Here is a 115,343-nt window from a genome sequence, read left to right as displayed (position 1 = left end):
TGGCTCGACCTGGCCGGAGCATCTGCCAAATGGCAAGCCACGGTCCTCGGTGATGGCGATTCGTCGGGATGATGGCGGGATCGTCGGCGCCTGATAAGGCCTCTTCGCGAGCAAGCCCGCTCCCACACTTGACCGCATTCCAAAGCCAGGACTCGGTTTAATGTGGGAGCGGCGGTGCGACGATTCGACTTGCTCGCGAAGGCGTCAGAACAGTCACCACCTATCTCGACCCCGGTGCGTTACCATACCCGGCCGGACGCGGCGCCCTGCTGCGCGCAGGAGTTCGCATGGCACACCCGTTTGAAACACTGACCCCTGACCTGGTGCTCGACGCAGTCGAAAGCATCGGTTTCCTCAGCGACGCCCGCATCCTCGCGCTCAACAGCTACGAAAACCGTGTCTACCAGGTCGGCATCGAAGACTCCGAGCCCTTGATCGCCAAGTTCTATCGGCCGCAACGCTGGACCAACGAAGCGATCCTCGAAGAACACAGCTTCACCTTCGAACTGGCCGAGTGCGAAGTGCCGGTGGTGGCGCCGATGATTCACAACGGTGAAAGCCTGTTCGAGCACGCGGGTTTTCGCTTCACCCTGTTCCCGCGCCGTGGCGGACGCGCACCGGAGCCGGGCAACCTCGACCAGTTGTATCGCCTCGGCCAATTGCTCGGCCGCCTGCATGCGGTCGGTTCCACCCGCCCCTTCGAACACCGCGAAGCCCTGGGCGTGAAGAACTTCGGTCACGACTCTTTGAACACCCTGCTGGAAGGCAACTTCATTCCTCGCAGCCTGCTGCCAGCCTACGAGTCCGTGGCCCGCGACCTGCTCAAGCGTGTGGAGGAGGTCTACAAGGCCACGCCCCACAAGAACATCCGCATGCACGGCGATTGCCACCCCGGCAACATGATGTGCCGCGACGAGATGTTCCATATCGTCGACCTCGATGACTGCCGCATGGGCCCCGCCGTTCAGGACCTGTGGATGATGCTCGCCGGTGATCGTCAGGAATGCCTGGGGCAACTGTCGGAATTGATGGACGGCTACCAGGAATTCCACGACTTCGACCCGCGCGAGCTGGCCCTGATCGAACCCCTGCGTGCCCTGCGCCTGATGCACTACAGCGCCTGGCTTGCACGGCGCTGGGACGACCCGGCGTTCCCCCACAGCTTTCCCTGGTTTGGCAGCGAACGTTACTGGGGCGACCAGGTTCTGGCGTTGCGTGAACAGTTGTCGGCGCTCAACGAAGAACCGTTGAAGCTGTTCTGATCCCTGCCGTCTGGGCCCTGACCTTGGGCCCTACACTTTCAACACACATCCGCTGACAAATATCCTTACAATCGCGGCTTTGTTAGCTGCCTAAGCAAGGATTCTGCATGCAAGCCGCCAACCCCCGTCGCGGGTACATATTGGGCCTGAGCGCCTACGTCATCTGGGGCCTGTTCCCGATCTACTTCAAGGCCATCGCCAGCGTTCCCGCCGCAGAAATCATCGTCAACCGCGTGCTGTGGTCGGCGCTGTTCGGCAGTCTGCTGCTGATAGTCTGGAAACACCCGGGCTGGCTCCGAGAACTGCGGGACAACCCCAGGCGCCTGGCGATCCTGGCCCTGAGCGGCACCTTGATCGCGGCCAACTGGCTGACCTATGTGTGGTCGGTGAACAGTGGCCGCATGCTGGAGGCCAGCCTGGGTTACTACATCAACCCGCTGGTGAACGTGCTGCTGGGCATGGTGATCCTCGGCGAGCGCCTGCGCCGCCTGCAATGGGTGGCCGTGGGCCTGGCAGCGGTAGGTGTGGCGCAACAGGTATGGCAAGTCGGCAGCCTGCCGTGGGTATCCCTGGTCCTGGCGGCGACCTTTGGTTTCTACGGGTTGATCCGCAAGCAGGCGCCGGTCAAGGCATTGCCCGGGCTGGTGGTGGAAACCTGGATGCTGGTCCCGATTGCCATCGCATGGTTGCTGTTCAACCCCTCGGCCCACAGCGCACAGATGGAATTCTGGAGCACCTCCGAAGCGTGGTGGCTGGTGGCCGCAGGCCCGGTGACGCTGATCCCGCTGGTGTGTTTCAACGCCGCCGCACGGCATTTGCCCTACACCGCCCTGGGCTTCCTGCAATACGTGGCGCCCACCCTGGTGCTGCTGGAAGCCGTGCTGTTGTTCAACGAACACCTGGCACCCGCCACGCTGATCGCCTTCTGCTTTATCTGGGCCGGCCTGGTGGTTTACAGCATCGACGCCTGGATGACTGTGCGGAAAAACTGATCAAATAACGTACAAAACTCTGCAAGCCACGGCCGGTGTGGCTTGCAGGCATTCACCCCAAGGTTATCCACAGCCTGGTCCCCGGCGTTTGTGCACAAGCCCTTGAAACTGTTCGTTTTTTAGCCAGCTGGCGAAGAGCCACGGCCCGCCTGGGCCGGACGCGGGTCTCTACAGGTTATCCACAGGCCCATGCAAGATTTCCATGCATAACCTTGTGGGCAACTATTCCTCGCTGCGTAGTTCCAGTTCCACCATCAAGTCGTCGGCCAGGGTTTCCAGCGCCGCCTGCAAGGTTTCCAGCGGCAGCGTCAACGGCACCGCCAGCAAGGCTTCGGCGTGGAACAGCAGGTCGCTGCTCATGGGCGCCGGGCGCACGTCGGTGATCAAGCGCTCCAGGTTGACACCCTGCTTGCTGAGCAGCGCGGTGATGTCGCGAACAATCCCCGGCCGGTCGTTACCGACCAGTTCCATCGCGATGGGTTGCGACTCGCTGGGGGCGAGCGAACTGCTTTCGCCCAGCAGCACGCGAATGCCGTGGGTGGACAAGTCTTCCAGCGCGCCAATCAAGTCCAGCCGATTTTCCGCCGGCACGCTCACCCGCAAAATCCCGGCAAACTGCCCGGCCATGTGCGCCATGCGGCTTTCCAGCCAGTTGCCGCCATGGGCGGCGATGCATTGGGCGATGCGTTCGACCACACCGGGTTTGTCCGGGGCGATGACAGTCAGTACGAGATGGTCCATGGTGTCGTCCTCTTCTTATGAAAATCAGGTAGGAACCAGGCGTTCCCCTCGTACCTACCAAGGTGGACTCAGGTAGCCACGAAAACAAATCGTGTACCATTTTTATATTTATATGGAACAATCCAATAGTTTTTTGAGAACATCCCGTACCCCACTGTGACCGTACGACCAAAGTGGGTCGCTAAACGACGTATTTAGTCTAATTTTCACAACCGCAACTCATCATGTAGTATGCCCAATCGCGCACTACATAACGTTAGGTCGATGTCTGCCAAGGCAACCACGCACCGCGACGCAGCCCGCCCAGCCGCCTTCTACGGCATGTACTGGTGCAGCGTGTTCACGGTTTACATGGCCAGAGGCTTCATTGGTAAATTGAAAAGCTGAAAAGCGCATAAGCTCCGCAGAGTGAGGCAAGCAATGACTGAACACGTTCAAGTCGGTGGCCTGCAGGTCGCCAAAGTCCTGTTCGACTTCGTGAACAACGAAGCCATTCCTGGTACCGGCATTACCGCCGACCAGTTCTGGGCCGGTGCCGACAAGGTCATCCACGACCTGGCGCCGAAGAACAAAGCCCTACTCGCCAAACGCGACGATTTTCAAGTGCGGATCGACACCTGGCACCAGGCACACGCCGGCCAGGCACACGACGCCGTGGCCTACAAAGCCTTCCTTCAAGATATCGGATACCTGCTGCCAGAAGCCGCGGATTTCCAGGCCTCGACCCAAAACGTCGATGAAGAAATTGCCCACATGGCCGGCCCGCAGCTGGTAGTACCGGTGATGAACGCCCGTTTCGCCCTCAACGCCTCGAATGCGCGCTGGGGTTCGCTGTATGACGCGCTCTATGGCACCGATGCCATCAGCGAAGCCGACGGCGCCGAGAAAGGCAAAGGCTACAACAAGGTGCGTGGCGACAAGGTCATCGCCTTCGCCCGCGCCTTCCTCGACGAAGCCGCACCACTGGCTGCCGGCAGCCATGTGGATTCCACCGGCTACAAGATCGTCGACGGCAAGCTCGTGGTCAGCCTCAAGGGCGGCAGCAACAGCGGCCTGCGCAGCGATGCCCAGTTGATCGGCTACCAGGGCGACGCAGCCAAGCCGACCGCCATCCTGCTGAAGCACAACGGCCTGCACTTCGAAATCCAGGTCGACGCCAGCACCCCGGTCGGCCAGACCGACGCCGCCGGCGTGAAAGACGTGCTGATGGAAGCCGCCCTGACCACCATCATGGACTGCGAAGACTCCGTCGCCGCCGTCGATGCCGATGACAAGGTGGTGATCTACCGCAACTGGCTCGGCCTGATGAAGGGCGACCTGTCGGAAGAAGTCGCCAAGGGTGGCAAGACCTTTACCCGCACCATGAACGCCGACCGCGTCTACACCGGTGCCGACGGCAAGGAATTGACCCTGCACGGTCGTTCGCTGCTGTTCGTGCGTAACGTTGGCCACTTGATGACCATCGACGCGATCCTCGACAAGGATGGCAACGAAGTGCCGGAAGGCATTCTCGATGGCCTGCTCACCAGCCTGTCGGCGATCCACAGCCTTAACGGCAACACCCGCCGCAAGAACAGCCGCACCGGTTCGGTCTACATCGTTAAACCGAAAATGCATGGCCCGGAAGAAGCCGCGTTCACCAACGAGCTGTTTGGTCGCATCGAAGACGTGCTGAAGCTGCCGCGCAATACGCTCAAAGTCGGGATCATGGACGAGGAGCGTCGTACCACGGTCAACCTCAAGGCCTGCATCAAGGCGGCCAGCGAGCGTGTGGTGTTTATCAACACCGGCTTCCTCGACCGTACCGGCGACGAGATCCACACCTCCATGGAAGCCGGCGCGATGGTGCGCAAGGCCGCCATGAAGGCCGAGAAGTGGATCGGCGCCTACGAAAACTGGAACGTCGATATCGGCTTGAGCACCGGCCTGCAAGGCCGCGCACAAATTGGTAAAGGCATGTGGGCGATGCCCGACCTGATGGCCGCCATGCTGGAGCAGAAGATTGCTCACCCGCTGGCCGGCGCCAACACCGCGTGGGTTCCTTCGCCGACGGCGGCTGCGCTGCATGCGCTGCACTACCACAAGGTTGACGTGTTCGCCCGCCAGGCCGAACTGGCCAAGCGCGAACGTGCTTCGGTAGACGATATCCTGACCATTCCCCTGGCCCAGAATACCGATTGGTCCGACGAAGAAATCCGCAACGAGCTGGACAACAACGCTCAGGGCATCCTCGGTTACGTGGTGCGCTGGATCGACCAGGGCGTGGGTTGCTCGAAAGTCCCGGACATCAACGACGTCGGCCTGATGGAAGACCGCGCCACCCTGCGTATCTCCAGCCAGCACATTGCCAACTGGTTGCGCCACGGCATCGTCAATGAAGCCCAGGTGATGGAAAGCCTCAAGCGCATGGCGCCGGTGGTGGACCGTCAGAACGCCGGGGATGCGCTGTACCGCCCGCTGGCTCCGGATTTCGACAGCAACATCGCGTTCCAGGCAGCGGTGGAGTTGGTGATTGAGGGGACGAAGCAGCCGAACGGCTATACCGAGCCGGTGTTGCACCGTCGGCGTCGGGAGTTCAAGGCCAAGAATGGTCTGTGAGTAAGCGCTAGAAACGAAAAAGCCCTGACCTATCGATCAGGGCTTTTTTGTTTGGGATGTCAATCGGACTCAACGGTGTAGTTCCCATTAAGCGTGACCGTTCCTCCGTCCGATTCAAACGTTACGTTTGTAAGTTTCCCGATGTGCTTGAAGGTAGTACCGGACTCCGGACGATCGACCAGCACAGTGAGGTCACCCAGCACAGGCTGATGGTATGAATGGCCGTCGGCATCGCGGTAGGTGACATTAAGAAGTGGAGCTTTCCGATGATGCGGCCCGGCTTTCAAGTCGCTTCCGTAGTAGATACGAACACTCTCAACTGCACCGTCCAAAGCGCTCCAGGAGAGATAGCCAAAGACGTCTGTAGGCACAAATACATGACTCAAGGTGCCATCTCGCGAAACTTCAATACGAGCATCACCACTGCTTAAAGTCTTGGCCTTGTGCAGTTCTTTCTCATCGATATTGAATTTTTCAGTACTCATGATGAACTCCTGTCCACAAATTGATTAGGTGCAGGCCTGCGACCCACCCCCTCCTAATCAGTAAACATGCGAAGTTCGATACTTTCCTACTGTCAGAATTGACAGTTCTTCGCGAAATCAGACCAATGGCACCGTCTAGGACGCCATCCCCAACTCCCGCTTCACCATCTTCGCCAGCTTCACGCTATCAATCGGCTTGAGCAAAAAGTCCACCACGCTCAAGTGCATCGCATCAATCACATCCGGCGCTTCGGCGTCACCCGACATGATGATGATCGGCAGCGCCGCCCGGGTGGATTCGCGCACCTGGCGAATCAATTGCAGCCCGTTGCTCGGCGTCATGCGCAGGTCGGTGATCAGCAAGCCGATGGAGCTGCTGGAACTCAACAAGTCCCATGCAGCCTCGCCGCTGTCGGCGGTCATGCAACGAATGCCGTCCAGGCCAAGAATTTCTGCCAACAGTTCGCGCGCGTCCTTGTCGTCATCCACGATCAAAACCCGTTGTGGCGGCAAATCCGGCTCCTGCATAACAGCACTCAGGGCCTCGCGCTCGGCATCACTCAAAATATCGTGGTCGGACATACGTTTCTCGGCAGTTCTATTCAATCTCCCAGCACAGAAGTCAGACATCGCCGGAAGGGCGAACAATGTGCACTTCGTCGGAAAGTTTGCCTAGTGGGCGTTCTACGGGGTTTGGACGATATTCATGTAAGGTTTTTCCCTAGTCGTGGAAGGCATAACGCTACCTAGACTTACGTCCAATGGGCACCCGCAGCGCAGGAGTCGACCATGGGGCACGATAACGACAAAAAAACTGCGGTCATAGGTATGAGTAAAGCTGATGCTTTCACACAAGCGGGGAAAACCGCTGTGTTGCAGAACATCCACGGCACCCTGCAATTCCTGCAACGCTTCCCGCCGTTCAACCAAATGGAAAACGCCCACCTGGGATTTCTGGTAGAGCAGTGTCAATTGCGCTTCTACGGCCCCGGCGAGAGCATCCTCAAGCCCTCGGGCGGGCCGGTGGAACACTTCTATATCGTCAAGCAGGGTCGCGTAGTCGGCGAGCGGCCGGACTCGACAGAAACCACCTTTGAAATCACCACCGGTGAATGTTTTCCGCTGGCGGCGCTGCTGGGGGAGCGGGCCACCCGTACCGAGCACAAAGCCGCCGGAGACACCTTCTGCCTGCAACTGAACAAGCCGGCCTTTATCAAGCTGTTCGCCCTTTCCAGCGCGTTTCGCGACTTTGCCTTGCGCGGCGTGAGCAGCTTGCTGGACCAGGTCAACCAGCAAGTCCAGCAAAAGGCCGTGGAAACCCTCGGCACCCAATATTCGCTGAACACCCGCCTGGGCGAATTGGCCATGCGTCACCCGGTCACCTGCAGCCCGCTGACGCCGCTGCGTGAAGCGGTCACGCAAATGCACGAGCAGCAAGTGGGCAGCATTGTGATCGTCGATGAACACAAGGCGCCCCTGGGGATTTTCACCCTGCGGGACCTGCGCCAGGTGGTGGCCGACGGCACCAGTGATTTCAACCAGGGCATCGAGCGCCATATGACCCAGGCGCCGTTTTTCCTCACGCCGGACCACAGCGCCTTCGACGCGGCGATTGCGATGACCGAGCGGCATATCGCCCACGTGTGCCTGGTCAAGGATCAGCGCCTGTGTGGCGTGGTGTCCGAGCGTGACCTGTTTTCCCTGCAGCGGGTTGACCTGGTGCACCTGGCGCGCACCATCCGCAATGCACCCAGGGTCGAAAACCTGGTGGCGATTCGTGGCGAAATCGGCCAGTTGGTGGAGCGCATGCTCGCCCACGGCGCGTCGTCTACGCAGATCACCCACATCATCACCTTGCTCAACGATCACACGGTGTGCCGTGTCATCGAGTTGACCCTGGCCGACAAGGGCGACCCGGGCGTGCCATTCAGCTGGCTGTGTTTCGGCAGCGAGGGCCGCCGCGAGCAGACGCTGTATACCGACCAGGACAACGGCATCCTGTTCGAAGCCCGGGACGCCGCCGAAGCCGCCGAGATTCGCGGGCGCCTGCTGCCGCTGGCACAACAGATCAACCAGAGCCTGGCGCTGTGCGGCTTCAGCCTGTGCAAGGGCAATATCATGGCCGGTAACCCGGAGCTGTGCCTGTCCCGGGCGGAATGGGCGCGGCGCTTTGCCGGGTTTATCCGTGAGGCGACGCCGGAGAATCTGCTGGGTTCGAGCATCTATTTTGATTTGCGGGTGGTGTGGGGCGATGAGCAAGGGTGCGAGCAATTGCGCCAGGGCATTCTCGACCAGGTGGCAGACAACCGTTTGTTCCAGCGCATGCTGGCCGAGAACGCGTTGCGCCAGCGCCCGCCGGTAGGGCGCTTCCGGGATTTTGTGTTGACGCGCAAAGGCGCCGACAAGGCAACCCTCGACCTCAAGGTGCAAGGCCTCACGCCATTTGTCGACGGTGCCCGTCTGCTGGCATTGGCCAACGGCATCAGCGCCATCAACACCCTGGAGCGCTTGCGCCAACTGGTGGCCAGGGAAGTCATCGAACGCCTTGATGGCGCCGCCTATGAAGAGGCCTATCACTTCATCCAGCAAACCCGCATGCAACAACACCAACTGCAAACCCGCGAGAACCTGCCCTACTCCAACCGCGTCGATCCCGACAGCCTCAACCACCTCGACCGGCGCATCCTGCGCGAATCCCTGCGCCAGGCCCAACGCCTGCAAGGCAGCCTGACGTTGCGGTATCAGCTGTGAACTGGTTTGGCTGGTTGCGCAAACCCAAACCTGGCCTGGATGCGGCACAACAACGGCGCGTCGAACAATTGCCCACACCTGGGGAGCTGGGGGACGGATCGCTGCGGGCCCAGCGCTGGGTGGTGGTGGACCTGGAAACCAGCGGCCTGAACCTCAATCGTGACCAGGTGCTTTCGATTGGCGCCGTGGTGATCGAGGACGGCGCAGTGGACTTCTCGCAATTATTCGAGCGCACCCTGCACCGGGCCGAGACCAAGCTCAGCCCCAGCGTGCTGATCCATGGCCTGGGGCCCAGCGCCATTGCAGCGGGCAGTGACCCGGCAGAAGCGCTGATGGACTTCATGGAGTTTGTCGGCGACAGCCCGCTGCTGGCGTTTCATGCGCCCTTCGATCAACACATGCTGTGCCGGGCACTCAAGGACAGCCTGGGCTATCGCTTGAACCACCCGTTCCTGGACGTGGCCGACATCGCCCCGCTGCTGTGCCCCGACGCCAACATCCGCGAAGCCGGGCTGGATGACTGGATCACGCATTTCAAGCTGCAAGTGGGCGAGCGTCACCATGCCAGTGCGGATGCGCTGGCAACGGCGGAACTGATGCTGATTTTGTTCAGCCGTGCACGGCAGCAGCAGATCGACAGCCCGCACGCGTTACAACAGCGCCTGGGCCAATGGAAACGCCGCAAGCAAGCCCCCTCATTCTAATGGTGGCGAGGGAGCTTGCTCCCGCTGGGGTGCGAAGCGCCCCCAAATCAGCCAACCCATTTCCAACTGAATAAATGCACTGCCAGGATTACGACTGCTGCGCAGCCGAGCGGGAGCAAGCTCCCTCGCCACAGCAAATGGCATCATCATGATAGATAGCATTACGCCGCCGCCCGACCAACGCCAATTGCACCCGCCTTACACCTCTGCCACAATCGCGAATAATTCTCGTTAGTTTAAACTTTCCGATCGGTGTCGCCTTGTCGTCAATCCAAAGTCCCCACAGTGAGCTTGTTGGCGCGTTGTACCGCGACCATCGCAGCTGGCTGTTGGCGTGGCTGCGACGCAACGTGGCCTGCCCCAGCCGCGCCGAAGACCTCAGCCAGGACACCTTCATGCGCCTGCTGGGCCGTGAAGAACTGCGTGAACCCCGCGAGCCGCGGGCGTTTCTGGTGGCCATCGCCAAGGGCCTGCTGTTCGATTATTTCCGCCGCGCCGCGCTGGAACAGGCTTACCTCACCGAACTGATGCTGATCCCGGAAAGTGAGCACCCGTCCCCGGAAGAACAGCAACTGATCCTCGAAGACCTCAAGGCCATCGACCGCCTGCTGGGCAAACTCTCGAGCAAGGCCCGCGCGGCCTTCCTCTACAACCGCCTCGACGGCATGGGCCACGCCGAAATCGCCCAGCGCCTGGGGGTTTCCGTGCCGCGGGTGCGGCAATACCTGGCCCAGGGTATCCGCCAGTGCTACATCGCCCTGTATGGCGAGCCGCTGTGAGCCCGGTCAGTTCCAAGCCGGTGTCGGCGCGGGTGCTCGACGCGGCCATTGCCTGGCAACTGTCCCTCGACTCGGGCGACGGCAGCGCCGTGGAGCAGGAAGAATTCGCCAAATGGCTGGCCAGCAACGAAGAACACGCCCGCGCCTGGCGCCAGTTGGGCATGCTCGATCAGCGTTTCAGTGTGGCCTCGGGCCCGGCCCGTGCGGCATTGCTGCAGTCACGCGAAGGCATTCGCCGCCGCGTGCGCAAGCTCGGCAGCGGCCTGGCCAGTGTGGTGCTGGTGTGCGGCCTGGCATTGTTCGTCGGCCAGCGCTACGTGCCGCTCAACTATTGGCTGGCAGACCAGCGCACCGCCACCGGTGAACAGCGCACCCTGAAGCTGGCGGATGGTACCGTGATCAACCTCAACACCCACAGCGCCATTGACGTGCGCTTTGACGAGAAACGTCGGCTGATCGTATTGCAGGAAGGCGAGATCCTTGTCGAAACCGGCCACAACGACGCCCGCCCGTTTTTTGTCGAAACCCGCGAAGGCAGCCTGCGCGCCCTGGGCACACGGTTTATCGTCAAGCGCGAGGAAGATGGCACCCGCCTCAGCGTGTTGCTGTCTGCCGTCGGCGCACAGCCTGAAGCGCTGCATCAAGAGCAGATCTTCAAGGAAGGCCAGCAAGTGCTGATGCGCCGCGACAGCCTCGGCCCGATGCTTGCCGTCAGCCCCGGCACCGACGCCTGGACGCGCGGCATGCTGGTGGTGGACAACGCGCGCCTTGGCGACGTGGTTGAGGAACTGAGCCGCTACCGCACCGGCTACCTGGGTGTGGATAAACAAGTGGCAGACTTGCGGATCACCGGCAGCTTCCCGCTGCACGACACCAACCTGGCACTGAACGCGCTGCTGCCGACCTTGCCGGTGCAGATTCAACAACACACGCCGTGGTGGGTGACGGTGGCGCCCAAGCCGTAGGCTCCTGTGGTGCATAGGCCATTGTCATCGCAGGCAAGCCAGCTCCCACAGGTGGAATGCGTTCCCCTGTGGGAGCTGGCTTGCCTGCGATGAGGCCCTCAAAAACAGCACTCACCCACTAATAGAAATTATTTTCATCGAGCCCTATCACTTTTTGCATCTCGCTCGGCACATAGGCAATTGAGAAATATTTCCATTCAGGAGCCGCCCTATGTCCCGCACGCTAGACACCTTGTTGCGCCCCAGCCTGTTGGCCGTGGCCATTGCCCTCAGCGCTCCGCTGGCCAGCACCCAGTTGCTCGCCGCCGAACAAGCGTCCAGTGTGCGCGCCTACAATCTGCCGGCAGCGTCGCTGGCCACCACCCTGAACCAGATCGCCAGCCAGGCCGGTTTGGCGCTGACGCTGAACCCGGGGTTGGCAGCGGGCAAGACTTCCGCGCCGGTAAAAGGGCAATTCGATGCACAAGGCGCATTGCGTGAAGCGTTGCGCGGGACCGGGCTGCAACTGGAGCAAAGCAGTGCAGGCACGTTCAGCCTGGTAGCGATCCCGGATGGGGTCGTGGCATTGCCGGAGACCAGCATTACCGGCCAGGCCGACGCGGAAAGCGCATGGGGGCCGGTTGACGGTTACCTGGCGACCCGCACCGCTGCCGGCACCAAGACCGATACCGCACTGGTCGAAGCCCCGCGTTCGATCTCCGTCGCCACTCGCCAGCAAATGCAGGACCGCAACGTCCAGAACCTGGATGACGCCGTCAAATACATGCCCGGTATCGTGTCCGCCAGCTACGGCAGTGACACCCGCTACGACTGGATGCGTGTACGCGGCTTCGAACCCACCCAGTTCCTCGACGGCCTGCCGCTGCCACGCGGCGTGTATGCCAACCCGAAAGCCGAAACCTGGAACCTCGACCGCCTTGCGCTGCTGCGTGGGCCGGCCTCGTCGGTCTACGGCCAGACGCCACCGGGTGGCCTGCTGGATATGGTCAGCCGACGTCCAAGTGCCGAGTCGAGCAATGCCATCCAGGTGCAGTACGGCAGCGACAACTACCGCCAGATCAACTTCGCCAGCAGCGGCAAGATCGATGATGAAGGCCAGTTTCTCTACGGCCTCAGCGGTGTGGTGCGCGACGCCGGCACCCAGGTCGATCACATCGACAACAAGCGCTACAACATCGCCCCCAGCCTGACCTGGAATATTGATACCGACACCAAGCTGACGTTCCTGTCGCAGTTCACCCGCGACGATACCGGTGCTACCAGTCAGTTCCTGCCCATTGTCGGCACCAAGATCAAATCGCCGCTGGGGGACATCTCTCATCACAAGAACCTCGGCGACCCGGACTACGAGTACTACGACCGCACCTACTACGCGCTGGGCTACGCCTTCGAGCATCGCTTCAACGATACCTGGCAGTTCAAGCAGAACCTGCGTTACACCAAGTCGGAGCTGGCTTTCCAGCAGCTGACCGTGGGTTCCTACGGTTACTCGACCATTGATGCCGAGGGCAATACCAGCCGCTCGTCGACCAACGTCGACGAAAGCATCGGCCAGTTCGCCGTCGACAACAATTTCCAGGCTGACTTCGCCACCGGTGATATCACCCACACGCTGTTGCTCGGCCTGGATCACCAGCGCACCGACACCTCGTACCTGTCGATCTTCGGTGACGGCGGCACAGTCAACCTCTACAACCCCGTCAACACCAAGCCGGTGGTGCGTCCGGCGCGCTCCACCGCTTATTACGACTACAACCAGAAAACCATCCAGACTGGCCTTTACGCCCAGGACCAGATGGCCCTGGACCAGTGGCGCCTGACCCTCGGCGGGCGTGAAGACTGGGTGCACCAAGGCACCACCTACTTCAACAAAAACGATGCAACCAATACCGACCGCAGCAAGAACTTCAGTGGCAACGCCGCGCTGAGCTATGTGTTCGATTCGGGCTTCGTTCCGTACCTCTCCTACGCCGAATCGTTCCAGCCAGCGAGTAACGCCAGCGTCTCGCCAACCGAGTCGTACAAACCCACCGAAGGCAAGCAATGGGAATTGGGGGTCAAGTACCAGCCACCCGGCTCAAATACCCTGCTGAGCGCTGCGGTCTATGACCTGACCCAAAAGAACGTGCTGGTTACCAGCTTCGGTGCCGGTGGCCAGTCGATCACCGACCAGACCGGCGAAGTGAAGGTCAAGGGCCTGGAATTGGAAGCCGTCTCTGACGTGACCGAGAACCTTAAGGTCATCGCTGCATACACCCTGGCCAAATCCGAAGTGCAAAAAGGCCAATACAAAGGCAACCGCCTGCAACTGATGCCAAACCAGCAAGCCTCACTGTGGACCGACTACACCTGGCACGCCGGTGTGCTCGACGGTTTCGGCATTGGCGCGGGTGCCCGCTACACCGGCAATACCTATGGCGACCAGGGCAACACCTGGCTGGGCAAGGCCAATGCCTACACCGTGTTCGATGCCTCCGTGCATTACGACCTCGGCCGCCTGGACAATAGCCTCAAGGGGGCTTCGGTGAAACTGAATGCCACCAACCTGTTCGACAAGGACTACATTTCCACCTGCGATGCTTCCTACTGCTACTACGGCGACCAACGCAGCGTCGTCGCCAGTGCCACCTACCAGTGGTAATCGGCTGAGTTAACAACCGGGCCGCCCCCGTGGGCGGCTTCGGTGTGTCTGAAGGCTAGAAAATGAAAAGCAAAACCATCCGCCGCTGGTCCTTCATCCACACCTGGACCAGCCTCGTCTGCACCGTATTCCTGCTGCTGCTCGCCCTCACCGGCCTGCCGTTGATCTTCCACCACGAGATCGACCACCTGCTGGGCAACGAACCCGAGCTGGCACAGATGCCCGCCGATACCCCACAGCTGAACCTCGAACAGCTTGTTGCCAAAGCCCAGGCCCATCGCCCCGGCGAAGCCATGCAATACCTGGCCTGGGACGAAGACGACAAGAACGGCGTGATCGCGATCATGGCCGCCACCGCCGGCACCGAACCCAATTCCTCCCACACCTTCATGCTCGACGCCCGCACCGGCGAGGCCGTGGAAACGCCTTCGGCCAACGGCGGGCTGACGATGTTCCTGCTGCGCCTGCACGTCGATATGTTCGCCGGGCTGCCGGGCAAGTTGCTGCTGGCGTTCATGGGCATTCTGTTTGTGCTGGCGATCATCTCCGGCACGGTGTTGTACCTGCCGTTCATGCGCCGGCTGAAATTCGCCACCGTGCGCCAGGACAAATCCACGCGCCTGCGCTGGCTCGACCTGCACAACTTGATCGGCGTGGTCACCCTGACCTGGGCGCTGGTAGTGGGCGTGACCGGCGTGATCAGCGCCTGCGCCGACCTGATCATCGCCGCGTGGCGCACCGACAGCCTCAGCGCAATGATCGAGCCTTACAAAAACGCCCCGCCGCTGACCCTGCGCGCCCCCGCCACCGACCTGCTGACGATTGCCGCCAAGGCCGCGCCCGGGATGGAGCCGGACTTTATCGCGTTCCCCGGCACGCGTTTCTCCAGCGAGCATCACTACGCGGTGTTCATGAAAGGCAGCACCCACCTGACTTCACACCTGCTGATGCCGGTATTGATCGACGCCAGCAACCTGCACGTCACCGCCATCGCCGAACGGCCGTGGTACATGGACGCCATGGGCATGTCCCAGCCGCTGCACTTCGGTGACTACGGCGGCATGCCAATGAAGATCCTGTGGGCGGTGCTGGATGTGCTGACCATCATCGTCCTGGGCAGTGGCGTGTACCTGTGGCTGGTGCGGCGCAAGGCGGCCAAGTCATGAAGCCGAGGCAATCGAATTTCTGGAAGGTATTCGGCATTCCGCTGGCCATCGGGTTGTTGAGTGCTGCCGGATTGTTTGCGGCATTGTTGGGGGACGGCTTGTGGGATTCGCTGAGCTGGGTGGGGCTGGGCATTCCGGCCGCCATAGGTAGCTGGGCGTTGCTCAAGCGTTGAGATAGATTAGCGCTGCCCTTTTCCGAGGAATGCCCATGTCCACCCCCAGCATGACGTTGTTCCACAACCCTGCCTCGCCGTTTGTGCGCAAAGTACGGGTGTTGTTGCACGAGACCGGTCAACTGGACCGCGTGATCTTGCACGCCTGCGTGCCGACGCCTGTCAAGCCTGACGCCGACGTGATCCAGGACAACGCGCTGGGCAAGATCCCCGCCCTGCGCCTGGCCGACGGCAATGCGCTGCACGACAGCCGGGTGATCCTCGATTACCTCGACTACCAACACACCGGGACTCCACTGATCCCCCGTAACGGCCCGGCCCGCTGGCGGCGCCTGACCCTGGCCTCGACCGCCGACGGCATCATGGATGCCGCCGTACTGGTGCGTTATGAAACCGCCATGCGCCCCGAGGAAAAACATTGGGACCTGTGGCTGGAAGGCCAGCGCGACAAGATCCGCCGCGCCCTCGACATGCTCGAACAGGACGCCATCGCCGAACTGGCCGGGCCGTTTGACGTGGCCGCGATCAGCGTGGCGTGTGCACTGGCTTATCTGGACTTCCGCCACCCGGACATGCAGTGGCGGTCGAGCCATCCGAAGCTGGCGGCGTGGTATGCCGAGGTGAGTCAGCGGCCGTCGATGCTCCAGACCCAGCCACCGGCCTAACCTGCTGCAAGGGTTCTCTTGTGGTGAGGGAGCTTGCTCCCGCTGGGCTGCGCAGCGGCCCCAAAAATCCTGGGAGCGCTTCGCACTCCAGCGGGAGCAAGCTCCCTCGCCACAAAAAGCTCCCGGGCCAAAGGGAACAGCGCGTTGATCCTCACCACTAACTGCGCGCCCTCTTGCTGATCTTCCCGCAACCCCAACGACCTACTCATCACCCATCTCCTTGCGCTTGCCCACCCCATACCAATCCAGCTTGCGGGTCAGCACCATCACCGTGCCCAGCAACCCGAACAGCAGCAACGAGCCCATCAACAACGCGTAATCCTCGGCACTCAGCAACCCGTACAGCAAGCCATACAACGCCGCCAACCCTGCTGAAAACCCCAGGCCATGGGCGACACTGCGCAGCACATGGCAGACGTAAAACCCGATCAGCAACACACAGGCCGCCGCCGATATCAGGTAAGCCGGGCCAAACCCGATGTGCTCGGACAACGACAACAGCAGCAGGTAGAAAAACGCCAGGGCAAACCCCACCAGCGCGTACTGGATCGGGTGCACCGCCAGGCTCTTGAGCACCTCGGACAGAAAGAAACCGGCAAACGTCAGGGCAATGAACAGCAGCGCATATTTGATCGCCCGATCGCTCTTGAGGTACTGGTCCACCGGGTCGATAAAGCTCACGCCGAAGCTGCGGCTGTTGAAGTCCTCACAGCCGCGCTCGGCCAGGCAACCGCGCAGCGCTTCTTCCAGGTTGGTGGAGAAGAATGTGGTCTGCCAATTGGCGCTGAAGCCTTGGGCGGTGACCTCGCGCTGGGTCGGCAGGAAGTTGCCGATAAAGCTGGGGTGCGGCCAGTTGGACGCGAGCTTGACCTGGCTGGTCTTGCCCACCGGCACCACTTGCAACTGCTCGGTTCCTTGCAGGCGCAGGTCAAAGGCGAAGTCAAAAGGTGACGGATTGTGGCTGTCCTGCTCGGGCAGCATCACGTGCACACCCTCCCCCAGCCAAGCCACTTGAGTGCCCGGGGAAAACGCCAGTTGCTGGCTGCCCAGCTCCAGCTTCAACGCATTTTCGATGCCGCGAATGTCGCTGATACCCACTGCCAGATACGCCGGGTCAAAGCGGTAATCGGCAAAGTTTTCCGTGATGCCCCACTGCTCCGGCAACACAAACCGCCCACTGATACGGCTGTCGGCGTGGAACAACCGCGCCTGGTAGATGCCCCGGGCGCGCACTTCGGTTTGCACCTGCCCGTCGAGGGCAAATTGCTCCGGCAGGAAATACAGATGACCACGCACCTCGCGGGTTTCTTCGTAGCGTTCGTTGAGCTTTTCATTGAGCTTCCACTCCCGGACGGTCTTGCGATAAGGCACCACCAGCACCGGGCCATTGAGGCGCTGGCTGTAGCTGGAACTGCGGGCGATATCCTGCAAGACGTCGTCGCGCAGTTGCTGACGGTCGGTAATCACCCCGTGGATCATCAGCAACGGAATCAACAACAGCACGATCAGCAGCGCGATGGCGCCCAATTTGAAAAGCAGATTGCGGTTCATGAAGCTCTCCCTGTTTTGATGGGGGAGAGTCTGGCGGGCGCTTAAGGGGGATTTATGAAGGGAATGTGGAGACTGTGTGGAGATGCAGTTTTACCTGCACGCCGCCGGGCACGTTGCCGATCTGCAATGAGCCGCCGTGCAGCTTCATCACCTCTTCGACAAAATTCAGCCCAAGGCCGGTGCTCTTGCGCCCGCTGGCCGGGCGCGGCAGGGAATAGAAGCGCTCGCTCAGGCGCGGCAACGCGTACTCGGGAATGGCTTCGGCCTGGTTGAACAGGGTGAATTCGATCCCGTCATCCAAGGCCTTGGCGCTGAACCGCAATGTGCCACCGGGCGGTGTGAAATCCAGTGCGTTTTCCAGCAGGTTACCCAGTGCCTGGCGCAGCAGGAACGGCTCGCCGTACACCTGCAGATCCGCGTCAATCGCCTGCTCGACCTGCAACCCGGCGCCTTCAATGCGCGCACATTGAGCTCTGAGCACTTCGTCCACCAGCGCCGCCAAGGACAGGCTGGCCTGGTCCTCAAGGCCCTGGCGCTGCTCCACCTGCGCCAGGTTCAGCAGGCGTTCGATCAACTGCTGCAAGCGCGCACTTTCACTGTCGATATTGCTCACGAAACGCTGCTGCTGGTCACGGGACATGTCGCCCTGCAACAGCTCCGCCGCACCACGAATCGCCGCCAGCGGGCTTTTCAATTCGTGGGTCAGGGTGTGCACATAACGTTCGACGTACGCCTTGCCTTCCAGCTGGGTGCGCATGTGTTCCACGGCGGTGGACAACTGCTCCAGTTCACCGCCGCGATAGTGCGGCAACTCGGCACGCCGGCCTTCACTCACCGCCTGGGCATACGCCGTCAGCCGGCGCAGTGCGACACTCAACCACCACGACAACAGCGCACCAAACAGCAAGCCCAGGGCGACCAGCCCGGCGCCGTACCACAGCAGCCGGTCTTCGGTGCGGTCCACATAGGGTTGCAGTGAACTGTTGGGCTTGGCCACAGTGACCACGCCGATGATCTGCCCGCTATCGCGGATCGGCGCGCCGACGTGCATCACCGATGAGGCAGGGTCGTCCAGTTCGCTGCGGGTCGAGCGCGCACCGTATTCGCCGCGCAGGGTCAGGTACACGTCGTTCCACTTCGAATAGTCCTCGCCCACCGCCTCGCCGGTGGAGTCCAGCAACACGATGCCCTTGGCGTCGGTGACGTAGATGCGGTGGTTGACCTGGTTTTTCGGCAGGCCCCAGATATTCGCGCCGGGCTGACGCTCACCGTAGGCCTTGAGCAGTTCGGGCCAGTGGCTCTGGCCGAGGGTGCCGTTCTTCACATCGTCGCGCAGGATTTCCGCCAGCAGGTTGGCGGTGTCCACCAGGGTTTCCTCGGTGGACTGGCGCACGCCGGGGCGGATTTCCTTCATCACGGTGCTGAGTACGAAGTAGCCTGTCAGGCCGATAAACAATGCGTACACCAGGAAGAACCGAATCCCCAGGCGCATCAGCTGTTGCCCGGGCTGTAGCTGTAGCCAAGGCCGCGATGGGTCTGGATGGGCTCCGCCTCGGGCGCCACCGCGCGCAATTTGCTGCGCACGCTTTTGATGTGGCTGTCGATATTGCGCTCGTAGCCTGCGTCCGCCGCCACGCCCACCGCATCCAGCAGTTGCTCGCGGCTGAACACGCGCTCGGGTTGCTCCAAAAGGCTGTGCAGAAGACGGAATTCATGGCGAGTGAGGCTCAGGGGCTGGCCGCGATAACTGATCTGCATGCGCTCCAGGTCCACCTGGAACACCGCCGGAGCAGCACCGGGGCCCACGCGCTTGAGAATGGCCCGTACCCGCGCTGCCACTTCCCGCGGGCTGAACGGCTTGACTACATAGTCGTCAGCGCCGATCTCAAGACCCACCACGCGGTCGATCTCACCGTCCCGGGCGCTGAGGAACATCACCGGTACTTCGCTGAAACGCCGCAGTTGCTTGCAGGTTTCAAAGCCGGTGATGTCCGGCAGGCCGATGTCGAGGATGACCAGGTCCGCCGGGGTTTGCCGCTGATGGGCCAGCGCCGCCTGGCCGAGGCTCAACCAGGTGGTGGTGAAGCCCTCGCCTTGCAGGGCGAAAATCAGCGTGTCAGCGATAGCCGCTTCGTCTTCGACAATCAGGATGTGCGCCATGGTGTTCCGTCAGCAGTCCGGTTTGTCCGCAGTGTAACGGCGGGCCGGGTTTACCGCAGCGCCGAATTCACGCAGGGCCTTGGCGCCGATCAGCAGCGGGTAGTTGAAGCTGCTGCGGTCGGTGAGGTTGACCTCGACGGTGCGCTTGACGTTGCCCAGGCACATTTCCAGGTCGATCACCGGGCGCTTGGCCACGGTGGCTTCGTCCTTGTCGTCATCTTCGTCGGCGCGGCTCTTGATTTTGCTGATGCGCGAAACCTTGTGCTCGTACACCTTGTTGGTGGCGTCCTTGCCGCCGAGGCGGAAGCGTACCCAGTCGTCGCCATCACGGGTGAAGGTCTCGATGTCCCGGGCCGACAGCGAGGCGGTCAGCGCGCCGGTGTCCATCTTGGCCTTGAAGGTCTCACCGATTTCCGGCAGTTGGATGTATTCGTAGCGACCGTAAAGGGTCGGCTCGGCGGCCATGACAGGCAAGGCCACCAGCGTTAGCAGGGCAAGGATGGATTTCACGTAGGAGGTTTCCTTGAAATAAGTGGGCCAATTCTAGACTGCAAATTCGCTGCTTAGTTAGATCACAGAGCATACCCAGCCCGCTGTGAAACATTCGTAAGCTTATTTGCGATTTGGTCTCCAGGCCCAAGCTGCTTATCATGGCGGGCCAAAAATGATTCCAAGAGTTACTTATGCGCCGCCTGCTCACCGGCTGTTTCGTCACATTGCTGCTGTTGCTCAACACCCTGGTGCTGTTCGGGCCGCTGATGGTGTTTGCCCTGCTCAAGCTGGTGGCCCCCGGTCGCTTTCGTGACTATGCGTCCTGGGCCGTCATGTGGATCGCCGAAACCTGGGCCGAGATCGACAAGCTGATCTTCGCCCTGTGCATCCCTACCCAATGGGACATTCGCGGCGGCGGCGACCTGCGGGGTGACACTTCTTATCTGGTGATCAGCAACCATCAATCCTGGGTCGACATCCCCGCACTGATCCAGGCCCTCAACCGGCGCACGCCGTTCTTCAAGTTCTTCCTGAAAAAGGAACTGATCTGGGTACCCTTCCTGGGCCTGGCCTGGTGGGCACTCGATTACCCGTTCATGAAGCGCTACAGCAAGGCATTCCTGGCCAAACACCCGGAACTGGCAGGCCAGGACCTGAAAATCACCAAAGAGGCCTGCGAGTTGTTCAAGCGCCAGCCGGTCACCGTGGTGAATTACCTGGAAGGCACGCGGTTCACCCCGGCCAAGCGCAAACAGCAGGCTTCACCCTTCGAGCGCCTGCTCAAGCCCAAGGCGGGTGGCGTGGCGTTCGTGCTCGCGGCGTTGGGTGAACAGCTGGATGCGGTGCTCGACGTCACCGTGGTTTATCCACAGGAAAACATTCCGGGCTTCTGGGACTTAATCAGTGGTGCGGTGCCGAAGGTGATCGTGGATATCCGTACCCGAGAGCTGGATCCGGCGTTGTGGCAGGGGGATTACGAGAACGATCCGGCGTTTCGCCAGACCGTCCAGAACTGGGTCAACCAGCTCTGGATGGAGAAGGATGCGCGCATCGCCCAACTGCGCGCGGAGCGGTCTTAGCCGCCAGTGCCCCAGGCCGAAGCCAGTTTGCCCAGCACCGATTCGCTGGCGCCCTGGCCGCCCAGGTATTTCAGGATAACCGGCGCAAACTGGCCCACCATCCCACTGTCCATGCCCAGCGCGCTGAACGCGGTGTTCAGGTCGTTGGTGTTCTTCACGTTACCCAACACGCCGTCCAGGCCCGAGGTCTTGCTGCCGCCGCTCTGGCCGAGCATGCCGCTCAGGGCGCCGAGGCTGCCCAGGGAGTTGCTGCCGGAGAGCTTGTCCAGGCCCGGTACGCTTTTGGTCAGTTGCGAGTAATCACCGCCGCCCAATTTATTCTTGGCCAGGCCCAGCATTGCGCCGGTACCACCAACGGCCTGCTCAGGGGTCACGTTCAATTGCGAGGTCAGTGCCTGCAGCAGACCAGCGGTCTGTGAAGTGGGTGCAGCCGCTGCTGCCTTGTCGCCACCTTGTGCACCGGACACGGCATTGGCCACGTCGCCGAGGCTGAAACCTGCCGCAAATACCGGGCTGGCCGCCACGGTCAACAGGCAGGACAGGGCAAAACCGCGTGAAATCTTCATCAAGACAACCTCTGAAAGTAAGCGCAAAAAGCAGGAGTTTGACTGGGTACGCCGAAGGATTGTTCCCTCCCTGCAGATTAGTTCAGAAAACCACTGCATCCGATGCGCCTTGCGCTGCGTATATCCACCACGAGCCGCACGGAGGTAGATGGAATGAATGCCCAAGCTGGACTAACCTCAGCCTGCCCTCTTTACCGTGCGCCGTCCCATCGCTCTGTTGCAAGCGCCTGGAGAAGCCCTATTTCGACCCACGATGCAGATCAGCTACGGCAATTGCTGGCCCAGTGTTCACTGGGTAATCGCCAGGCGTTCGAAACGCTCTATCGCAGCGTTTCCCCGCGTTTGCATGGTGTTGCCTTGCGTTTCATGGGTCGCAAGGATCTGGCCGAGGAGGTGTTGCAGGAAAGCTTCGTGCGCATCTGGTACAACGCCTCACGCTATGAGGCCCATCTGTCGGCGCCCATGACCTGGATGGTCAATATCACCCGCAACCTGGCGATCGACCAGTTGCGCAAACACCGCGAACAACCCTTGAGCGAAGGCCAGGAGGACGCCACGGCCGACGAAAGCCCCAGCGCCCATGAACAGCTCGACAGCGAGCGTGAAGCCCTCGCCCTGAACCGCTGCCTCGACAGCCTCGAAGGCATGCAGCGTCAATCGATCACCGTGGCTTACTTCCAGGGCTTGTCGTGCTCGGAATTGGCCGAACATCTGGCCGCGCCCCTGGGCTCGGTCAAATCCTGGATTCGCCGCGGCATGGAGCGCTTGCGCAGGTGCCTTGAATCATGAACTACCAGACCACCGCCCTGCGCCGCGCCCTGGCGGCTGACTACGCCATCGGGCTGATGCCTGCCACCGCCCGCCGGCGCTTTGAAGCGCTGCTGCGGGATGACGCGGCGCTGCGCGTCGAACTCGGGCACTGGCAGGATGCCCTCGCCAGCCTCACCGGGCCGCTGCCTGAACGGCCGGTGCCGGACCACGTATGGGAAGGGATCAAGGCGCGCATTGAGCCGCAAGTGCTGCATATGCCGGCGAAGAAACCGTTCTGGATGAACCTGCGCTTGCTGGTAGCGGCGTGCGGGGTGGTGATCGCGGTGTTGGTGGGCGTGTTGTACCAGCGCGACCTTGGGGTGGAGTACAACGCCACGCTGGTGGCGGCCAATCAACAGCCCGCGCTGAAGATCCAGGCCTATGCGGATCATCTGCAAGTGGAACCGCTGACCCTGGCCGCCGTGGAGCCGGCCCGCGCGTTGGAACTGTGGGCAATCCCGGCAGGCGGCAAACCCATCTCCCTGGGGTTGTTGCCGGTGTCGGGTAACGGCCGAATCCAGTTGAGCAAAGAACACCAGGCGCTGCTGACGGCGCCGCTGACCCTGGCAGTGAGCCTTGAGCCTCAGGGGGGCTCGCCGACCGGACAACCCACCGGGCCGGTGCTGTATCAGGGCCAATTGGCATCACTCTGATCCGAGGCTCAATACGACGGATGAGGAACCGATCGCCGTTAACCGGGTCCATGAAAGACTACAAAACATGTCAGGAAGAGCCTAATGACTGCGATCAACCCCCAAGTGATTGAGCACAAGCCTTCATTCTGGAACCGCCCACGCCTGTTCATCGGCGCGTGTTTGGTGGTAGTCGCCGGCGTCGGCGGCGCCCTCTACACCCAGGACAGCGTCAAGGCTGCCGCATTGCTGGTGAACACCACCCAGCAACCGGCCACGCAAATCGTGGCCCACAAGGATTACCTCGAAGTGCAGCCGATTGCCGCCACCGCACCGGCTCCGGATCAAAGCCTGGAACTGTGGGCCGTCCCGGCTGACGGCACGCCAGTGTCGCTGGGCCTGCTGCCGGAAGACGGCAAAGGCATTATCGGCATCAACCCTCGCCAGCAGGAGTCAATCAGTAAACCGGTGACACTGATGGTCAGTTCGGAAACCAAGGGCGGCTCGGTGAGCAAGCAGCCGACGGGGCCAACGGTGTATCAGGGGGCTTTGGCGATTCGCTGATTCTCCCACCCAACCGCAGATGCAAAAAAGGCGACCCTGAGGTCGCCTTTTTATTTGCCCGCGATTTAAGCCGCGCTGAACAACTTGTGCGGATCAATCACAAACTTCTTCGGCACGCCCGCATCGAACTCGCCGTACCCGCGTGGCGCGTCATCCAGGCTGATGACTTCCACACCGACGATGTCGGCAATGTTGATACGGTCCCACATGATCGCCTGCATCAGTTGGCGGTTGTACTTCATCACAGGGGTTTGCCCGGTGTGGAAGCTGTGGGACTTGGCCCAGCCCAGGCCAAAACGAATGCTCAGGCTGCCCATTTTTGCAGCGGCATCCACGGCACCCGGGTCTTCGGTGACGTACAGGCCCGGAATACCGATTTTGCCAGCCACCCGCACCACGCCCATCAACGAGTTGAGCACGGTGGCCGGAGCCTCTGCCTTGGCCCCTTCATGACCATGGCCACGCGCTTCGAAACCCACGGCATCGACGGCGCAATCCACTTCCGGCTCGCCCAGCAACGCAGCGATCTGTTCGTGCAGCGGGGTGTCTTTCGACAGGTCGGCAATTTCAAAACCCTGGGCCTTGGCGTGGGCCAGGCGGATCGGGTTGACGTCACCGATGATCACCACCGCAGCGCCCAGCAGGCGAGCGGAAGCGGCAGCCGCCAGGCCTACCGGACCGGCACCGGCGATGTAGACCGTGCTGCCCGGGCCAACGCCCGCAGTGACTGCGCCGTGGTAGCCGGTGGGCAGGATGTCGGAGAGGCAGGTCAGGTCGCGGATTTTCTCCATGGCCTTGTCGCGGTCCGGCAGTTTCAACAGGTTGAAGTCGGCGTAAGGCACCAGCACGTATTCGGCCTGGCCGCCAGTCCAGTCGCCCATGTCGACATAGCCGTAGGCGCCACCGGCACGGGCCGGGTTGACGGTCAGGCACACGCCGGTGTGCTGCTCTTTGCAGGAACGGCAACGGCCGCATGCGACGTTGAACGGCACCGACACCAGGTCGCCGATCTTCAGGTTCTCGACGTCGCTGCCCTTCTCGATCACTTCGCCGGTGATTTCGTGGCCCAGGACCAGGCCGGTCTGGGCAGTGGTGCGGCCGCGCACCATGTGTTGGTCGGAGCCGCAGATGTTGGTGGAGACCACGCGCAGGATGACGCCGTGCTCAATCTTCCTGCCACGGGGGTCCTGCATTTTGGGATAGTCGATTTTCTGTACTTCGACCTTGCCGTTGCCGAGATACACGACACCACGATTACCAGACATGCTTTCACCTCGCTGTTGTTTTTATGGAACCGCGTTGCCCAGGCAGGCAGCGCGTTTAAGTGCTCGGGTACAGATGCTGTTTTTGCGTTGTTAGTAAGGGCCTCTTCGCGAGCAAGCCCGCTCCCACAGTTGACCGAGTCCTACCTTTGAAATGCGGTCGAATGTGGGAGCGGGCTTGCTCGCGAAGGCGTCCATCAGAGCACCACTGTCCGATTGGCGTTCAAGAACACCCGCCGCTCAATGTGATACCCCACGGCCCGGGCCAGGGTCAGGCCTTCGATATCCCGTCCCTTGGCAATCAAATCTTCCGGATAGTGACTGTGGTCCACCACCTCCACGCCCTGGGCGATGATCGGGCCTTCGTCCAAATCGTTATTGATGTAATGCGCAGTGGCGCCCACCAGTTTCACCCCCTTGTTGTAAGCCTGGTGATACGGCTTGGCGCCCTTGAAACCGGGCAGCAGGGAGTGGTGGATGTTGATGGCTTTACCGTCAAGCTTGCGGCACAGCTCCGGCGACAGCACTTGCATGTAGCGCGCAAGAATCACCAGCTCGGCGCCGGACTCTTCGATCACCTGCCACACCTGGCGCTCCTGCGACGGCTTGTCGTTGGGGTCCAGGGGAAAGTGGTAATAGGGAATCTGGTGCCAGTCGGCCAGGGGCTTGAGGTCCGGGTGGTTGGAGACTACGGCGACCACGTCCATCGACAGTTGGCCGATGCGCTGGCGGTAGAGCAAATCGTTGAGGCAGTGATCGGCCTTGGAGACCATGATCACCACTTTCGGCCGGTAGTTCGGCGCGGTCAGTTCGAAGATCATGCCGAAGGCTTCGCCACGGGTGGCCAGGCCATCGCGGAAGGCTTGTTCGTCGAAACCATCGGGCTGGCGGAACTCCACGCGGATGAAGAACCGGCCCGAGAGCCGGTCATCGAAGGAGTGGTGCTCAGTGACGTAGCAGCCCTGCTCGAACAGGTAGCGAGTGACCGCGTCCACCGTGCCGAGCACGCTGGGGCAGTCGGCGGTCAAAATCCATGTATCGGGTACGCGGCTCATTATTCGTGACTCCTTGATCGTTCCAACGCTCTGCGTGGGAACGCCGCAATGGACGCTCTGCGTCCGCTCTTGGGACGCGGAGCGTCCCGGGATGCATTCCCACGCGGAGCGTGGGAACGATCAGGCCTGGACGCTTAAACCATACTCAGCCGCCGCATCCTGCAACCACAGCCACCAGTAATCCGAGAAGCTGCGACGAATCACCAGCTCCCAGGTGTCTTCAGCAGTATGGCGAATCACCAATTGCGACTTGGCGAACACCGTGCCCACCGCCTTGCCCACCGGGAAGCTGTTGGGGTGCACGTCGTAGCTGGTGGATTTCATCAGCACATCGCGCACGTTGGGGCCGCTGAGTTCGAGAATCTGCTGGCCGCCGCTGACGTTGACGACCTGGATATGCAAATCACCCAGCGCCTCACGCAAGCTTTTCTCGGCGGCGAATTCCTCACCGCCTGGCACTACCAGCAACCACTCATCCGGACCGAGCCATTGCAGGCTGGTCTCACCCTTGACGATGACTTGCAGGGCACCGGGCAATTCGATACCCAAGGCTTTGTGCACACCGGCGGCGAAGGCTGCGTCATGGCCATCGCCACGAATGGTCAGGTGGCCCAGCAGTTTCTTTTCACGCACGGTCACGCCGGCATTCTTGCGGCCCTTGCCTACCAGGCTGGCGAGGTCGGCATGGTGCAGCGACGACTCGGCCTTGGCTCCGGAGGTGGGGCGTTGTTGGTAAACATTGGCTGCTGTCATAAAGCACCTGTGTTGAATTTGATCGTTCCCACGCTCTGCGTGGGAATGCCGCCATGGACGCTCTGCGTCCGCTCTTGGGGCGCAGAGCGCCCCGGGATGCATTCCCACGCGGAGCGTGGGAACGATCAGGTGTCAGATGTTCTGGCGGTCGCCTTTAGGATCAAAGAACACCGAAGAAACAATCTCCGCCTCGATCACGCTGCCATCCGCCAGCGGTGCAAACACCCGCTCGCCGATGCGCTTCAAGCCGCCCTTCACCACGCCCATGGCAAACGAATAACCGAGGGAGTTGTGGGCATAACTGGAGGTGACATGGCCGACCATCTTCATCGGGATCGTCTGCTTGGTGTCGAACACCAGTTGCGCGCCTTCCGGCAGCCACACGTTCGGGTCAATCGGCTTGAGTCCGACAAGCTGCTTGCGGTCTTCACGCACACAGTCTTCGCGATTCATCCCGCGCCAGCCAATCCACGAGAACGGTTTGGTACGGCCTACACACCAGCCCATGTTCAGGTCGTCCGGGGTCATCGAGCCGTCGGTATCCTGGCCGACGATGATGAAACCCTTCTCGGCCCGCAGCACGTGCATGGTTTCGGTGCCATAAGGCGTCAGGTTGTACTGCTTGCCGGCCTCGACGATTTTCTCGAGCACGCCCATGGCGTAGTCGGCCTGCACGTTGACTTCGTACGACAGCTCACCGGTAAACGAAATCCGGAACACCCGCGCCGGCACGCCGCCAACCAGGCCTTCTTTCCAGGTCATGAACGGGAAGCCGTCCTTGTCCAGGTCGATGTCGGTGACTTCGCTCAGCAGTTTGCGGCTGTTGGGGCCGGACAAGGTCATGGTTGCCCAGTGGTCGGTGACCGAGGTGAAGTACACCTTGAGGTCCGGCCATTCGGTCTGCTGGTAGATTTCCAGCCACTGGAGTACGCGTGCTGCGCCGCCGGTGGTGGTGGTCATCAGGAAGTGGTTGTCGGCGAGGCAGGCAGTCACGCCGTCGTCGAAGACCATGCCGTCTTCCTTGCACATCAGGCCGTAGCGGGCCTTGCCCACGTCGAGCTTGGTCCAGGCGTTGCTGTAGATGCGGTTGAGGAACTCGCGGGCATCCGGGCCTTGGATGTCGATCTTGCCGAGGGTGGACGCGTCCAGCAGGCCGACGCTGTCACGCACGGCCAGGCATTCGCGCTTCACCGCGGCGTGCAGGTCTTCACCGTTGCGCGGGAAATACCATGGGCGTTTCCACTGGCCGACGTCCTCAAACTCGGCGCCGTTTTTCACGTGCCAGGCTTGCAGCGCGGTGTAGCGCACCGGCTCGAAGATGTGCCCACAGTGCCGGCCTGCTACCGCGCCGAAGGTTACCGGCGTGTAGTTGGGACGGAACATGGTAGTGCCCATCTGCGGGATGGTCACATTCAGCGAACGGGCCGCGATGGCCAGGCCGTTGACGTTGCCGAGCTTGCCCTGGTCAGTGCCGAATCCCAGTGCGGTGTAGCGCTTGACGTGCTCCACCGACTCGAAACCCTCGCGGGTGGCGAGTTCGATGGCGGCCGCGGTGACGTCATTCTGCAGGTCGACAAATTGCTTCGGCGCCCGTGCGGTAGCTTTCTCGTGAGGTACCTGGAACAGCGCCAGGGTCGGTTCTTCCAGACGGCTCAAGGCTTTGGGCAGCGTACCTTCCACCGGCGCAAACCCGGCTTCGCTGGCAGCGCGCACGCCACCTTCAAAACCGTCGGCCAGGGAATCGCCGAGGCCGTAGACGCCATTGATGCCACCGACGCACACGCGTTTCTGCGGTGCTTCGCCCGGTACAAAACCGAGGATGTCTTCACGCCAGGTCGGCTTGCCGCCCAGGTGCGAGGCCAGGTGGACCACCGGGCTGTAGCCGCCGGAGCTGGCGACCAGGTCGCACTCCAGCCACTCGCCGGGGCTGGTGACTTTATGAGCTTTGACATCGATGGCCGCAACACGGGCACCAGTGACGTGCTTGCTGCCACGGGCCTCGATCACGGCGCTGCCGGTGAGGATGCGAATGCCTTTGGCACGCGCCTCTTCAACCAGCGCGCCCCGTGGGTTGTGGCGGGCATCGGCTACGGCGACAACGCTGAGGCCGGCGTCGAACCAGTCCAGCGCCACGCGGTAGGCGTGATCGTTGTTGGTGGACAGCACCAGCTTCTTGCCCGGTGCCACGCCGTAGCGACGCACGTAAGTGGAGACCGCTCCCGCCAGCATGTTGCCCGGTACGTCGTTGTTGCCGTACACCAGCGGACGCTCGCACGCACCAGTGGCCAACACCACGCGCTTGGCGCGAACCCGGTGGATACGCTGACGCACCTGGCCAATCGGTGCACGGTCACCGAGGTGGTCGGTGAGGCGTTCGTGAATGGTCAGGAAGTTATGGTCGTGGTAACCGTTGACGGTGGCGCGAGGCAGCAGCACCACGTCCGGTAGGGCCTTGAGTTCAGCAATCACACTGGCAACCCACTCGGCCGCAGGCTTGCCATCGAGGCTTTCGCGGGAGTCCAGCAGGGAGCCGCCGAATTCTTCCTGCTCGTCCGCGATGATCACCCGGGCGCCACTGCGGGCGGCGGCCAACGCAGCCGCCAGGCCGGCAGGGCCCGCGCCCACAATCAGCACGTCGCAATGACGGTTCATGTAGTCGTAGGTGTCCGGATCGTTCTCGGTCGGCGAGCGGCCAAGACCGGCTGCCTTACGGATGTACTTCTCGTAAGTCATCCAGAACGATTGCGGGTACATGAAGGTTTTGTAGTAGAAACCCGGCGGCATCAGCTTGCCGCCGACCTTGCCGAGAATGCCCATCATGTCGTTGTTCACGCTCGGCCAGCCGTTGGTGCTGGTGGCGACCAAACCCTGGTACAGCGCCTGTTGCGTGGCGCGCACGTTGGGGATTTGCGTGGCTTCGGTGGCGCCGATCTGCAGCACCGCGTTCGGCTCTTCGGCACCGGCGGCGAAGATGCCGCGCGGGCGGGAATACTTGAAGCTGCGACCGATGATGTCGACGCCGTTGGCCAGCAGCGCAGCGGCCAATGTGTCGCCTTCAAAGCCTTTGTAGCTCTGGCCGTTGAAGGTGAAGCTCAGGGCTTTGTTGCGGTCGATCCGGCCACCGTTGGACAGGCGATTGATCTGGCTCATACCTTCTCTCCAGAAGCCTTGGCGGTGAATTGCGGCTTGGTGCCTATCTTGTAGGTTTCAAGAATTTCGTAGGTCACGGTGTCGCGGGTCGCGTTGAAATACTGGCGGCAACCGGCAGCGTGAATCCACAGTTCGTGGTGCAGGCCGCGCGGGTTGTCGCGAAAGAACATGTAGTCGCCCCACTCCTCGTCGGTGCAGGTGTTCGGGTCCAGTGGGCGCGGGATGTGCGCTTGGCCGGAGGCGTGGAATTCCTCTTCGGAGCGCAGTTCGCCACAGTGAGGACAGAAGATATGCAACATAGGGAATTTCTCCTGTTAGTGGGCGACGGCCGCGGCGCCGTGTTCGTCGATCAGCGCACCGTTGTGGAAACGGTCGATGGAGAAAGGAGCGGCCAACGGGTGCATTTCACCCTTGGCGAGGCTGGCGGCAAATACGTTGCCTGAGCCTGGAGTCGCTTTAAAACCACCGGTGCCCCAACCGCAGTTGAAGAACATGTTCGGGACCGGGGTCTTGGAGATGATCGGGCAGGCATCCGGCGTGGTGTCGACGATGCCGCCCCACTGGCGGTTCATGCGCACGCGGGACAGCACCGGGAACATCTCTACGATGGCCTGGATGGTGTGCTCGATCACCGGGTACGAGCCGCGCTGGCCATAGCCGTTGTAGCCGTCGATACCGGCGCCGATCACCAGGTCGCCCTTGTCGGACTGGCTGATGTAACCGTGCACGGCGTTGGACATGATCACGCTGTCGATGATGGGTTTGATCGGCTCTGACACCAGTGCTTGCAGCGGGTGGGATTCGATCGGCAGGCGGAAGCCCGCCAGGGATGCCATGTGGCCGGAGTTACCGGCGGTCACTACGCCGACGCGCTTGGCGCCGATGAACCCCTTGTTGGTTTCCACGCCGATGCACACACCGTTTTCCTTGCGGAAACCGATCACTTCGGTCTGCTGGATCAGGTCCACGCCCAGTGCGTCAGCGGCGCGGGCAAAGCCCCAGGCCACGGCATCGTGACGGGCCACGCCGCCGCGCCGTTGCACGGTGGCGCCCATTACCGGGTAGCGAGTGTTCTTGGAGCAGTCGAGGTACGGAATCTCATCGGCCACTTGTTTGGCGTTAAGCAGCTCGCCGTCCACGCCGTTCAGGCGGTTGGCGCTGACGCGACGCTCGGAGTCACGGATGTCCTGCAGGGTGTGGCACAGGTTGTAGACGCCACGCTGGGAGAACATCACGTTGTAGTTCAAATCCTGGGACAAACCTTCCCAGAGTTTCATCGCGTGTTCGTACAGGTGCGCCGACTCGTCCCACAGGTAGTTGGACCGCACGATGGTGGTGTTGCGCGCGGTGTTACCGCCGCCCAGCCAGCCTTTCTCGACCACCGCCACGTTAGTGATGCCGTGCTCCTTGGCCAGGTAGTAAGCCGTCGCCAGACCATGCCCGCCGCCGCCGACGATGACCACGTCGTAGACCTTTTTAGGGGTGGGCGTGCGCCACATTTTCTGCCAGTTTTCGTGGTGGCTGAGTGAGTGCTTGAAGAGGCCGAAGCCCGAGTAGCGTTGCATAGTCATTACTCCAAAACCGCGCTCAGCGATAAACCGGGAAATCAGCGCACAGGGCGGCCACATGCTTGGCGACGTTGGCCTCCACATCGGCGTCGCCGAGGTTGTCGAGGATGTCGCAGATCCAGCCGGCCAACTCCAGGCATTGGGTCACTTTGAAGCCGCGTGTGGTCACCGCCGGCGTGCCGATACGCAGGCCCGAGGTCACGAACGGCGACTGCGGGTCGTTGGGCACGGCGTTCTTGTTGACGGTGATGTGAGCGCGACCGAGGGCGGCGTCCGCATCTTTGCCGGTGAGGCCCTGACGGATCAGGCTGACCAGGAACAGGTGGTTATCGGTGCCGCCGGACACTACATCGTAGCCGCGTTTGATAAACACGCCGGCCATGGCCTGGGCGTTGTCGATCACTTGCTGTTGATAGGCCTTGAAACCTGGTTCCTGGGCTTCCTTGAAGCACACCGCCTTGCCGGCGATCACGTGCATCAGCGGGCCGCCCTGGGCGCCCGGGAATACCGCAGAGTTGAGTTTCTTTTCAATTTCTTCGTTGGACTTGGCCAGGATCAACCCGCCACGTGGACCGCGCAGGGTCTTGTGGGTGGTGGTGGTGACCACATCGGCGTAGGGCAGCGGGTTCGGGTACAGACCGGCGGCTACCAGGCCGGCGACGTGGGCCATGTCGACGAACAGCAGCGCACCGACCTTGTCGGCGATCTGGCGAAAGCGCGGGAAATCCAGGGTCTTGGAGTAGGCGGAAAAACCCGCCACGATCATCTTCGGCTTGTGCTCCACGGCCAGGCGCTCGACCTCGTCGTAGTCGATCAACCCGGTGTTGGTGTCGATGCCGTATTGCACCGCGTTGTACAGCTTGCCCGAGGACGACACTTTGGCGCCGTGGGTCAGGTGGCCGCCGTGGGCCAGGCTCATGCCGAGGATGGTGTCGCCGGCGTTCAACAGCGCCAGGTACACCGCACTGTTGGCGGACGAACCGGAGTGCGGCTGCACGTTGGCATAGTCGGCGCCGAACAGTTGCTTGGCGCGCTCGATGGCCAGCACTTCAACCTTGTCCACATGTTCGCAGCCGCCGTAGTAGCGCTTGCCCGGGTAACCTTCGGCGTACTTGTTGGTGAGGCCGCTGCCCTGGGCTTCCATGACACGCTTGCTGGTGTAGTTCTCTGACGCGATCAGCTCGATATGATCTTCCTGGCGCTGCTCCTCGGCATTCATGGCCGCCAGCAGTGCATCGTCATAACCCTGGATCTGGTCTTGCTTGCTGAACATCGCGTCTCTCCCAGCGGCGGCGGTGCGCCAATCGTATTGTTGGGGCCGCCGCACGACGGAGGGGCCCTTTGATGCGATGGTAGGGCTGGCGCAGAGAGGTCAAATGCCTATGGACGCCACGCAAAGGTGCGTTTACGACATGGCCCCCGGCATTTGTAGGAGCGAGCTTGCTCGCGAAAAACCTGAGGGCGCCGCGCGCATCCAGACAGCCCTCGTAATCGTTGACGTTTTTCGCGAGCAAGCTCGCTCCTACAAGGGGTTAGGCGATGATCTTTCGAAGGAGTAGCAGCAGCAGGAAATGCGCCGGATAAAGCGCATACGCCCAGCGCCGCATGGCCGGTGGCGATACCTGCCCGGCATGTCGCAACAAGACCAATCCGGCCAGCGGCGCAATCAGGCATGTCGCCAATCCCAGCATCGCCACCAGCGTGCCGCTATTGAGCAGGACCTGCCATTGATTGGCAGCCAGGCACACCACACCCGGCAGCACGCTGAAGTACCACGGCCGGCGAAACACCAGCAGCATCGCCAACGGCAGCAGTACACCAAAAAAACCGAACATCAACTGCGCCGAAAACAACCCCGCCAAAACCAGCGCGATCAACGCCAATCCTCGATCAATAACCGTCTTCTGCTGCCATCCCCGGGCAACCAGCAAACCCAGCGCCAGGGTCGGCAGTACGTTCAGCGTGTCGGCGTCGTCGATGAACATCCGGTACGGCACCTCACTGATCACACTGAACAGCAGCAACCAGCCCAGATAGCGCCACTGCCCCGTCACCGGCGCGTCCTTGACCCGATGCAAATTCGCCGCGATCGCCAGGCAAAACCACGGGAACGCCAGGCGCCCCGGCACATACAGCCCGTCCAGGCTCAAACCGACATACCGCAGGTGGTCCAGCACCATACTCAGCAGCGCCAGCCACTTGAGCAGGTCCAGGGCGCCATCGCGGACGCGGCTTACAGGAACGCTTTCAGAACCGTGCATAATTCCCCAATGACTTTGCATTAACAGTGCGTGCGCCCGCCCGACAATCTTGGGTAAAGTGCGCACCAACATCGACCACAGGACTGGGCCATGACCGACAAGAGCCAACAATTCGCCAGCGACAACTATTCCGGCATCTGCCCGGAAGCCTGGGCCGCCATGGAACTCGCCAACCAGGGCCATCAACGCGCCTATGGCGATGATGAATGGACCCACCGCGCCGCCGACGGTTTCCGCAAACTGTTCGAAACCGACTGCGAAGTGTTCTTCGCCTTCAACGGTACCGCAGCCAACTCCCTGGCGCTGTCCTCCTTGTGCCAGAGCTACCATAGCGTGATCTGCTCGGAAACCGCCCACGTCGAAACCGACGAATGCGGCGCGCCGGAGTTTTTCTCCAACGGCTCCAAGCTGCTCACCGCCCGCACCGAAAACGGCAAGCTGACCCCGGAGTCGATCCGCGAGATCGCCCTCAAGCGCCAGGACATTCACTACCCGAAACCCCGCGTCGTGACCCTGACCCAGGCCACCGAAGTCGGCAGCGTCTACACCCCGGAAGAAATCCGCGCCATCAGCGTCACCTGCAAGGAACTGGGGTTGAACCTGCACATGGACGGCGCACGGTTCTCCAACGCCTGCGCATTCCTCGGCTGCTCGCCGGCCGACCTGACCTGGAAAGCCGGGGTCGACGTGCTGTGCTTTGGTGGCACCAAGAACGGCATGGCCGTGGGTGAAGCGATCCTGTTCTTCAACCACAAGCTGGCCGAAGACTTCGACTACCGCTGCAAACAAGCCGGGCAGCTTGCCTCAAAGATGCGCTTCCTCTCCGCCCCGTGGGTGGGCCTGCTGGAAAACGACGCCTGGCTCAAACACGCCCGCCACGCCAACCACTGTGCACAATTGCTCAGCAACCTGGTGGCGGATATTCCGGGTGTGGAGTTGATGTTCCCGGTACAGGCCAACGGCGTGTTCCTGCAACTCTCGGAACCGGCAATTGCCGCGCTGACGGCCAAGGGCTGGCGCTTCTACACCTTCATCGGTAAAGGCGGCGCGCGGTTCATGTGCGCGTGGGATACCGAAGAAGAGCGCGTCAGAGAATTAGCCGCAGATATTCGGGAAGTAATGAGCGCCTGAAGTAGGCATCAGCGCCTCAGATAATGGCGAAAGGCCGAGACTGTTTTTTGATATTTCTGACAGCAACAAACTCCGTTTTCATTGACTAGCCTCTTGGAACCCGGAAGGAAAAGGCCGCCTTTCGGGACTAACCGCCAGCCGAATAATCGGCCGGAAACGGAAATCCAGCAGAGGGCAATACCATGGAAGCGCAACGCTACGGAAACAACTTGCTAGGCGAAGGCACTATCAGCACCACCGTCATCGACTGGGACGAATTCAGAAAATCCGCGAAAATCGGTGACACCATCAGCGAACCGACGAGGACATTGCGGATCACTGACAAGATCTATGAACTGACAGCATCCGGCCAGCACTTCGTCGTGCATATCTATGCCCAATAACCTCTAACTGATCGTTCCCACGCTCTGCGTGGGAACGCCTCCCCGGACGCTCCGCGTCCAGGCCACACCACGGTTCAAGGACGAATTGATGGGCAGAAGCCGCTACACCATTACCGAACCTGAAAAACCACACTTCCTGACATGCACTGTCATGGAATGGACACCGCTATTTACCCGCGACTACCTTGTCGGCCACCTATTGAGTTGCTGGCGATATCAACAAACCCACGAACATTTCAATCTCTACGGCTACGTCGTTCTCGAAAACCATCTGCACTTCGTCGCTCAAGCACCTGACCTGGGTAAATGTGTCAGCCAGTTCAAATCCTTCACCGCTCGAACCATCATTGACGACCTGCAGAAACGAGGAGCGGAGCGAGTGTTGCAGCGTTTGCGTTTCAGCAAACGGGCGCATAAAACGGACCGGATTTATCAGCTATGGCAAGAGGGGTCACACGCCGAGTTGGTGTACAGCGAAGCGGTGATGCGCCAAAAGCTTGATTACATTCACCACAACCCTGTGAAGCGTGGTTATGTGGACTTGGCCGAGCACTGGCGGTATTCCAGCGCCCGCAACTATGCAGGACAGGATGGCCTGATTGAAATTCAGCGCTGGGCCTGATCGTTCCCACGCTCTGCGTGGGAATGCAGCCCGTGACGCTCCGCGTCACACAGCGGGACGCAGAGCGTCCAAGGAGGCATTCCCACGCGGAGCGTGGGAACGATCGATTCCTGTGAAGCGGGGTTGTGTGGACTTGGCCGAGCACTGGCGGTATTCCAGCGCCCGCAACTATGCGGGACAGGATAGCCTGATTGAAATTCAACGCTGGGCCTGATCGTTCCCACGCTCTGCGTGGGAATGCAACCCGTGACGCTCCGCGTCACACAGCGGGACGCAGAGCGTCCAAGGAGGCATTCCCACGCGGAGCGTGGGAACGATCGATTCCTGTGAAGCGGGGTTGTGTGGACTTGGCCGAGCTGGCGGTATTCCAACGTCCGTAACTATGCAGGACCGGACGGCCTGATCGAGATTCAGCGCTGGGCCTGATCGTTCCCACGCTCTGCGTGGGAACGCAGCCCGTGACGCTCCGCGTCACACAGCGGGACGGGACACGGAGCGTCCAAGGAGGCATTCCCACGCGGAGCGTGGGAACGATCATTAGAACTCGATGCGCACATCACCCTTCGGCACGCTGCAGCACGACAGGATGTAACCCTCGGCTTCGTCTTCCTCGGTGATCCCGCCGTTGTGGTCCATCTCGACCTCCCCGCCCAGCTTCAGCACCTTGCACGTCCCACAGATCCCCATGCCGCAAGCTTTCGGAATCAGCAGGCCAAGCTTGGCCGCCGCTGCGTGCACGGTCTCGCCCGGTGCCACGCGGATGCTCTTGCCAGAGGCAATGAATTCCACCTGATGCAGGTCCGCCAGGTCGATTTCCGGCGCATCCGCCGCTTGTTCGGCTTGCTCCACCGCGTCGGCCCGGGCTTCCGGTGGCGTCGCGCCGAAGGATTCTTCGTGATAACGCGCCATGTCGAAGCCGGCGGCTTCCAGCAGGCGCTTTACCGCGTTCATGTAAGGCGTCGGGCCGCAACAGAAGACTTCCCGCTCCAGGAAGTCCGGCACCATCAGTTCGAGCATCTTGTGGTTCAGGTAACCGCGATAACCGGCCCAGGGTTCACCCAGGCCGTGTTTCTCGCAAATCAGGTGCAGGCTGAAGTTATCAATCCGCGACGCCATATGCTCCAGCTCGCGGTGGTAAATGATGTCCTTTGGCGAGCGGGCGCTGTGGATAAACGTCATGTCGACGTTGGCGTTGGTGTCGTAGAACCAGCGCGCCATGGACATCACCGGGGTAATACCGACACCACCACTGAGGTACAGCACTTTCGGGCTCGGGAAGTCGATGGCATTGAACAGCCCCACCGGCCCGTGCACCGCCAGCTCCTGGCCTTCGTGCAGCGTGTCATGCAACCAGTTGGACACCTTGCCGCCCGGCACGCGCTTGATGGTCACCGAAAAGCTGTAAGGCACCGACGGCGAACTGGAAATAGTGTACGAACGCATGATCGGCTGGCCGTCGATTTCCAGCTCCAGGGTGACGAACTGCCCGGGCTTGAAAAAGAACAGGATCGGCTGGTCGGCCATAAAGCAGAAGGTGCGCACGTCCCAGGTTTCCTGGATGACTTTGACGCAACGGACGATGTGCCGACCATTGGCCCAGGTCTGGGTTGTTACCGGGTTCAGGAAGCTGTTGGACATGCTGTTCTCCATAGCCGTGTGATCGGCCTTATGGTGGCGATTCTGCGTAACGCGCGAATCACCCATTTACCTATCTGCGACATTCACATACTTATCGCGACCAGCCCCCATACCACGGGGGTTGCGCGTCGGGAACAGAGTGGGCCATGTCGTTCATGGATAAGGTTCTGGCCGTTGTGGGGCCCACACTCGCTCCCAACAAAGACGCTTTCTTTACGCCTTGCTGCAAAACCTAGCCACTATTCGCCGGCCACACAGAATGGCCATGAGGACACACACGATGGACGTCACCGCAACCTTAAGCTTGGGCGATCCGCTGGAACCCGCACGCAAGGCCACTGCGCAAATGCTGCAAGAACGCGAGCGGACCTTTTCGCTGCCGCAGCCGTTTTACTCTGATGAACGGCTGTTCGATATCGACATGCAGGAAATTTTCCAGAAAGAGTGGTTGATCGCCGGCATGACCTGCGAGATCCCCGCCAAGGGCAACTACATCACCCTGCAAGTGGGCAAGAACCCGATCATCGTGATCCGTGGCGCCGACGGTGTGGTGCACGCATTCCATAACGTGTGTCGCCACCGCGGTTCGCGCCTGTGCACCAGCGACAAGGGCAAGGTCGCCAAGCTGGTGTGCCATTACCACCAGTGGACCTATGAACTGGACGGCCGCCTGCTGTTCGCCGGTACCGAAATGGGCGCCGACTTCGACATGAAGCAATACGGCCTCAAGCCGGTGAATGTGAAGACCGCCGGTGGCTACATCTTTATCAGCCTGTCGGAGAACCCGCCGGCCATCGACGACTTCCTGTCGACCTTGAGCCACTACATGGAACCCTACGACATGGAGAACACCAAGGTGGCGATCCAGACCACCTTGTTTGAAAAAGCCAACTGGAAGCTGGTGCTGGAAAACAACCGCGAGTGCTACCACTGCAACGCGTCGCACCCGGAACTGTTGAAAACCCTGCTTGAATGGGACGACGTCACCGACCCGCGGGCCGACCAGGCCTTCAAGGACCACGTGGCCGCCTCCGCCGCCGCCTGGGATGCCGAAAAGATCCCTTACGCCCACGCCAGCTTCGGCCTGCGTAACCGCATCGTGCGCATGCCGCTGCTCAAGGGCACCGTGTCGATGACCCTCGACGGCAAGCAAGGCTGCAACAAGCTGATGGGCCGCATCAAGAACCCGGACCTGGGCTCGATGCGCATCCTGCACCTGCCTCACTCGTGGAACCACTGCATGGGCGACCACATCATTGTGTTCACCGTGTGGCCGATCAGTGCCCAGGAAACCATGGTCACCACCAAGTGGATCGTGCACAAGGACGCCGTAGAGGGTGTGGACTACGACGTCGAGCGCATGCGCAAAGTGTGGGACGCCACCAACGACCAGGACCGTCGCCTGGCCGAAGAGAACCAGCGCGGCATCAACTCCACCGCGTACCAGCCAGGGCCGTACTCCAAGACTTATGAGTTTGGTGTGGTGAACTTTGTGGACTGGTACAGCGAGCGGATGCTGAGCAACCTGGGGGCGGCGCCAGCGCCGTATCTGAAAGGCGTCGCCGTACACGAGTAACCGGCTGACACGCCGCCGATCAAAATGTGGGAGCCGGGCTTGCCCGGCCCCCACACTGGTTTGTGACTGTACAAAATTCATCCAACACCGTGACAGACCGCTGCCCGCCTTACTTCCAGCCATTGCCCAACAACTTATCCACAAAGCCACCCACAGCAATTGTGGGCAACTGCGCTTTCCCGTCGAAATAAAACCAAGAAAATCCGTGACTTATTCAAAGGCACCGGTTTTATCCCAAATTGATCATTTTTTGACCTAAAGCCTGAAAGCCACGTCCTGCATGGGCTACAGAGGAACGCAAACACCTTATCCACAGAAGCGCCAACAGACTTTGGGGGCAACTTTGGGCCATCTGTGGAAAACCGGCTTAAACCGAGGAAAATCGCGGCTTTGAAAGCAAAAACCAGCCGGAATAGCGATATTGGTTACATTTTAATCAACGCACTGTAAGCCACGCGTTATATGGCCTACAGCGGATAGCGAACATCTTATCCACAGAAGCACCAACAGACTTTGGGGGCAAGTCTGTCCCGGGCATTTTCCTTATCCACAGAAAAACCCAAGGAAAAACCGTCAGTTAGGTTGGTTATTTTTCGTACAGAGAGCTGGAGGGCTTGATTTGCATGGGGTGTGGACAGCCGCGAACAGGTTATCCACAGGTGGGTTAACAGGGATTGTGGGTAAAGCCACAATCGCCGCAAAACAGTGTGGGAGCGGGCTTGCTCGCGAAAGCGGCGGATCAGTCGGTACATGAGTTACCTGACACACCGCCTTCGCGAGCAAGCCCGCTCCCACAGTGGATCAGCGCACTACACCTTCTTCTATAAGCAATTTAAGAATGGCTTCAGCGCCCGCTTCCGGGCTCACGCCTTTGAGCACCTGCCCACCGCCGCCGCTGGCCTTGGCCGTTGCAGCCTTCATCCGGTCGGCACCGCTTTTGGCCTTGATCACCTTGAGGCGCTTGGGCCGAGGCTTGGCCGGCTGCAATACAGCGCCTGTGAATAACTCATCCTCCAACACCTCGACGTCATGGGCCGTCAGCTCACCGCGTTGCGCCGGGCCGTAGGCGCTTTGCCGTGGCTTGGGCGCCGCGTTATCCACCGTGGCCATAAACGGCAGGCGCACCTTTAGCCGCCGCCGTTGGCCGCGAGGCAAGGCCTGCAGCACATGGGCCACGCCGCCTTCGATGGATTCCACCTGGGCCAGGCCGACAATCAGCGGCCAACCCAGTTGCTCGGCCAGCAGGAACGGCAACATCCCCGAGCCTTCGCCGGTTTCCGCCTGGCTGCCGGTGAGCACCACTTGGGCGCCCGCGTCCCGCAGATAGTCGCCGAGCACCGGCAAGGCGTCTGCCCCGGCCGGTTGTTCAAGCACGTGCAACTGCGGCAAGCCCATGCCCAGGTAAGCGCGCAGGGTGGGTTCGCCGATGTCGCCGGCGTGCAGCACTTGCAGGTTATCCCCAGCCAGTTGCAGGCCCAGTTCCACAGCGCGCGCGTCTTGCTCGGCGCGGCGTGGGCGGCCTGAAGTCGGGTGGGCGCCGATGGACACCAGGCTGATTACATTCGTCGTCATGGCCATTTCCTTAAGCTGCATCGCGCTTGGCACCGTGGCGGTAGGCCTCGACCGCGACGATCAAGGCTTGCAGTATCGCGGCGCTTTCGCCGATCACCGACAGGTCGGCACGCTTGATCATGTCGCAGCCCGGGTCGAGGTTGATCGCCACCACCTTGTCGCAGGCACCAATGCCTTGAAGGTGCTGGATCGCCCCGGAAATCCCCACCGCCACGTAAACCCGTGCAGTGACCCATGTGCCGCTGGCGCCCACCTGGCGATCGCGCGCCATGAAGCCGTCGTCCACCGCCACCCGCGAAGCACCTTCGGTGGCGCCCAACGCGGCAGCAGTCTGGTGGAACAGCGCCCAGTCCTTGACCCCGTTGCCACCGGAGAAAATAAACTCGGCTTCGGCCATGGGAATCGCCGCCGGGTCCACGGCCACCGCACCCAAATCTTCGATACGCGCAAGGCTGCGGGCCAGGCTTGTGGATAACTCCACCGGCAGCACTTCGTGACGGGTTTCGCTGACGGGATCGGCGCACTCCGCCGCAGCCAGGATCATCCGTGGCAGTGGGCGGGCAAGATCCTCCTGACCCGCGCCCGCACGGCCAATACATTCCTGGCCCTTGATCTGCCAGACCCGCGTGGCCGGGCGCTCCTTGAGGCTGGCGGCAAAGCGCCGCCCCAATTCACCACCGCCGCTGCGGCTGTCCGGCAGCAACCAGTGGCGCGGGTTGAACTGGTTATCCACAGCCCGCAGACCGTGAACCCGTTGCTCCGGTGAATAACCGTCGAATTCATGCCCGTCCAACACCAGCAGCCGATCCACACCGGCAGTGGCGAAGGCGTTTTCCTTGTGTTCGCCGAACACCACGGCCAATACCGCACCGTCGTCGCCGGCCAGTTGCCGGGCCAGGCCCAGCAAGTCGCGGTCGTGGCTGCTCAGGCGGCCGCCGACCATGTCCGGCACCACGTTGATGTAGAAAGCGGGCGCCGGTACCTGATGCAGCGGCAACTGCACTTCCACCGCTGCCGTACGCTTGGCCGCGCCGCCCTGCTGGGCGCCGCTGCGGTCAATACGCTTGATGCCGTTGGGGCCGATAAAACCGACACCGTGCACGTTCTTGCGGATGACCCCATTGGGCCCCATCCAGCTGTGTTGCACCGGCTGCATCGCCGCGTGCAGCGGGTGCAGGCGGTTACGGGCGATCCATTCGGCCCGTGGGTCGCGGCGGATAATGTCGCTCATCAATGCACCTCCGCAGGTTCGCGTTTCGGCGCCTTGGCCGGTGCCGCGTCTTCAAGCAACGCGTCAGCGACCAGTTCGGCAATGTCCTTGATCAAGGGACGCGGTTCGACCACGCCTTCCAGCATCGCCGTGCACTGTGGACAACCCACGGCCACCAGTTCGGCACCGGTCTCGCGGATGTCTTCCATGCGCATGTCGGGAATCCGCTGCTTGCCGGGAATATCGGTGATCGGCGCCCCCCCACCGCCACCGCAGCAGCGCGAGCGGAAACCGGAGCGCTGCATTTCCTTGACCTCGATCCCCAGCGCCCGCAGCACTTGGCGCGGTGCCTCGTACTCGCCGTTGTAGCGGCCCAGGTAGCACGGGTCGTGATAGGTCACGCTGTTGCCTTTGTGCTGGCCCAGGTTGAGGGCGCCGGCGTCGATCAGTTCGGCCATGTAGGTGCTGTGGTGCTGCACCAGGTAGTTGCCATCGAAGGCGCCGTATTCGTTTTTCAGCACGTGGAAACTGTGGGGGTCGCAGGTGACGATGCGCTTGAAGCTGTACTTGGCCAGGGTCTGGATATTGCGTGCGGCCAGCAGCTGGAAAGTGGCTTCATCGCCCAGGCGCCGCGCCACGTCGCCGCTGTCGCGCTCTTCAAGGCCCAGTACGGCGAAGTCGACCTTGGCGGCTTTCAGCACTTTGACGAACGAGCGCAGGGTGCGCTGGTTGCGCATGTCGAAGGCACCGTCGCCGACCCAGAACAGCACCTCGACGGTTTTCCTGTCGCTGAGCAAGGGCAGGTTCAAATCCGCCGCCCAGTTCATCCGCCCGCCCGGTGCGAAGCCGCCCGGGTTGTCGGTGGCGATCAGGTTTTCCAGGACTTCGGCGCCCTTGTTCGGGGTCGCGCCCTTTTCCAGGGTGAGGTGGCGGCGCATGTCGACGATGGCGTCCACGTGCTCGATCATCATCGGGCACTCTTCCACGCAGGCGCGGCAAGTGGTGCACGACCACAGGGTCTCGGCGTCCACCAGACCATTGACGATTGGCTGGTGCGGGTTGCCGGCGTGTTCGCCGATGGCTTTGCCCGGATACGGGCTGCCGGCGAACTTGGCGTCGGTGCCACCGGCCAGGCCGACGACCATGTCCTGGATAAGTTTTTTCGGGTTCAGTGGCTGGCCGGCGGCGAACGCCGGGCACGCGGCTTCGCACTTGCCGCACTGCACGCAGGCGTCGAAGCCGAGCAGTTGGTTCCAGGTGAAATCCACCGGTTTTTCCACGCCCAGGGGCGCGCTTTTATCGGCGAGGTCCAGGGGTTTCAAACCGGTGGAACGGCCGCCGCCGAAGCGTTCGGCGCGGCGGTGCCAGGCCAGGTGCAGGGCACCGGCGAAGGCGTGTTTCATCGGCCCGCCCCAGGTCATGCCGAAGAACATTTCCGACACGCCCCACAACACGCCCAGGCTCAGCAGCGCGGCGAGCAGCCAGCCGCCGAAGTCCGCCGGCAGAATCCCGGCCACCGGCAAGGTCACCAGGAAGAAGCTCACCGAGAACGCCATCAGGCTTTTCGGCAGGCGCATCCACGGGCCTTTCGACAGGCGTGCAGGCGGGTTGCGACGGCGCAGGTAGACGAAGGTGGCGCCGACAAACATCAGCACCGAAGCCAACAGCAAGGCGTAGCCGAGGATGCGGTTATGCAGGCCGAAACCGTGCACCAGGATCGCCAGCAGCGCCGAGAGCACAAAGCCCAGGGCTGTGGCGACGTGGGTGTTGGCGATGTATTTGTCGCGGGCGACCACATGGTGCAGGTCGACCATGTAGCGCTTGGGCATGGCCAACAGACCGCCGAGCAAGTCGACCTTGGAGGACCGCCCGCGGCGCCACATGTTCACCCGGCGCAGCGCGCCGAGGACGGCAAGGCCCAGGGCGGCGAAGAGCAGGATGGGAAGAAGGGTGTTCAACATGGTGAAGCTCCCGAAGACCACACAGGTCTACTGTGAAACTGGCCCGAAATGTGGGAGCGGGCTTGCTCGCGAAGGCAGCGTGTCAGTCGATGCATCCAGTGGCTGACACACCGCTTTCGCGAGCAAGCCCGCTCCCACATTTGACCGAGTACACCTCGTCAGAAATCCTTGCACAGGCGCAGGGCGTCATAGATGGCCGCGTGGGTATTACGCTGGGCCACGCAGTCACCAATGCGGAACAGCAAGTACCCCTCGCCCGGCTCGCTCAGGCACGGCTGCGGCTTGATCGCGAACAGGGCCTCGATGTCCATCTGGCCCTTGTTGCGCGAGCCTGCCTTGAGCCCGTAGTAGAGCTCTTCGTCCGGACGCACGCCGTTCTCGACCACCACCTGGTCCACCACCCGCTCTTCCCTGGCCCCGGTGTATTCGTTCTCCAGCACCGCCACCAGCTTGTCGCCTTCGCGGTAGACCTTTTCCAGCATCATGTCGCCGGTCATGATCACTTCCTTGGGGTACATGCTGCGGTAGTACGTCGGGAACGACGTACCGCCCACGGCCACGCCCGGCTTGATGTCGTCGGTGACGATCTCGACCTGGCTGCCCTTGTCCGCGAGGAAGTCGGCCACCGACATGCCGGTGAACTCGCAGATGGTGTCGTACACCAGCACGTTCTTGCCAGGTAGAACCTTGCCGTCGAGCACGTCCCAGCTGCTGACCACCAGGCCTTCAGCCGCGCCCCAGTGTTCGTTCTGCTCCAGGAACGGATGACCGCCCACCGCCAGCACCACCACGTCCGGGCGCAGGTCGAGGATGGTCGCCGCGTCCGCCGCCACACCCAGGCGCAGGTCGACGTTCAGGCGCGCCAGTTCCAACTGGAACCAGCGGGTGATCCCGGCAATCTGGTCACGCTGCGGGGCTTTCGATGCAGTGGTGATTTGCCCGCCGATAAATTCTTTCTTCTCGAACAGCGTCACGTCGTGGCCACGTTCGGCAGCCACCCGCGCCGCTTCCATCCCGGCCGGGCCGGCACCCACCACCACGACTTTGCGTTTTGGCCCGGTGGATTTCTCGATGATGTGCGGCACGCCCATGTATTCACGGGAAGTGGCGGCGTTCTGGATGCACAGCACATCCAGGCCCTGGTACTGGCGGTCGATGCAGTAGTTGGCGCCGACGCACTGTTTGATCTGGTCGATCTGGCCCATCTTGATCTTGGCGATCAGGTGCGGGTCGGCGATGTGGGCGCGGGTCATGCCGACCATGTCCACGTAGCCGCCTTCCAGGATGCGCGTGGCCTGGTTCGGGTCCTTGATGTTCTGCGCGTGCAGCACCGGGGCCTTGACCACTTCCTTGATGCCGGCCGCCAGGTGCAGGAACGGCTCCGGTGGATAACTCATGTTCGGGATAACGTTGGCCAGGGTGTTGTGGGTGTCGCACCCCGAGCCGACCACGCCGATGAAGTCGAGCATGCCGGTGTCGTCGTAGTACTTGGCGATCTGTTTCATGTCCTCGTGGGACAGGCCGTCCGGATGGAATTCGTCGCCGCACAAACGGATGCCGACGCAGAAATCCGGGCCGACTTCCTTGCGCACCGCCTTCAACACCTCAAGGCCGAAACGCATGCGGTTTTCGAAGCTGCCGCCCCATTCGTCAGTACGTTTGTTGACCCGAGGGCTCCAGAACTGGTCGATCATGTGCTGGTGCACCGCCGACAGCTCCACACCGTCCAGGCCACCGGCCTTGGCCCGTGCCGCAGCGGTAGCGTAGTTGCCGATCACCCGCCAGATTTCTTCAGGCTCGATGGTCTTGCAGGTGGCGCGGTGCACCGGCTCGCGGATGCCCGAGGGCGACAGCAGCGTGGGCCAATGCTCGCCGTCCCAGCGCGAGCGACGGCCCATGTGGGTAATCTGGATCATGATCTTGGCGCCATGCTTGTGCATGGCGTCGGCCAGGTTCTGGAAGTGCGGGATGATCCGGTCATCCGCCAGGTTCACCGACTTCCACCAGCCTTGCGGGCTGTCGATGGCGACACTGGAAGAACCGCCGCAGATCGCCAGGCCGATCCCGCCCTTGGCTTTCTCTTCGTAGTACTTCACATAGCGGTCGGTGGTCATGCCGCCGTCGGTGGCATACACCTCAGCGTGGGCGGTACTGAGCACGCGGTTGCGGATGGTCAGTTTGCCGATCTGGATCGGCGCAAACATTGCTTCGAAAGCCATGGCAGGGTCCTCGACTTACAACGGCTTGACGGTGAACAGGCCGTCGTCGTGGCCCTCTTCGGAGCCGCCGTATACCTGTTCCGCAACGGTGCGGATCTTGCTGCCGCGGGCTTCGAGAATCTGGTCCATCGCGCCGGCAAACCAGCCGGTGAACATGTAGTCGACCTTGCGCCCGACCTTGCCGTACACGTAGACGAATGCCGAGTGCTCGAGCTTGACGCTGGCCGTGCCTTTATCGAGGTCGATGTCCTGGATCTTGAACAGGCCCCAGCCGCGCTGCGACAGGCGCTTCATGTAGTGCTCGAACACTGCGACGCCTTCCAGGCCATGGCATTCAGCTTCTTTTTCACACCAGTGCCAGGCGGATTTGTAGCCGGCCTTGTAGAGGATTTCGGCGTAGGCCTCGCTGCCCAGGACTTCTTCGATCCCCATGTGATTATTGACGAAGAAATGGCGCGGCACGTACAGCATCGGCAGGGCGTCGGAGGTCCAGACACCGGTTTCGCTGTCGACTTCGATAGGCAATTGAGGGGCGATCTTGGCCATGGAAACTTAACTCCGGAAAATGCTTTGGTAAGCCCCCGACGCATAAGGTTGGGGGAAAAGAGGCGTGAGTGGTGGCTTATTCGCCCCAGACGTCCTTCAGGACGTTGACCCAGTTTTCGCCCATGATCTTGCGCACCACGCGCTCGGGATGGCCGCGCTTGAGCAGGGTCTCGGTGAGGTTCGGGAACTCGCCCACGGTGCGGATGCCCAGCGGGTTGATGATCTTGCCGAAGCTGGTCAGGCGGCGGGCGTAGCCCTTGTCGTGGGTCAGCATTTCGAAGAAATCCTGGCCATGGCCCTGGGTGAAGTCGGTGCCGATGCCGATGGCGTCTTCGCCCACGATGTTCATGGTGTATTCGATGGCTTCGGCGTAGTCGTCGATGGTCGAGTCGATGCCCTTGGCCAGGAACGGCGCGAACATGGTCACGCCGACAAAGCCACCGTGGTCGGCGATGAACTTCAGCTCTTCATCGGACTTGTTGCGCGGGTGCTCTTTGAGGCCTGAAGGCAGGCAGTGGGAGTAGCACACCGGCTTTTTCGATTCGAGGATGACTTCTTCGGAGGTCTTGGAGCCCACGTGTGACAGGTCGCACATGATGCCGACGCGGTTCATCTCGGCGACGACCTCGCGACCGAAGCCCGACAGGCCGCCATCGCGCTCATAGCAGCCGGTGCCCACCAGGTTCTGGGTGTTGTAGCACATCTGCACCACGCCAACCCCGAGCTGCTTGAAGATCTCGACATAGCCGAGCTGGTCTTCAAACGCGTGGGCGTTCTGGAATCCGAAGATGATGCCGGTCTTGCCCTGTTCCTTGGCGCGACGGATATCGGCGGTGGTTTTCACCGGGATCACCAGGTCGCTGTTTTCGCGAATCAGGGTCTGGCTGGCCACGATGTTGTTAATGGTGGCCTGGAACCCTTCCCATACCGACACGGTGCAGTTGGCAGCGGTGAGGCCACCCTTGCGCATGTCTTCGAACAGGTCGCGGTTCCACTTGGCAATGATCAGCCCGTCGATAACGATGCTGTCGGCGTGCAATTCGGCTGGGCTCATCAGGCGTCCCCTTATTGGCGATTCATGCGCCGAATCGTCTGCCGGCGCTTTGGGGCCAGCATATGCCCCGGGGCAGAAGGAGCCGGGTGCAAAAACGACAAGGGAATTGCCGAAAGCGTCAATCCGCGACAAAGGCCAACATGACATCTCTGACGGGTGTCTGTTCTTTGTCTTACGCTTGAGCCAGAATTTGCTCATCAACTGATATGAGACGGCGCAATGAAATCGATTTTCCTGGCTTTGGCACTCATCGCAACCGGCGTACACGCCGCTGAAGACACCGACAGCACGCCCTGCGATGGCATCGAGAACGACAAGCAAACCCTGGAATGCGCCACCTACAACAAAACCACCGCCGAACAACTGCTCAAGGATAACTACCAGGGCTTGCTGGAACGCATGGGTTCGACCTATGGCAGCAACAAGACGCAGCTGGCGGACATTACCGCTCGTCTGAAGGATGCCCAGCAGAAGTGGGAAAAGTTACGTGATGCGGATTGCGCCGTAGATACCTTTCCGGCAGTGGCGGGAAGCAAGGCATATGCGATCCAGCAGAATGATTGTCTGGCGCGGATGAGTGATGAACGGTCGGAGTTTTTGGAGTCGATTGGGCAGGAATAAGCGACAATCCCCTCCACTCTTTACTCAGAACCAAGGCTATTCATGACAATCTGCGGCATCGAAATCAAAGGCAGCGAAGCCATTATTGCTGTCGCCTCGCTCGACGGTCAGGCATTGAGCCATGTAGCCCTGGCCACCAAGAAAATCGCCCTTGAAGACGATGATGAGGCGGCCAACGTCAAGGCCTTCGCCGCTCAGGTCAGCGCGTTTGTGCGGGAAAACGGCATCAGCCGCATCGCCATCAAGAAGCGCAGCAAGAAAGGCGAATTCGCCGGTGGCCCGACTACGTTCAAGATTGAAGGTGTGTTTCAGTTGCTGGAGGGCGTTGAAGTGACGCTGCTGTCGCCGCAGACCATCAATGCGCAGAACAAGAAACATGACTTTGCCCTGCCGGCGACGCTGAACAAGTATCAGCATGAGGCCTTCAAAGCCGCGTGTTCAGCCCTGCTGAAGAAATAAGCTACATCGCACATCCCCTGTGGGAGCGGGCTTGCTCGCGAATGCGGTGTGTCAGTCAATACATGTAACGACTGATCCACCGCATTCGCGAGCAAGCCCGCTCCCACATTTGATCTGTGTTGTTTTCAATAGCGGTGTTCATACCGCTTCCCGGCGCCGATCTTCCCTTGGGCACTTGGCAAACCTTGCCCGGTAGCTGCGGGTGAAATACGACGGCGACTCAAACCCGCAGGCGATGCTCACCTCCAGCACGCTCAGGTCGCTCTGGCGCAACAACTGCCGAGCCTTTTCCAGGCGCAAACCCAGGTAGAAGTTGCTCGGTGTGTCGTTCAGGTGCAGCCGAAACAAGCGCTCCAACTGCCGCCGCGTGACCTTGATCGCCTCCGCCAGCGCCAGTGTGCTCAACGGCGGTTCCGTGTGCTGTTCCATCTCCCCAATCACCTGCACCAACTTCTTGTTGTTGATGCCGTAGCGCGTGGCGATCTGCATGCGTTGGTGGTCTTTGCGCGGGCGGATGCGGCCGAGCACGAATTGCTCGGACACCTGGATCGCCAACTCTGGCCCGTGGGCCTGGCTGATCAGGTCGAGCATCAGGTCGATGGACGCGGTGCCGCCCGCCGAGGTGATGCGCCGGCGGTCGATCTCGAACAGCTCCTGGGTTACCGTCAGCTGTGGATAAGATTCCTTGAAGGCGTCGATGGCTTCCCAGTGCAGGGTCAGGCGGTGGCCGTCGAGCAGGCCGGCTTCGGCGAGTACGCAGGCGCCAGTGTCGATGGCGCCGAGGGTCACGCCGTCGTGGTCAAGGCGACGCAGCCAGTGTTCCAGTGCGGGCGTGGCGAACTTCAGCGGTTCGAAGCCGGCCACCACCAGTAAGGTCGAGCCTTTCTTCAGCGGTTCCAGTGCGGCGTCGGCGTTGACCGACATGCCATTGCTCGCCAGCACCGCGCCGCCGTCGGCGCTCAAGACATGCCAGCGGTACAGCTCGCCGCGAAAACGATTGGCGACACGTAAAGGTTCGATCGCGGAGATAAAGCCGATGGCGGAGAAGCCCGGCATCAGCAGAAAGTAGAAATCCTGGGACATGGAGCGCTCTCGTAGGACGGACAGCGTGGTCACTGTGATACGCCAGTTCAATCGGTCATTCAAGGGGGCAGGTCGCTGCAGTGCAAGAGCTGGTCGCCGCCGTGCGTTTTGTCGGGGACCAAGCTGCGTAACTTGGCTGCACGGTGCACAAAGACGCCGGAACCCACAATAACAACCTGCCGAGGGAACCACCATGAACCGACTGATCAGCCGCTGCGTGCTCGCACTCAGCGCCAGCGCCATTTTGAGCACCAACGTCATGGCAGCCGATGCGGCTTCTTGCCAGAACGTGCGCATGGGCGTGGTGAACTGGACCGACGTAATCGCCACCAGTGCCATGACTCAAGTGTTGCTCGACGGCCTCGGCTACAAGACCAAACAGACCAGCGCGTCCCAGCAAATCATCTTTGCCGGGATTCGCGACCAGCGCCTGGACATGTTCCTGGGCTACTGGAACCCGCTGATGACCCAGACCATCACCCCGTTTGTCGAGGCCAAGCAGGTCAAGGTGCTCGACAAGCCGTCCCTGGAAGACGCCCGCGCGACCCTGGCGGTGCCGACTTACCTGGCCGACAAGGGCCTGAAGACCTTCGCTGACATCGCCAGGTTTGAAAAAGAACTGGGCGGCAAGATCTACGGCATTGAACCGGGCTCGGGCGCCAACACCCAGATCAAGGCGATGATCGCCAAGAATCAGTTTGGCCTGGGCAAGTTCCAACTGGTGGAATCCAGCGAGGCCGGCATGCTCGCCGCCGTCGACCGCGCCGTGCGCCGCAAGGAGGCCGTGGTGTTCTTCGGCTGGGCGCCGCACCCGATGAACGTCAACGTGGCGATGACTTACCTCACCGGCAGTGATGACGCGCTGGGCCCGAACGAAGGCATGGCCACCGTGTGGTCCGTCACCTCGCCGACCTACGCCGAGCAATGCCCCAACGTGCACAAGTTGCTCAGCAACCTGACCTTCACCGCCGCCGACGAGAGCCGAATGATGCAGCCGCTGCTGGATCACAAGGACGCTTTCGAGTCGGCCAGGCAATGGCTCAAGGATCACCCGCAAGACCAGCAGCGCTGGCTGGAAGGCGTGACCACCTTCGACGGCAAACCCGCCGCAGCCAACCTGCAATTGACCAGCAAATAACCTGTCTTGAATCACCGTTTCGCAGCCGCTCCCGGCTGCGAACGGTATGACTACGCCTGAAAATCACGCCTGTAAGGAACCTGCCTCATGAACCACGACGTCATCATCACCTGCGCACTCACCGGTGCTGGCGACACGACCGCCAGAAGCCCTCACGTGCCGGTCACTCCGAAACAAATCGCTGCCGCGGCGGTGGAAGCAGCCAAGGCCGGTGCCACCGTGGTGCATTGCCACGTACGTGACCCCGAGACCGGCAAGTTCAGCCGCGACGTGGCGCTGTACCGCGAAGTGATGGAGCGCATCCGCGAGGCGGACGTCGACATCATCGTCAACCTCACCGCCGGCATGGGTGGCGACCTGGAAATCGGTGGCGGCGAGAACCCCATGGAATTCGGGCCCAACACCGACCTGGTGGGCCCGCTGACCCGCCTGGCCCACGTGGAAGAGCTGCTGCCGGAAATCTGCACCCTGGACTGCGGCACCCTGAACTTCGGCGATGGCGACACCATTTACGTCTCCACCCCGGCCCAGCTGCGGGCTGGCGCCAAACGTATTCAAGAGCTGGGCGTTAAAGCCGAGCTGGAGATTTTCGACACCGGTCACCTGTGGTTCGCCAAGCAGATGATCAAGGAAGGCTTGCTCGACAACCCGTTGTTCCAGCTGTGCCTGGGCATCCCGTGGGGCGCGCCGGCCGACACCACCACCATGAAAGCCATGGTCGACAACCTGCCGGCTGACGCGGTGTGGGCCGGCTTCGGGATTGGTCGCATGCAGATGCCGATGGCGGCGCAAGCAGTGCTGCTGGGCGGCAACGTACGGGTCGGCCTGGAAGACAACCTGTGGCTGGACAAGGGCGTGCTGGCGACCAACGGCCAGTTGGTGGAACGCGCCAGCGAGATCCTCAGCCGCCTGGGTGCGCGGGTCATGACCCCGGCCGAAGGCCGCGTGAAGATGGGCCTGACCAAGCGCGGCTAAGACACACCGCACGACGCCCTGCAGGAACCGAATCAAATGTGGGAGCGGGCTTGCTCGCGAATGTGGTGGATCAGCCACCGAATGCATCAACTGACAGACCGCTTTCGCGAGCAAGCCCGCTCCCACAGGAGATCACCGAACTCTTTAGGAATTTGCCATGAGCTTTATCACTGAAATCAAAACCTTCGCCGCGCTGGGCAGCGGTGTTATCGGCAGCGGCTGGGTATCCCGCGCACTGGCTCACGGCCTGGATGTGGTGGCCTGGGACCCGGCGCCCGGCGCCGAAGCGGCCCTGCGCAAACGTGTCGCGAATGCCTGGGGCGCACTCGAGAAACAAGGCCTTGCACCCGGCGCCTCGCAAGACCGCCTGCGCTTTGTGGCCACGATTGAAGAGTGCGTGAAAGACGCCGACTTCATCCAGGAAAGTGCCCCGGAACGCCTGGAATTGAAGCTGGAATTGCACAGCAAGATCAGCGCCGCGGCCAAGCCGAATGCGTTGATTGGTTCGAGTACTTCGGGGCTGTTGCCGAGCGAGTTTTATGAAGGCTCCACGCACCCGGAACGTTGCGTGGTGGGGCATCCGTTCAACCCGGTTTACCTGTTGCCGCTGGTGGAAGTGGTAGGCGGCAAAAACACTGCGCCGGAAGCGATTCAGGCAGCAATCAAGGTGTACGAATCCCTCGGCATGCGCCCTTTGCATGTGCGTAAGGAAGTGCCCGGTTTTATCGCTGACCGGCTGCTGGAAGCCCTGTGGCGTGAGGCCTTGCACCTGGTGAATGATGGCGTGGCAACCACCGGCGAAATTGACGACGCGATTCGCTTTGGCGCCGGTTTGCGCTGGTCGTTCATGGGGACGTTCCTGACCTATACGCTGGCCGGCGGTGATGCCGGGATGCGGCATTTCATGGCGCAGTTCGGCCCGGCCTTGCAGCTGCCGTGGACCTATCTGCCGGCGCCGGAATTGACCGACAAATTGATTGACGACGTGGTGGACGGCACCAGCGATCAGTTGGGCAAGCACAGCATTTCGGCGCTGGAGCGCTATCGTGATGATTGCCTGCTGGCGGTGCTGGAGGCGGTGAAGACCACCAAGGAAAAACACGGTATGACCTTCGCCGAATAAGCCCTGTAAAGATCGTTCCCACGCTCTGCGTGGGAATGCAGCCCAGGACGCTCTGCGTCCCAACGCGTGACGCAGAGCGTCACAGGAGGCGTTCCCACGCAGAGCGTGGGAACGATCACGTACCTACCGGGAACCGAACCATGCCCGCACTCACCACCTACACCACCAAAATCCTCCCCGAGTGGGTCGACTACAACGGCCACCTGCGCGATGCGTTCTACCTGCTGATATTCAGCTACGCCACCGACGCACTGATGGACACCCTGGGCCTGGACAGCGAAAACCGCGAAGCCAGCGGCCACTCGCTGTTCACCCTGGAGTTGCACCTCAACTACCTGCACGAAGTGAAACTGGGCGCCGCCGTCGAGGTGCACACCCACCTCATCGCCCACGACCGCAAGCGCCTGCACCTCTATCACAGCCTGCACCTGGTGGGCGACGAAAAGGAGCTGGCGGGCAACGAACAGATGCTGCTCCACGTCGACCTCGCCGGGCCGCACTCGGCGCCATTCAGTGAAGCGGTGCTGGGCAAGCTTGCCAGCATCAGCGCCGAACAAACCGACCTGCCGAAGCCCGCCCTGCTCGGCCGCGTGATTGGACTGCCACCCCAAAAATAAGGAATCGCCATGCAAACCGCCGCCGCTGTTGCCGACTTCCGTACTTACCCACTGATCAGTGACCTGGCCGATGTGCAGGTGCACGGCGATCACCTCAGTGTGCGATGGGCCGATGGGCGGGTCAGCCCGTTTCATCACCAGTGGCTGCGGGACAACTGCCCGTGCCCTGTTTGCGTCTACAGCGTGACCCGTGAACAGGTGCTGGAAATCGTCGATGTGGACGAACACCTCACGGCCCTCAGTGCACGTATCGACCAGGGTCTGCTGACAGTGGAATGGAGCGGCGGGCATCGCAGCCAATACGATCCCGGATGGTTGCGGGCGCACGCCTACGATGATGAATCACGCGCGGAGCGCCGGGCGGCCAAGCCGAAATCCCGGCTGTGGGACCACAGGTTCGAGCTGCCCGTCTTCGACTACGCGGCATTGATGGAAGACCCGAAAGCCCTGCTGCAATGGCTGCTGGCCCTGCGTGACAGCGGCCTCACCCAAGTGCGCGGCGTGCCCACCGAACCTGGCTCGCTGGCGCTGATCGCCAAGCGCATTTCGTTCATCCGCGAGAGCAACTTCGGCGTGCTGTTCAACGTACAGTCCAAGGCCGATGCCGACAGCAACGCCTACACAGCATTCAACCTGCCGCTGCACAGTGATTTGCCGACGCGGGAGCTGCAACCCGGGCTGCAGTTCTTGCATTGCCTGGTGAACGACGCCGACGGGGGCGAGAGTATTTTTGTCGACGGTTTTGCGATTGCCCGGGCGCTGCGGGACGAAGATCCGGAAGCCTTTCGCGCGTTGTGCGAGATCCCGGTGGAGTTTCGCAACAAGGACCGTCACAGCGACTATCGCCGGCTGGCGCCGATCATCGCGCTGGATGCATTGGGAGAGGTCGCCGAGATTCGCATGGCCAACTTTCTGCGCGGGCCGTTTGAGGCGCCTGCAGAGCAGATGCCGTTGCTCTATCGCGCCTATCGCCGGTTTATTGCGATGACCCGGGAAGAGCGTTTTCGGCTGGTCAAACGTCTGAATCCGGGCGAGCTGTGGTGCTTTGATAATCGCCGGACCCTGCATGCGCGCAATGCGTTTGATCCGGCGTCCGGCGCGCGGCATTTCCAGGGCTGCTATATCGATCGGGATGAGTTGTTGTCGCGGATATTGGTGTTGCAGCGGTAGACCGAGGCGCCCCCTTCGCGAGCAAGCCCGCTCCCACATTTGACCGAGTTCCTCCTGAAAAAACGCGGTCAACTGTGGGAGCGGGCTTGCTCGCGAAGGGGCCAGCAGCTTCACCTCAAATTTCAGCTCAAAAAAAGCCCCGATTCAGCCGTGACAGGATCGGGGCAGAGTGCTTTGTGTGAGCTGCGCATCCCGAGGGTGACCAAACCTTCAAGCTGCTTGCTTGGTGTCAGTGTGCACACTCCCCTGCCTTGCGAGTTAGCCGAAAACGACCTGTTCATAGGTGTGCCGGACATTCATGCATTCAGGCCTTGCCGACTCGGTGATGGCCTACCAGAATCGACTTCAAACCCCCGCTCCCCTAACAAGGATTAACGTCATGATGCACGCGGATTTGATTGACCAGGATGACCTGCTGGGCCAGCTGCGGTCGTTGGGTTTCGAGGTGTCCAGCGGCGCTACCGCCGAGCAGGCTTGCGAGTGTGCGGTGCGCGGCTTGAGCGCGGCGCGGGCCAAGGCGCTCAAGGGTATGGTTGAGCAGATGTACACCGGCAGCGCGACGATCTTGCCGGCGGTGAGGCAGGCGATCGACAAGCAGTTGTTGCCGGCGCTGGTGCAATTTCGGCAGAACTCTGGCGCCTGATATACCGCATTCGCGAGCAAGCCCGCTCCCACATTCGACCGCGTTCCTACTGAAAAAACGCGGTCAAGTGTGGGAGCGGGCTTGCTCGCGAATGCAGGCGACTCGGTCTAAAGCCTTACACTCGCGAAAGTCGACTCATTCCTGGCCTGGCTCAACGCCGACAACGGCCCGGACAACGGTGACAACACCAGCGCCTGCGGAATCGGCATCATCGCTACCTGCTGCGTGGTGTTGGAACCCACACGCTCATCCCGCGGCGGAATGCCGAAGTATTCGCGGTAGCACTTGGAGAAGTGCGGCGTGGAGACAAACCCGCACACCGACGCCACTTCGATGATCGACATCGGCGTTTGCTTGAGCAACTGCCGCGCACGGATCAGGCGCAACTTGAGGTAGTAGCGCGACGGCGAACAGTGCAGGTATTTCTGGAACAAGCGCTCCAGCTGACGCCGGGACACCGCTACGTACACCGCCAGTTCATCGAGGTCGATCGGCTCTTCCAGGTTGGCCTCCATCAGCGCGACGATTTCCTGCAACTTCGGCTGGTTGGTGCCAAGCATGTGCTTGAGCGGCACACGCTGGTGATCCTGTTCGTTGCGGATGCGCTCGTACACAAACATCTCGGAGATCGCCGCCGACAACTCACGGCCGTGGTCGCGGCTGATCAGGTGCAGCATCATGTCCAGCGGCGCGGTGCCGCCGGAGCTGGTGAAGCGGTTGCGGTCGAGGGTGAACAGGCGTGTGCTCATGGCCACGCGGGGAAAGGCTTCCTGCATCGACGCCAGGCATTCCCAGTGCACGCTGCAATCGAACCCGTCCAGCAGGCCGGCGCAGGCCAGGGCCCAGCTGCCGGTGCACACCGCGCCAAGGCGACGGGATTGGCGCGCCTGGCTTTGCAGCCACGACACATGTTCACGGGTCACGGTGCGCTGGATACCCACGCCGCCACAGACGATCACGGTGTCCAGGGCCGGGGCTTTGTGCATGGAAGCATCGGGGGTGATTTGCAGACCGTCGCTGGCCCACACTTGGTTTCCGTCCACACTCAACGTCGTCCAGCGATACAGCTCGCGGCCGGAGAGTTGGTTGGCCATGCGCAGGGGTTCGACTGCGGAGGCCAGGGAAATCAGCGTGAAATTGTCCAGCAGCAAAAAGCCGATGGATTGAGGCGCACGGTTCTGGGGTTGAGCCCCGGAGTTGAACGACGTCATCGCGGTATCTCCTCACACAAAGCGGGTGATGGCCTCAGGCGAGGCTCTTGTTATTGCGCTCATCGCCTTAAGGAAACTCCTATGGCGAGAGGCTTTGTATTGATAGAGCAAATGCCATGCCTAAAGTTGAATGCGTATTCAATAACTCCTGAAAACGACCTCATGACGTGTCTATATAAGCCCGCGCATGGAGTGGGGGATATGACCCAGAAAAGACGTGAGAGAACGCAGGCTCAAGGTGTGTGAGCAGATCGGTAGCACTTGTGGGAAGGGAGAGAAACGACGTGGGAAAAGTCTGTCACCACAAGCACGGGTGACCGATGGTCATAAGGGGAAATCGTTCGGGAGCTACTTATCTAATTGCGACGCGCTAAAAGGTGGCGCTTTTGGTTCTGGTGTTCACTTTATGAGCAGTGTTGCCTGGTCTACCGCATTCGCGAGCAAGCCCGCTCCCACACTTGACCGCGTTTTTTCCGTAGGAACTCGGTCGAATGTGGGAGCGGGCTTGCTCGCGAATGCAGGCGACGCGGTCTTTCCGGATCAACACTCCACCGCACTCACCGCCAACCCACCCCGCGATGTTTCTTTGTACTTGTCATGCATATCCGCCCCGGTATCGCGCATGGTGCGGATCACCCGGTCCAGCGAGATGAAGTGCTGGCCATCCCCCCGCAGCGCCATCTGCGCCGCGTTGATCGCCTTCACCGCGGCAATCGCATTACGCTCGATGCACGGCACCTGCACCAGCCCGCCTACCGGGTCGCAGGTCAGGCCGAGGTTGTGTTCCAGGCCAATCTCCGCCGCGTTGCACAATTGCTCCGGCGTAGCCCCGAGGATCTCCGCCAACCCCGCCGCCGCCATGGCGCACGCCGAGCCGACTTCACCCTGGCAGCCGACTTCGGCACCCGAGATCGACGCGTTTTTCTTACACAGGATGCCCACCGCCGCCGCGCCGAGGAAGTAGTCGACCACGTTGGCCTCGGTCACTTCTTCGCTGAACTTCATGAAGTAGTGCAGCACCGCCGGGATGATCCCCGCCGCGCCGTTGGTCGGTGCCGTGACCATGCGCCCGCCGGCGGCGTTTTCTTCATTCACCGCCAGGGCGAACAGGTTGACCCACTCCATCGCGCTCAAGGTCGAGCCGATCACGTTCGGCTTGCCCAGCTCCTGCAAGCTGCGGTGCAACTTGGCTGCACGGCGCCGTACATTAAGGCCGCCGGGAAGGATGCCTTCGTGCTTTAGGCCTTGCTCCACGCAATCCTGCATGGCTCGCCAGAGCTTCATCAGGCCGCTGCGGATTTCTTCTTCCGAGCGCCAGGTTTTTTCATTCGCCAACATCAGCTCAGCGACGCGCAGGTTGTGGGTCTTGCACAGCTGCAGCAGTTCCACCGCACTGGAAAAATCATAGGGCAGCTCGGTGCGGTCCATGTCCGCCACGCCGCTGTTGGCCTGGGCTTCATCCACCACGAATCCGCCGCCCACCGAGTAGTAGGTGTCGCGGTGCAGCTCGCCGTTATCACCAAACACCACCAGGGTCATGGCATTGGGGTGGAACGGCAGGTTTTCGTCGATCAGGCGCATGTCCCGCGCCCATAAGAAAGGCACCGGCAAACGTGCGTCCAGCAGCAGGGTGTTGGTCTCGCGCAGGGTTTCGATGCGGATGCCGATCTGTGACGGATCGATCGCGTCCGGCCACTCGCCCATCAGGCCCATGATCACCGCGTTGTCGCTGCCGTGACCGATGCCCGTGGCCGATAAGGAGCCATACAGCTGAACTTCGACGCGCCTGACTTGTTCCAACACATCACGTTCACGTAATCCTTGAACGAACAACGCCGCGGCGCGCATGGGGCCGACGGTGTGAGAACTCGAAGGCCCAATGCCGATTTTGAACAGGTCGAAAACGCTGATAGCCATTGCCGTGAAACTCCTCGATGAGCACAGGCCAGGCGCACATAACGCCTGGTGACGGAGCTGCTACGCTCATGTCGCAATCCGCCCAGATGCGGCCATCATCAAGCTTTTGCTGGCGCTCACGGCGTCTCACACCGACGTACCCATGCTCATCAGCGCCGCTGTTGTGGAAGGCGACGTTTTGGCCGTTTTTTGCGGTGCAGATCGGTAAAAAGTGCAGTTTTGCCGTGGAAAAAATCTGTAAGCGACGTCACCGACACTGGATACGACCATCCCTGTACTGGATACGACGCCCCCTGTAGGCGTCAGATTTTCACTGGTACATGATCAGTCTCGACTCGTTTGCACAGTTGCGTGGCAGAGCTGTGCCGCACGCCCAACCGCAACACCTATAAGCGCGGTGTTATTGCCGCCAGAAAAACACCAGGAGTCCACCCCCATGAAAGGTTCCCCGTCGTTGTTGTTGGCCGCCATGCTGAGTCTGCCAGTCGTGGCTCACGCTGCAGAACCGGCGCAATGCCAGACCGTCAACTTCTCCGATGTCGGCTGGACCGACATCACCGTCACCACGGCCACCACCAGCGAAGTCCTCAAGGGCCTCGGCTACAAACCCCGCACCACGATGATTTCAGTACCCGTGACCTACAAGTCCCTGGCCGACGGCAAGAACATGGACATCTTCCTCGGCAACTGGATGCCGACCATGGAAAACGACATCAAGCAGTACCGTGATGCCGGCACCGTGGAAACCGTGCGCGCCAACCTGGAAAACGCCAAGTACACCCTGGCCGTACCGGAAGCGCTGTACAACAAGGGCCTGAAAGACTTCGCCGACATCGTCAAATTCAAGGATGAGCTGGGCGGCAAGATCTACGGGATCGAGCCGGGCAACGACGGCAACCGGACCATCCAGACCCTCATCGACAAGGACGCTTTCGGCCTGAAAACCGCCGGTTTCAAAGTGGTCGAATCCAGCGAAGCCGGGATGCTTTCGCAGGTGGAACGCGCCACCAAGCGCGACCAGGCCATCGTGTTCCTCGGCTGGGAACCGCACCCGATGAACACCCGCTTCAAGATGAAGTACCTGACCGGGGGTGATGATTCATTCGGCCCCAACTACGGCCAGGCCACCATCTACACCAACGTCCGCAAGGGCTACACCCAGGAATGCAGCAACGTGGGCCAGTTGCTGAAAAACCTGTCGTTCACCCTGAACATGGAAAGCACCCTGATGGGTAACGTCCTGGACGACAAAATGAAGCCTGACGCCGCCGCCAAGGCGTGGCTGAAGAAGAACCCGCAAGTGCTCGACACCTGGCTCGCCGGTGTCACCACGGTCGATGGCAAACCAGGACTGGAGGCCGTCAAAGCTTACCTCGCCAAGTAAACCGCTGACCCCGGGCCGGTACGCTGGCCCGGGATGTTTTTCCTCTTCGCATGTGGACATTCACTACCATGCTGACTGAACATAAAATCCCGCTAGGCCAGTACATCGCTGCCTTCGTTGAGTGGTTGACCCAACACGGGGCCGCCTACTTCGACGCAATCGCATCGACCCTGGAAACGATGATCCACGGCGTGACGTTCGCGCTGACCTGGTTCAATCCACTGGCATTGATCGGTCTGATTGCGCTGCTCGCTCACTTCATTCAACGCAAATGGGGCCTGACCGTTTTTGTCATCGCCTCCTTCCTGCTGATCCTCAACCTGGGGTACTGGCAGGAAACCATGGAGACCCTGGCGCAAGTGCTGTTCGCCACCCTGGTCTGCGTGGTGATCGGCGTGCCGCTGGGCATCGTTGCCGCGCACAAACCGATGTTCTACACCCTGATGCGGCCGGTGCTCGATCTGATGCAGACCGTACCGACCTTCGTCTACCTCATCCCTACCCTGACCCTCTTCGGGCTGGGTGTGGTGCCCGGGCTGATTTCCACGGTGGTGTTTGCGATTGCCGCGCCTATCCGTCTGACTTACCTGGGTATCCGTGATGTGCCGCAAGAGTTGATGGACGCCGGCAAGGCCTTTGGCTGCTCGCGCCGTCAGTTGCTCTCGCGGATCGAACTGCCCCACGCCATGCCGAGCATCGCCGCCGGCATTACCCAATGCATCATGCTGTCGTTGTCGATGGTGGTGATCGCGGCCCTGGTGGGCGCCGACGGCCTCGGCAAACCGGTGGTCAACGCGCTGAACACCGCCGACATCGCCCTGGGCTTTGAAGCCGGCCTGGCGATCGTATTGCTGGCCATCATGCTCGACCGCATCTGCAAACAACCCGACGCCAAAGTAGGGGGTGATGCATGAGCATTATCCGATTCGAAAATGTCGACGTGATCTTCTCCAAAGACCCACGCGAGGCGCTCAAGCTGCTGGACCAGGGCATGACGCGCAACGAGATCCTGAAAAAGACCGGGCAGATTGTCGGCGTTGAAAACGCCAGCCTGGATGTCGAGAAAGGCGAGATCTGCGTGCTGATGGGCCTGTCCGGCTCGGGCAAGTCGAGCTTGTTGCGCTGCATCAATGGCTTGAACACCGTCAGCCGCGGCAAGCTGTTTGTGGAGCATGAAGGTCGCCAGATCGACATCGCATCCTGCACCCCCGCCGAGCTGAAAATGATGCGCACCCAGCGCATCGCCATGGTGTTCCAGAAGTTCGCCCTGATGCCCTGGCTGACGGTGCGCGAGAACATCAGCTTCGGCCTGGAGATGCAAGGCCGCCCGGAGAAAGAACGACGCAAGCTGGTGGACGACAAGCTGGAACTGGTGGGCCTGTCGCAGTGGCGCAACAAGAAGCCCGACGAGCTTTCCGGTGGCATGCAGCAGCGTGTCGGCCTGGCCCGCGCATTGGCGATGGACGCCGATATCCTGTTGATGGACGAACCCTTCTCGGCACTCGACCCGCTGATCCGTCAGGGCTTGCAGGATGAGTTGCTGGAGCTGCAACGCAAGCTGAGCAAGACCATCGTATTCGTGAGCCACGACCTGGATGAGGCGCTGAAACTCGGCAGCCGCATCGCGATCATGAAAGACGGGCGGATCATCCAGTACAGCGTGCCGGAAGAGATCGTGCTGAACCCGGCGGATGACTATGTGCGGACCTTCGTGGCCCACACCAACCCGCTGAATGTGCTGTGTGGCCGCAGCCTGATGCGCACGGTGGATAACTGCACCCACGTCAACGGCTCCATCAGCCTGGACCCGGGCGGTGACTCGTGGCTGGACCTGGCCGAAGGCAACACCATCAAGGGCGCGCGGCAGAACGGTTCGGTGCTGAACCTGCAGAACTGGGCACCGGGGCAATCGGTGGAGGGCCTGGGCCGGATGCCGACGCTGGTGGATTCCAATATCGGAATGCGCGATGCGTTGCAGATTCGGTACCAGACAGGCAACAAGCTGGTGCTGCAGGACGACAACAAGGTGGTGGGGATTCTGGGTGACAGTGAGCTCTATCACGCCCTTTTGGGCAAGAACCTGGGCTAACAGACACCGCAACATAAATGTGGGAGCGGGCTTGCTCGCGAATGCGGTGTATCAGTGTCAGATGTACTGACTGACACTGCGCATTCGCGAGCAAGCCCGCTCCCACATTTTGCTCAGGTGGTGTCAGTAACGACACCACCTGTCCTTTCAACACTCAGCTATAGACACGGCCAAGGAGCTGCCGATGGCTTTCAAACTGATCGAGCACGTCCCGGGTGATCTGCTCCTGGGTGAAGCCCATCAGGTCGTATTCCTGAGGCCCGTTGTGCAGGTAAACCTCGGCGCGGTAGTAGCGCGTGCGTTCTTCCTCGGGCAAGTCGTTCGGTGCCGACGAATAAGCATCCAGGCTGACCTCGTAGACAAACGGATTGCCCTCTTGCATCTCGATGCGCACACCAATGCAGCGCTTGGATTTGCCCAGCAGGGTCTGCACTTCCAGCCCCTGGTCACGCAACGCAGTCGCCGCTTCTTCCAGCGCCGGCGTGACGTGCTTGTCCATAAAGCGTTGCACGGTACCCTGGCTCGGTTGCAGGTCCAGGGCAGTCAAACGCTCGCTGAAACCACGCCGACCACGCTCGGCCAACTGCGCCTGCTCCAACTCGATCGCCACGTCCTGGCGCATCGCCTTGTGCAGGCCGAACATGAAGAACACCAGCACCACCGAGAACGGCAAGCCCGCCAGCACCACCATGGTTTGCATGGCTTCGAAGTTACCGGCGAACAGCAGGCCGATGGTCACCAGGGTGATCACCGCCGACCAGAAAATCCGCAGCCAGTGCGGCGCATCTTCGTCAACGTTGCCGCCCTTGCAGGACAGGTTCGCCATCATCACCGCGCCGGAATCCGCCGGGGTCAGGAAGAGTACGAAGCCCACGAAGATCGACACACCGATGACGATTTTCGACGCCGGGTAATGCTCAAGCAGTTGGTAGATCGCCATGGACGGCTGTTCCAGCGCCGTCTTGCCCAACTCCACCGCGCCATGGTTCACCACCAGGTCCAGGGCCGAGTTGCCGAAGATCGACAGCCACGCCAGGGTGAAGCCCAGCGGGATCAGCAGCACGCCGGCCACCAGTTCACGCACCGTGCGACCACGGGAAATACGCGCGATGAACATGCCCACGAATGGCGCCCAGGAAATCCACCAGGCCCAGTAGAACAGGGTCCACAGGCCCATCCAGCGTTCGGTCTTGTCGGCGTCGCCTTCGTACACGTACAGGTCGAAGGTCTTCAGCACGATGCCGTTCATGTAGTCGCCGATGTTCTGCACGAAGCCGTTGAGCAGGTGCAGGGTCGGGCCGAACAGCAGCACGAAAATCAGCAGGCCGCTGAACAGCACGATGTTCAGGTTGGACAGGCGGCGAATGCCGTTCTCCACACCCGACACGGCGGCAATGGTCGCCACAGTGCTCATCACGATGATCACGATCAGCAGGTTGGTGTTGCTGTGCTGCATGCCGAACAGGTTTTCCAGCCCGGACGACACTTGCATCGAGCCAATCCCCAGGTTCGTCACCAGGCCCAGCAGGGTCACGAACATGCCGAAGCCGTCCACCGCGTGACCGGCCGCGCCTTTGACCCAACGCTCGCCCACCAGCGGGTACAGCGCCGAGCGCAGGGCCAGCGGCTGGTTATGACGGTAGGCAAAATACGCCACGGCCAGGCCGACCAGTGCGTAGATCGCCCAGCCGTGCAGGCCCCAGTGCAGGAACGTCAACTGCAACGCCTGGCGTGCAGCTTCGCCGGTGGCCGATGCGCCTTCAGGCGGGTTGAAGTAGTGGTCCAGCGGCTCGGAGGCGCCGAAGTACAGCAGCGAGATGCCGATGCCCGACGAGAAGAGCATGCCGGCCCAGGCGCCGTAGCTGAAGTCCGGGGTGTCGTCCTTGCTGCCCAGTTTCAATTTGCCATAGGACGAAAACGCCAGGCCCACCACAAACACCAGGTAGGCGGCGATCACGACCATGTAGTACCAGCCAAAGCTTTTCGACAACCAGGCTTGGGCCACACCGAGCATCCTGCCGGCTTCCTGCGGGGCGATGATCAGAATCGCGGTCAACAACAGAATCAGCGCGGTGGAGGTGTAGAACACCCAACCGTTGACCCGCACCTTTTCTGGCGGGGTCTTTATAAGAGAGGCAGAACTCATGGCACAGATGCTCCGGGCAGTGCAGAGAAACACAAGGCAACGCTTGACCCGAGCCATCGATTTTTCGGCAGTCGACGGACGGGTGTATAAAGACACCCCGAAAAACCATAAACCCCCGGCGAACCGCTGTGCCGGGCTGTTTCATGGGTTTTCCCGATGTCAGGTGGCGCCACATGCACGTAGGAAATACCTGTAGGCAGCGACCATTTGTCGCAGATCTTATTCTTTGTTGATTGAACGTTCAATCAAAACAAAATAGACTGGCCCTCAAGCCGACGGACGTTTATCGCCCGTTGGCAGGCCTAAGGAGAGGTGCACGATGCCCAAGGTCGGTATGCAACCCATACGCCGCCAGCAGTTGATCGAAGCCACATTGACGGCCGTCGATCAGGTCGGAATGGGGGATGCCAGCATTGCGCTGATCGCCCGTCTGGCCGGTGTCTCGAATGGCATCATCAGTCACTATTTTCAGGACAAGAATGGCCTGATCGCCGCCACGATGCGGTACCTGATGAACGTGCTGATCGAGAACGTCACCGAGCGCCGGTTGGCGCTGAAAGATGACAGCCCGCGGGCCCATCTTCAGGTGATCATCGAAGGCAACTTCGACGCCAGCCAAGTCAACGGCCCGGCTATGAAAACCTGGCTGGCCTTCTGGGCCACCAGCATGCACCACCCGTCATTGCACAGGCTGCAGCGGATCAACGATCACCGTCTGTATTCCAACCTGTGTTGCCAGTTCCGCCGAGCGTTGCCGTTGCCCGAGGCACGCAGCGCAGCCCGAGGCCTGGCGGCCCTGATCGACGGTTTGTGGTTGCGCGGCGCCCTGTCGGGAGACGCTTTCGACACGGAGCAGGCGCAACGGATCGCTTACGAATACATGGATTTCCAATTGGCCAAGCAGGTGAGTTAGAGCACACATAAACGCTCAACTCCCGAACCGCGCCAACCACTAATGCACTTGCGAGGACTTTATGGCCCGTTTCGAACTGCAAAAACTCTACATTGACGGCGGCTACTCCGACGCTGGCAGCGATGCCACTTTCGAAGCCATCAACCCGGCTAACGGTGAAGTTCTCGCCAACGTGCAACGCGCCACCAAAGAAGACGTCGAGCGCGCTGTGGTCAGCGCCGAAAAGGGCCAGAAAATCTGGGCCGCCATGACTGCCATGGAGCGTTCGCGCATCCTGCGTCGTGCCGTCGATATCCTGCGTGAGCGCAACGACGAACTGGCCGCCCTGGAAACCCTGGACACCGGCAAGCCGTATTCCGAAACCCAATACGTCGACATCGTCACCGGCGCTGACGTGCTGGAATACTACGCAGGCCTGGTGCCCGCCATCGAAGGCGAGCAGATCCCGCTGCGTGACACCTCGTTCGTCTACACCCGTCGCGAGCCGCTGGGCGTCGTGGCCGGTATCGGCGCATGGAACTACCCGATCCAGATCGCCCTGTGGAAATCCGCACCTGCCCTGGCGGCCGGTAACGCGATGATCTTCAAGCCAAGCGAAGTCACCTCGCTGACCACCCTGAAACTGGCTGAAATCTACACCGCCGCCGGCGTTCCGGATGGCGTGTTCAACGTCCTGACCGGCAGCGGCCGTGAAGTCGGCACCTGGCTGACCGAACACCCGCGCATCGAGAAAGTCTCCTTCACCGGCGGCACCGACACCGGCAAGAAAGTCATGGCCAGCGCTTCGAGCTCTTCGCTCAAGGAAGTCACCATGGAACTGGGCGGCAAATCCCCGCTGATCATTTTCGACGACGCCGACCTCGACCGCGCCGCCGACATCGCGATGATGGCCAACTTCTACAGCTCGGGCCAGGTCTGCACCAACGGCACCCGCGTGTTCGTTCCGACCGCCCTCAAAGGCGCGTTCGAAGCCAAGATCGCCGAGCGCGTTGCCCGCATCCGCATCGGCAACCCGGAAGATGAAAACACCAACTTCGGCCCGCTGGTCAGCTTCGCCCACATGGAAAGCGTGCTCGGCTACATCGCCAAAGGTAAAGAAGAAGGCGCCCGCGTGCTGTGCGGCGGCGACCGTCTGACCGACGGTGAATTCGCCAAGGGTGCCTACGTGGCCCCGACCGTGTTCACTGACTGCACCGACGAAATGACCATCGTCCGTGAAGAAATCTTCGGCCCGGTGATGAGCATCCTCACCTACGACACCGAAGAAGAAGTGATCCGCCGCGCCAACGACACCGACTTCGGCCTGGCCGCTGGCCTGGTGACCAAGGACCTGAACCGCGCCCACCGCGTGATTCATCAGCTGGAAGCCGGTATCTGCTGGATCAACGCCTGGGGCGAGTCCGACGCGAAGATGCCGGTGGGCGGCTACAAGCAGTCGGGCGTGGGCCGTGAAAACGGGATCAGCTCGCTGAACAACTTCACTCGCATCAAATCGGTACAGGTTGAGCTGGGCGACTACGCCTCGGTGTTCTAAAACCTGATTGAGCCTGGCATGACCCATGTGGCGAGGGGGCTTGCTCCCGTCGGGCTGCGAAGCAGCCCCATGCCAGGTACCGCAGTTCTTTCAGACAGAACTCGAGCGCTGACTTTGCGACTGCTGCGCAGTCGAACGGGAGCAAGCTCCCTCGCCACAAAAGCAGCCTGAACCAACTTTCACGAGGGTGCATTCAATGTCCCAAGAATACGACTACATCATTGTGGGTGCCGGCTCCGCCGGTAACACCCTGGCGACCCGTCTGACCGAAGACGAAGGCGTCACCGTCCTGCTGCTGGAAGCCGGCGGCCCGGACTATCGTTTCGATTTCCGTACCCAGATGCCAGCCGCCCTGGCGTTCCCGCTGCAAGGCCGCCGCTATAACTGGGCCTACGAAACCGATCCAGAGCCACACATGGACGGCCGCCGGATGGAGTGCGGTCGCGGCAAGGGCCTCGGCGGCTCCTCGCTGATCAACGGCATGTGCTACATCCGCGGCAACGCGATGGACTACGACAACTGGTCGAAACTGCCGGGCCTGGAAGACTGGACCTACCTGGACTGCCTGCCGTATTTCCGTAAAGCCGAAACCCGCGACATCGGCCCGAACGACTACCACGGTGGCGACGGCCCGGTCAGCGTGACCACGCCAAAGGCCGGCAACAACCCGCTGTTCCACGCGATGGTTGAAGCCGGCGTACAGGCCGGTTACCCACGTACCGAAGACTTGAACGGCTACCAGCAGGAAGGCTTCGGCCCGATGGACCGTACCGTGACGCCAAACGGTCGTCGCGCCAGCACCGCTCGCGGTTACCTGGACACGGCCAAGAAGCGCTCGACGCTGACCATCGTCACCCACGCCCTGACCGACAAAGTCCTGTTCGAAGGCAAGCGCGCCGTTGGCGTTCGCTACCTGATCGGTGCTGCCGAAGAACGTGTTGAAGCCCGTGCCCGCAAGGAAGTCCTGGTGTGCAGCGGCGCAATCGCTTCGCCGCAACTGCTGCAACGTTCCGGCGTTGGCCCGGCGAAACTGCTGGAAAGCCTCGACATTCCGGTGGTCCACGACCTGCCTGGCGTCGGCGAAAACCTGCAGGATCACCTTGAGCTGTACCTGCAATACGCGTGCACCCAACCGGTCTCGCTGTACCCGTCGCTGCTCTGGTACAACCAGCCGGCCATTGGTGCCGAGTGGCTGTTCAACGGCACCGGCATCGGCGCCAGCAACCAGTTCGAAGCGGGCGGTTTCATCCGTACCCGTGAAGAATTCGATTGGCCGAACATCCAGTATCACTTCCTGCCGGTAGCGATTAACTACAACGGCAGCAACGGTGTGAAAGAGCACGGTTTCCAGGCGCACATGGGTTCCATGCGTTCGCCGAGCCGTGGCCGCGTGCAGCTGAAGTCGAAGAACCCACGGGAATACCCGAGCATCCTCTTCAACTACATGTCTACCGAACAGGACTGGCAGGAATTCCGCGACGGCATCCGCCTGACCCGTGAAATCATGCAACAGCCGGCACTGGACCAATACCGTGGCCGCGAAATCAGCCCGGGCATCGACGTACAGACCGACGAGCAACTGGATAAATTTATCCGTGAGCACGCCGAGACGGCGTTCCACCCGTCCTGCTCGTGCAAGATGGGCACCGACGAGATGGCCGTGGTTGACGCCGAAGGCCGTGTGCATGGCATGCAGGGTCTGCGCGTAGTTGACGCGTCGATCATGCCGATCATCACCACCGGCAACCTGAACGCGCCGACGATCATGATCGCCGAGAAAATCGCCGACAAGATCCGTGGCCGCAAGCCACTGCCGCGCAGCACTGCGGATTACTACGTGGCAGGCGATGCGCCGGTGCGTGGCAAGCCGATGCGTGAAGTGGGTCCTACTGCGCAGTAACTGATAGACCGAGGTGCTCCCTTCGCGAGCAAGCCCGCTCCCACATTTTTGACCGTGTGAACCCGATCAAATGTGGGAGGGGGCTTGCTCCCGAAGAGGCCCGATCTGACACCGCAAGACCTCCCGCCCGCCTACACTTTCCTTGATCAGCTCCCAGCCCAGGCCTACTCTGTTTGCCTGCCCGCGCCGAGCCGCCCACAAGGAAGGCCCCATGTTCGAACACCACGCCACACTCAAAAAGCAGTTCAGTGCCCTGCGCACTACCGCCGAATTCTTTTCCCTGCGCTACGTCCGCGAGTCCGGCCAGTACCTGTCGGTACGCAAGAACGTCGCCGAGCCGCCACACCTCAGCCAGGACGAAGGCGCGATGCTCACCGTGCGCCTCAATGGCGTCGAAGCCTACGCCGCCACCCACGACATTTCCCTGCCCGGCCTGCAAGCCGCCCTTGAGCGCGCCGAACAGCAAGCCCGGCTCATCAAGCCCCACGCCCTGCTCGACCTGCGCGACCAGCCAGTGTCCAGCGACACTGCCGACTACCTGTCGCCGAGCCTCGACCAGCCCTTCCCGTCCCTGAGCGACTGCTACCAACTGCTCGGCGCCGAATCGGCCGCCGTGCCCAAGGACGAGCGCCTGGTGAACTGGGAAGTCAGCCTGGGCACCACCCACGTCGAACAGATCTACCTCAACAGCGCCGGCGCCGAACTGCGCCAGGCCCAGCGGTTTGTGTTCCCGGGTGTCAACGTCACCGTCTACGACGGCAATGACAGCCAGACCCGCACCCTGGGCGGCACCAACTTCGGCCAGCAAGGCGGCTTCGACGTGATCAGCCGCTTCGGCCTGGTGGGCGCCGCGCCGCAGATTGCCGACCAGGCGCTGCAACTGCTGCTGGCCCCGAACACACCCCAGGGCCCGCGCGACCTGCTGCTGATGCCCGACCAGATGATCCTGCAGATCCACGAATCCATCGGCCACCCGCTGGAACTCGACCGCATCCTGGGCGACGAGCGCAATTACGCCGGCACCAGCTTCGTCAAGGCCAGCGATTTCGGTCACCTGCAATACGGCTCCAACCTGCTGAACGTGACCTTCGACCCGGACATTCCCGAGCAGCTCGCCAGCTACGGGCATGACGACGACGGCACGAAGGCCAGCAAACAATTCCTGATCCGCGAAGGCTTGCTGCTCAAGCCGTTGGGCGGTGCGTTGTCGCAATACCGCGCCGGCATGCAAGGCGTGGCCAACAGCCGTGCCTGCAGCTGGAACCGCGCGCCGATCGACCGCATGGCCAACCTGAATATCGAGGCCGGCGACCAGAACATGGCGCAGCTGATTGGCGGCATCGAGAACGGCATCCTGATGTCCACCAACCGTTCGTGGTCGATTGACGATGCACGCAACAAATTCCAGTTTGGCTGCGAGTGGGGCCAGTTGATTGAAAACGGCGAACTCAAAGGCGTGGTGAAGAACCCCAACTACCGGGCGATTTCCGCGCAGTTCTGGCGCAACCTCAGCGCCGTCGGCGACGCCAGCACCTTCAAGGTGCTGGGCACGCCGAACTGCGGCAAGGGCGAACCCAACCAGGTGATCCGCGTCGGCCATGCCTCACCGGCGTGTGTGTTCAGCAACGTGGACGTGTTCGGGGGAGACGCCTGATGAATAATTTCAAAGCCCTGGTGGATTGGCTCAAGCAGGCCATCACCGACCACGAACAATTCCACCTCGGCTACGCCGACGAGTCCTCCGAGTTTGTGCGTTTCAACCACGGCAAAGTGCGCCAGGCCGGCCAGGTGCAACAGGCCAGCCTGAACCTGAAGCTGATCAACGACGGGCGCCACGCCGACCTCGGTATCACCCTGGCGGGCGAGCCTGAACTGGATCGCCAGCGCCTGGCCGACGGCCTGCAACAACTGCGCGAGACCTTGCCGTTGTTGCCGCAGGATCCGTACCTGCTGCTCAACCACAACGCCTGGCAAAACAAGGACCAGCAGGACCGACCACTGCCGGACCTGGCCCAGGTGCTGGAAGCAATCAGCGCGGCCGCCGAGGGCGTGGACATGGTCGGCTTCTACGCCGCCGGCCCTATCAGCCGTGGTTTCGCCAGTTCATCAGGCGCCTTCGGCTGGCACCAGGCCAACAGTTTCAACTTCGACTTCAGCCTGTTCCACGCCAACGGTGAAGCGGTGAAAGCCAGCTACGCCGGCAACGATTGGGACAGCGTGGCCTTCGCCCAGCGTTTCAAGCAGGCCCGTGAGCAACTGGAATACCTTGGTCGCCCGTTGCACCCGCTGGCACCGGGGCAATATCGCGCCTACCTTGCCCCGGCGGCCATGGAAGAAATCATCAGCATGCTCACCTGGGGCGGGTTTTCCGCCCAGGCCATCGCCAGCAAAGGCAGCCCGTTGCAACGGTTGTATGGCGGTGATCAGTCGTTGAGCCCGCTGGTGACCCTGGACGAACAGGTCAGCGGCTCCCTGAGTTCGGCGTTTTCCCGTGACGGCTATCCGCGCAGTGATGTGAAGCTGATCAATGCCGGCAAGGCTGAAGGCCAATTGGTGAACTCCCGCAGTGCTGCCGAATACGGCTTGAGCACCAATGGCGCCAGCGGCGATGAATCTCCAAGCGCCCTGCAGATGGCGGCCGGCGACCTGGCCCAGGCCGATATCCTCAAGCAATTGGGCACCGGCTTGTACATCAGCAACCTGTGGTACCTGAACTACTCCGACCAGCCCGCCGCGCGCCTGACCGGCATGACCCGCTTCGCCACGTTCTGGGTCGAAGACGGCGAGATCAAGGCGCCGGTCAGCACCATGCGTTTTGATGACAGCGTGTACAGCCTGCTGGGCTCGCAACTGGAAGCGCTGACCGCTGATCGGGAATTGCTGCTGTCGGCGAGTACGTATAGCCAGCGCAATACGTCATCCAATCTGCTGCCGGGGGCGCTGGTAAAACGCCTGACCCTGACCTTATAAGCAACGCAAAACCCATGTGGGAGCGGGCTTGCTCGCGAATGCGGCGTGTCAGCCACTACATCTGTGACTGAGGCACCGCATTCGCGAGCAAGCCCGCTCCCACAGTTGATCGCATTCCACATTTTGATTCGGTTCATCCTCAAAGCCCCACTCCAGACACCTGGCCGTCCGGCCAGTTGTCGCTCGCGAAAAACCTCGTTATAAAGGTTGGTGGCACCTAGCCACGTCCGCGCGGTAAAAAAACTCAAACAACACCCCGCCGTCCTCAACCCACTTGCACGCAAGTGATGCACGACCTTGCCCGGGATAGGGCAAGCTGGAGCGTTGACATGAACCATGGAAGTTTTGTCATTGAAAAGCTGTTCAAGCACTACAACGTTCACGTAGAGCAGCTTGGTAACAACCCAGAGAAGAAAACCGTGCTGTTGGTCAACGGCGCGCTGTCCACCACCCGCTCGTTTGCACGCACCAGCAAGTGCCTGTCCGAGCACTTCAATGTGCTGATGTTCGACCTGCCGTTCTCCGGCTATTCACGCCCGCACAACACCGACCTCGACCTTGTGACCAAGGACGATGAAGTGCAGATCCTGCGCGCTCTGGTGGAACGCTTTCAGGTCAACCACCTGGTGTCTGCCTCATGGGGCGGGATTTCCACGCTGCTGACCCTCGCCCATAACCCGCCGTCGATTGAAAGCTCGGTGGTGATGGCACTGGCGCCCAACCTCAACCAGGCCATGCTCGAATACGTAGAGCGGGTGCGCGTGCTGATCGAGGCCGATGACAAATCCGCCGTCGGCCATCTGCTGAATGAAACCGTGGGCAAATACCTGTCGCCCCGGCTCAAGCGCAACAACCACCGGCACCTGTCGACCATGGCCACCACCGAGTATCGCCAGGCACGCTTCCATATCCATCAGGTGCTGGCGCTGGGTGACGGCAACTACCTGCCGCAACTGACCCGGATCGAAACCCCGGTGCACTTCCTCAACGGCGTGCTGGACGAGTACACCCCGGCAGACGAAGCCCAACTGTTCAAGAAATACGTAGGCCGCAGCAGCTTCGCCACCGCCGAACACACCGGCCATTTGCTCGACCTGGAATCCCGCGAAGCGGCCCTGGCCGTGCACCGCGCGCTGATTGATTTCCTGGTGGGCAAACACGTGGAGTTGTCAGATATAGACGAAGGGCCAGTGGGAAAAGGAGCTGCCGATGGCGCATAATCGCCGACACATAGGCTGCTAACAAAAAGGTAACTCATGCCGAATCGCGCCCCTCTCGATGCCAAGACCGCCCGCTGGCTACCCTGGGTGGTAGCGATTGCCTTCTTCATGCAGTCGCTGGATGGGACGATTCTCAACACCGCCTTGCCGGCCATGGCTCGAGACCTGGCGGAGAACCCCTTGCGCATGCAAGGCGTAGTGATTGCCTACATGCTCACCGTGGCCCTGCTGATTCCCGCCTCGGGTTGGGTGGCCGACCGCTTCGGCACCAAGAAGATCTTCTTCGGCGCGATCATGCTGTTCAGCATTGGCTCATTGCTCTGCGCACTCTCCAGCACCTTGACCATGCTGGTGGGCGCCCGGGTGATCCAGGGCCTGGGCGGTGCGTTGATGTTGCCGGTGGGCAGGCTGGTGGTGCTGCGCGCCTACCCGCGCTCGGAGCTGGTGCGGATCATGGGTTTCATCACCATTCCCGGGCTGCTCGGCCCACTGCTCGGCCCGACCATGGGCGGCTGGATGGTGCAATACCTGACCTGGCACTGGATCTTCCTGATCAACCTGCCGGTGGGCATCATCGGCTGCTACGCCGTCTGGAAATTCATCCCCGACCTGCGCGGCAGCGAACGTACGCGGTTCGACGGCGTGGGTTTCCTGCTGTTCGGCGCGGCGATGGTGCTGATCACTATCGCCATGGAAGGCCTCGGCGAATTGCACCTGCCGCACCTGCGGGTGATGTTGCTGCTGTTCGGCGGCCTCGCGTGCCTGGCGGCGTATTGGCTGCGCGCCGGGCATATCGACAACCCGCTGTTCTCGCCGGTGCTGTTCAAGACCCGGACCTTTGCGGTGGGCATCCTCGGCAACCTGTTCGCTCGCCTGGGCAGCGGCGCGTTGCCGTTCCTGGTGCCGCTGTTGCTGCAGGTGGCGCTCGGTTACTCACCGTCCGAAGCCGGGATGAGCATGCTGCCCCTGGCGGCGGCGGCGATGTTTGCCAAGTCCATCGCCCGGCCGCTGATCGAGCGCCTGGGCTACCGCGTGGTGCTGACCGGCAACACCCTGGCGCTGGGCATCATGCTGGCGAGCATGGGCCTGGTCAGCGAACACACGCCCTACCCGCTGCTGCTGAGCATGCTGGCGATCCTCGGGGCGATCAACTCGCTGCAATTCACCGCGATGAACACCGTGACCCTGATCGACCTCGACGACGCCCAGGCCAGCAGCGGCAACAGTTTGCTGTCGGTGGTGGCGCAGTTGTCCCTGAGCCTTGGGGTGGCCTGCGCCGGTGCGCTGCTGGGTGGTTTTACCGCCGAAGTGGGCAACGACGGGGTCGACACGGTGCTTGGGGCGTTCCAGTTGACCTTCGTCACCGTGGGCATCATGGCGATGCTGGCGGCGGCGATCTTCCTGCAATTGTCGCCAAAAGACGGCAAACGCGTGGTCAGCCGTGAGCACGACATTGAGCATTAACAGGCTTCTCGTCTAGAACTTGCAGGGAAAATCCCACGAGGCTGGTACACTGCGCGACATTTTGTTTTGCAGAGCCAGTCCCGTGACTACCATCGCCACCGCTTTTAATACTTTGCCCCTGTCCGCCGCCATGCTGGCTAACCTCGACTCGCTGGGTTATGTCGAGATGACGCAGATCCAGGCGCAAAGCTTGCCGGTGATCCTCAAAGGGCTGGACCTGATTGCCCAGGCCAAGACCGGCAGCGGCAAGACCGCAGCCTTTGGCATCGGCCTGTTGAACCCGATCAACCCGCGCTACTTCGGCTGCCAGGCACTGGTCATGTGCCCGACCCGCGAGCTGGCTGACCAGGTGGCCAAGGAAATCCGTCGCCTGGCCCGCGCCGAAGACAACATCAAGGTGCTGACCCTGTGCGGCGGCGTGTCCCTCGGCCCGCAGATCGCCTCCCTGGAGCACGGCGCCCACGTCATCGTCGGCACCCCGGGCCGCATCCAGCAGCACCTGCGCAAGGGTTCGCTGGTTTTGGACGGCTTGAACACGCTGATCCTCGATGAAGCCGACCGCATGCTCGACATGGGCTTCTACGACGCCATCGAAGACATCATCAGCAAGACCCCGGCCCGCCGCCAGACCCTGCTGTTCTCGGCCACCTACCCGGTGAGCATCAAGCAACTGGCCTCGAAATTCATGCGCGCGCCGCAACAGGTCAAGGCCGAAGCGTTCCACTCGGACGACCAGATCGAGCAACGCTTCTACGAGATCTCCCCGGAAGAGCGCATGGACGCGGTGACCAAGGTCCTGGCGCATTTCCGCCCGGCGTCTTGCGTAGCCTTCTGCTTTACCAAGCAGCAAGTGCAGGAAACCGTGGATCACCTGACCGCCAAGGGCATCTCCGCCGTTGGCCTGCATGGCGACCTGGAACAGCGCGACCGTGACCAGGTACTGGCGATGTTCGCCAACCGCAGTACGTCGGTACTGGTCGCCACCGACGTGGCTGCCCGTGGCCTGGACATTGATGCACTGGACATGGTGATCAACGTCGAACTGGCCCGCGACTCGGAAATCCACATCCACCGCGTGGGCCGTACCGGTCGCGCGGGTGAGACGGGCATTGCTATCAGCCTCGTCGCACCGTCCGAAGCCCACCGCGCCCAGGCCATCGAGCAGTTGCAGAAGTCGCCGCTGAACTGGGACCAGTTGGACAACCTCAAGCCTCAGAGCGGCGGCCCGTTGCTGCCGGTGATGAGCACCCTGTGCATTGCCGCCGGCCGTAAAGACAAGGTTCGCCCGGGCGACATCCTCGGCGCACTGACCGGTGAAGCCGGGATCCCGGGGGCCCAGGTCGGCAAGATCGCGATCTTTGATTTCCAGGCGTTCGTGGCCGTGGAACGCGGGATCGCCAAGCAGGCATTGCAGCGTTTGAATGACGGCAAGATCAAAGGCCGTTCGTTGCGCGTGCGTATCCTGTAAAGATCTCAAGCTATACCGAGATCAAAAATGTGGGAGCGGGCCTGCTCGCGAATGCGGTATATCAGTCGACAGATTCGGTGACTGACACTCCGCATTCGCGAGCAAGCCCGCTCCCACATTTGACTGTATTCCAATTCAGAATTTGTATGAGGACATGGCTGTGCGCTCGACCGAAGTTGTGATCATTGGCGCCGGCGCCGCAGGCTTGATGTGTGCGCTGACCGCCGCCGGGCGTGGGCGCAAGGTGATGTTGATCGACCACGCGAACAAGGCCGGCAAAAAGATCCTGATGTCCGGCGGTGGCCGCTGCAACTTCACCAATATGTACACGGAGCCTGCCAACTTCCTCTCCCACAACGCGCACTTCTGCAAGTCCGCCCTGGCCCGCTACACCCAGTGGGATTTCATCGCGCTGGTGGCCAAGCACGGCGTGCCGTACCACGAGAAAAAACTCGGCCAGCTGTTCTGCGATAACAAGTCCAGCGACATCCTCGGGATGCTGCTGGATGAGTGCATCCAGGTCGGCGTGAGCATGCACCTGGACACCTCGGTGCAGGAGATTGCCAAGGTCGATGGCGGCTATCAGTTGCAAACCACCCTGGGTGAGTTGCGCTGCGAATCACTGGTGATCGCCACCGGCGGGCTGTCGATCCCGACCCTGGGGGCCACCGGCTTTGGTTATCAAGTGGCCAAGCAGTTCGGCCATGAACTGCTGCCAACCCGTGCCGGGCTGGTGCCGTTCACCATCACCGACCAGCTCAAGGAATTGTGCGGCGAGCTGTCCGGTACGTCCGTGGATTGCCTGGTGAGCTGCAACGACCAAAGCTTTCGCGAGAACATCCTGTTTACCCACCGTGGCCTGAGCGGGCCGGCGATCCTGCAGATTTCCTCCTACTGGGAACCCGGCGACACCGTGGAAATCAACCTGCTGCCCGACCACGACGCCCACACCTGGCTGCAAGCGCAACAGGTGGAGCGCCCGAACAGCGAGCTGAAAACCCTGCTGGGTGAGATCTTCACCAAGAAGATGGCCAACCTGCTGGCCGAAACCTGGTTCGTTTCCAAGCCGATGAAGCAGTACACCCACGCCGAGATTGCCGACATCGCCGGCAAACTGGGGAGCTGGCAACTGGTGCCGGCGGGTACTGAAGGCTATCGCACCGCCGAGGTCACCCTGGGTGGCGTGGACACCCGGGAAGTCTCGTCCAAGACCATGGAATCCCTGAAAAGCCCTGGTTTGTACTTCATCGGAGAAGTGCTGGATGTGACCGGTCACCTGGGCGGGTTCAATTTCCAGTGGGCGTGGGCCTCCGGTTATGCCGCTGCCCAATTTGCCTGACGGAACGCGGTAAAAAAATGTGGGAGCGGGCTTGCTCGCGAAGGCGGAGTGTCAGCTAATACATCAGTGACTGATACACCGCCTTCGCGAGCAAGCCCGCTCCCACATTTGGTTCGTGGTGTGCTTGGAAGTAATGCCTGGAATAAATTTTGCTCTCAGATGTGATCGCCACGCTTGCCGTGGCGTCATTACTGGCTCAATTTAGCGGCATCGTCCCGGAAGACCCCAGACTTCATGTCATCGACCTCCTTCAAGCAGTCCATGCGGCGCCTTTGGGCACTGGACAAGTTCAGTTACAGCGTACGGGTATTCATCGCCCTGACCGGCAGCATGGCGCTGTGCTGGTACCAGAATGAAATGGCGCTGCTGATCCCGCTGTTCCTGGGCATTATCGCCAGCGCCCTGGCCGAGACCGATGACAACTGGCAAGGCCGGCTCAACGCCCTGGCCGTGACACTGGTGTGCTTCAGCACTGCGGCACTGTCCGTCGAACTGCTTTTCCCTTATCCCTGGATCTTCGCGATCTTCCTGGCTCTGTCCAGCTTCGGCCTGACCATGCTCGGTGCCCTCGGCGAGCGTTATGGGGCGATCGCTTCGGCCACCCTGATTCTCTCGGTCTACACCATGATCGGCGTGGACCAGCGCGGTGGCGCCGTCACCGACTTCTGGCATGAACCCTTGCTGCTGGTTGCCGGCGCCGCGTGGTATGGCGCGCTGTCGGTGTTGTGGCAGGTGCTGTTTTCCAACCAGCCGGTGCAGCAGAGCCTGGCGCGACTGTTTCGCGAGCTGGGGCGTTACCTCAAGCTCAAGTCGTCACTGTTCGAACCGATCCGCCAACTGGATGTGGAAGCGCGGCGCCTGGAACTGGCGCAGCAGAACGGCCGGGTGGTGGCAGCACTGAACGCCGCCAAAGAGATCATCCTGCACCGGGTCGGCAATGGTCGCCCGGGCTCCAAGGTCAGCCGCTACCTCAAGCTGTACTTCCTGGCCCAGGACATCCACGAGCGCGCCAGTTCCTCGCACTACCCTTACAACGCCCTCGCCGAAGCCTTCTTCCACAGCGACGTGCTGTTCCGCTGCCAGCGCCTGTTGCGCCAGCAAGGCAAGGCCTGCCAGACCCTGGCCGAATCGATCCAGATGCGCCAGCCTTTCGTCTATGACGACAGCTTTGCCGAAGCCCTGGGCGACCTGAATGCCTCCCTGGAACACCTGCGCATCCAGAGCAACCCGGCCTGGCGCGGCCTGCTGCGCTCCCTGCGCGCCCTGGCCGCCAACCTGTCGACCCTGGACCGCCTGCTGGGCGACGCCGCCAACCCCGACAGCCTGGCCGATGCCACCGACAGCAGCCTGCTGGACCGTGCACCGCGCAACCTCAAGGAAATGTGGACACGCCTGCGCACGCAGTTGACGCCGACTTCGTTGCTGTTCCGCCATGCCCTGCGCCTGCCCCTGGCGCTGAGTATCGGCTACTGGATGGTGCACTTGATTCACCCGTCCCAAGGCTATTGGATCATCCTCACCACGCTGTTCGTGTGCCAGCCAAACTACGGCGCCACCCGGCGCAAGCTGGGCCAGCGGATCATCGGCACGGCCATCGGCCTGACCATCGCCTGGGCGCTGTTCGACCTGTTCCCCAACCCGCTGATCCAGTCGATGTTCGCCATCGCCGCGGGCCTGGTGTTCTTTATCAACCGCACCACGCGCTACACCCTGGCGACCGCTGCGATCACGCTGATGGTGCTGTTCTGCTTCAACCAGGTGGGCGACGGCTACGGGCTGTTCCTGCCACGGCTGTTCGATACCTTGCTCGGCAGCCTGATCGCCGGGCTGGCGGTGTTCCTGTTCCTGCCGGACTGGCAGGGCCGGCGCCTGAACAAGGTGCTGGCCAATACCCTGACCTGCAACAGCATCTACCTGCGCCAGATCATGCAGCAGTACGCCGCGGGCAAAAGCGACGACCTGGCTTACCGCCTCGCCCGGCGCAATGCCCACAACGCCGACGCCGCGCTGTCCACCACCCTGGCGAACATGCTGATGGAGCCGGGGCATTTCCGTAAGGAAGCGGACGTGGGGTTCAGGTTCCTGGTGCTGTCCCACACGCTGCTCAGCTACCTGTCGGGGCTGGGCGCCCACCGGGAAACCCAACTGCCGGCGGAAGTGCGCGAGCACTTGATTGAAGGCGCCGGGAAGACGCTGGCGGCGAGCATTGACGAGATCGCCATGGGGCTGGCGAACAAGCAGCCGATCGCGATTCAGAGCGATGCCGAGGAAGCCTTGGCAGTGGACCTGGAGCAGATGCCGGATGAGATTGACGAAGGGCAGCGGCTGGTGCAGACGCAATTGGCGCTGATCTGCCGGCAACTGGGGCCGTTGCGCACGTTGGCGGCTCACCTGATCAAAGATACCAGCGAAGCCTGAACCCTCTTCGCGAGCAAGCCCGCTCCCACATTCGGCCGAGTTCCACCTTTGGAATGCGGTCGAATGTGGGAGCGGGCTTGCTCGCGAAGGGGCCATTAGCCTCACTACATCCCGTGCTGCTTCATCAACCGCGCATAACTGCCATCTGCCTTCATCCTGGCAATCTCCCGATCAAACCCGGCAACAATCTGCTGATGCTGAGGATTTTTCAGGCTAACCAGAATGTGCAGGCTGTTTTCACTCAGCGGCACCGGCAAAAACTCCACCGCGTTGCGCACGGTGGCGGACTCCCGAGCCAGGTAGTAGCGGGCGACGAATTCGTCCTCCAGCGTCAGCCGCACCCGCTGCGCCGCCAGCATGCGCACGGCCATGGCGAAGTTATGCACCGGGACTTTCTGCAATTGCGGATCGGCATCGAACGCCGCTGAATACGCATAGCCACGCACCACCGCGACGGGGTAGTCGTGCAACTGCTCCAGGTTCTGGTAGTCGATGGTATCGTCGCGGCGCTTGAGAAACAGCACCCGGTTGAGCAGGTATTCGCCGGAAAACTGCCCCAGCTGAGTACGCGCATCGTCGTACCAGGCGTTCACCAATACGTCGTAACGCCCATCGCCCACACCCATCAGGGCGCGGGCCCAGGGCACCTGTTCAAACTCACTGGCATAGCCGGCACGGGCCAGGGCGGTGGTCACGATGTCGGTGGCCAAACCACCATTGACCAGGGTGGCGTCAGTGAACGGCGGCCAGGCATCCGCCACCAGTCGCAAGCGTTCTGCCGCCGCCGCCTGGGCCAGCAACAACAAACCGATCAAAGCAACGGCACGAGAAAATCGCGGCATGCTCAAGTCCTTGGCGGGCATTCTATGGCCTGACCTCTGGGGCAACCCGAGGATTTAACAGTAGCTCATCAATGAGCCTGTACTGCAGATTACACAAAGACGGCAGCGTCGCACGCAGAGAATGATGGCAAATTGATCTCACTCACAAAAAAACCGCAATTTAGACACTCGCCTCCCGCGCGCTTACTATCCTGACCAGACAATCAGCCGAGAGAACACCATGACAGTCGAATGGGTCTGCAAACACCACAGTGACCTGGGCAAGGAGCAGCTGTACGCCATTTTGCGCCTGCGCTCGGAGGTCTTCGTGGTCGAGCAGAAATGCGTGTACCAGGACATCGACGGCCAGGACCTGGACGGTGACACCCATCACCTGATGGCCTGGGATGATGGTCAACTGCAGGCCTACCTCCGCCTGCTGGATCCTGAATCACAAGGTGGTGATGTGGTGATCGGCCGGGTGATCGTTGCGCCAAGCGCGCGGGGTACCGGGCTGGGCCACCAGATGATGGATGAGGCCCTCAGGCAGGCGGAGAAACAGTGGCCCGACGTGCCGATCTATCTGTCGGCCCAGGCGCATTTGCAGGGGTATTACGGGCGGTACGGGTTTGTGGTGGCGGGTGAGGAATACCTTGAGGATGACATTCCACATATAGGCATGCGCCGGGCATGAGGGCCTCTTCGCGAGCAAGCCCGCTCCCACATTTGACCGAGTTCCACCTTTGGAATGCGGTCGAATGTGGGAGCGGGCTTGCTCGCGAAGGCGTCAGCCCGGTCACCACAAGCCTTCAGGGGTAATCCAGGACAGCCTTGATCCGGCTTAGGTTCGCCTCGATCCAGCGCCGATCAATCGCGCCCCAATCACGAATCCGATAGCGCCCGGCATGGTTGCGGGCCCCGTCTTCCTGTTCAAACTCACACACGATATCCAGGTCCGCCAACGCCGCAATCGTGTCCTGTGCAGTACGCCGGGGCATGCCCGTCACCTCGGTCAGTGCCGGCACGCTGCTGGCCAGCTGGCTATCAATCAGGTACGCCACATACAGGCGCCGGTAGAAGCTGCTTTTGGTCTTGCTCACATCCATGCTCGATCGCCTTTGAAGGTCAGGGCTTGCCCTGCAGGTCCCGCCAGGTCAGGTACACCCGCAGGTCGAATTCCACCTGATGGTAGCCCGGCAACATGTATTCACAGAGTTTGTAGAACGCCTTGTTGTGGTCCGATTCCTTGAAGTGCGCCAGTTCGTGTACCACGATCATGCGCAGAAATTCCGGCGCGGCTTCCTTGAACAGCGAGGCGATACGGATTTCTTTCTTCGACTTGAGGTTGCCACCCTGCACCCGGGAGATGGTGGTGTGCAGGCCGAGGGCGCGGTGGGTCAGGTCCAGGCGGTTGTCGAACAGCACCTTGTCGATGGCCGGGGCGTTGCGCAGGTGTTCCTGCTTCAGGGCCTGGGCGTAGTTGTACAGCGCTTTGTCGCTCTGCACGCCATGCCGCTCGGGGTAGCGCTGGGTCAGGTAGTCGCCGAGTTGGTCCTTGGCAATCAGCTGGCGCACTTGCTCCTGCAATGCTGGGGGGTAGGCCTGGAGGTATTTCAGCGCGGTCATGGGGTCAACAACGGGTATTTGAATGGGCGCCAGTGTAGCGAATTCAGCGGGCCGCTGCGCGCAGGCGCCAGTCGGCAATTTCATCCGCGATCAACGGCGGCGCCACCTGCGGGCCCTGGATGAACTGGCAGCCGTTGGCCTTGAGCCACTCAACTTGCTCCTGGGTCTCGACGCCTTCGGCAATCACCAGCAGATCAAAATGCCGGCACAATTCGATAATGCTGCGCGCCATCGCCGCGTCCCGGGATGAACCCGGCAGGCGGGCGATCAGCTTCGGGTCGAGCTTGAGGGTGTCGAATTCCAGGTCCCGCAGGTGGGCCAGGGAGCAGTTGCCCGCGCCGAAATCATCCAGGGCAATCCGCACGCCGGCCCGGCGCAACAGCTTGAGCTGCTTGGTGGACTCATCCAGATTGTGCATCAGGCTTTCTTCACTGATCTCCACCTCAAGCTGCCGGCCTTGCAACCCATGTCGCTCCAGCACCTGCTGCAGCTGGCTGGCCAGGTTCGGCATATTGAACTGGCTGCTGCTCAAGCTCACGCTCAGGACCAACTCATCGTTGAACACCCCTGCCCATGCCTGCCGCTGGGCGGCCACCTGCTGGTAGATCCAGGTGCTCAACTGGCTGATCAGCCGCGCCTCTTCGAGCAACGGCAGAAACAGCCCCGGCGGCACATCGCCGACACTCGGGTGCTGCCAGCGCAGCAGCGCTTCGACGCCCCGCAGATGGCCGTCGTGCAACGACACCTGCGGCTGGTACACCAGGGTGAAATCCTTGCTGTCGATGGCGCTGCGTACGCTGTCTTCGAGCATCAGGCGCGAGCGGGCCCGGCCGTTCATTTCCTGGTCGTAGTAGCGATATTGCTGACGCCCGGCGCGCTTGGCCTCGTACATCGCGACGTCGGCCGCGCGCAGCAGGCCGTTGAGGTCCGAGCCGCAGTCCGGGAAAGTGGCGATGCCGATACTGACGCCCAGCATCACATCCAGACCGTCGACCTGCTGACAGATCGACACCCGTTCGATCAGTTTTTCCGCAATCTTGGCCGCCTGCTCCGGAAATTCCAGCTCCAGCAGCGCGGTGAATTCATCCCCGCCCATGCGGCCAAGAATGTCGTAGGAGCGCAGGCACGCCTTCAACTGCTCCGAGACCCAGCGCAGCACGCGGTCTCCGGCGTCGTGGCCGAGGGAATCGTTGACCCGCTTGAACCCGTCCAGGTCCAGGTACAGCAGTACCAGCGACTGCTCGTTACGCTCACTGCGCAACAGCACATTCTCCACCGACTGGTGAAACCCACGCCGATTGAGCAGGCCCGTCAGCGGGTCGGTGACGGCCTGGAACTCCAGTTGCTGATGCAGATGGCGCACCTCGGACATGTCCAGCACCGTGACCACCATGGCTTTCTGCTCGGCCGGTAGCGGGGCGCACGACATCGCCACGGGCAACTGCTGGCCGGGTGCGGTGCGCAAGATGGCGTCGTGCAGGCGCCAGGTTTCACCACGTTTGTAGCCTTCATACAATGCAGAATCGGACCACCCAGGCACATGGGGCTTCTGTAGGAAGCCCAGGAACTCGGCACCCTGGATCTCAGCGACCGGCGCATTGATCAGCCGCGAAATCGCCGGGTTGGCGTAGCTGATCACGCCGTCTTCGCCCACCACCAGGATGCCTTCGGCGGCATTGTCGAGCACCGAGGCATTGAAGGCCCGGGCCGACTCCAGATCGTGACTCAGGCGCTGCAAGGCACGGCGGTTGCGCTGGTGCTCCAGCAGGGCCTGGACCTTGGGCTTGAGGATATTCGGGTCGAAGGGTTTCAGCAGGTAGTCGATCGCGCCGCTGGCATAGCCTTCCAGCATCGCCGCCGGCGATTGGGCGTGAGCGCTGAGAAAGATGATCGGGGTCAGTTGCGTGCGCTGGCTGCCGCGCATCAGCCGGGCCACCTCGAACCCGTCCATGCCGGGCATCATCACATCCAGCAACACCAGGTCGACGTCGTGTTCGAGCAGCAATCCCAGGGCTTCCACCCCGGAGGCCGCCGTCACCACATGCCAATCTTCACGCTGCAATAGCGCACGCATGCTGATCAGGTTTTCGGGATAGTCATCGACCACCAAAAGCACTGAACAACCATCGCGAGGCTTGATTGGAGCGCATTCCATTGCTGCTTCTCTTTCGTCGGAGTCATTCCGGTCATTTTTGCGACAAAACCGGATAAACAATAAGGGCTCACTCTAGCCCTGGATCCCATAAAGCAGAAGCCACGACGGTGCCATCATTGCGCCAAAGCCCAGACAACCGACTAACGGTCAGTGTCTACAGCCCGCGGTTTACGGGAAACATGGCTTTTTGACATTTCATTGGCGCCAACAATCCGCCACAAAGCCATTAACAATCCATTTCGAGCCACCTATAAAGAAAGTGCCGGCTCCCGAGCCAAGGCCTTCTCTCCCCGTTAAAGGCGTATTCAATGATTGATCTGTCCACCTGGAACCTGAGCATCCCCGTCGGCTCCCCGCCCTCGACCATCGACACGCCGAAACTGCTCAGCGGGTTCAAGGACCAATACTTCCAGGCCGAAGGCAGCAGCGTGCAATTCTGGACCCCGGTGACCGGCACGCGTACCGAGAACGCCGTTTACCCTCGCAGCGAACTGCGGGAAACCTACGCCGACGGCCGCCTGCGCAACTGGCTGTACAGCGACGCCGACAATTTCCTGCGTGCCACGTTGGCGGTCAACAAGGTGCCGTCCTCCGGCAAGGTGGTGATCGGTCAAATCCACGCCTACGAAAGCCAGAAGCCACTGATCAAGGTCGAATACCAATACAAGGAAAAAACCCAGACCGGCAACATCGTCGCCAAGGTGCGCATGCGCCCTGACGAGTCGGAAGGCCGGGTGATCATCGTCGCCGAGAACGTACCGCTGGACCGCGACTTCACCTACGTCATCCACCTGAACAAGGCCGGCCTGCTGAGCGTCGACGCCGCCAACGGGCAGTGGAACGAACGCATCGGTGCTGCGTGGGGCAAACAGCCGCTGTACTTCAAGGCCGGCGCCTACGTGCAGGACAACAGCGGCAACAGCAAGGAAGGCGCCCGCGTGACGTTTGCCAAGCTGGACATTGATCACGACTGAAGCTGATTCGCTTCAGCGACCGGTCCCACGACGCTTTAGGACAGAACCGCGACCCAGGGTCTCGACTTTCTTGTAGGACAATCCGAGTATGGCGCCGCGCACGCGCACTACCCCCTACAAGAAAGTCATGGAGACTGCCCAATGCCCTTTTCCCGCACCCTGCTCGCCCTCTCTATGGGCATGGCACTGCTGCAAAACCCGGCCTTCGCCGCCCCGCCCCTCTCGATGGCCGACGGGGTGGCCCAAGTCAATATCCAGGACAGCAACGCCTGGGTCGAAATCAACAAGGTCGCCTTCGAAAACAATATCCGCACCCTGCAAGCCAGCCTCGCTGACAAGTCGAAAATCTGCGCCGTGCTCAAGGCGGATGCCTACGGTCACGGCATCGGTTTACTGATGCCCTCGGTGATCAAACTGGGCGTGCCCTGCGTCGGCATCGCCAGCAACGAAGAAGCCCGCGTGGTCCGTGAAAGCGGCTTCAAGGGCCAACTGATCCGCGTACGCACCGCCGCCCTGAGCGAGCTGGAAGCTGCGTTGCCGTATAACGTCGAAGAGCTGGTGGGCAATCTGGACTTCGCCGTGCGCGCCAGCCTGATCGCCGAAAACCACGGCCGCCCACTGGTCGTGCACCTGGGCCTGAACTCCAGCGGCATGAGCCGCAACGGTGTGGAAATGACCACCGCCCAGGGCCGCCGCGACGCCGTAGCCATTACCAAGGTGCCAAACCTGCAGGTGACGGCGATCATGACCCACTTCGCCGTTGAAGATGCCGCCGACGTGCGCACCGGGCTCAAGGCGTTCAACGAACAAGCCAACTGGCTGATCAGCGTCGCCCAGCTCGACCGCAGCAAAATCACCCTGCACGCCGCCAACTCCTTCGCCACCCTGGAAGTACCCGAGTCGCGGCTGGACATGGTTCGTCCGGGCGGCCTGCTGTTTGGCGATACCGTGCCGTCGTTCACCGAATACAAGCGCGTGATGCAGTTCAAATCCCACGTGGCGTCGGTCAACAGCTACCCGAAAGGCAACACCGTAGGCTACGACCGCACCTACACCCTGGCGCGGGATTCGAAACTGGCGAACATCACCGTAGGTTATTCCGACGGCTATCGCCGGGCGTTTACCAACAAAGGCATCGTGCTGATCAACGGGCACCGAGTGCCGGTGGTGGGCAAGGTGTCGATGAACACCCTGATGGTCGATGTCACCGACGTGCCGACCGTGAAGAGCGGCGATGAGGTGGTGTTGTTCGGCAAGCAGGGCGCGGTGGAGACCAGCCAGGCGGAGGTTGAAGACATCAACGGTGCGTTGCTGGCGGATCTGTATACGGTGTGGGGTAACTCGAATCCGAAGGTGCTGGTGGAGAACTAAGTCTCCTCACATCTCGTAGGCACTGTCCTATGGACCCAAGGATCATTCGGTGATTAACACAATCACTTAAACAACACGTATCCCTGTGGGAGCTGGCGGTGCGACGATTCGACTTGCCCGCGATGGCGGTGTATCAGCCAACTTATTCTTCGACTGGCACACCGCCATCGCGGGCAAGCCCGGCTCCCACATGGGTCCTGTGCCCTACAGGGCCGTTGCGGTGAATCGGAGCGCCGCTTATAGTTCGCCCCGTCGCCGGCATTGAACGGCGATAGGGTTTCGCAGCCCTACAGAGTTAATACCGTACCCGTCAAAATACGACATAGGCAGTCCTGCCAATGCTCGGCTTTTTATGGCGGTTGTACGTGGGAGACCTTCGGGTCTGCCGGGTCTTAACTCCTCGGTCTGCGAACCCGCGTACAGCTGCCACCCTATTTGTTTCGCAGCAAACGGTGGCCAATTTTCTTTTGAGTTAAGGATTTGCCATGAAGCCACAACTCCCACCCCGCCGTTTCACCCCTTGCACCGAAACAGCCACCGAATACCCCGTGCTATTGATCGACAGCGATGCACCACTCACGGACCTGCACGCCTGCCTGCGTGAACGCCTCAACGCCGCCCTCGAACACCTCAACCTGATGGCCTGCTCCAGCCTGCCCGATTTTGCGGAGCGTGACCTGAACCACGTAGCCAACACCGCCCGCATCCTGGTGCAGGACGTAAGCGACGTATTCCGCGTCATCGAATACCGCGGCTTCGACACCCCCGCAGCCGCCTGATCAAATTTCAGCCACAAAAAAGCCCGCATCGCTGCGGGCTTTTCATTAACGCGTAAGACTTAGTTGACCTTGGCGTTCAACTCACCTTTCAGGTAACGCTGGTACATCGCTTCCAGGGAGATCGGCTTGATCTTCGAAGCGTTGCCCGCAGTACCGAAGGCTTCGTAACGTGCGATACATACATCACGCATGGCAGTCACGGTAGCGCCGAAGAATTTACGTGGGTCAAATTCGCTCGGGTTGGTGGCCATCAGGCGACGCATTGCACCGGTGGAGGCCAGGCGCAGGTCGGTGTCGATGTTGACCTTGCGCACGCCGTACTTGATGCCTTCGACGATTTCTTCAACCGGCACGCCGTAGGTTTCTTTGATGTCGCCGCCGTACTGGTTGATGATCGCCAGCCACTCTTGCGGTACCGAGGAAGAACCGTGCATCACCAGGTGGGTGTTCGGGATGCGCTTGTGGATTTCCTTGATGCGGTCGATGGCCAACACGTCGCCGGTAGGTGGCTTGGTGAATTTGTAGGCGCCGTGGCTGGTGCCGATGGCGATGGCCAGGGCGTCAACCTGGGTCTTTTTCACGAAGTCGGCGGCTTCTTCCGGATCGGTCAGCATTTGGCTGTGATCCAGTACGCCTTCGGCGCCGATACCGTCTTCTTCACCGGCCATGCCGGTTTCCAGGGAACCCAGGCAGCCCAGCTCGCCTTCAACCGAAACGCCACAGGCGTGAGCCATGGCCACGGTTTGTTGGGTGACGCGTACGTTGTATTCGTAGTCGGTCGGGGTCTTGCCGTCTTCGCCCAGGGAACCGTCCATCATTACCGAGCTGAAGCCCAGCTGGATGGAGCGCTGGCACACGTCAGGGCTGGTGCCGTGGTCCTGGTGCATGCACACCGGGATGTGCGGGAATTCTTCGATCGCGGCGAGGATCAGGTGACGCAGGAACGGGGCACCGGCGTATTTGCGCGCGCCGGCCGAAGCCTGGACGATCACTGGAGAGTCAGTCTTGTCAGCGGCTTCCATGATGGCGCGCATCTGCTCAAGGTTGTTGACGTTGAAGGCTGGAACGCCATAGCCGAATTCGGCTGCGTGGTCCAACATCTGGCGCATGCTGATAAGTGCCATTGTGAGTCTCTCTCCCGGTCGAGGGTCGTTAATCGTGCAAGCCTGCCGTAGCGGCGGCTGCTATTCAAGTTATTGAAGGTCAGGCTTTCAAAGCCTGCCCTGCTTAATCGTTAAACCTGTCTGTAGGACCCGGCTTGCCGGCGATGGCGGCTGACGCTATCGCCGGCAAGCCGGCTCCTACGGGTGATCGCGGCGTGTTATTGCGCTTTACAGCCACGCCCGATCAAATCATCGGTGGCAACCCAGTAAACCAGGCCTTCCTCACCTTTTGTGTGAAACGCCAACTGGCCGTCGCTGTACAGCACGCCCGAGGCCGCCACATCCTGCTTGAGGCGATACACCTGGTCCGAGCCGCCGAGGCGCACATCCACCTGGGTGCGGGCCTGGTCGGCAAACCGCCAGTTGACTTGCGCCTGGCTGTCACACGTCCAGGTGGTCCACTTGTCTGCCGGCTCTGCCTTCTTGTCGAACATGTTCAGGTTGGTGCATCCGGCCAATAACGCCAGTGCCGCCAGGGCGAAAACGCCTTTCATTGCCAATCCTCAAGCGGCGACCTGCGGCCACCGCGGCTGTCGGTTAGTGAATCAGACCCGTCAAGGGCAACCCTGTTCCTGACCGTTGGGCGCAGAGTCGTATTTCTCCAACCCGTCCGGCCCGATGCGCTTGTTGATCACCGGCATGGTTTCGGCTTGCCAGTCAGCCTGATAGCAACTCTTTTGCCGAGCCGCCCCGGCCTTTTCAGACTCGGGCGCCGCTTTCGGCGTGCTGCCGCAGCCGGCCAGCAGGCCCGCTGCAATCACCAGTGCCAACGACCTGATCATCGGAATGCTCCTTTTCCTCAGCAAGTGCCTTATCCCTTGGCCCGGCTTTCCAGCACGTCGACAGCCGGCAGTACCTTGCCTTCAACGAATTCGAGGAACGCACCACCCCCCGTAGAAATGTAGGAGATCTGGTCAGCAACGCCATATTTATCGATGGCCGCCAGGGTGTCGCCACCGCCGGCGATGGAAAATGCCGAGCTTTCAGCGATGGCGTGGGCCAGCACTTTGGTGCCGTTGCCGAACTGGTCGAACTCGAACACGCCGACCGGGCCGTTCCACAGGATGGTCTTGGACGACTTCAGCAGTTCAGCGAAGTTGGCTGCCGTTTGCGGGCCGATGTCCAGGATCATGTCGTCAGCGGCAACGTCAGCGATCAGCTTGACGGTGGCTTCGGCGCTTTCAGCGAATTCCTTGGCCACCACCACGTCTACCGGCAGCGGCACGCTGACCTTGGCGGCAATGGCGCGGGCAGTGTCCAGCAGGTCCGGCTCGTACAGCGATTTGCCCACCGGGTGACCGGCAGCGGCCAGGAAGGTGTTGGCAATGCCGCCGCCGACGATCAGCTGGTTGCAGATCTGGCTCAGGCTGTTCAGCACGTCGAGCTTGGTGGACACCTTGGAGCCGGCAACGATGGCGGCCATCGGTTGGGCCGGAGCGCCGAGGGCCTTGCCCAGTGCGTCCAGTTCAGCCGCCAGCAACGGGCCAGCTGCGGCAACTTTGGCAAACTTGGCCACGCCGTGGGTCGAACCCTCGGCACGGTGCGCGGTGCCGAAGGCGTCCATCACGAACACGTCGCACAGGGCAGCGTATTGCTGGGCCAGTTCGTCGCTGTTCTTTTTCTCGCCCTTGTTGAAGCGCACGTTTTCGAACAGCACGATGTCGCCAGCCTTCACGTCCACACCGTTCAGGTAGTCGGCAACCAGCGGCACGTCGCGGCCCAGGGCCTTGCTCAAATATTCAGCTACAGGCTTGAGGCTGTTTTCTGCCGAGAATTCACCTTCGGTCGGACGACCCAAGTGGGAGCAGACCATCACGGCCGCGCCTTTTTCCAGGGCCAGCTTGATGGTCGGCAGCGAGGCCAGGATTCGCGCATCGCTGGTGACAACACCGTCCTTGACTGGGACGTTGAGGTCTTCGCGGATCAGTACGCGCTTACCTTGCAGATCGAGGTCGGTCATCTTCAACACGGTCATGGGGGGCAATTCCTGAGAGCTAAAGTTGTGGAGAGGCTGTTTGCAGATAGTGTTCTGCAACGTCCAGCATTCGGTTGGCAAAACCCCATTCGTTGTCGAACCACGCCAGGATGTTCACCAGCCGTGGGCCGGAAACGCGGGTCTGGCTGGCATCGACAATGGCCGAATGCGGGTCGTGGTTGAAATCACAGCTGGCGTGCGGCAACTCGGTGTAGGCCAACAGGCCTTTGAGCGGGCCGCTGGTGGCGGCGTCGCGCAGGATCCGGTTGACTTCGCCGGCGTCGGTGTCGCTGACGGTTTGCATGGTGATGTCCAGGCAAGACACATTCACCGTCGGTACCCGTACGGCTTTGGCCTGGATTCGCCCGGCAAGTTCCGGCAACAGTCGCTCGATACCGCGCGCCAGGCCGGTGGACACCGGAATCACCGACTGAAACGCCGAACGCGTACGGCGCAGGTCTTCATGGTGGTAAGCGTCAATCACCGGCTGATCGTTCATTGCCGAGTGAATGGTGGTGATCGACACGTATTCCAGGCCAATCGCCTGGTCCAGCAGGCGCAACAGCGGCACGCCGCAGTTGGTGGTGCAGGAGGCGTTGGACACCAGCAATTCGGCACCGGTCAGGCAATCCTGGTTCACGCCGTAGACGATGGTGGCGTCGACATCCGCCTCGCTGGCCATCGGCTGGGAGAACAGGACCCGTGGTGCGCCGGCGTCGAGAAACCGCTGGCCGTCGGCACGGGTGTGATAGGCACCGGAGCATTCCAGCACCAGGTCGACGTCCAGCGCCGCCCAGTCGATGCCCTCAGGGGTGGCACTGCGCAGGACCTTCACGCAGTTGCCGTTAATATGCAGACAATCGTCCTCGACCCGCACTTCGCCGGGGAACCGGCCGTGGGTGGAGTCAAAGCGTGTCAGGTATTCGATGCTGGCCATGTCCGCCAGATCGTTGATCGCGACAATTTCAAACCCGGCCGCCGGCCCTCGCTCGAACAGAGCACGCAAGACGCAACGACCAATCCGGCCGTAGCCGTTGAGTGCAACTTTGTAGGGACGCGGTTGAGGCATGGGGTTCTCGCATTGTGGGCGACACAAACCTTTGCAGGAACTCGCTTGTGTGGCGAGGGAGCTTGCTCCCGCTGGAGTGCGAAGCACTCCCAGACCGGCTGACGAGGTGTATCTGACACATCTCGATCGCACGGCTTGGGGCCGCTTCGCAGCCCAGCGGGAGCAAGCTCCCTCGCCACAACAAGCTCGCTCCTACAAGGGGACGCGCTTTAGTCTTCCAGCAGCTCTTCAGCCTGACCCAGGATGTTTTCCAGGGTGAAACCGAACTCTTCGAACAACGCTGGCGCCGGCGCCGACTCACCGTAGGTGGTCATGCCGATCACGCGACCTTCCAGGCCCACGTACTTGTACCAGTAGTCGGCGTGAGCCGCTTCGATGGCGATACGTGCGCTGACCTGCAACGGCAACACCGATTGCTTGTAGTCGGCGTCCTGGGCTTCGAAGACGCTGGTGCACGGCATGGAAACCACACGCACGTTGCGACCGGCGGCAGTCAGCTTGTCGTACGCCTGAACCGCCAGGCCCACTTCGGAACCGGTGGAGATCAGGATCAGCTCCGGCTCGCCGATGCAGTCTTTCAGCACGTAGCCACCACGGCTGATGCCTTCGATCTGCGCCGCGTCGCGGGTTTGGTGCTGCAGGTTCTGACGGGAGAAGATCAGCGCCGAAGGACCGTCCTTGCGCTCGATTGCGTGCTTCCAGGCCACAGCCGATTCGACCGCGTCCGATGGGCGCCAGGTGTCCAGGTTCGGCGTGGTGCGCAAGCTGGTCAATTGCTCGACCGGCTGGTGCGTCGGGCCGTCTTCGCCCAGGCCGATGGAGTCGTGGGTGTAGACGAAGATCACACGCTTCTTCATCAACGACGCCATGCGTACGGCGTTGCGCGCGTATTCCATGAACATCAGGAAGGTCGCGCCGTAAGGCACCAGGCCGCCGTGCAGGGCAACGCCGTTCATGATGGCGCTCATGCCGAACTCGCGCACGCCGTAGTACATGTAGTTGCCGCTGGCGTCTTCCGCCGAGACACCTTTGCAACCTTTCCACAGGGTCAGGTTGGAACCGGCCAGGTCAGCCGAACCGCCGAGGAACTCAGGCAGCAGCGGGCCGAACGCGTTCAGGGTGTTCTGGCTGGCTTTACGGCTGGCGATGGTTTCGCCCTTGGCCGCCACTTCGGCAATGTAGGCCGAGGCTTTTTCAGCGAAGTCGGCAGGCAGGTCACCGGCCAGGCGGCGAACCAGTTCGTTGGCCAACTCAGGGAATTCGGCGGAGTAGGCCGCGAAACGCTGGTCCCACTCGGCTTCGACCGCCAGGCCGGCTTCCTTGGCGTTCCACTCGGCGTAGATGTCAGCCGGGATTTCGAACGGGCCGTGGTTCCACTTCAGCGCAGCGCGGGTCAGGGCGATTTCCGCGTCACCCAGTGGGGCGCCGTGGCAATCTTCCTTGCCTTGCTTGTTCGGCGAACCGAAACCGATGGTGGTCTTGCAGCAGATCAGGGTTGGCTGCTCGCTCTTGCGGGCGGTGTCGATGGCGGTCTTGATCTCTTCAGGATCGTGGCCGTCGACGTTGCGGATCACCTGCCAGTTGTAGGCTTCGAAACGCTTAGGCGTGTCGTCGGTGAACCAGCCTTCGACTTCGCCGTCGATGGAGATGCCGTTGTCATCGTAGAAGGCGATCAGCTTGCCCAGGCCCAGGGTACCGGCCAGGGAGGCGACTTCGTGGGAAATGCCTTCCATCATGCAGCCATCACCGAGGAACACGTAGGTGTGGTGGTCGACAATGTTGTGGTTCGGGCGGTTGAACTGCGCAGCCAGCACTTTTTCAGCCAGGGCAAAACCCACGGCGTTGGCCAGGCCCTGGCCCAGTGGACCGGTGGTGGTCTCAACGCCAGGGGTGTAGCCGTATTCCGGGTGGCCCGGGGTGCGGCTGTGGATCTGGCGGAAGTTTTTCAGGTCGTCGATGGTGACGTCGTAACCGGTCAGGTGCAGCAACGAGTAGATCAGCATCGAGCCGTGGCCGTTGGACAGGATGAACCGGTCACGGTCGGCGAACGACGGGTTGCTCGGGTTGTGTTTCAGGTAGTCACGCCAAAGTACCTCGGCGATATCCGCCATGCCCATCGGGGCACCGGGATGGCCGCTGTTGGCTTTTTGCACGGCATCCATGCTGAGGGCACGAATGGCGTTGGCACGCTCACGACGGCTGGGCATCGCTGATCTCCTGGAGGTTGAATAAAAGAAACGGAAAAAAGGATCGGCATTTTCCCTCAGCCACGGCCCTCGGGGCAATGACAGATAGTCACTTGGGGGTGTTTTTCCTGCGGATTGACTGGAGAAACCGCCCCCCGCTTCGTCCATGGGTTATAGCGGCTGCTTATAACCACCGATTATCGACCAATATCAAAACTTTTTGATATTGCCCTTGCGGGGTTTTCCCACCGTCACTAGACTGCTGGCCTTATGAACCTGAGCGCACCTTCCATTCGACCCGACGACAGCGACGAGCTGGCGGCCCTGTGCAAGGCCGGTGGCGATCCGTTGCGCCTGAATGTGTTGCGCGCGCTGACCAACGATTCGTTCGGGGTACTGGAGCTGGCGCAGATCTTCGCCATCGGCCAATCCGGCATGAGCCACCACTTGAAGGTACTGGCCCAGGCCGACCTGGTGGCGACCCGCCGCGAGGGCAATGCGATTTTTTACCGTCGCGCCCTGCCCCACACCGAGCAACTGGGCGGCAAGCTGCACGCCGCGCTGCTCGAAGAAATAGACAGCCTGGCGCTGCCGGCTGACGTGCAGTCGCGCATCAGCCAGGTGCACGGGCAACGTGCTGCCGCCAGCCAGGACTTTTTCTCACGGGTAGCCGAGAAGTTTCGCGCCCAGCAGGATCTGATCGCCGGCTTGGCGCAATACCGCGAAAGCGTGCTGGCACTTTTGGACAAGCTGAGCTTCAGTGATGAGGCTACGGCGGTTGAAGTGGGCCCGGGTGATGGCGGCTTCCTGCCGGAGCTGGCGCGGCGCTTTCATCAGGTCACGGCGCTGGACAACAGCCCGGCGATGCTGGAGCTGGCCCGCCAATTGTGTGAGCGCGAAGCGCTGGGCAATGTCCACCTGCAGTTGGCGGACGCCCTGAATGACACCAGCCTGCGGGCCGATTGCGTGGTGCTGAACATGGTCCTGCACCATTTCGCCGCCCCGGCAGACGCCCTCAGGCAGATGGCGAATTTGCTGCAACCAGGCGGCAGCCTGTTGGTCACGGATTTATGCAGCCACAACCAGAGTTGGGCCAGGGAAGCCTGCGGTGATCTCTGGCTGGGTTTTGAACAGGACGATCTGGCCCGTTGGGCCACCGCTGCGGGACTCGTTCCCGGGGAAAGCCTCTATGTAGGTTTACGTAATGGTTTCCAGATTCAGGTCCGCCATTTTCAGCGGCCGGCTGGCGACACTCACCATCGGTAAATATCAGGAAAACATCGAGATGAGCGAATACTCCCTTTTCACCTCCGAGTCCGTGTCTGAAGGGCATCCGGACAAAATCGCCGACCAGATCTCTGACGCGGTGCTGGACGCCATCATCGCTGAAGACAAGTTCGCCCGAGTGGCGTGCGAGACTCTGGTGAAAACGGGCGTGGCGATCATCGCCGGCGAAGTCACCACCTCTGCCTGGGTAGACCTGGAGCAGATCGTGCGTGATGTGATCATCGACATCGGCTACAACAGCTCCGACGTCGGCTTCGACGGTGCGACCTGCGGCGTGATGAACATCATCGGCAAGCAGTCCCCTGACATCAACCAGGGTGTCGACCGTGCCAAGCCTGAAGATCAGGGCGCCGGCGACCAGGGCCTGATGTTCGGCTATGCCAGCAACGAAACCGACGTGCTGATGCCGGCACCGATCACCTTCTCCCACCAGTTGGTGAAGCGCCAGGCCGAAGCCCGTAAATCCGGTGCATTGCCATGGCTGCGCCCGGACGCCAAGTCCCAGGTGACCTGCCGTTATGAAGGCGGCAAAGTCGTCGCCATCGACGCGGTGGTACTGTCGACCCAGCACAACCCGGACGTTTCCTACGCCGACCTGCGCGAAGGCGTCATGGAGCTGATCGTCAAGCACGTGCTGCCTGCCGAACTGCTGACCAAGGACACCCAGTTCCACATCAACCCGACCGGCCAGTTCATCATCGGTGGCCCGGTGGGCGACTGCGGCCTGACCGGTCGCAAGATCATCGTCGACAGCTACGGCGGCATGGCCCGTCACGGCGGTGGCGCGTTCTCCGGCAAGGATCCATCCAAGGTTGACCGTTCGGCGGCCTACGCCGGTCGTTACGTGGCCAAGAACATCGTGGCCGCCGGCCTGGCCGAGCGTTGCGAGATTCAGGTGTCCTACGCAATCGGTGTGGCCCAGCCTACGTCGATCTCGCTGAACACCTTCGGTACCGGCAAGATCAGCGACGACAAGATCGTCAAGCTGGTGCGTGAGATCTTCGACCTGCGTCCGTACGCAATCACCACCATGCTCGACCTGCTGCACCCGATGTACCAGGAAACTGCGGCCTACGGCCACTTCGGTCGTACCCCTGAGCAGAAGACTGTCGGCAACGACACGTTCACTACGTTCACCTGGGAAAAGACCGACCGTGCCAACGACCTGCGTACTGCCGCCGGCCTGTAATCGTCCTACGGTGTACACAAAGCCCCGGCGTTCTGTTCAAGCGAGCAGAAACATCGGGTAAAAAGCCTCGCGGTTGCGGGGCTTTTTTATGCCCGCGGGGATGGCTTAGGCTGGGCGCCCTTTTCAGAGCAAGGATGCTCATGATGACGTCACTTATGCGCTGGCTGTTTTTCCTTTTACTCAGCTTCTCGCCGCTCACTGCGTGGTCGCAGGGGTGCCCCGACTGGGAGGCCGATCACGCCCGGGCCCAGATCAGCACCCTGGCGCAACAAATCCGCTTGTGGGATGACAGCTACCACCGGCTCGGCCAGTCATTGATCAGCGATGAGCTGTATGACCAGGCCAGCCAGCGCCTTGCCCAATGGCGCAGGTGTTTCACTCCCTCCGCCCCAGTCACGGACGACCCGCTGGGCAGCTCGCGGGGCACGACCGCCCACCCGACGCCCCACACCGGCCTGGAAAAACTGCTGGACGATAACGCCGTGCAAACCTGGCTGGGGACTCGCCAGGACGTGTGGATCCAGCCCAAGGTCGATGGCGTCGCCGTCACGCTGGTTTACCGCAAGGGCCGGTTGAGCCGGGTCATCAGTCGCGGCGATGGCCGGCTGGGCCAGGATTGGTCACCCTCCGCCCGCCGGATTCCGGGGATCGTGCAGCAACTGCCCGAGCCCGTTGACCTGTTGTTGCAGGGCGAACTCTATTGGCGACTGAATGACCATGTGCAAGCTGCCAAAGGTGGCCTCGGCGCCCGCGGCAAAGTGGCCGGGCTGATGAATCGCCGGCAGTTGAGCGACGCCGAGGCCGCCAATATCGGTCTGTTTGTCTGGGCCTGGCCCCAGGGCCCTGATGACTTTTCCGAGCGGCTGAGCCAACTGGCGCAATGGGGCTTCACCGACAGCGGGCGCTACAGCCACCCGATCAAGGACATGACCGAAGCGGCGCACTGGCGCAGCTATTGGTACAGCCACCCGCTGCCCTTCGCCAGCGACGGCGTGGTATTGCATCAAGGCCAGCGGGCCCCGGCCGAGCGCTGGCGGGTCAGCGCGCCCTACTGGGCGGTTGCCTGGAAGTACCCGGTGGCCAAGGCATTGGCCCATGTGCGCAAGGTGCACTTCAAGATTGGCCGCACCGGGCGCATCACCTCCATCCTGGAGTTGGAACCGGTACTGCTCGATGACCGGAAGATCAGCCGGGTCAGTGTCGGTTCCCTGAAACGCTGGCGGGAACTGGATATCCGTACTGGCGACCAGGTCTCCATCAGCCTCGCCGGGCACGTCATCCCCCGCCTTGACCGCGTCATCCTGCGCAGCCAGCCACGGGCCGAGTTGCAGGTCCCGCAGGCCAGGGACTTCCACCCCTTGAGTTGCTGGCAACTGGCCCCGGGTTGCGAAGAACAGCTGCTCGCGCGCCTGACCTGGCTGAGCGGCGCCCAGGGCCTGGCCCTGCCACACATCGGCCGCGAAACCTGGAACACCTTGATCCAGGCCGGCCTGATCGACGGCCTGCTCGATTGGTTAACCCTGGATGAGGCAGAGCTTGCTAACATTGATGGCTTCGGCGAACGCAGCAGTGCGCGTTTACTCGACAGCTTGCGCAGCGCCCGGCAGCGACCGTTCGCGCAATGGCTGATGGCCCTGGGAGTACCGCCCACGGCCCGCAACAATCTACAAGGCGGCTGGCAAACCCTGGCCGCCAGAGACACTCAAGCCTGGCTGGCCGAAGACGGCATAGGCCCGGGTCGCGCGGCGCAACTGAGCGCCTTTTTTCGCGACCCGCAGGTGCTGGCCTTGAGTGAAACATTACGGGCTGCCGGGATAGATGGTTTTTGACCTCTGCCCGACGGCATTAACCGGTGCCGGCAGAATTCATCCTGCCCACCTGATTGCGACCTTGTTTGCCTTGGAGCCTTTATGAAATTTCTTGCACCTTTTGCCCTGTTGACCGTCGCTACCCTTATGTCCGCGCCATTGCTGGCAGCCGAGGAAGCTGCGCCACTCACAGGCTGCGCCGCCAAGCGCGAGTCCATCAGCACCCAGATCGAACAAGCCAAGGCCCACGGCAACAGTGAGCAACAAGCCGGCCTGGAAAAAGCCTTGAGTGAAGTCACCGCCAACTGCACCGATGCCTCCTTGAAAAAGGAGCGGGAAAACAAGGTGCTCGACGCCAAGCACGAAGTCAGCCGCCGTCAGGCTGACCTCGACAAGGCCATGAAGAAGGGTGACTCCGACAAGATCAACAAGCGCAAGGACAAGCTGGCCCAGTCACGCAAGGACTTGCAGGAAGCCCTGGACGAACTGGACAAGTAAGACGGCCTCAGTGATCGCGGAACTGTTTATGGCACGCGGTGCAGGCATCTTCGACTTTCTGCACCGCCGGCCCGAGGTTGCTGGCCTTGTAGGGCTGGACCTGGCTGGCGATCACCAATTCACCGGTGGCCGTTTCAAGGTTTCGAGCCATTTCCTGGAAGCGTGCCTGCTGCTGCCACACGTCGTCCTTGGCGCTGGTGTGGTCTTCTTCACGCACGCTCGGGAAATGTTTCCACGGTTCGTGGGACAACGCATCAAGCTTGACCGCGCCTTCGGCAAATTTGCCGCCGTCGAATGGAATGCGCCCACGCAACATGCCGCCCAGGTCTTCGCCGGTCTTGAGCATCTGCTTGAAAATGGCCTTGCGCTGGCCAAGGGGCGAATTCGGATCAACCCCGCCGCAGGCGGACAGTGTCAGGCAGGCCAGCAATACAACGGTCAGTCTTTTAAAAGTCATGATGGCTCAAGGTCACGGGAAACGGCGGCCAGTATCCTCGCCCCGCCCGCAAAGACCAATACCCCTATTAATAATAAGGGTTGCTCGAACGCCAGCCGATACGAGCAATCGCTTCAGGAATTTTGTGTATGAATATCCGTTTTAAGCCTTGGCGCCGCCTGGTGTGGGCCCTGCCAATGATCGCGCTGCTGGCCGGTTGCGACACCGGCAAGGACGAAAAAGCCAAGCCCCACGCCATTGCAACCTACGTCGGCGCCACCTGGGAAAACCTGCCGGCCGTGTCGGACAGCGACCTGCAAGCCGGCTTCGAATCCTGGCGCAGTGCCTGTCAACGCCTCAAGGCTGACCCGGTATGGGGCGCGACGTGCGCGGCATCGGCCACCGTGCCGTCGACCGCAGTGGCGATTCGTGACTTCCTCAAGGCCAACCTCGACGTCTACGGCCTGCGCTCGGCCGACAACAGCCCCAACGGCCTGATCACAGGCTACTACGAACCGGTTTACCCCGGCAGCCTCACCGAAACCGCCACCGCCCATGTACCGGTGTTCGGCGTGCCGGATGACCTGATCATCGTCAACCTGGAAAGCATCTACCCGGAGCTCAAGGGCAAGCGCCTGCGCGGTCGCCTGGAAGGCCGGGTACTCAAACCCTATGACGACGCCAGCACCATCAACCACCAAGGCTCCACCGCCAAGCCCATCGCCTGGCTGACCAACCCGATGGACCTGCAATTCCTGCAGATCCAGGGTTCGGGTCGTATCCAACTGGCCGACGGCCGCCAATTGCGGGTGGGTTACGGCGACCAGAACGGATACCCGTACCGCCCCATCGGCCGCTGGCTGGTGGAGCAGGGCGAGCTGAAAAAAGAAGACGTGACCATGGGCGCCATCGCTGCCTGGGCCAAGGCGCATCCGCAGCGTATTCCTGAATTGCTGGCAAGCAACCCCAGCTACGTGTTCTTCAGTGCCCGCCCCGACAGCAACGAAGGCCCGCGTGGCTCGCTGAACGTGCCGCTGACTGCGGGGTATAGCGTTGCGGTGGATCGCAAGGTGATTCCACTGGGCAGCCTGTTATGGCTGTCGACTACCCGACCGGACGGCACACCGATTGCCCGCCCGGTGGCCGCGCAGGACACCGGCGGTGCAATTACCGGCGAAGTGCGGGCCGACCTGTTCTGGGGAACCGGTGATGCCGCCGGCGAGTTGGCGGGCAACATGAAGCAGCAGGGCCAGATCTGGATGCTGTGGCCCAAAGGCGCAGCGTTGCCAAAAGTGCCGGACGCGCCGACAGGCACCTGAAGAACACCACTGACCTATGTGGAAGCGGGCTTGTGTGGGAGCGGGCTTGCTCGCGAATGCGTTGGATCAGTCGATACATCCGGTGACTGACTCACCGCATTCGCGAGCAAGCCCGCTCCCACATTTGAACAGTGTCAGGCTTTAGATCGAGACGAAGAAGAAGCTCGCAATCAACGCCATCCCCACCGCCCACACCACCGACCGCAGCATCGCCCAGTCCGCCAGGTAGCAGATGATGTAGAGCAACCGGCTGGTGATGAACAGCACCGCCAGGACGTTGATCGTCACCAGCGACGCAACGCCAGCCAGATGGGCAATGATCACCGCGGCCGCAAAGGCCGGGGTCACTTCGAAGCTGTTGAGTTGCGCACTGTGGGCGCGCTTGGCAAACCCCTCGAGGGTGTCGAGGAACGCCCGCGGGTCATGGTTCTGCCGGGGCCCGAACTTGCCGCCGCTGAACTTGGCCACGCCCGTGCACAGGTACGGCAGAAAAATTGCGATCAACACACACCAGAAAGCGACTGTCATAACCCATTCCTTTTTTAGTTTTATCCGACGGTTAGAGTTTCATCACGAACATGCCGATCAGCACCAACCCACAGGCTATGAGCCGTGGGCGGCCGAAAGGTTCTTTCAGGTAACGCATGCCGAACAGCACCACCAGGATCACACTGACTTCCCGCAGCGCAGCGGCTTCGGCAATCGAGCCCAACTGCATGGCCCAAAGCACCAGAGCGTAGCTCAACAACACGCACAACCCGACACTCAGCCCCAGCCGCCACTGCGTGCGCCAGAACAGCCCGAACGCCGCCCGTTTGCGCACCATCGCCAGCAACGGAAACGGCCATGCGCTTATCAGCGTCAGCCACACCAGGTAGTCCAGCGGGTGTGACCAACGGCGCAATGCCTGGCCATCGAGGAAGGTGTAGCAACCGATGCACAGGCCGATCAACGCCACCACCGGCAGCATCGACCAGGGCAACCGGTCGCCACCGCCGCCCTGCCACAACAGGCACAGCATGCCGAACGGAATCAGCAGAATGCCGAGAATCTGCTGGGTACTGAGCACCTCACCGGCAAACACCAGCGTCAGCGCCAGCACCACCAAAGGCGACAAGCCGCGCATCAATGGGTACACCAGGCCCAGGTCACCCACGCGATAGGCCTGGATCAGCAGGTAGCGGTAGAGCAATTCAAACAACGCCGAGGCGATGATCCACGGCCAGATTTCCAGTGGCGGAAACGATACAAACCCCACCGCCAGCACCACAAACAGCAACGCCACCGTGTCCATGCACGCGATGACCAACAGGCGCTCGCCGCTGAATTTGATCAAGGTATTCCACGTCGCATGCAACAACGCCGCTACCAGTACCAGAGCTGTTGCAATCACGGTGACTCCCCAGTCATAAAAAGCGGAATTGATTCGCCATATTTCAGCACCTGTTTATACTAAAGCCGACCACACCGCACTCAGTTGCGCAAAGACCTGGACCAATAAATTTTTGCTACTGCCCGATCTTCGCCGATCCGGGCGTCGGCATGCGTATGCCTGATCAGAGCGCCGCGATTACCGAAGGAGATCCTCGCATGCCGCTCGGTGCCCTGGATCGGCGGGATGGTGGTGGCGGCACTTTTGTTCATCGAACTGCAACGTCGCCGCCCTGCTGCGGTCAACGTAGCCAACTGATAAATGTGTTCTGTGTGGGAGCTGTCGAGCTTTAGCGAGGCTGCGATGCAGGCGATGCGGTCTTGCAGCCTCACCCAGGTGATGCCATCGCAGCCTCGCTGGGGCTCGACAGCTCCCACATATGATCTCTACTCACTCCTCCATCCAAGGACCCCGGATGCTTGAACTTGTCGCTGCGTTTATTTGCCTCACCACCCTGCTCACCTATGTGAACTACCGCTTCATCGGCCTGCCGCCCACCATCGGTGTGATGGTCACGGCACTGATGTTTTCCCTGCTGCTGCAAGGCTTGAGCTTTATCGGCTACCCCGGCCTTGAAGAGCGCATCCAGCAGTTGATCGGCCAGATCGACTTCGGCGACCTGCTGATGAACTGGATGCTCTCGTTCCTGCTGTTCGCCGGCGCCTTGCACGTCAACCTGAGCGACCTGCGCAGCTACCGCTGGCCCATCGGCCTGCTCGCCACCTTCGGCGTATTGATTGCCACGGTGGTGATCGGCAGCCTGGCCTTCTACATTTTTGCCCTGTTCGGCTGGCACGTGAGTTTCCTGTACTGCCTGCTGTTCGGCGCGCTGATTTCCCCCACCGACCCGATTGCCGTGCTCGGTGTGCTGCGGACCGCCAATGCGTCGAAACCGCTGAAAACCACCATCGTCGGCGAATCGCTGTTCAACGACGGCACCGCGGTGGTGGTGTTCACCGTGTTGCTGGGCATCGCGCAACTGGGCGAGACGCCTACGGTCGGCGCCACGGCCATGCTGTTTGCCCATGAGGCGATTGGCGGCGTGGTGTTTGGCGGGCTGATCGGCTACATCGTGTACCTGATGATCAAGAGCATCGAGCAGTATCAGATCGAAGTGATGCTGACCCTGGCCCTGGTGATCGGCGGCTCGGCGATGGCCACTGAACTGCACGTCTCGGCACCCATTGCGATGGTGGTGGCGGGCCTGATCATCGGCAACCTCGGCCGCAAGCTGGCGATGAACGACATGACCCGGCGCTACCTGGACGGTTTCTGGGAACTGCTCGATGACATGCTCAACGCCCTGCTGTTTGCGCTGATCGGCATGGAACTGCTGCTGTTGCCGTTCAACTGGCTGCACGTGTTGGCCGCCAGTTTGCTGGCGGTGGCAATCCTGTTGTCACGCCTGCTGACGGTGGCCCCGGCGATCCTGCTGCTGCGCCGCTGGCGCACGGTGCCCCGCGGCACCATCCGTATCCTCACCTGGGGTGGCTTGCGCGGCGGGGTTTCCGTGGCACTGGCCCTGGCCCTGCCACTGGGCCCGGAGCGTGACTTGCTGCTGAGCATCACCTACATCGTGGTGCTGTCTTCGATCCTGTTGCAGGGCTTGAGCATCGGCAAGCTGGTCAAGCATGTGACCAAGGATGAGCCGGCGCCTGCTGCGGCGCCGGAGACTCACTGACCCTTGTTGATCTGCTGCGGATGCCTCGGGTCCGCAGCGGCTTTGCCCGGCAGGCTGCTTTCGCTGCGAATCTGCGCATGGCTGATCAGCGCAAAGATAAAGCTGCCGCCGATGATATTGCCCGCCAGCGTCGGCCCGGCGAACACCAGCCAGAAGTCTTTCCACGGCAGCTCGCCGGCGAATACCAGGTACGACACTTCCGCCGAGCCCACCACGATGTGAGTGAAGTCTCCCAGTGCCATCAGGTAGGTGATCAGGATGATGATCCAGATTTTGGCGCTTTCCATGGATGGGATCATCCACACCATGGTGGCGATCATCCAGCCCGACACGATGCCCTTGGCGAACATCTGGTAGGCGTCGTTTTCCATGACCTTGCGCCCGATTTCCAGGAAGGCCAGGTCGGTCTTGGTGTCAAAGATCGGCAAGTGCAGCATCACATACGCCACCAGCAAGGTGCCGCACAGGTTGCCCACCAGCACCACGGCCCATAAACGCAGCAGGCGTGCGAAATTCTTCAGCGTGGGTTTGCTCATCACCGGCAACACCGCGGTCAGGGTGTTTTCGGTGAATAACTGCTGACGGGCGAGGATCACGGCAAGAAAGCCGGCGCAGTAACCAAAACTGGCGATCACCTTGAACTCTTCGCCATCCGGCAGGCGCGAGTTGAGCAAGCCCATGCCCATCAGTGACAGGCCCATGGTCAGGCCGGCGGCCAGCGCCGACCACCACAACGCGGCGACGTTGCGCTCCAGTTCCTGATCGCCTTGAGTGCGGATGATTTCATGCAGAACCGCCGCGCGAGGCGGCTGGTTCTTGTCGACGTCGTGCTGCTCTTCCTGCGACAGATTGGGGGTCTTGCCGTCTTCTTGCGTGGCCATGGTGATACCTGAACGGGGGGGCGATGTTCAGGTACGACCTATGGTTGATCAAGAGCGTTCACTGGCCCTGCGCAGGATTACTCGCCGAGGCCTTCCGACTGGAACTGATCCTTCACGTACTTGATCTCGGTACGGCCGTGGGGCGCCGGCAACCCGTCTTCGCCCAGGTTCACGAAGACCATTTTTTCCACCGTCAGAATGCTCTTGCGCGTGATCTTGTTGCGCACTTCACAGGTCAGGGTGATGGAGGTGCGACCGAACTCGGTGGCGGTGATGCCCAGTTCGATGATGTCGCCCTGGCGCGAGGCGCTGACGAAGTTGATTTCGGAGATGTACTTGGTCACCACCCGCTGGTTGCCCAACTGGACAATCGCGTAAATGGCCGCTTCTTCGTCGATCCAGCGCAGCAGGCTGCCACCGAACAGGGTGCCGTTGGGGTTGAGGTCTTCGGGTTTTACCCATTTGCGGGTGTGGAAGTTCATGTTCACTCCAAAGCGTGTTGCGAAATGATGGGCAACATCATGGCAGAGGCCGGGCCCAAGCTCTATGAGCCATTGCCTATCAACCCCATGAGCGATCTTCATGCCGCCGACAGAAAGGCTTTAGAAGTCAGGCGCAGGCGGCTATAATCGCCTCCGCTTCAAAACGGTCATCTTCGATTGATACCGTTCTCCCGCCACCTGTCCGAGGGGCGCTGCAGCAGGCTCGACCTGTCAGGCTCGGATGGGGCGTTGTCCGGCCTGGTTAGCCAGCTGGATACTAAACGCACAACGGCGCCCATTCGCACACTACGAATGGAGGCTCTTCATGAGCGCTGTAATCACGCCTGCAGGTTTTACCGACTACAAAGTCGCCGACATGTCCCTCGCTGCCTGGGGCCGTCGCGAAACCTTTATCGCCGAATCCGAAATGCCAGCCCTGATGGGCCTGCGTCGCAAGTACGCCGCTGAGCAGCCGCTCAAGGGCGCGAAGATTCTCGGCTGCATCCACATGACCATTCAGACTGCCGTGCTGATCGAAACCCTGGTTGCCCTGGGTGCCGAAGTACGCTGGTCGTCCTGCAACATTTTCTCGACTCAAGACCAGGCCGCTGCCGCTATCGCTGCTGCCGGTATCGCCGTGTTCGCCTGGAAAGGCGAAACCGAAGAAGAGTACGAGTGGTGCCTGGAGCAAACCATCCTCAAGGATGGCAAGCCATGGGACGCCAACATGATCCTCGACGACGGCGGCGACCTGACCGAGCTGCTGCACAAGAAATACCCGCAGATCCTCGACCGCGTCCACGGCGTGACCGAAGAAACCACCACCGGCGTTCACCGCCTGCTGGACATGCTGGCCAAGGGCGAGCTGAAAATCCCGGCCATCAACGTCAACGACTCGGTGACCAAGAGCAAGAACGACAACAAGTACGGCTGCCGTCACAGCCTGAACGATGCGATCAAGCGCGGCACCGACCACCTGTTGTCCGGCAAGCAAGCGCTGGTGATCGGCTACGGTGACGTGGGCAAGGGTTCGTCCCAGTCCCTGCGTCAGGAAGGCATGATCGTTAAAGTCTCCGAAGTCGACCCGATCTGCGCCATGCAAGCCTGCATGGACGGTTTCGAAGTGGTTTCGCCGTTCATCAACGGCCAGAACGACGGCACCGAAGCCAGCATCGACAAGGCCCTGCTGGGCAAGATCGACCTGATCGTGACCACCACCGGCAACGTGAACGTGTGCGACTCGAACATGCTCAAGGCCCTGAAAAAGCGCGCCGTGGTGTGCAACATCGGTCACTTCGACAACGAAATCGACACCGCTTTCATGCGCAAGAACTGGGCATGGGAAGAAGTGAAGCCACAGGTACACAAGGTTCACCGTACCGGTGCTGGCGATTTCGACCCGCAGAACGATGACTACCTGATCCTGCTGGCCGAAGGCCGTCTGGTGAACCTGGGCAACGCCACTGGCCACCCAAGCCGCATCATGGATGGCTCGTTCGCCAACCAGGTACTGGCGCAGATCTTCCTGTTCGGCCAGAAATACGCCGACCTGTCGCCCGCCCAGAAAGCCGAGCGCCTGACCGTGGAAGTACTGCCGAAGAAACTCGACGAAGAAGTGGCCCTGGAAATGGTCCGCGGCTTCGGCGGCGTAGTGACTCAACTGACCAAGACCCAGGCCGACTACATCGGCGTGACGGTCGAAGGCCCGTTCAAGCCGCACGCTTACCGCTACTGATTTGCCTGCTGCCTGCTCCCCATGTGGGGGCAGGCTTTTGTGGGAGCGGGCTTGCTCGCGAAGGCGGTGTGTCAGTCGACTTATCTACTACTGACATACCGCCTTCGCGAGCAAGCCCGCTCCCACATTGACGGTGTGCACCTTCTGGCTTTATGAGTTTCCATAGGTATGACCATGTCCCAAGACCGTCGCTACAGCTTCGAGTTCTTCCCGACCAAGACCGATGCTGGGCATGAAAAACTGATGGCAACTGCCAAGCAGTTGGCCAGCTACCACCCCGATTTCTTCTCCTGCACCTACGGTGCCGGTGGCTCCACCCGCGATCGCACGATCAACACCGTGCTGCAGCTGGAAAGCCAAGTCAAAGTACCTGCAGCTCCGCATTTGTCCTGCGTGGGCGACAGCAAGGCCGACCTGCGCAGCCTGCTGACCCAATACAAGCAAGCCGGCATCAAGCGCATCGTCGCCCTGCGCGGTGACCTGCCGTCCGGGATGGGCATGGCCAGCGGCGAGCTGCGCTACGCCAATGACCTGGTGAGCTTCATTCGCGAAGAAACCGGCGATCACTTCCACATCGAAGTGGCCGCTTATCCGGAGATGCACCCCCAGGCGCGCAATTTCGAAGACGATCTGCAGAATTTCGTGCGCAAGGCCAACGCCGGCGCCAACAGCGCGATCACCCAGTACTTCTTCAACGCAGAGAGCTACTTCTACTTCGTTGAGCGTGTACAAGCGATGGGCGTGAACATCCCGATCGTGCCGGGCATCATGCCGATCACCAACTACAGCAAACTGGCGCGCTTCTCTGACGCCTGCGGCGCGGAAATCCCACGCTGGATTCGTAAACAACTGGAAGCCTACGGCGACGACGTCAAGAGCATCCAGGCGTTCGGCGAACAGGTCATCAGCGAAATGTGTGAACAATTGTTGCAAGGTGGCGCGCCAGGGTTGCACTTCTATACCCTGAACCAGGCTGAGCCAAGCCTCGCTGTCTGGAACAACCTGAAGCTGCCACGCTAAGGTCTGTTCCGAAATGCAAAGGCCCTCATAATGAGGGCCTTTGCCGTTCTAAACGCCCACGGAATTCTGCAGTCCATGAATACAACCGCCCCGACGTCCCGCCCGCAACTGGTCTACCTGGTGTTCGGCGCAGAGACTTACCATCAGGAAGCGGTATTCAGCATCGCCAGCGCCCTGTCGTTCCTGCGGGACGAGCCGGACACAGGCATCGACATCCAGGTCTTCACCGACAACCCCGAGCCCTACCGCCTGCTGCCGGTACGGGTACGCCCGCTGGACGAAGCCACGCGCAAACGCTGGAGCGAGCCTCACGGCTACCACTTTCGCACCAAGCACGTAGTGCTGCGGCAAGTGTTGCAAGAATCCGAAGTGGCGCTGCTGATCGACACCGATACGTTTTTCCATCATTCGCCCCTGGCGCTGTTTGAACGCGTGCAACCGGGCACCCTGCTGTGCAACGCCTTCTACACCAAGTACGGCGACAACCACGAAAGCATTCTGTACAGCGCCCTGTACCAGCGCCTGCTGGACATGGGCGTGGCCGACGATGACATGATGACCCTCAATTCCGGGGTCATGGGCCTGACGCAGCAGGACGCGCACATCCTCGACCGCTCGATCGAGTTGATGGACAAACTGTTTCCCCATGCCCAGGGCGCCTACACCCTGGAAGAGTTCTGCCTGTCCATTGCCGCCTATCGCACCCTCAACGTGCGCGAATGCCCGGACCTGATCCACCATTACTGGAGCCGCAAGCAGCTGTTCCGGGCCAAGGTCAAGGCGTGGATCGCCAAGCATGGGGCAAACCCCACCAGCGCCACGGCCCTGGATGACACGCGCCAGGTTTCCGCCCACCTGCCCCGCCCGCCTCGTCTGCAACGCTTGATGTACAAGCTGATCACCCTGGCATTGCCCAAGCACCAACAGCAGTTCATCCGGGAAATCCTCTACGGCTGCTACGAACATGAAAACGAGTTCGACCAGGCGTGTGGCCCGGTTTGGTGGGACAAGGCCCGACAAAACCAGGAAGAGCGCCAGGGTCGACCGGTGGATGCCCATCTGCTGGAGCACTGGTTTGACAATCCCGTGGTGCGGCTGATTCTCGGCGAGCGGCGCGAGGCGATCTACGAACACCTGATCAAATCTCCGGGCAAGTAAACCTGGCGGGCGCCCGCAGATCACTGTGCCAGAGCTTCTCTTTAGCCCGATACAGTCGTAATCTCAGGGTATGCCTGTCACTTTCCGGTTATTGACTGCTGTTCTTTTCGCTTGCCTGAGCCTCGGTGCCCATGGCGAGAAACTGCGCATTGTCACCGAGCCCTGGGCGCCTTACGTCTACGACGACAACGGCACCATGCGCGGGCTCGACTACGAGACCACGGTGATCGTGTTCCAGCGCCTGGGCATCGATGTGGATTGGCAATTCCTGCCCTGGAAGCGCTGCCTGGCGATGCTCGACCAGGGCCAGGCCGACGGCGCACTGGATATTTTCCATAGCCATGAACGCGACGCGGTGCTGCTGTACCCCAGCGAGCCGCTGTCCGAGGTGGAGTTCGTGCTGTTCTACGCCAATCAGCGCCCACACCCGTTCCAGACCTTCGACGACCTGCGCGGCCTGACCATCGGCACCTCGCCAGGCTACCTCTATGGCGCCGAATTCAGCGAGTCCACCCTCTTCAAGCAGGAGCCGGCCGCCAGCCATGAGGCCAACTTCGGCAAACTGGCCCTTGGCCGGATCGACCTGGTGATCACGGACCGTCGGGTTGGCCAGCATGTACTCAAGGCCCTTGGACTTGAGGACCAGGTCACCCAGGCACCCCAGGTAGTCAGCAGCCAGCCACAGTTCCTGGCCGTGCGCCGCGGTGCCGGCATGGATTTGCTGGTGCAACGCTTCGCCGCCGAACTCAAACGCTTCAAGCAAGAGCCTGCCTACGCGGCCTTGAGTGCCAAATATGCGGGCAGCAGCCCGCAAACCAGCGCATCAGCCCTGCCCGTACGCACCGTTGAGCAGCAGGAAAGCGGCGCAGAGTGATTGCTCTGTTATACTCCGGCCTTTCCGCCAGGCTTACGCCCGGACGCTTCGGTCTTGCAAAAGGCACCCGACCCCGCTACAGCGCAGCTTTCAAGCCCGCGCGAGCCGTCTGAGTGCCCGCCAGCCCCAGCAGGACCGGACGGGATTGCGTTCATCTAAACGCCATTCACGCCAGGCAAGACTATCCCTCTGGGCCAAGCCCTAACTAAAACAGGATTACTCATGTCCTTTGCTTCCCTCGGTCTCTCCGAGGCTTTAGTCCGCGCCATCGAGGCAGCGGGCTATACCGAGCCTACTCCGGTGCAACAGCGGGCCATTCCCGCCGTGTTGCAAGGCCGCGACCTGATGGTTGCGGCTCAGACAGGTACTGGTAAAACCGGCGGCTTCGCCCTTCCGATCCTGGAGCGGTTGTTCCCCAACGGTCACCCGGACAAATCCCAGCGTCATGGCCCGCGCCAACCGCGCGTACTGGTCCTGACCCCTACCCGCGAACTCGCCGCCCAAGTGCATGACAGCTTCAAGCTGTATGCCCGCGACTTGAAGTTCGTCAGCGCCTGCATCTTCGGCGGCGTCGGCATGAACCCACAGGTTCAGGCCATGTCCCGTGGTGTCGACGTACTGGTTGCGTGCCCGGGTCGTTTGCTCGACCTGTGCGGCCAAGGCAGCGTCGATTTGTCCCACGTGGAAATCCTCGTGCTGGACGAAGCCGACCGCATGCTCGACATGGGCTTTGTCCATGACGTGAAAAAGGTCCTCGCGCGCCTGCCGGCCAAACGCCAGAACCTGCTGTTCTCGGCCACGTTCTCCAACGACATCACCGCGTTGGCGGGCAAGTTGTTGCACAACCCCGAGCGCATTGAAGTCACGCCGCCGAACACCACGGTCGAGCGTATCGAGCAGCGCGTATTCCGCCTGCCGGCCGCCCACAAGCGTTCGCTGCTGGCCCACCTGATCACCGCCGGCGCGTGGGAACAGGTGCTGGTGTTCACCCGCACCAAGCACGGCGCCAACCGCCTGGCCGAGTACCTGGACAAGCACGGCCTCACCGCCGTCGCGATCCACGGCAACAAGAGCCAGAATGCCCGCACCAAAGCCCTGGCCGACTTCAAGGCCGGTGAAGTGCGCATCCTGGTCGCCACCGACATCGCCGCTCGCGGCCTGGACATCGACCAACTGCCCCACGTGGTCAACTTCGAGCTGCCAAACGTCGACGAAGACTACGTGCACCGTATCGGCCGTACTGGCCGGGCCGGTCGTTCGGGCGAGGCCATTTCCCTGGTCGCACCGGACGAAGAAAAGCTGCTGAAAAGCATCGAGCGCATGACCAAGCAGAAAATCGCCGACGGCGACCTGATGGGCTTCGACTCCAGCGCCGTTGAGGCCGAGAAGCCTGAAGTGCGCGAGCGTCCGGACGTGCGCAACCCGCGTAACAACCCACGCGGTCCGAAGGGCGATGGCCCGAACGGCGGCGGCGGTGGTGGCGGTCGTAAAGACAAGGGCAAGGACAAGGGCGGCAAGGACAAGGCTGCGACCAATGGCCGTGGCGAACGCCCGGCCCGTGAGCAAAAGCCCCGTGAAGGCACCCCGGCCCGCGAACAGCGCCAGCCAAGCCAGCCGCCACGTGCTGCTGCCGACCGTGCTCCGGACGAGTTCCTGGACGACGACGTGGACAACTTCGGTAACCGCGTTGACTACGTGCCCCAGGCCAAGCCGGCCCAGGGCCGTGGTCGTCGTCCGGGCGCTCCAGCCCAGGGCGCAGGCGCCAGTACTCCGCGTACCGGCGGGCAGCCACAAGGTCGCCAGAACGGTCCGCGCAGCAGCAACGGCGCCACCACCGGCACCCCGCCTGCCAAGCGCAGCGGCCCGCGCAACGGTGCACCGCGTGACGGCCAGGCCCGTCGCGAAGAGTCGCGCAACCGTCGCCCGGCGCGTGATGATCAACCTCGTCTGTCGGAGCCAGCGGTGCAAAACCCGCGCGGCGGCCCGGCACCGAAGATCATCCACAAAGAGTCGAAAAGCGATCGCACGCTGACACCTGAGCAGTTGGATCAACTGCCGGGCCGTCCACGTGGTGAAAAACCGGCGTTGCTGACCCGCAACCGCTGAGTTTTCAAAGCGCCATAAAAAATGCCCCGGATCGCGAGATCCGGGGCATTTTTGTGTGGCCGGCGAAAATTACTTCGCTTTCACACCTTCAAACGTCACGTACAGCTCAACGTTGTTGGACGCTGGACCCAGGTCCATCTGCTTGCCGAAGTCCTGGCGATTGAAGGAGGTAGTACCTTCAAAGCCGGCACGGTAGCCGCCCCATGGATCCTTGCCTTCACCCAGGAAGGTCGCCTTGACGACGATCGGCTTGGTCACGCCGTGAAAGGTCAGGTCGCCGGTCACGTCAGCAGTGACTTGGCCAGCGGCATTCTTGCCAGTGGTCTTGACGCTGGTGGAGACGAACTTGGCATCGGCAAACTTGCCAACGTCCAGGAAGTCTTTGCTGGCGATGTGCTTGTCACGTTCGGCGTGGTTGGTGAACACGCTGGCGGTGCGGACGTTGAACTCAATCTTGCTGTCTTCAGGCTTGGCAGCATCGAAGCTGAACTTGCCGTCCAGGTCCTTGAAGGTACCGGTGATGAAGCTGTAGCCCAAGTGGCTGATCTTGAAGTCAACGAAGGCGTGCTGGCCTTCCTTGTCGACAACGTAGTCAGCTGCCATCGCCTGACCGGCAGTCAGCAGGGCAGAACCGATGGCCAGAGCGGCGAGAGTCTTTTTCAACATGCTTTCTATTCCTTGTGAGTCGAGGTTGAACATCAGGCTTTGCGCCCCAGCATACGAACCAGGGTCACATCACGATCAATGAAATGGTGTTTCAACGCGGCCACGCCATGCAGGCCGGCGAACACCACCAATACCCAGGCCAGGTACAAATGCACCACGCCTGCAGTGTCTGCCTGGTCCGGTAGCCCGGAAACCAGCGCAGGAATCTCAAACAAGCCAAACACCGGGATCCCGACACCGTCTGCGGTGGAAATCAGGTAACCGGCAATCATCACGGCAAACAGCCCGAGATACAGGAACGCGTGGCCAAACGCAGCCCCCAGACGCGTCATGCGGCTATAGCTGGCAAGCGGTGGCGGCGGCGGGCTGACCAGGCGCCAGACGATCCGCACGAGCATGATGGCGAACAGCGTAATGCCGATGCTCTTGTGCAGGTCCGGGGCGTCTTTGCGCCAGGCACTGTAGTAGTCGAGACCGACCATCCACAGGCCCAATGCGAACAGACCGAACACCACCAGGGCCACGCCCCAGTGCAAAACGATGCTGACCCAGCCATAGCGGGCCGGTGAATTACGTAGTTGCATGTCCCAAATCCCGTAAGAGCTGTGGCAAGACTATCGATTTACCTATCGAATTAAAGCGGAAAATTTCGCTTTGAAATATCGAGAAATACGATCAAGAGCGTATGCAGAGTAAGTTAACAAGAGATTAAGGACTATCCAGAAGAAACGTGACGGACTGTCCTGCGTTTACCACCAATTTACGCTTCAGACTCGCAATGGGTTGTGACACAGGCCGGCATTGCATAGGCTTGCGCGATTGTTTCGCCCGCGCACGTCGCGAGCCGCTTCGAGGAGAATAAACATGGGTTTGAATAACCAGTGGATGCAACGCGACCTTGCGGTGCTGTGGCATCCCTGCACCCAGATGAAAGACCACCAGCAACTGCCGCTGATCCCGATCAAGCGCGGTGAAGGCATCTGGCTGGAAGACTTCGAAGGCAAACGCTACCTCGACGCCGTCAGTTCCTGGTGGGTCAACGTGTTTGGCCACGCCAACCCGCGCATCAACCAGCGCATCAAGGACCAGGTCGACCAGCTGGAACACGTGATCCTCGCCGGCTTCAGCCACCAGCCGGTGATCGAGCTGTCCGAGCGCCTGGTGAAGATGACCCCCGAAGGCCTGACCCGCTGCTTCTACGCCGACAACGGCTCGTCGTGCATCGAAGTCGCGCTGAAGATGAGCTTTCACTATTGGCTCAACCGCGGCCTGCCGAACAAAAAGCGCTTTGTCACCCTGACCAACAGCTACCACGGCGAAACCATCGCCGCGATGTCGGTGGGCGATGTGCCGCTGTTCACCGAGACCTATAAAGCCCTGCTGCTGGACACCATCAAGGTGCCGAGCCCCGACTGCTACCTGCGCCCCGACGGCATGAGCTGGGAAGAACATTCCCGGAACATGTTCCTGGCCATGGAGCAGACCCTGGCCGAAAACCACGACACCGTGGCCGCCGTGATCGTCGAGCCGCTGATCCAGGGCGCCGGCGGCATGCGCATGTACCACCCGGTGTACCTCAAGCTGCTGCGCGAAGCCTGCGACCGTTATGGCGTGCACCTGATCCACGACGAAATCGCCGTGGGCTTTGGCCGCACCGGTACGATGTTCGCCTGTGAACAGGCCGGCATCCGCCCGGACTTCCTGTGCCTGTCCAAGGCCCTGACCGGCGGCTACCTGCCGCTCGCCGCCGTAGTCACAACCGACGATGTGTACGACGCCTTCTACGACGACTACCCGACCCTGCGCGCCTTCCTGCACTCCCACAGCTACACCGGCAACCCGCTGGCCTGTGCGGCGGCCTTGGCGACCCTGGATATCTTCGAAGAAGACAACGTCATCGAAAACAACAAGGCCCTGGCCCAGCGCATGGCCACCGCCACCGCGCACCTGGTGGACCATCCGCACGTCTCGGAAGTGCGCCAGACCGGCATGGTGCTGGCCATCGAGATGGTGCAGGACAAGGCCACCAAGACCGCCTACCCGTGGCAGGAACGCCGTGGCCTGAAGGTGTTCGAGCATGCGCTGGGGCGAGGCGCGTTGCTGCGGCCGTTGGGCAGCGTGGTGTACTTCCTGCCGCCGTATGTGATCACCCCGGCGCAGATCGACTTCCTGGCTGAAGTGGCCAGCGAAGGGATCGACATTGCCACCAACAGCAAGGTCAGCGTGGCGGTGCCCAAGGATTTCCACCCGGGGTTTCGTGATCCGGGCTGATTGAGTTGATCGTTCCCACGCTCCGCGTGGGAATGCAGCCATGGACGCTCCGCGTCCGCCCTGCACACTATTTCCAGAGAACAGAAATGAGACTGTCCCGCTTTTTTGTCGACGCCCCCCTGAGCCTTGGCGACCACGAGTTGCCGGAAGCCCAGGCGCACTACATCAGCCGCGTATTGCGCATGAGCGAAGGCGACCCCGTGCAGTTGTTCGACGGTTCCGGCCAGGAGTTTCGCGCCAGCTTGCTGGAAGTCGGCAAAAAACGCGTGGTGGTGCAAGTCACCGAAACCTTCGCCGGGCAGGTCGAGTCGCCGTTGCAGATTCACCTCGGCCAGGGCCTGTCCCGTGGCGAGCGGATGGACTGGGCGATCCAGAAAGCCACCGAGCTTGGGGTGAATGAAATCACCCCGATCTTCAGCGACCGCTGCGAAGTGCGCCTCAAGGACGAACGCGCCGACAAACGCCTGCAGCACTGGCGCCAGGTGGCGATCAGCGCGTGCGAGCAGTGCGGTCGCTCGCGAGTGCCGGTGATTCACCCACCGCTGTTGCTGGCGGATTGGTTGAAACAGGCCGAAGCGGATTTGAAGCTGGTGCTGCACCCGGTGGCCGAGCCCCTGGTGAGCCACGCCAAGCCTGGGAGCCTGGCCTTCCTGATCGGGCCGGAGGGTGGATTGACTGATGGGGAAGTCGAAACGGCACAAGGTGCGGGTTTTCATGCCGCACGGCTGGGCCCACGGGTGCTGCGTACCGAAACTGCGCCAGTCGTGGCGCTGGCCGTAGCCCAACAACTCTGGGGCGACTTCTAAACCCGTTTTGCAAACCCAATCAAATGTGGGAGCGGG

At 61.4% G+C, this 115,343-nt stretch carries 101 protein-coding genes, 3 pseudogenes and 1 riboswitch (1 of these 105 running past the window's edge); of the genes and pseudogenes, 59 read left to right on the top strand and 45 right to left on the bottom strand.

Features of this window, described 5'->3' with window-relative positions; all coding sequences use genetic code 11:
• The 3 genes and pseudogenes from HX805_RS04520 to rarD all read left to right on the top strand — a co-directional run.
• Window positions 1–94 (top strand): annotated as a pseudogene (locus tag HX805_RS04520) (PhoX family phosphatase) (it extends 1,805 nt beyond the left edge of the window).
• Window positions 95–287: 193 nt separating this feature from the next.
• Complete coding sequence (locus HX805_RS04515; RefSeq protein WP_003211077.1) at window positions 288–1,262, top strand: serine/threonine protein kinase; 975 nt, start codon at window positions 288–290, stop codon at window positions 1,260–1,262.
• Window positions 1,263–1,369: 107 nt separating this feature from the next.
• Window positions 1,370–2,254 carry an EamA family transporter RarD gene (gene rarD / locus HX805_RS04510; RefSeq protein ID WP_003211079.1) on the top strand — a complete coding sequence of 295 codons (885 nt, stop codon included), beginning with the start codon at window positions 1,370–1,372 and terminating at the stop codon, window positions 2,252–2,254.
• 222 nt (window positions 2,255–2,476) lie between these two features.
• Here the strand turns inward: rarD and HX805_RS04505 are convergent, their stop codons facing one another.
• Window positions 2,477–2,995, bottom strand: coding sequence for a glycine cleavage system protein R (locus HX805_RS04505; protein ID WP_003211081.1), 519 nt, complete (start codon window positions 2,993–2,995; stop codon window positions 2,477–2,479).
• Window positions 2,996–3,415: 420 nt separating this feature from the next.
• Here HX805_RS04505 and HX805_RS04500 point away from each other — a divergent pair, with 420 nt between their 5' ends.
• The gene (locus HX805_RS04500) at window positions 3,416–5,593 is read left to right on the top strand and encodes a malate synthase G (protein ID WP_177116639.1); all 2,178 of its coding nucleotides are present in this window, start codon (window positions 3,416–3,418) and stop codon (window positions 5,591–5,593) included.
• Window positions 5,594–5,652: 59 nt separating this feature from the next.
• On the opposite strand, the gene HX805_RS04495 is transcribed toward HX805_RS04500, so the two are convergent.
• Together HX805_RS04495 and HX805_RS04490 are read right to left on the bottom strand one after the other, a co-directional pair.
• Window positions 5,653–6,078 carry a hypothetical protein gene (locus HX805_RS04495; RefSeq protein ID WP_087694746.1) on the bottom strand — a complete coding sequence of 142 codons (426 nt, stop codon included), beginning with the start codon at window positions 6,076–6,078 and terminating at the stop codon, window positions 5,653–5,655.
• 135 nt (window positions 6,079–6,213) lie between these two features.
• Window positions 6,214–6,660, bottom strand: a complete 447-nt coding sequence (locus HX805_RS04490) for a response regulator (protein WP_003211086.1) — start codon at window positions 6,658–6,660, stop codon at window positions 6,214–6,216.
• 246 nt (window positions 6,661–6,906) lie between these two features.
• On the opposite strand from HX805_RS04490, the gene HX805_RS04485 reads away from it, so the two are divergent.
• From HX805_RS04485 to HX805_RS04450, 8 genes are all read left to right on the top strand, one after another.
• Window positions 6,907–8,829 (top strand): putative nucleotidyltransferase substrate binding domain-containing protein, encoded by a 1,923-nt coding sequence (locus tag HX805_RS04485; RefSeq protein ID WP_177116638.1) that lies wholly within the window; start codon window positions 6,907–6,909, stop codon window positions 8,827–8,829.
• Window positions 8,826–9,533 carry a PolC-type DNA polymerase III gene (locus HX805_RS04480; RefSeq protein WP_177027984.1) on the top strand — a complete coding sequence of 236 codons (708 nt, stop codon included), beginning with the start codon at window positions 8,826–8,828 and terminating at the stop codon, window positions 9,531–9,533. The genes HX805_RS04485 and HX805_RS04480 overlap by 4 nt, the downstream gene beginning before the upstream one ends.
• A gap of 260 nt (window positions 9,534–9,793) precedes the next feature.
• On the top strand, window positions 9,794–10,312 hold the full coding sequence (locus tag HX805_RS04475) for an RNA polymerase sigma factor (protein ID WP_010167452.1): 519 nt from the start codon (window positions 9,794–9,796) through the stop codon (window positions 10,310–10,312).
• Window positions 10,309–11,277 carry a FecR family protein gene (locus HX805_RS04470; protein ID WP_177116637.1) on the top strand — a complete coding sequence of 323 codons (969 nt, stop codon included), beginning with the start codon at window positions 10,309–10,311 and terminating at the stop codon, window positions 11,275–11,277. The genes HX805_RS04475 and HX805_RS04470 overlap by 4 nt, the downstream gene beginning before the upstream one ends.
• 211 nt (window positions 11,278–11,488) lie before the next feature.
• On the top strand, window positions 11,489–13,918 hold the full coding sequence (locus HX805_RS04465; RefSeq protein ID WP_177116636.1) for a TonB-dependent siderophore receptor: 2,430 nt from the start codon (window positions 11,489–11,491) through the stop codon (window positions 13,916–13,918).
• Window positions 13,919–13,980: 62 nt separating this feature from the next.
• Complete coding sequence (locus tag HX805_RS04460) at window positions 13,981–15,084, top strand: PepSY domain-containing protein (RefSeq protein ID WP_177116635.1); 1,104 nt, start codon at window positions 13,981–13,983, stop codon at window positions 15,082–15,084.
• Window positions 15,081–15,257: a hypothetical protein gene (locus HX805_RS04455; RefSeq protein ID WP_177116634.1), complete on the top strand. Its 177-nt coding sequence runs from the start codon at window positions 15,081–15,083 to the stop codon at window positions 15,255–15,257. The genes HX805_RS04460 and HX805_RS04455 overlap by 4 nt, the downstream gene beginning before the upstream one ends.
• Before the next feature lie 35 nt (window positions 15,258–15,292).
• On the top strand, window positions 15,293–15,922 hold the full coding sequence (locus HX805_RS04450; RefSeq protein WP_177116633.1) for a glutathione S-transferase: 630 nt from the start codon (window positions 15,293–15,295) through the stop codon (window positions 15,920–15,922).
• Window positions 15,923–16,123: 201 nt separating this feature from the next.
• Here the strand turns inward: HX805_RS04450 and creD are convergent, their stop codons facing one another.
• Genes creD through HX805_RS04430 form a run of 4 tightly spaced genes read right to left on the bottom strand, consistent with a single transcriptional unit; the run spans window position 16,124 to window position 20,143 of the window.
• Window positions 16,124–17,473: a cell envelope integrity protein CreD gene (gene creD, locus HX805_RS04445; RefSeq protein ID WP_177116632.1), complete on the bottom strand. Its 1,350-nt coding sequence runs from the start codon at window positions 17,471–17,473 to the stop codon at window positions 16,124–16,126.
• Window positions 17,474–17,525: 52 nt separating this feature from the next.
• A complete protein-coding gene (gene creC, locus HX805_RS04440) occupies window positions 17,526–18,965 on the bottom strand; it encodes a two-component system sensor histidine kinase CreC (RefSeq protein ID WP_177116631.1) in 1,440 nt (479 codons plus the stop codon).
• Window positions 18,965–19,633: a two-component system response regulator CreB gene (gene creB, locus HX805_RS04435; RefSeq protein ID WP_003209207.1), complete on the bottom strand. Its 669-nt coding sequence runs from the start codon at window positions 19,631–19,633 to the stop codon at window positions 18,965–18,967. The genes creC and creB overlap by 1 nt, the downstream gene beginning before the upstream one ends.
• A 9-nt stretch (window positions 19,634–19,642) precedes the next feature.
• Window positions 19,643–20,143 carry an ATP-dependent zinc protease gene (locus HX805_RS04430; RefSeq protein WP_003209205.1) on the bottom strand — a complete coding sequence of 167 codons (501 nt, stop codon included), beginning with the start codon at window positions 20,141–20,143 and terminating at the stop codon, window positions 19,643–19,645.
• Window positions 20,144–20,316: 173 nt separating this feature from the next.
• On the opposite strand from HX805_RS04430, the gene HX805_RS04425 reads away from it, so the two are divergent.
• On the top strand, window positions 20,317–21,204 hold the full coding sequence (locus HX805_RS04425; protein WP_102370059.1) for an acyltransferase: 888 nt from the start codon (window positions 20,317–20,319) through the stop codon (window positions 21,202–21,204).
• On the opposite strand, the gene HX805_RS04420 is transcribed toward HX805_RS04425, so the two are convergent.
• Window positions 21,201–21,770: a DUF2780 domain-containing protein gene (locus HX805_RS04420; RefSeq protein ID WP_003209203.1), complete on the bottom strand. Its 570-nt coding sequence runs from the start codon at window positions 21,768–21,770 to the stop codon at window positions 21,201–21,203. The two genes, HX805_RS04425 and HX805_RS04420, sit on opposite strands and share 4 nt — an antisense overlap.
• A gap of 153 nt (window positions 21,771–21,923) precedes the next feature.
• Here HX805_RS04420 and HX805_RS04415 point away from each other — a divergent pair, with 153 nt between their 5' ends.
• From HX805_RS04415 to HX805_RS04405, 3 genes are all read left to right on the top strand, one after another.
• On the top strand, window positions 21,924–22,559 hold the full coding sequence (locus tag HX805_RS04415; RefSeq protein ID WP_177116630.1) for a sigma-70 family RNA polymerase sigma factor: 636 nt from the start codon (window positions 21,924–21,926) through the stop codon (window positions 22,557–22,559).
• Window positions 22,556–23,233, top strand: coding sequence for an anti-sigma factor domain-containing protein (locus tag HX805_RS04410; protein ID WP_008434341.1), 678 nt, complete (start codon window positions 22,556–22,558; stop codon window positions 23,231–23,233). Before HX805_RS04415 ends, HX805_RS04410 begins: the two co-directional genes overlap by 4 nt.
• Before the next feature lie 84 nt (window positions 23,234–23,317).
• A complete protein-coding gene (locus HX805_RS04405; RefSeq protein WP_177046484.1) occupies window positions 23,318–23,776 on the top strand; it encodes an anti-sigma factor domain-containing protein in 459 nt (152 codons plus the stop codon).
• A 65-nt stretch (window positions 23,777–23,841) separates the two neighbouring features.
• Here HX805_RS04405 and fdhA read toward each other — a convergent pair whose 3' ends face one another.
• From fdhA to HX805_RS04365, 9 genes and pseudogenes are all read right to left on the bottom strand, one after another.
• Entirely contained in the window at window positions 23,842–25,041 is a 1,200-nt protein-coding gene (gene fdhA / locus HX805_RS04400) for a formaldehyde dehydrogenase, glutathione-independent (protein WP_003209194.1), read from the bottom strand.
• A gap of 194 nt (window positions 25,042–25,235) precedes the next feature.
• Complete coding sequence (purU, locus tag HX805_RS04395) at window positions 25,236–26,093, bottom strand: formyltetrahydrofolate deformylase (RefSeq protein ID WP_003209192.1); 858 nt, start codon at window positions 26,091–26,093, stop codon at window positions 25,236–25,238.
• Window positions 26,094–26,213: 120 nt separating this feature from the next.
• Window positions 26,214–26,846: a sarcosine oxidase subunit gamma gene (locus HX805_RS04390; RefSeq protein WP_102604381.1), complete on the bottom strand. Its 633-nt coding sequence runs from the start codon at window positions 26,844–26,846 to the stop codon at window positions 26,214–26,216.
• 132 nt (window positions 26,847–26,978) lie between these two features.
• The gene (locus tag HX805_RS04385) at window positions 26,979–29,996 is read right to left on the bottom strand and encodes a sarcosine oxidase subunit alpha (RefSeq protein ID WP_177116629.1); all 3,018 of its coding nucleotides are present in this window, start codon (window positions 29,994–29,996) and stop codon (window positions 26,979–26,981) included.
• Window positions 29,993–30,295: a sarcosine oxidase subunit delta gene (locus tag HX805_RS04380; RefSeq protein ID WP_003209187.1), complete on the bottom strand. Its 303-nt coding sequence runs from the start codon at window positions 30,293–30,295 to the stop codon at window positions 29,993–29,995. Before HX805_RS04380 ends, HX805_RS04385 begins: the two co-directional genes overlap by 4 nt.
• A 15-nt stretch (window positions 30,296–30,310) precedes the next feature.
• Window positions 30,311–31,561 carry a sarcosine oxidase subunit beta gene (locus tag HX805_RS04375; RefSeq protein WP_003209185.1) on the bottom strand — a complete coding sequence of 417 codons (1,251 nt, stop codon included), beginning with the start codon at window positions 31,559–31,561 and terminating at the stop codon, window positions 30,311–30,313.
• A 22-nt stretch (window positions 31,562–31,583) separates the two neighbouring features.
• Complete coding sequence (gene glyA / locus HX805_RS04370; RefSeq protein ID WP_008434333.1) at window positions 31,584–32,837, bottom strand: serine hydroxymethyltransferase; 1,254 nt, start codon at window positions 32,835–32,837, stop codon at window positions 31,584–31,586.
• A gap of 154 nt (window positions 32,838–32,991) precedes the next feature.
• A pseudogene (locus HX805_RS32290) lies at window positions 32,992–33,078 on the bottom strand (outer membrane lipoprotein carrier protein LolA); the annotation flags it as partial.
• 18 nt (window positions 33,079–33,096) lie between these two features.
• Window positions 33,097–33,825: a TraX family protein gene (locus HX805_RS04365; protein ID WP_177080647.1), complete on the bottom strand. Its 729-nt coding sequence runs from the start codon at window positions 33,823–33,825 to the stop codon at window positions 33,097–33,099.
• Between the two features lie 90 nt (window positions 33,826–33,915).
• On the opposite strand from HX805_RS04365, the gene HX805_RS04360 reads away from it, so the two are divergent.
• The 4 genes and pseudogenes from HX805_RS04360 to HX805_RS32285 all read left to right on the top strand — a co-directional run.
• The gene (locus HX805_RS04360; RefSeq protein WP_087694760.1) at window positions 33,916–34,956 is read left to right on the top strand and encodes a low specificity L-threonine aldolase; all 1,041 of its coding nucleotides are present in this window, start codon (window positions 33,916–33,918) and stop codon (window positions 34,954–34,956) included.
• A gap of 182 nt (window positions 34,957–35,138) precedes the next feature.
• Window positions 35,139–35,339, top strand: coding sequence for a hypothetical protein (locus HX805_RS04355; RefSeq protein WP_177080646.1), 201 nt, complete (start codon window positions 35,139–35,141; stop codon window positions 35,337–35,339).
• 88 nt (window positions 35,340–35,427) lie between these two features.
• Window positions 35,428–35,961: a hypothetical protein gene (locus HX805_RS04350; protein WP_008434329.1), complete on the top strand. Its 534-nt coding sequence runs from the start codon at window positions 35,428–35,430 to the stop codon at window positions 35,959–35,961.
• Between the two features lie 139 nt (window positions 35,962–36,100).
• Window positions 36,101–36,175: pseudogene (locus tag HX805_RS32285) on the top strand (transposase); the annotation flags it as partial.
• A gap of 323 nt (window positions 36,176–36,498) precedes the next feature.
• Here the strand turns inward: HX805_RS32285 and gbcB are convergent.
• The gene (gene gbcB / locus HX805_RS04345; protein ID WP_003216947.1) at window positions 36,499–37,599 is read right to left on the bottom strand and encodes a glycine-betaine demethylase subunit GbcB; all 1,101 of its coding nucleotides are present in this window, start codon (window positions 37,597–37,599) and stop codon (window positions 36,499–36,501) included.
• A 280-nt stretch (window positions 37,600–37,879) separates the two neighbouring features.
• Between gbcB and gbcA the strand changes: the two genes are divergently transcribed.
• Window positions 37,880–39,175, top strand: a complete 1,296-nt coding sequence (gene gbcA, locus HX805_RS04340) for a glycine-betaine demethylase subunit GbcA (RefSeq protein ID WP_003216945.1) — start codon at window positions 37,880–37,882, stop codon at window positions 39,173–39,175.
• A gap of 801 nt (window positions 39,176–39,976) precedes the next feature.
• Here the strand turns inward: gbcA and HX805_RS04335 are convergent.
• The 6 genes from HX805_RS04335 to HX805_RS04310 form a co-directional block, all read right to left on the bottom strand.
• Window positions 39,977–40,747, bottom strand: a complete 771-nt coding sequence (locus HX805_RS04335; protein WP_102370063.1) for an electron transfer flavoprotein subunit beta — start codon at window positions 40,745–40,747, stop codon at window positions 39,977–39,979.
• A gap of 10 nt (window positions 40,748–40,757) precedes the next feature.
• Window positions 40,758–41,978 (bottom strand): electron transfer flavoprotein subunit alpha/FixB family protein, encoded by a 1,221-nt coding sequence (locus HX805_RS04330; RefSeq protein ID WP_008430652.1) that lies wholly within the window; start codon window positions 41,976–41,978, stop codon window positions 40,758–40,760.
• On the bottom strand, window positions 41,978–43,918 hold the full coding sequence (dgcB, locus tag HX805_RS04325) for a dimethylglycine demethylation protein DgcB (RefSeq protein ID WP_177116628.1): 1,941 nt from the start codon (window positions 43,916–43,918) through the stop codon (window positions 41,978–41,980). Before dgcB ends, HX805_RS04330 begins: the two co-directional genes overlap by 1 nt.
• A gap of 158 nt (window positions 43,919–44,076) precedes the next feature.
• Complete coding sequence (gene dgcA / locus HX805_RS04320) at window positions 44,077–46,137, bottom strand: dimethylglycine demethylation protein DgcA (protein WP_087694764.1); 2,061 nt, start codon at window positions 46,135–46,137, stop codon at window positions 44,077–44,079.
• Window positions 46,138–46,152: 15 nt separating this feature from the next.
• Window positions 46,153–46,683, bottom strand: a complete 531-nt coding sequence (locus HX805_RS04315; protein ID WP_008430647.1) for a DUF5943 domain-containing protein — start codon at window positions 46,681–46,683, stop codon at window positions 46,153–46,155.
• A gap of 76 nt (window positions 46,684–46,759) precedes the next feature.
• On the bottom strand, window positions 46,760–47,737 hold the full coding sequence (locus HX805_RS04310) for a dipeptidase (RefSeq protein WP_003216932.1): 978 nt from the start codon (window positions 47,735–47,737) through the stop codon (window positions 46,760–46,762).
• A 219-nt stretch (window positions 47,738–47,956) separates the two neighbouring features.
• Between HX805_RS04310 and HX805_RS04305 the strand changes: the two genes are divergently transcribed.
• The gene (locus HX805_RS04305; RefSeq protein WP_003216930.1) at window positions 47,957–48,358 is read left to right on the top strand and encodes a lysozyme inhibitor LprI family protein; all 402 of its coding nucleotides are present in this window, start codon (window positions 47,957–47,959) and stop codon (window positions 48,356–48,358) included.
• A 42-nt stretch (window positions 48,359–48,400) separates the two neighbouring features.
• Complete coding sequence (locus HX805_RS04300) at window positions 48,401–48,817, top strand: DUF3010 family protein (protein ID WP_177035271.1); 417 nt, start codon at window positions 48,401–48,403, stop codon at window positions 48,815–48,817.
• 138 nt (window positions 48,818–48,955) lie between these two features.
• Here HX805_RS04300 and HX805_RS04295 read toward each other — a convergent pair whose 3' ends face one another.
• Window positions 48,956–49,900 (bottom strand): GlxA family transcriptional regulator, encoded by a 945-nt coding sequence (locus HX805_RS04295; protein WP_003216927.1) that lies wholly within the window; start codon window positions 49,898–49,900, stop codon window positions 48,956–48,958.
• Between the two features lie 193 nt (window positions 49,901–50,093).
• On the opposite strand from HX805_RS04295, the gene HX805_RS04290 reads away from it, so the two are divergent.
• The 6 genes from HX805_RS04290 (at window position 50,094) to HX805_RS04265 (ending at window position 55,566) form a co-directional block, all read left to right on the top strand.
• A complete protein-coding gene (locus tag HX805_RS04290) occupies window positions 50,094–51,038 on the top strand; it encodes a choline ABC transporter substrate-binding protein (protein WP_008430636.1) in 945 nt (314 codons plus the stop codon).
• An 87-nt stretch (window positions 51,039–51,125) separates the two neighbouring features.
• The gene (locus HX805_RS04285; RefSeq protein ID WP_003216924.1) at window positions 51,126–52,013 is read left to right on the top strand and encodes a 3-keto-5-aminohexanoate cleavage protein; all 888 of its coding nucleotides are present in this window, start codon (window positions 51,126–51,128) and stop codon (window positions 52,011–52,013) included.
• A 157-nt stretch (window positions 52,014–52,170) separates the two neighbouring features.
• Window positions 52,171–53,136: an L-carnitine dehydrogenase gene (locus HX805_RS04280; RefSeq protein WP_017476440.1), complete on the top strand. Its 966-nt coding sequence runs from the start codon at window positions 52,171–52,173 to the stop codon at window positions 53,134–53,136.
• Window positions 53,137–53,276: 140 nt separating this feature from the next.
• Window positions 53,277–53,753 (top strand): thioesterase family protein, encoded by a 477-nt coding sequence (locus HX805_RS04275; protein ID WP_003216921.1) that lies wholly within the window; start codon window positions 53,277–53,279, stop codon window positions 53,751–53,753.
• A 9-nt stretch (window positions 53,754–53,762) separates the two neighbouring features.
• Window positions 53,763–54,923, top strand: coding sequence for a gamma-butyrobetaine dioxygenase (locus HX805_RS04270; RefSeq protein ID WP_003216919.1), 1,161 nt, complete (start codon window positions 53,763–53,765; stop codon window positions 54,921–54,923).
• A gap of 379 nt (window positions 54,924–55,302) precedes the next feature.
• Window positions 55,303–55,566, top strand: coding sequence for a hypothetical protein (locus tag HX805_RS04265; RefSeq protein WP_003216918.1), 264 nt, complete (start codon window positions 55,303–55,305; stop codon window positions 55,564–55,566).
• A gap of 107 nt (window positions 55,567–55,673) precedes the next feature.
• Here HX805_RS04265 and HX805_RS04260 read toward each other — a convergent pair whose 3' ends face one another.
• Together HX805_RS04260 and HX805_RS04255 are read right to left on the bottom strand one after the other, a co-directional pair.
• Complete coding sequence (locus HX805_RS04260; protein ID WP_003216915.1) at window positions 55,674–56,777, bottom strand: GlxA family transcriptional regulator; 1,104 nt, start codon at window positions 56,775–56,777, stop codon at window positions 55,674–55,676.
• Between the two features lie 540 nt (window positions 56,778–57,317).
• A complete protein-coding gene (locus HX805_RS04255) occupies window positions 57,318–58,694 on the bottom strand; it encodes an L-serine ammonia-lyase (protein ID WP_008434038.1) in 1,377 nt (458 codons plus the stop codon).
• Between the two features lie 436 nt (window positions 58,695–59,130).
• Here HX805_RS04255 and HX805_RS04250 point away from each other — a divergent pair, with 436 nt between their 5' ends.
• The 3 genes from HX805_RS04250 to choV all read left to right on the top strand — a co-directional run bounded on the left by HX805_RS04250 (window position 59,131) and on the right by choV (window position 62,167).
• Window positions 59,131–60,078, top strand: a complete 948-nt coding sequence (locus tag HX805_RS04250) for a choline ABC transporter substrate-binding protein (RefSeq protein WP_003216912.1) — start codon at window positions 59,131–59,133, stop codon at window positions 60,076–60,078.
• 68 nt (window positions 60,079–60,146) lie between these two features.
• On the top strand, window positions 60,147–60,992 hold the full coding sequence (gene choW, locus HX805_RS04245) for a choline ABC transporter permease subunit (protein ID WP_003216909.1): 846 nt from the start codon (window positions 60,147–60,149) through the stop codon (window positions 60,990–60,992).
• Window positions 60,989–62,167: a choline ABC transporter ATP-binding protein gene (choV, locus tag HX805_RS04240; protein ID WP_177027999.1), complete on the top strand. Its 1,179-nt coding sequence runs from the start codon at window positions 60,989–60,991 to the stop codon at window positions 62,165–62,167. The genes choW and choV overlap by 4 nt, the downstream gene beginning before the upstream one ends.
• 154 nt (window positions 62,168–62,321) lie before the next feature.
• Here the strand turns inward: choV and HX805_RS04235 are convergent, their stop codons facing one another.
• Window positions 62,322–64,256 (bottom strand): BCCT family transporter, encoded by a 1,935-nt coding sequence (locus tag HX805_RS04235; RefSeq protein ID WP_236260840.1) that lies wholly within the window; start codon window positions 64,254–64,256, stop codon window positions 62,322–62,324.
• A gap of 376 nt (window positions 64,257–64,632) precedes the next feature.
• Here HX805_RS04235 and betI point away from each other — a divergent pair, with 376 nt between their 5' ends.
• The 10 genes from betI to yccS all read left to right on the top strand — a co-directional run bounded on the left by betI (window position 64,633) and on the right by yccS (window position 79,539).
• A complete protein-coding gene (gene betI, locus HX805_RS04230) occupies window positions 64,633–65,226 on the top strand; it encodes a transcriptional regulator BetI (RefSeq protein WP_003216902.1) in 594 nt (197 codons plus the stop codon).
• Between the two features lie 61 nt (window positions 65,227–65,287).
• On the top strand, window positions 65,288–66,760 hold the full coding sequence (gene betB / locus HX805_RS04225) for a betaine-aldehyde dehydrogenase (RefSeq protein ID WP_003216900.1): 1,473 nt from the start codon (window positions 65,288–65,290) through the stop codon (window positions 66,758–66,760).
• Window positions 66,761–66,956: 196 nt separating this feature from the next.
• Window positions 66,957–68,660 (top strand): choline dehydrogenase, encoded by a 1,704-nt coding sequence (gene betA, locus HX805_RS04220; RefSeq protein WP_003216899.1) that lies wholly within the window; start codon window positions 66,957–66,959, stop codon window positions 68,658–68,660.
• 211 nt (window positions 68,661–68,871) lie between these two features.
• Complete coding sequence (locus tag HX805_RS04215) at window positions 68,872–70,314, top strand: TldD/PmbA family protein (RefSeq protein ID WP_177116627.1); 1,443 nt, start codon at window positions 68,872–68,874, stop codon at window positions 70,312–70,314.
• The gene (locus tag HX805_RS04210; protein WP_177116626.1) at window positions 70,314–71,630 is read left to right on the top strand and encodes a TldD/PmbA family protein; all 1,317 of its coding nucleotides are present in this window, start codon (window positions 70,314–70,316) and stop codon (window positions 71,628–71,630) included. Before HX805_RS04215 ends, HX805_RS04210 begins: the two co-directional genes overlap by 1 nt.
• Before the next feature lie 329 nt (window positions 71,631–71,959).
• Window positions 71,960–72,850, top strand: a complete 891-nt coding sequence (locus tag HX805_RS04205; RefSeq protein WP_177116625.1) for an alpha/beta fold hydrolase — start codon at window positions 71,960–71,962, stop codon at window positions 72,848–72,850.
• Window positions 72,851–72,886: 36 nt separating this feature from the next.
• Window positions 72,887–74,314 carry a multidrug transporter subunit MdtD gene (gene mdtD, locus HX805_RS04200; RefSeq protein ID WP_003216894.1) on the top strand — a complete coding sequence of 476 codons (1,428 nt, stop codon included), beginning with the start codon at window positions 72,887–72,889 and terminating at the stop codon, window positions 74,312–74,314.
• Window positions 74,315–74,444: 130 nt separating this feature from the next.
• Window positions 74,445–75,782 carry an ATP-dependent RNA helicase DbpA gene (dbpA, locus tag HX805_RS04195; RefSeq protein ID WP_236260841.1) on the top strand — a complete coding sequence of 446 codons (1,338 nt, stop codon included), beginning with the start codon at window positions 74,445–74,447 and terminating at the stop codon, window positions 75,780–75,782.
• A gap of 160 nt (window positions 75,783–75,942) precedes the next feature.
• Window positions 75,943–77,121, top strand: a complete 1,179-nt coding sequence (locus HX805_RS04190; RefSeq protein ID WP_102604416.1) for an NAD(P)/FAD-dependent oxidoreductase — start codon at window positions 75,943–75,945, stop codon at window positions 77,119–77,121.
• Window positions 77,122–77,355: 234 nt separating this feature from the next.
• Entirely contained in the window at window positions 77,356–79,539 is a 2,184-nt protein-coding gene (gene yccS / locus HX805_RS04185; protein ID WP_177068431.1) for a YccS family putative transporter, read from the top strand.
• A gap of 104 nt (window positions 79,540–79,643) precedes the next feature.
• Here the strand turns inward: yccS and HX805_RS04180 are convergent, their stop codons facing one another.
• Window positions 79,644–80,381 (bottom strand): ABC transporter substrate-binding protein, encoded by a 738-nt coding sequence (locus tag HX805_RS04180; RefSeq protein WP_177116624.1) that lies wholly within the window; start codon window positions 80,379–80,381, stop codon window positions 79,644–79,646.
• Between the two features lie 220 nt (window positions 80,382–80,601).
• Between HX805_RS04180 and HX805_RS04175 the strand changes: the two genes are divergently transcribed.
• Window positions 80,602–81,054 (top strand): GNAT family N-acetyltransferase, encoded by a 453-nt coding sequence (locus tag HX805_RS04175; RefSeq protein WP_003216885.1) that lies wholly within the window; start codon window positions 80,602–80,604, stop codon window positions 81,052–81,054.
• A gap of 115 nt (window positions 81,055–81,169) precedes the next feature.
• On the opposite strand, the gene HX805_RS04170 is transcribed toward HX805_RS04175, so the two are convergent.
• The 3 genes from HX805_RS04170 to HX805_RS04160 are packed head-to-tail and all read right to left on the bottom strand — an operon-like array spanning window position 81,170 to window position 84,141.
• A complete protein-coding gene (locus HX805_RS04170; protein WP_087693220.1) occupies window positions 81,170–81,466 on the bottom strand; it encodes a helix-turn-helix domain-containing protein in 297 nt (98 codons plus the stop codon).
• Window positions 81,467–81,485: 19 nt separating this feature from the next.
• Complete coding sequence (locus HX805_RS04165; RefSeq protein ID WP_087693221.1) at window positions 81,486–81,986, bottom strand: M48 family metallopeptidase; 501 nt, start codon at window positions 81,984–81,986, stop codon at window positions 81,486–81,488.
• Between the two features lie 43 nt (window positions 81,987–82,029).
• Window positions 82,030–84,141: a bifunctional diguanylate cyclase/phosphodiesterase gene (locus HX805_RS04160; protein WP_102605036.1), complete on the bottom strand. Its 2,112-nt coding sequence runs from the start codon at window positions 84,139–84,141 to the stop codon at window positions 82,030–82,032.
• Between the two features lie 308 nt (window positions 84,142–84,449).
• Here HX805_RS04160 and HX805_RS04155 point away from each other — a divergent pair, with 308 nt between their 5' ends.
• The 3 genes from HX805_RS04155 to HX805_RS04145 all read left to right on the top strand — a co-directional run bounded on the left by HX805_RS04155 (window position 84,450) and on the right by HX805_RS04145 (window position 87,265).
• Window positions 84,450–85,115: a polysaccharide lyase family 7 protein gene (locus HX805_RS04155; RefSeq protein ID WP_003216876.1), complete on the top strand. Its 666-nt coding sequence runs from the start codon at window positions 84,450–84,452 to the stop codon at window positions 85,113–85,115.
• A gap of 141 nt (window positions 85,116–85,256) precedes the next feature.
• A complete protein-coding gene (gene alr / locus HX805_RS04150) occupies window positions 85,257–86,486 on the top strand; it encodes an alanine racemase (RefSeq protein WP_134327449.1) in 1,230 nt (409 codons plus the stop codon).
• Between the two features lie 485 nt (window positions 86,487–86,971).
• Window positions 86,972–87,265 carry a hypothetical protein gene (locus HX805_RS04145; RefSeq protein ID WP_008434070.1) on the top strand — a complete coding sequence of 98 codons (294 nt, stop codon included), beginning with the start codon at window positions 86,972–86,974 and terminating at the stop codon, window positions 87,263–87,265.
• Between the two features lie 59 nt (window positions 87,266–87,324).
• On the opposite strand, the gene fba is transcribed toward HX805_RS04145, so the two are convergent.
• From fba to tkt, 6 genes are all read right to left on the bottom strand, one after another.
• Window positions 87,325–88,389: a class II fructose-bisphosphate aldolase gene (gene fba, locus HX805_RS04140; protein WP_003177554.1), complete on the bottom strand. Its 1,065-nt coding sequence runs from the start codon at window positions 88,387–88,389 to the stop codon at window positions 87,325–87,327.
• 197 nt (window positions 88,390–88,586) lie between these two features.
• Window positions 88,587–88,922 carry an MliC family protein gene (locus HX805_RS04135; RefSeq protein ID WP_003216869.1) on the bottom strand — a complete coding sequence of 112 codons (336 nt, stop codon included), beginning with the start codon at window positions 88,920–88,922 and terminating at the stop codon, window positions 88,587–88,589.
• A 60-nt stretch (window positions 88,923–88,982) separates the two neighbouring features.
• On the bottom strand, window positions 88,983–89,210 hold the full coding sequence (locus tag HX805_RS04130; protein WP_008434073.1) for a hypothetical protein: 228 nt from the start codon (window positions 89,208–89,210) through the stop codon (window positions 88,983–88,985).
• A 29-nt stretch (window positions 89,211–89,239) separates the two neighbouring features.
• Window positions 89,240–90,403, bottom strand: coding sequence for a phosphoglycerate kinase (locus tag HX805_RS04125; protein ID WP_177080639.1), 1,164 nt, complete (start codon window positions 90,401–90,403; stop codon window positions 89,240–89,242).
• A gap of 19 nt (window positions 90,404–90,422) precedes the next feature.
• On the bottom strand, window positions 90,423–91,472 hold the full coding sequence (gene epd, locus HX805_RS04120) for an erythrose-4-phosphate dehydrogenase (protein WP_008434077.1): 1,050 nt from the start codon (window positions 91,470–91,472) through the stop codon (window positions 90,423–90,425).
• Between the two features lie 209 nt (window positions 91,473–91,681).
• Window positions 91,682–93,679: a transketolase gene (tkt, locus tag HX805_RS04115; RefSeq protein WP_102370080.1), complete on the bottom strand. Its 1,998-nt coding sequence runs from the start codon at window positions 93,677–93,679 to the stop codon at window positions 91,682–91,684.
• Between the two features lie 249 nt (window positions 93,680–93,928).
• On the opposite strand from tkt, the gene HX805_RS04110 reads away from it, so the two are divergent.
• The 4 genes from HX805_RS04110 (at window position 93,929) to HX805_RS04095 (ending at window position 98,440) form a co-directional block, all read left to right on the top strand.
• Complete coding sequence (locus tag HX805_RS04110) at window positions 93,929–94,924, top strand: metalloregulator ArsR/SmtB family transcription factor (RefSeq protein ID WP_003216864.1); 996 nt, start codon at window positions 93,929–93,931, stop codon at window positions 94,922–94,924.
• Window positions 94,925–94,943: 19 nt separating this feature from the next.
• Complete coding sequence (metK, locus tag HX805_RS04105; protein WP_003216863.1) at window positions 94,944–96,134, top strand: methionine adenosyltransferase; 1,191 nt, start codon at window positions 94,944–94,946, stop codon at window positions 96,132–96,134.
• 143 nt (window positions 96,135–96,277) lie between these two features.
• Complete coding sequence (gene ligB / locus HX805_RS04100) at window positions 96,278–97,963, top strand: NAD-dependent DNA ligase LigB (protein WP_256344560.1); 1,686 nt, start codon at window positions 96,278–96,280, stop codon at window positions 97,961–97,963.
• Window positions 97,964–98,044: 81 nt separating this feature from the next.
• Entirely contained in the window at window positions 98,045–98,440 is a 396-nt protein-coding gene (locus HX805_RS04095) for a DUF1090 domain-containing protein (RefSeq protein WP_008434082.1), read from the top strand.
• 7 nt (window positions 98,441–98,447) lie between these two features.
• On the opposite strand, the gene HX805_RS04090 is transcribed toward HX805_RS04095, so the two are convergent.
• Window positions 98,448–98,897, bottom strand: a complete 450-nt coding sequence (locus tag HX805_RS04090) for a cytochrome c (RefSeq protein WP_008434083.1) — start codon at window positions 98,895–98,897, stop codon at window positions 98,448–98,450.
• A gap of 128 nt (window positions 98,898–99,025) precedes the next feature.
• Between HX805_RS04090 and HX805_RS04085 the strand changes: the two genes are divergently transcribed.
• Window positions 99,026–100,195, top strand: coding sequence for a murein transglycosylase A (locus tag HX805_RS04085; protein WP_177080638.1), 1,170 nt, complete (start codon window positions 99,026–99,028; stop codon window positions 100,193–100,195).
• Window positions 100,196–100,336: 141 nt separating this feature from the next.
• Here HX805_RS04085 and HX805_RS04080 read toward each other — a convergent pair whose 3' ends face one another.
• Window positions 100,337–100,723: an MAPEG family protein gene (locus tag HX805_RS04080; RefSeq protein ID WP_003216858.1), complete on the bottom strand. Its 387-nt coding sequence runs from the start codon at window positions 100,721–100,723 to the stop codon at window positions 100,337–100,339.
• Between the two features lie 31 nt (window positions 100,724–100,754).
• Window positions 100,755–101,588 carry an EamA family transporter gene (locus HX805_RS04075; protein WP_063026578.1) on the bottom strand — a complete coding sequence of 278 codons (834 nt, stop codon included), beginning with the start codon at window positions 101,586–101,588 and terminating at the stop codon, window positions 100,755–100,757.
• A 454-nt stretch (window positions 101,589–102,042) separates the two neighbouring features.
• Here HX805_RS04075 and HX805_RS04070 point away from each other — a divergent pair, with 454 nt between their 5' ends.
• Window positions 102,043–103,308, top strand: a complete 1,266-nt coding sequence (locus HX805_RS04070) for a sodium:proton antiporter (protein ID WP_008434094.1) — start codon at window positions 102,043–102,045, stop codon at window positions 103,306–103,308.
• Here the strand turns inward: HX805_RS04070 and HX805_RS04065 are convergent.
• Both HX805_RS04065 and HX805_RS04060 read right to left on the bottom strand, forming a co-directional pair.
• Window positions 103,302–104,189, bottom strand: a complete 888-nt coding sequence (locus tag HX805_RS04065) for a formate/nitrite transporter family protein (RefSeq protein WP_008434095.1) — start codon at window positions 104,187–104,189, stop codon at window positions 103,302–103,304. The two genes, HX805_RS04070 and HX805_RS04065, sit on opposite strands and share 7 nt — an antisense overlap.
• A gap of 77 nt (window positions 104,190–104,266) precedes the next feature.
• Window positions 104,267–104,671, bottom strand: coding sequence for an acyl-CoA thioesterase (locus HX805_RS04060; RefSeq protein ID WP_003216852.1), 405 nt, complete (start codon window positions 104,669–104,671; stop codon window positions 104,267–104,269).
• Between the two features lie 198 nt (window positions 104,672–104,869).
• Window positions 104,870–104,975, top strand: a riboswitch (S-adenosyl-L-homocysteine riboswitch).
• A gap of 21 nt (window positions 104,976–104,996) precedes the next feature.
• On the opposite strand from HX805_RS04060, the gene ahcY reads away from it, so the two are divergent.
• The 5 genes from ahcY to HX805_RS04035 all read left to right on the top strand — a co-directional run bounded on the left by ahcY (window position 104,997) and on the right by HX805_RS04035 (window position 111,564).
• Entirely contained in the window at window positions 104,997–106,406 is a 1,410-nt protein-coding gene (ahcY, locus tag HX805_RS04055; RefSeq protein ID WP_003216850.1) for an adenosylhomocysteinase, read from the top strand.
• Between the two features lie 174 nt (window positions 106,407–106,580).
• The gene (gene metF, locus HX805_RS04050; RefSeq protein ID WP_008434100.1) at window positions 106,581–107,426 is read left to right on the top strand and encodes a methylenetetrahydrofolate reductase [NAD(P)H]; all 846 of its coding nucleotides are present in this window, start codon (window positions 106,581–106,583) and stop codon (window positions 107,424–107,426) included.
• A 75-nt stretch (window positions 107,427–107,501) separates the two neighbouring features.
• On the top strand, window positions 107,502–108,584 hold the full coding sequence (locus HX805_RS04045; protein WP_177080637.1) for a hypothetical protein: 1,083 nt from the start codon (window positions 107,502–107,504) through the stop codon (window positions 108,582–108,584).
• Window positions 108,585–108,654: 70 nt separating this feature from the next.
• On the top strand, window positions 108,655–109,458 hold the full coding sequence (locus HX805_RS04040; RefSeq protein ID WP_087693230.1) for an ABC transporter substrate-binding protein: 804 nt from the start codon (window positions 108,655–108,657) through the stop codon (window positions 109,456–109,458).
• A gap of 222 nt (window positions 109,459–109,680) precedes the next feature.
• Window positions 109,681–111,564 carry a DEAD/DEAH box helicase gene (locus HX805_RS04035; RefSeq protein WP_177080636.1) on the top strand — a complete coding sequence of 628 codons (1,884 nt, stop codon included), beginning with the start codon at window positions 109,681–109,683 and terminating at the stop codon, window positions 111,562–111,564.
• A gap of 69 nt (window positions 111,565–111,633) precedes the next feature.
• On the opposite strand, the gene HX805_RS04030 is transcribed toward HX805_RS04035, so the two are convergent.
• Together HX805_RS04030 and HX805_RS04025 are read right to left on the bottom strand one after the other, a co-directional pair.
• Complete coding sequence (locus HX805_RS04030; protein WP_003216844.1) at window positions 111,634–112,230, bottom strand: YceI family protein; 597 nt, start codon at window positions 112,228–112,230, stop codon at window positions 111,634–111,636.
• Window positions 112,231–112,262: 32 nt separating this feature from the next.
• Window positions 112,263–112,814, bottom strand: coding sequence for a cytochrome b (locus HX805_RS04025; RefSeq protein WP_003216842.1), 552 nt, complete (start codon window positions 112,812–112,814; stop codon window positions 112,263–112,265).
• Between the two features lie 280 nt (window positions 112,815–113,094).
• On the opposite strand from HX805_RS04025, the gene HX805_RS04020 reads away from it, so the two are divergent.
• The gene (locus tag HX805_RS04020; protein WP_177116623.1) at window positions 113,095–114,501 is read left to right on the top strand and encodes an adenosylmethionine--8-amino-7-oxononanoate transaminase; all 1,407 of its coding nucleotides are present in this window, start codon (window positions 113,095–113,097) and stop codon (window positions 114,499–114,501) included.
• A gap of 86 nt (window positions 114,502–114,587) precedes the next feature.
• Entirely contained in the window at window positions 114,588–115,307 is a 720-nt protein-coding gene (locus HX805_RS04015; RefSeq protein ID WP_087693231.1) for a 16S rRNA (uracil(1498)-N(3))-methyltransferase, read from the top strand.
• Window positions 115,308–115,343: the final 36 nt, after the last annotated feature.

Source organism: Pseudomonas sp. G5001, from assembly GCF_013385475.1.
In the GTDB taxonomy this organism is placed as follows: domain Bacteria; phylum Pseudomonadota; class Gammaproteobacteria; order Pseudomonadales; family Pseudomonadaceae; genus Aquipseudomonas.
The sequence above is the reverse complement of the archived record's forward strand: the minus strand, read 5'-3'. Positions and strand labels throughout refer to the sequence as shown.

Coding starts and splice junctions, on each gene's coding strand:
- HX805_RS04515 (WP_003211077.1), top strand. CDS start 288: ATGGCACACCCGTTTGAAACACTGACCCCTGACCTGGTGCTCGACGCA.
- rarD (WP_003211079.1), top strand. CDS start 1,370: ATGCAAGCCGCCAACCCCCGTCGCGGGTACATATTGGGCCTGAGCGCC.
- HX805_RS04505 (WP_003211081.1), bottom strand. CDS start 2,995: ATGGACCATCTCGTACTGACTGTCATCGCCCCGGACAAACCCGGTGTG.
- HX805_RS04500 (WP_177116639.1), top strand. CDS start 3,416: ATGACTGAACACGTTCAAGTCGGTGGCCTGCAGGTCGCCAAAGTCCTG.
- HX805_RS04495 (WP_087694746.1), bottom strand. CDS start 6,078: ATGAGTACTGAAAAATTCAATATCGATGAGAAAGAACTGCACAAGGCC.
- HX805_RS04490 (WP_003211086.1), bottom strand. CDS start 6,660: ATGTCCGACCACGATATTTTGAGTGATGCCGAGCGCGAGGCCCTGAGT.
- HX805_RS04485 (WP_177116638.1), top strand. CDS start 6,907: ATGAGTAAAGCTGATGCTTTCACACAAGCGGGGAAAACCGCTGTGTTG.
- HX805_RS04465 (WP_177116636.1), top strand. CDS start 11,489: ATGTCCCGCACGCTAGACACCTTGTTGCGCCCCAGCCTGTTGGCCGTG.
- HX805_RS04460 (WP_177116635.1), top strand. CDS start 13,981: ATGAAAAGCAAAACCATCCGCCGCTGGTCCTTCATCCACACCTGGACC.
- HX805_RS04455 (WP_177116634.1), top strand. CDS start 15,081: ATGAAGCCGAGGCAATCGAATTTCTGGAAGGTATTCGGCATTCCGCTG.
- HX805_RS04450 (WP_177116633.1), top strand. CDS start 15,293: ATGTCCACCCCCAGCATGACGTTGTTCCACAACCCTGCCTCGCCGTTT.
- creD (WP_177116632.1), bottom strand. CDS start 17,473: ATGAACCGCAATCTGCTTTTCAAATTGGGCGCCATCGCGCTGCTGATC.
- creC (WP_177116631.1), bottom strand. CDS start 18,965: ATGCGCCTGGGGATTCGGTTCTTCCTGGTGTACGCATTGTTTATCGGC.
- creB (WP_003209207.1), bottom strand. CDS start 19,633: ATGGCGCACATCCTGATTGTCGAAGACGAAGCGGCTATCGCTGACACG.
- HX805_RS04425 (WP_102370059.1), top strand. CDS start 20,317: ATGCGCCGCCTGCTCACCGGCTGTTTCGTCACATTGCTGCTGTTGCTC.
- HX805_RS04420 (WP_003209203.1), bottom strand. CDS start 21,770: ATGAAGATTTCACGCGGTTTTGCCCTGTCCTGCCTGTTGACCGTGGCG.
- HX805_RS04415 (WP_177116630.1), top strand. CDS start 21,924: ATGAATGCCCAAGCTGGACTAACCTCAGCCTGCCCTCTTTACCGTGCG.
- HX805_RS04410 (WP_008434341.1), top strand. CDS start 22,556: ATGAACTACCAGACCACCGCCCTGCGCCGCGCCCTGGCGGCTGACTAC.
- HX805_RS04405 (WP_177046484.1), top strand. CDS start 23,318: ATGACTGCGATCAACCCCCAAGTGATTGAGCACAAGCCTTCATTCTGG.
- fdhA (WP_003209194.1), bottom strand. CDS start 25,041: ATGTCTGGTAATCGTGGTGTCGTGTATCTCGGCAACGGCAAGGTCGAA.
- purU (WP_003209192.1), bottom strand. CDS start 26,093: ATGAGCCGCGTACCCGATACATGGATTTTGACCGCCGACTGCCCCAGC.
- HX805_RS04390 (WP_102604381.1), bottom strand. CDS start 26,846: ATGACAGCAGCCAATGTTTACCAACAACGCCCCACCTCCGGAGCCAAG.
- HX805_RS04385 (WP_177116629.1), bottom strand. CDS start 29,996: ATGAGCCAGATCAATCGCCTGTCCAACGGTGGCCGGATCGACCGCAAC.
- HX805_RS04380 (WP_003209187.1), bottom strand. CDS start 30,295: ATGTTGCATATCTTCTGTCCTCACTGTGGCGAACTGCGCTCCGAAGAG.
- HX805_RS04375 (WP_003209185.1), bottom strand. CDS start 31,561: ATGCAACGCTACTCGGGCTTCGGCCTCTTCAAGCACTCACTCAGCCAC.
- glyA (WP_008434333.1), bottom strand. CDS start 32,837: ATGTTCAGCAAGCAAGACCAGATCCAGGGTTATGACGATGCACTGCTG.
- HX805_RS04365 (WP_177080647.1), bottom strand. CDS start 33,825: ATGCACGGTTCTGAAAGCGTTCCTGTAAGCCGCGTCCGCGATGGCGCC.
- HX805_RS04360 (WP_087694760.1), top strand. CDS start 33,916: ATGACCGACAAGAGCCAACAATTCGCCAGCGACAACTATTCCGGCATC.
- HX805_RS04355 (WP_177080646.1), top strand. CDS start 35,139: ATGGAAGCGCAACGCTACGGAAACAACTTGCTAGGCGAAGGCACTATC.
- HX805_RS04350 (WP_008434329.1), top strand. CDS start 35,428: ATGGGCAGAAGCCGCTACACCATTACCGAACCTGAAAAACCACACTTC.
- gbcB (WP_003216947.1), bottom strand. CDS start 37,599: ATGTCCAACAGCTTCCTGAACCCGGTAACAACCCAGACCTGGGCCAAT.
- gbcA (WP_003216945.1), top strand. CDS start 37,880: ATGGACGTCACCGCAACCTTAAGCTTGGGCGATCCGCTGGAACCCGCA.
- HX805_RS04335 (WP_102370063.1), bottom strand. CDS start 40,747: ATGACGACGAATGTAATCAGCCTGGTGTCCATCGGCGCCCACCCGACT.
- HX805_RS04330 (WP_008430652.1), bottom strand. CDS start 41,978: ATGAGCGACATTATCCGCCGCGACCCACGGGCCGAATGGATCGCCCGT.
- dgcB (WP_177116628.1), bottom strand. CDS start 43,918: ATGTTGAACACCCTTCTTCCCATCCTGCTCTTCGCCGCCCTGGGCCTT.
- dgcA (WP_087694764.1), bottom strand. CDS start 46,137: ATGGCTTTCGAAGCAATGTTTGCGCCGATCCAGATCGGCAAACTGACC.
- HX805_RS04315 (WP_008430647.1), bottom strand. CDS start 46,683: ATGGCCAAGATCGCCCCTCAATTGCCTATCGAAGTCGACAGCGAAACC.
- HX805_RS04310 (WP_003216932.1), bottom strand. CDS start 47,737: ATGAGCCCAGCCGAATTGCACGCCGACAGCATCGTTATCGACGGGCTG.
- HX805_RS04305 (WP_003216930.1), top strand. CDS start 47,957: ATGAAATCGATTTTCCTGGCTTTGGCACTCATCGCAACCGGCGTACAC.
- HX805_RS04300 (WP_177035271.1), top strand. CDS start 48,401: ATGACAATCTGCGGCATCGAAATCAAAGGCAGCGAAGCCATTATTGCT.
- HX805_RS04295 (WP_003216927.1), bottom strand. CDS start 49,900: ATGTCCCAGGATTTCTACTTTCTGCTGATGCCGGGCTTCTCCGCCATC.
- HX805_RS04290 (WP_008430636.1), top strand. CDS start 50,094: ATGAACCGACTGATCAGCCGCTGCGTGCTCGCACTCAGCGCCAGCGCC.
- HX805_RS04285 (WP_003216924.1), top strand. CDS start 51,126: ATGAACCACGACGTCATCATCACCTGCGCACTCACCGGTGCTGGCGAC.
- HX805_RS04280 (WP_017476440.1), top strand. CDS start 52,171: ATGAGCTTTATCACTGAAATCAAAACCTTCGCCGCGCTGGGCAGCGGT.
- HX805_RS04275 (WP_003216921.1), top strand. CDS start 53,277: ATGCCCGCACTCACCACCTACACCACCAAAATCCTCCCCGAGTGGGTC.
- HX805_RS04270 (WP_003216919.1), top strand. CDS start 53,763: ATGCAAACCGCCGCCGCTGTTGCCGACTTCCGTACTTACCCACTGATC.
- HX805_RS04265 (WP_003216918.1), top strand. CDS start 55,303: ATGATGCACGCGGATTTGATTGACCAGGATGACCTGCTGGGCCAGCTG.
- HX805_RS04260 (WP_003216915.1), bottom strand. CDS start 56,777: ATGACGTCGTTCAACTCCGGGGCTCAACCCCAGAACCGTGCGCCTCAA.
- HX805_RS04255 (WP_008434038.1), bottom strand. CDS start 58,694: ATGGCTATCAGCGTTTTCGACCTGTTCAAAATCGGCATTGGGCCTTCG.
- HX805_RS04250 (WP_003216912.1), top strand. CDS start 59,131: ATGAAAGGTTCCCCGTCGTTGTTGTTGGCCGCCATGCTGAGTCTGCCA.
- choW (WP_003216909.1), top strand. CDS start 60,147: ATGCTGACTGAACATAAAATCCCGCTAGGCCAGTACATCGCTGCCTTC.
- choV (WP_177027999.1), top strand. CDS start 60,989: ATGAGCATTATCCGATTCGAAAATGTCGACGTGATCTTCTCCAAAGAC.
- betI (WP_003216902.1), top strand. CDS start 64,633: ATGCCCAAGGTCGGTATGCAACCCATACGCCGCCAGCAGTTGATCGAA.
- betB (WP_003216900.1), top strand. CDS start 65,288: ATGGCCCGTTTCGAACTGCAAAAACTCTACATTGACGGCGGCTACTCC.
- betA (WP_003216899.1), top strand. CDS start 66,957: ATGTCCCAAGAATACGACTACATCATTGTGGGTGCCGGCTCCGCCGGT.
- HX805_RS04215 (WP_177116627.1), top strand. CDS start 68,872: ATGTTCGAACACCACGCCACACTCAAAAAGCAGTTCAGTGCCCTGCGC.
- HX805_RS04210 (WP_177116626.1), top strand. CDS start 70,314: ATGAATAATTTCAAAGCCCTGGTGGATTGGCTCAAGCAGGCCATCACC.
- HX805_RS04205 (WP_177116625.1), top strand. CDS start 71,960: ATGAACCATGGAAGTTTTGTCATTGAAAAGCTGTTCAAGCACTACAAC.
- mdtD (WP_003216894.1), top strand. CDS start 72,887: ATGCCGAATCGCGCCCCTCTCGATGCCAAGACCGCCCGCTGGCTACCC.
- dbpA (WP_236260841.1), top strand. CDS start 74,445: ATGCTGGCTAACCTCGACTCGCTGGGTTATGTCGAGATGACGCAGATC.
- yccS (WP_177068431.1), top strand. CDS start 77,356: ATGTCATCGACCTCCTTCAAGCAGTCCATGCGGCGCCTTTGGGCACTG.
- HX805_RS04180 (WP_177116624.1), bottom strand. CDS start 80,381: ATGCCGCGATTTTCTCGTGCCGTTGCTTTGATCGGTTTGTTGTTGCTG.
- HX805_RS04175 (WP_003216885.1), top strand. CDS start 80,602: ATGACAGTCGAATGGGTCTGCAAACACCACAGTGACCTGGGCAAGGAG.
- HX805_RS04170 (WP_087693220.1), bottom strand. CDS start 81,466: ATGGATGTGAGCAAGACCAAAAGCAGCTTCTACCGGCGCCTGTATGTG.
- HX805_RS04165 (WP_087693221.1), bottom strand. CDS start 81,986: ATGACCGCGCTGAAATACCTCCAGGCCTACCCCCCAGCATTGCAGGAG.
- HX805_RS04160 (WP_102605036.1), bottom strand. CDS start 84,141: ATGGAATGCGCTCCAATCAAGCCTCGCGATGGTTGTTCAGTGCTTTTG.
- HX805_RS04155 (WP_003216876.1), top strand. CDS start 84,450: ATGATTGATCTGTCCACCTGGAACCTGAGCATCCCCGTCGGCTCCCCG.
- alr (WP_134327449.1), top strand. CDS start 85,257: ATGCCCTTTTCCCGCACCCTGCTCGCCCTCTCTATGGGCATGGCACTG.
- HX805_RS04145 (WP_008434070.1), top strand. CDS start 86,972: ATGAAGCCACAACTCCCACCCCGCCGTTTCACCCCTTGCACCGAAACA.
- fba (WP_003177554.1), bottom strand. CDS start 88,389: ATGGCACTTATCAGCATGCGCCAGATGTTGGACCACGCAGCCGAATTC.
- HX805_RS04135 (WP_003216869.1), bottom strand. CDS start 88,922: ATGAAAGGCGTTTTCGCCCTGGCGGCACTGGCGTTATTGGCCGGATGC.
- HX805_RS04130 (WP_008434073.1), bottom strand. CDS start 89,210: ATGATCAGGTCGTTGGCACTGGTGATTGCAGCGGGCCTGCTGGCCGGC.
- HX805_RS04125 (WP_177080639.1), bottom strand. CDS start 90,403: ATGACCGTGTTGAAGATGACCGACCTCGATCTGCAAGGTAAGCGCGTA.
- epd (WP_008434077.1), bottom strand. CDS start 91,472: ATGCCTCAACCGCGTCCCTACAAAGTTGCACTCAACGGCTACGGCCGG.
- tkt (WP_102370080.1), bottom strand. CDS start 93,679: ATGCCCAGCCGTCGTGAGCGTGCCAACGCCATTCGTGCCCTCAGCATG.
- HX805_RS04110 (WP_003216864.1), top strand. CDS start 93,929: ATGAACCTGAGCGCACCTTCCATTCGACCCGACGACAGCGACGAGCTG.
- metK (WP_003216863.1), top strand. CDS start 94,944: ATGAGCGAATACTCCCTTTTCACCTCCGAGTCCGTGTCTGAAGGGCAT.
- ligB (WP_256344560.1), top strand. CDS start 96,278: ATGACGTCACTTATGCGCTGGCTGTTTTTCCTTTTACTCAGCTTCTCG.
- HX805_RS04095 (WP_008434082.1), top strand. CDS start 98,045: ATGAAATTTCTTGCACCTTTTGCCCTGTTGACCGTCGCTACCCTTATG.
- HX805_RS04090 (WP_008434083.1), bottom strand. CDS start 98,897: ATGACTTTTAAAAGACTGACCGTTGTATTGCTGGCCTGCCTGACACTG.
- HX805_RS04085 (WP_177080638.1), top strand. CDS start 99,026: ATGAATATCCGTTTTAAGCCTTGGCGCCGCCTGGTGTGGGCCCTGCCA.
- HX805_RS04080 (WP_003216858.1), bottom strand. CDS start 100,723: ATGACAGTCGCTTTCTGGTGTGTGTTGATCGCAATTTTTCTGCCGTAC.
- HX805_RS04070 (WP_008434094.1), top strand. CDS start 102,043: ATGCTTGAACTTGTCGCTGCGTTTATTTGCCTCACCACCCTGCTCACC.
- HX805_RS04065 (WP_008434095.1), bottom strand. CDS start 104,189: ATGGCCACGCAAGAAGACGGCAAGACCCCCAATCTGTCGCAGGAAGAG.
- HX805_RS04060 (WP_003216852.1), bottom strand. CDS start 104,671: ATGAACTTCCACACCCGCAAATGGGTAAAACCCGAAGACCTCAACCCC.
- ahcY (WP_003216850.1), top strand. CDS start 104,997: ATGAGCGCTGTAATCACGCCTGCAGGTTTTACCGACTACAAAGTCGCC.
- metF (WP_008434100.1), top strand. CDS start 106,581: ATGTCCCAAGACCGTCGCTACAGCTTCGAGTTCTTCCCGACCAAGACC.
- HX805_RS04045 (WP_177080637.1), top strand. CDS start 107,502: ATGAATACAACCGCCCCGACGTCCCGCCCGCAACTGGTCTACCTGGTG.
- HX805_RS04040 (WP_087693230.1), top strand. CDS start 108,655: ATGCCTGTCACTTTCCGGTTATTGACTGCTGTTCTTTTCGCTTGCCTG.
- HX805_RS04035 (WP_177080636.1), top strand. CDS start 109,681: ATGTCCTTTGCTTCCCTCGGTCTCTCCGAGGCTTTAGTCCGCGCCATC.
- HX805_RS04030 (WP_003216844.1), bottom strand. CDS start 112,230: ATGTTGAAAAAGACTCTCGCCGCTCTGGCCATCGGTTCTGCCCTGCTG.
- HX805_RS04025 (WP_003216842.1), bottom strand. CDS start 112,814: ATGCAACTACGTAATTCACCGGCCCGCTATGGCTGGGTCAGCATCGTT.
- HX805_RS04020 (WP_177116623.1), top strand. CDS start 113,095: ATGGGTTTGAATAACCAGTGGATGCAACGCGACCTTGCGGTGCTGTGG.
- HX805_RS04015 (WP_087693231.1), top strand. CDS start 114,588: ATGAGACTGTCCCGCTTTTTTGTCGACGCCCCCCTGAGCCTTGGCGAC.